Below are 115,343 nucleotides of genomic sequence, written 5' to 3' on the forward strand. Positions count from 1 at the left end.
GCTCGAAGGGATCGCCCTGCTCAAGGGTCCCGCCCACGACATTCTGATGGATCTGATGCTCCGTGATGGGCGCATGAATTATTTTGAATTCACACACTGTTTGGGCGAACTCAAAGATTCGGGCCTTGTGCAAGAAACTGGTTCAAGTCACTATCGGCTAACCGAGCGAGGAGAAAATGCCATTTTATATTTTTCGGACCGAGTTGAAGAAGAAGCTTTAAACGCTTTAAAAACGACGGCCCAAGCATTAAATACCCAAGCCCCGGCATATACCGCGGAGTGGAGTGTCTACGAGGGCGCCCAAGTACTGAAGCTCTTGCACTCCGAACGCGGTCTCTGTCTCATGCTTAGCATGGAGGACCGCAAACTTGGCGAGGCCATGGCGAAAGCCTGGTCGGAGCAGAACAAGTCCGCACTCACCGCACTTATGAACTTGCTGACAGACGCGCTTTTTTATCCGCCGGAAGCATAGCTTTGTCCCTGAGCCAGACCAAGTAAACAAACAAACCAATCAAACAAACAGAAGAAAAGGTGCCGCGAGGACGTCGGTTAGATCAAACGATGTTCCTGTGGGCACCTTTTTTATGAGTATCAATATTTGACCAACGCACTGTTGAGGAAAATGAAAATGAAGCTTAGAACGAGGATTGCGCCAAAGAGAAAAATGGAATAGGTCACCGTGCTGATGTTGAAATTCGCTCTGTAAACCGCTTTCCTGACGGTGGTCTCCCCTTCTTCTTTGATCTTGTGTCCCTTTTGTGCGCTCGACTCCGCCAGATGGCTCAGGGCTTCCCCGGAGCGATGAAGCGGCTCTGAAAGTCTGTCCGTTGAAAGCTTTCCAATAACAGCATCTCCCTTTTCAATAAGCGGTGCTGCAAACTTTCCGGAAGAAGCATTTTCGAGGGACTCAATCAAATGGGTTCCCGCGTCAGATAGCTTAGCGTTGTTTACCTCTACAAGCTGACTCGGCTTTACATTCGCAAGTTTTTGGATGGAGTCTCCCACAAAAGCGCCGAGACGGATCAGCCACTGGTCAAAGAATCTGAAGAAGATAGTCATGCCTCTAAAAATCATCCTAAAGAGTGGTATCATCAAATCCTCTTCCAGCCTGAAAAAGCTGTTGGACGGATTGACATAGACAGCATGACCATCCACTGTACGCCTCAGGTAAATCCTGATAAAAGTCGCGTAGAGCAAAAAGCCAAGCACAAAGATGATGCCTGACGCGCGCAGGGCTTCGCCGGCAAACAGATGAGGGTGAACCTCACCGCTGGCGCCCAGTATTTCAGCCGCCTGAGAAAGCGGCGCGTAAACCCAGTCCGGCTTCACACCCAAAATAACAATGGCCGCTGACAGAATTGACATAGGCAATAGGACCGGCCACTTGACCAAGTGACGGTGCTGACCGTAATACGCATCATTTTTCTCAATAAAGACCGCGACAAAGAACTTCAGCATATAAGCCACCGTCATGGCGCTTCCCAGGTAGAACAAGATGTCCAGAACGCTGAACAGCGGACCTGGAAACTCGTGGGCTGCCTCAAGGAGCGCTTCGTGAATCATGGTCTTGCTGGCATAGCCGTTAAGTCCCGGCAGTCCTGCCACAGCCAGGGCGCCAAACAGGAACAGTGCTTTCAAAAAATGCTTGACCCGGCCAAAGCCGTAAATCACGTTAATACTCAGCTCGTGGAGTGCTATATAGATGACGCCTGCGCCAATAAACAACAGGGTCTTGACGATCCCGTGATTGACTATATGGAACAATGTCCCATAAACGGCGAGGCCCCCATGGCTGCCAAGGATCTCTATCAAAGCGATCCCCACGAGAATATACCCCATTTGACTCATGCTGGAATAAGCGAGAATCCGTTTGACGTTCCTTTGGTACATGGCCAGCACGCCGCCAACTAAGATCGTCATCATACCAAGGATCAGGATTGCGTAAGACAGGATGGGTTCTCCATCCAGTAAGTAGTGAAGTGTCAGGATGATGCCAAAGACACCTGTTTTTGCAAGGACGGCTGATAGTATGATCGTTGCAGGCATAGGCGCTGCTGTATAAGCTTTAGGAAGCCACACATGCAGTGGAAACAAACTCGCCTTGATTCCAAAGCCAACCAAAATCAGGGAGCCTATTGCAATTCTGGTTACCTGAGACGCTTCCTTGAGATCCATCTCAGAGATGATCAGGGTGTCCGCGAAGTTATAAGCCAGCAGGATCCCAAGGAGTACCATAAGTCCACCGGCAATGGCCATGGCCACATAGGACACCCCTGCCCGGTGCGCGTATTCGTCCTCGTCGTGAATGACGAGGAAGTAAGAGGCTATGGACATCAGCTCGAAAAAGGTAAAGAGGTTCAGGATATTCTCCGAAAGAAACATCCCAATAGTACTGAAGTACGTCAGCATGTAAAGGGAATAGTACCTGTTTCTGTGATTGTGCCGGATCAGATACTGCGTTGAGAAGATCATAGCTAACGGCCAGATAAAAGCTGTTAACCAAAGAAAGACATATCTCAGCATGTCGAGCTTCAGCATCAGCCCCGTACCCATCAGGTTAGGCACAAAGACAATGATTTCCCCCTGACTCACAGGCTTATAGAGCCATACCACAATACCGAAAACAACGACATAAACCAGTAAATGCAGGGCATTTCTAAGTTTCTCGTGCTTGTAGCCCTGAATCGCACCTATCAGCGAAGCCAGACCGGGCAGCACGAGCATCAATACAATCCAGAAGTTGTATCCCATTTAAAACACCTCCTGGGCAATTCGGGTCACTATGTTGATGATTGGATTTGGAAAAATACCAAGCAATACGACGATTGCTGTGAGCAAAAAGATAGGCAGCAGCATGGTATCCGCCGGGTCCAGGGACTTCCCTTCCGCAATAGCGTCGAGCTCCGGTGTCTCATTTTTACTGAAGAACGCTTGCACGGCAATGGGCAGCAGATAAGCCGCCGTCAGAAAAGCACTGAGCAGGAGCGCCACAGCATAGAGAACGTTATGGGCCTTCAAAGCGCCAAGGGCCAAATACCACTTGCTGACAAAGCCATTGGTAGGCGGAATGCCAATTAATGAAATGACGGACAGCCCAAAGCAAAACATGGTTACCTTCATGCGTTTTCCTATGCCATCCAATTGATGGACATATTTAAAGCCCGTTTGATAATAAATCGCACCCGCCACAAAAAACAGTGTAATTTTGATGACGGCGTGGTTGATCAAATGCAGCAGCGCCCCAATAAAGGCGTCTTCATTCAGGAGCGCAATCCCCAGAATGATATACCCCAGCTGGCTGATCGTGGAATACGCAAGTCTCTTTTTAAGGTTATCCTGGTGCAGGGCCATCAGTGAACCCATAACTATAGTTAATACAATGATAGGCAGCAGAAACTTAGACGCCCCAAGCATAGCGACGCTGACCGGGCCAAACAGGAAGTACGTCGTTCGCATGAGGGAAAATATTCCGGACTTGACCACCGCAACGGCATGAAGCAGCGCGCTGACCGGCGTTGGCGCCACCATGGCATTAGGCAGCCAGGCGTGAAACGGCGCCAGCGCAGCCTTGACCCCAAAGCCCAAAAACAGACTGAGATAACCCGCCAGCAGCATCATGAAGTTGCTGTGATCCGTGCCGCCAATATGACTCTGCGTCACAATCCCCCCAGCCACAAAGCTGAGGTCGTTCGTCACACTGAATACCAGGAGCATCCCCAGCAGCACCAGTGTTGCGCCGGAAAACGAATAAATGATATATTTCCTGCCGCTTGACAGTGCCTCGTCGCTTCCGGCGTGGATGACCAGCGGAAAAGTCGCCAGCGTCAGGAGCTCGTAGAAAATGTAAAGCGTAAACAAGTTCCCTGAAAAAGCTATGCCGATGGTGACGCCAAGCGTAAACAGAAAGAAGACAAAGAACTGCCGGACTCTATTTTCATGCTTCATATACTCAAAGGCATAAAAGGTCGTAAAAATCCAAAGCAGCGACGCCAGCACCCCAAAGAGGATGCCCAGGCCGTCTGGTCTGAGATAAATGTCAATAAACTTGTTGACCATCAAAAGGTGCAGGCGGACCTTGGGAAACACCGACACGACTGTAAACAGGACTACAAAATTTGTAATGACAGTTGCCGCCACAAACGGCTTCATCCGCTTCTCCGTAATGATCTTGGACTGAGTCGCCAGAATAGAGGCAAGCCAAGGCAGAAAAATTGGAAGTACAATTAAATATGTCATGGACAAGCCGCCTTTACAGGGACGGAATCGCGCTAGCGATCCAATCGAGAATAGGGCCCGAACCAAAGCCTACCAAAACCATCATGACCGACAAAAGGATCAGCGGCACCAGTTCCTTGACTGGCTTCATTTTTGATTTATAAATCTTGCCTTCAAGATTTGAGTTTCCAAAATAGCCGTTGATGATAATTGGGAAATAGTAGCTGACATTGAGTAAGCTGCTGGCCAGAATGATCAGGAGCAGAAAGATCTGTCCCCGTTCTATCGCGGCAAGGGCAAGGTTCCATTTACTGACGAAGCCAGGCAGCATAGGAATGCCTACCATGGAAAGGCCACCTAAAGAAAATATGGCTAAAGTAATGGGCATCTCTCGGCCTATGCCCCGCATCTTGTCAATTTCCCTAAAACCCGTTTGCTCTATGAAAGAGCTGACAGATAGGAACAGACAAGATTTGGTAAGCCCGTGGGCCAGGATATGATAGATAGCAATGGCCATACCCATAGCATTGCCGAGACCAAAGCCAAAGAAGATGTAGCCCATCTGAGCAACGCTGGAATAAGCCACCATACGCTTCAGATCAGTTTGAACCCTGGCGAACAGGGAACCCATGATCATGCCCGTTGCGCCAAAGATCAAAATCAGATTGAGAATGACGGTATCCTTTAGAATTTCCTGTCCGTAAATCATGAACAGAACTTTGAAAAGCAGCACCACCGGCGCTTTGATCACTATGCCAGACAAGATGGCACTGGATGGACCAGGCGCGGAGGCATGGGCATCTGGAAGCCAGACATGAAGTGGAAACATGGCCGCTTTAATCCCGAGGCCTATTGTAAACATGGTGAGACTGACCAGTATGGCTTTCTCATTTCCCACGACACTAACCTGAAGAGTCTCGTGGATGGCTCGCATATTAAGATGCCCTGTCATGGAATACAGATAGGCAATCCCCATCAGAACGAGCCCAGATCCCAGACTGCTCAGGATGAGATACTTCATGGTCGCTTTGATGTTTTCCGGCTTGTCCTTAATAGCGATCAAACCGCAAGCCGCCAATGTGCTGACTTCAATGAAGACGAAGCTGTTGAAAAGGTCTGAGGTAAAGACAATGCCAAGGAGCGACGCCAGGAGCAAGTGAATCAGCGTGAAAAACAGTTTAACGCGGTTTTCCTTAATTTCTTTGTGGATCCCAAAGCTCGCGTACCACACCACCATGCTGGAAACAAAGGCAAACAAGATGCCTACCACTGCTTCAATGGGGCCAATATCAAAGGTAATCCCAAATGGCGCGTCGTAGTGGCCGATGGTCGCGGTATAGCGCTCCACATTAGCAACATCCACCGCCACCAGGATCAACATCAGTAAAACCGCGCCCATGGTCGCCAGGCTGATTCGGGTTACCAATTGCCTATTCTTCATTACAGGCATAACAAAAGCCGTGATCATCAATACCAAAATGGATAACAAACTCATCAAATGTAAGCCTTGCATCTAATCCCCCCCAGAGTCCATTACTTCAGAAAGGTCAACCGTTCCAAAGCGTTCGTAAAACTTGATGGTCAGTGCCAGCGCAAAGGCTGTCGTACTCACGGCAACGACGATTCCCGTCAGCATCAATCCCGTTGGGATAGGTGTGACGTAAGCATCAAGACCTTTAAAGCCTCCATTGATAATGGGGGCCTCACGACCTCCAGTATAACCAATTGTGATAAAGAAAAGGAAAATGCTCGTATCCATGATATTGAGCCCAATAATTTTCCGAATCAGATTATTATTGAGCAGCAGCGTCATGAAACCGACGCCAAATAGAATGACTGTACCAATTTGAAAATAGTGCGTCGTTAAGAATTGAATCACAGATGTCCCTCCTCAAACAGCGTTGCGATCAGATAAAACGCGACTGCAACCACAACGCCGACCAGAAGATTGAGCGGCAATATCAATCCGCTGCTCAATATATTTCCAGGCGTTCCAAGGGGAATTGGCAGACCATTCATATGCAGAACCCCTGAGAGGAACGATTGACCTTTTAAGATCCCATAAAGCAGCAGTGCCCCAAGGGAAAGCTTCAAGAGCCGTTCACCGGTAAATCTCGCCCCAAAGGCATTTTCACCGTTGACGTGACGATCCAGAATCAGGCATGCGCCAAGGACGCTTCCGCCAGAAAAACCCCCGCCAGGCGACAAATGTCCAAAGAGCATGATATAAAAGCTGAAAATCCAGAGGAATGGCAAAAGCCAGTCGACTATGCGCCTAATGATCGGTGTTGTCATGGCCATCCTCCTTTGCTTCAGTTTTGAGGAGCAGCATCAATACCAAGACCAAAGCGGTGAAGATAACAGAGGCTTCAATAAAGGTGTCAAAGGCCCTGTAGTCCAGGATCATACCTGCGACTGCATTGACAGCGCCTGTCTCTTCAATGGACTTTTCAAGGTAGCGAGCTGTCACTTCATTGTAGACAGCCTTGTTGGCAGTACCAAAGGGTGGAAAATCCGAAAGCCCAAGCAAAAGAAATATAATAAAAAATGCGGTTATAAGGACAGCAGCAATTTTTCTTTTCATGAAGTTTTCCTCCTGACACTTCTGATAGCCAGGACGAAAAGTACCGTTGTGATCCCTGCGCCCACTGCAGCTTCAGTGATCGCGAGGTCCGGGGCGTTCAGCTGTTCCCAAAGGACTGCCATCATCAAACTGTAAATCATAAAGACAATGACTGCGCTCATCAGATTTTTGACATAGGAGACTGCAATACTGCCTGCAATCATCAGTCCCAGAATAATCATAGAAAAGGTATTCAATGGGATTCAGCCCCCCCTTTAGTGTTTCGTCTTGCCTTAAGTATACCCCTTGCAATCGCGTGAGTCGCCGTTGGATTGGTTACCCAGACGAAGACAATGACCAGCAGCAATTTGAGTGAAGCTGTGTTTAAGCCCGAATAAATCATAAGACCCACAAGGCAAAGTGCCGCGCCCAGCGTATCGCACTTCGCGGCGCCATGCGCTCTGGTCAGGGCGTCTGGAAACCTCAAGATCCCAAGCGTACCGACAATGAAGAAGAACAGGCCCCCAAGCATAAAAAACATGACTAAAACATCACGCATGGAAATGTCCCTCCTCTTGAGCTTCATCCGCCTCTTCCGCGAATTCCCTTGATATAAATATCGATGCTACAAAGCTGATCAGCGCATAAACTAAAACGACATCAAGGAAATACGTTTCCCTGAGAATGAACGCTATGAGTGCAATGATGACAATAGTCTTTGTCCCAACGACGTTGATGCCTATGATGCGGTCGCCCCTGGTAGGACCAACGATGACGCGGACGAGACAAATCAGTGAGGTCAGAGCCAAAGCGAATGCCATAGCCAGCAAAAATTTATCCATTTAGCCGTGCCTCCACTCTGATCAGAATTTTTTCGATTGGATTGTCCGACAAAGCTTTGAAGTAGCCCTCGTTGAGCGCGTGAATGGTCAATTCGCTTTTCTCGAGCTCAACGGTCATTGTGCCAGGCGTAAGCGTGATCGCGTTGGACAAAAGAACTATCAGCCGCTCATCTGTAAGGCGCGTCGTGAACTTGTATATTTTAGGTTCAATGTGCATGGTCTTACTCAACACAATTTTTGCGACTTGAAAATTTGCCACAATGATCTCTTTTACCAAAACAGAAACAAGGTGCAGCCATGTTGGCCAGAGCTGCGGCGCATAAAGCGGCATCACAGTCTCCTTTGCAACCTTTAGATTCAGAAGTTTCATGACAAGCCAGGACAAACCGAGCCCAATCAGCACCGCCTCAAGGGTCACACGTTCTGCCAACATCAGGAAAAACAACATAAGTCCAATTAACGGCAAAAGCTTTTTCATAATCATCACCCAGTTTATTATAATATGCAAATTTTGTGCCAAAACAGGAGTCTTGCAAGTTTTAAAAAATATTATTCACAAATTAAGTTTTTTCAAGCCTTCAGTGTCGTTATTATTTCCCATGTTCATGCTGTATTTATGTATGTCAAAAGAATTGTATCATAATGAGTCACTGTGTTTCCAGACAAAAACAAAAGACGTCTCAAAACAATACACATGTATCATTTTAAGACATCTCGGTTCACAGAAATGCCATGGCTCTCCATTTTCCTGTAAAGCGTTGCCCGGCCTATCTCCAGAGCTTTTGCCGCCTGCGCTACGTTCCCCCGGCACACATTCAGGGCGCGAATAATAGCCTGTCGCTCAATTTCAGTCAGCGGCTGCACGCCTTCGTCTAAAACTGAAATTTCATGTCGGGCATCTTGACGAATGTAGTGGGGGATCAACTTTTCCTCAAGGGGCGCGCCGGCCGCAAGACTCACCATCATCTGCATCACATTCTGCAGCTCTCTGACGTTTCCTGGCCAGTCATAATTGGACATGGCTCTATAGAACCCGTCGGAAATTGGCAGTCGCTCGACTTCTTTTTTGTTAAATTGCCTGTAGAAATTGTCGATCAGCCTCGGAATGTCACTCCTGCGTTCTCTCAGCGCCGGGGTATGAATTGGCATGACGTTGAGCCTGTAATACAAATCACTTCTGAAATTTCCCTTTTCGACCTCAGTCTTCAAATCCTTATGGGTGGCTGCAATAACACGGACGTCGACTGGCAGTACGTCATAGCCGCCGACCCGGACCACCTGCCTGGTTTCCAGTACGCGCAGCAGCATAGCTTGCGTATCCAGAGGCATGTCGCCTATTTCATCCAAAAATAAGGTTCCCCCATCAGAAAGCTCGAATTTTCCCGGCTGTCCGCCTTTTCGAGCGCCAGTAAACGCGCCCTCTACGTAACCAAAGAGCTCACTGGCAACCAGGTCTCTTGGAATCGCGCCGCAGTTGATGAAGACAAAGGGCTGGTTTTTTCTTCTGCTGGCATTGTGAATCCCTTGCGCGAACATTTCTTTGCCTGTACCACTTTCTCCATACAGTAAAATATTCGCGTCCGAGTCCGCGACTCTTCTCGCCATTTCTACGGCTTGTCTGATTTCCCGGCTGTCTCCCAAAATATCATTGAAAGTATAGATCGCCGTCGCGCCAAAGATTTTGTTGACGAGACTGTGAACCCGCTTTGACTCTCTAAAGGTCAAGACAGCTTCTTTTTTCCCGCCCTGGGTTTGACTGATTGGCGTCATATTAACCAGAACAGAAACTTTTTTACCATTTTTTTTGCGCAGAAATACCTCGACCTCATCCATCTTGCCGCTGCTTTTGACCATGTTGATGTAGGACTTTAGCTTCTGCGCCTCAATCAAAGTCTCGAGCTTTTGGCCAAGGAGATCTTTTTCGCTAAAACCCAAATATTTACGGGCGAAGTGGTTGATTTCCGTGATGTCGCCCGATGAATCCACGCAGAGAATCCCTTCCCTGATGGATTCCATAATGGCGAGATAGTGTTCACTGGCCCGCTTCGCTTCAAGATGCGCCGCCTCGAGGGCCATCTCATGTTCAATGGCTTCAGCGGATGCCATGACCATGCCCAAGGTGTGTGGGTGAACCAGGTCATAATCCCCCGACATACTGAATACCGCCACAACTTCACCATTCTTGTCGTGAATGGGAGACGCGGAGGTCGTCCAGTTATGGAACGACCTGTGATAGTGTTCTGCCCCCATGACCTGAATGGAGCGGTCTTCAAGCAGCGAAATCGCGATCCCATTCGTACCTATGGCTGACTCGCTGACGTTGCACCCGCTGTGAAGTCTCAGATGCTTATTTTCCTCAAGCATGGACTGATCGCCATAGCTTCCTAAGACCCAACCCTCGCGGTCTGTAAGCCTCAGAATCATCCTCGATTCTCCGACTGCTTTGTACAATGTTTCCATAAACGGCTTCGCAATTTTCAGGACGTCGCCAAGCCGCTCCCGACGCAGCTCAAGCTCGCGTTCCTCAAGCTCTTCTTCTGCCCAGGGATCCTCCTGGAGGATTCCGGCAAATCTGCAGCGTTCCCAGGATGCAGCTATTTCAGGTCTTAGGACTTTAGTGTCAATGAAACCTGTCTCAAAGAATTTCATCCAAGCTTTTTCAAGCTTTGATCTGTTTTGAAGCAATTTTCTCGTCGACAAGGTCTCACCTCCGTATGGTCAATGCGTCGAGGAAAAAATTTGGTGCCGGCAGCTGCGAGTCTATTGTCTGTACTTTGAAAATTGCCCACGTCTGCAGCTGCCGGCTGAAAATTTTATCTATTCATTCCACAAGCGGGCTCTCAGCAATGTTCTGGCCTCGCCAATCATATACAGTGATCCAAAACAGAGGACCGCGTCATCCGGGCCAGCCTGCTCAAAAGCTCTGTTTAAAGCTTCAGGGATCGTTGGTTCAATAAGGACATTCTTTCCGAAGGTGGCCATACGCTCTGCGAGCCCTTCTGCACTCATTTTTCTCGGATTGCTTGGTTCTGTTGCTATAACCGTGTCAAGCAGCGGCATCATAACGCTGAGCATACCAGAGATGTCCTTATCACCCAAAATGCCGACTACAGCGACAATGCGCTTTCCAGGCATCAAACGCTTGACAGAGGCAGCCAATCCCGTCGCCCCATGAAAATTGTGGGCACCGTCGATCATGACAAGCGGCTGCGCAGACATGACCTCCAGGCGTCCGGGCCATCTTGCCGCCGCGAGGCCGTCTCTTATGGCATTGTCTGAGATCTCAATATCATAAGCCTCTCGCAGGGCCTCAGCGGCAGTCAAAGCTACAATTGCGTTATTGACTTGGTAATCGCCAATCAGCTTCAGGCAATAAGCATTGTCAAAGAGCTTAAAAACAGTACCCTCCAGTGTCGCGGACTGGATTTCAGCTTCCCCGCAGGGTGCTACAACCAGACGGGTTCCAAGCAACTGACAGCGGACATCTATGATTTCCATAGCTTCCGGTGCCTGTGGATGCACGACGCAAACCGAATCCGCCTTTATAATTCCGGCCTTTTCGAAAGCCACTTTTTCCAGGGTCTCGCCCAGATACTCCACATGATCGAGATCCACCGGTGTAATCACTGAAACCAAAGGCTTTTTAATGACGTTGGTGGAATCGAGGCGGCCACCCAGGCCAACCTCGAGTACCACATAATCTACTTTGCTTCTGGCATAGTATTCAAAGGCTACGGCTGTGACGACCTCAAATTCTGTCGGATGGCTGAAGCCTTCGACCAGCATCCGGTCAACGTGGGTCTTGACAAAAGAAACGATCTCTGCCAAGGACTGATCGTCAATATTGACGCCATTGATTTGAATGCGTTCGTTGAACACCTCGAGGTAGGGTGAGGTATAGAGGCCTGTCTTATAACCCTGGGCCCTCAAAATGGAATAGATCATTGTGGACGTGGAGCCTTTTCCATTGGTGCCGGCAACGTGAATATACTTCAGCCGGTCCTGGGGATTGCCCATATAGCTCAGCAGCTGTGTGATGTTGTCCAGGCCGAGCTTGCTTCCGAATTGATAGGTGCTGTGGATATAATCAATCGCTTCACGAACATTCATGCCGCTTCTCTCCTATTTAAGTTTGGATTTGACCTTGTCGAGTCTTTCCTGAGAGGTGGTCAGCATCTCTGCAAGTGTGACGCGCTTGGCGCGCTCCTCTTCAACCAGCTTTGCCGGTGCCTTGGCCACAAAGCCTTCGTTTCCAAGCTTTGAGTCAATGCGGTCAATTTCGCTTGTCAGCTTCTTCACTTCTTTTTCGAGACGCTCGGATTCTTTTTTGTAGTCGATCAGGTCGTCCATAGGCATCAACAGCTCTCCGCCTGGAACGACGACTGAAACTGCGTCTTCAATGGTTTCCCCGACTTCATAAGCGCGAACCTCGGAAGCGGAGGCAAGGCTCTCAAGATAGGTTTTTTGGTTCAGGAATACCGGCATCAGCTCCGGTGTCACCTTGACTATGAGTCTGGCTTTTCTGGAAGGCGCGACTTCCATTTCTGCCCTGGAGTTTCGGATGCTGCGAATGGCGTCCATCAAAATTTCCATGGCGCGCTCTGCCTCTGTGTCAATGTGAGCGACATTCGCTATTGGCCAAGACGCCACAATCAGATCCTCTGTCTTGGATGGCAGATGTTGCCAGATTTCTTCCGTGATAAAAGGAATGAACGGGTGGAGAAGCTTCAAGATATCTCGCAGAACCGTCAGCAGCACCTTTTGGACTGTCGCTTTCGCCTCAGCGTCTTCGCCGTAAAGGCGCTTTTTCGCGGTTTCAATATACCAGTCGCAGTATTCGTTCCAGACGAATTCGTAGATTTTGTTGGCAGCAACGCCAAGCTCGAACTTCTCGAGGTTTTCTGTGGACTCAGACGTCAGCTGGGACAATCTGGAGAGAATCCAGCGGTCCGCCAAGGTCAGGGTCTCAGAGCCGTCGAGAGCGCCCGGGTCGTTTTCAATGCCCATCAGGACAAAGCGGGAAGCATTCCAGAGCTTGTTCGCGAAGTTCCGGCTGGACTCAACGCGATCCGTCTGGAACTTAAGGTCGTTGCCAGGGCTGTTGCCCGTCGCCAGCATAAAGCGCAGCGCGTCCGCGCCATATTGGTCTATGATATCCAGCGGGTCAACGCCATTGCCCAGAGACTTGGACATTTTCTTGCCGTCCGCGGCCCTGACAAGGCCATGGATGAAGACCTTATCAAACGGAATGTCCCCCATAGCATCAAGTCCTGAGAAGACCATGCGGACAACCCAGAAAAAGATGATGTCATAGCCTGTGACAAGGACACTGGTCGGATAGAAGTAATCGAGCTCCGGCGTCTTTTCAGGCCAGCCCAGGGTTGAGAACGGCCAGAGTGCCGAACTGAACCAGGTATCGAGAACATCCTCGTCCTGTCGGAAGCTTATGCCGCCGCAGTCAGAACAAGTATCCGGCATTTCCTTTGAGACGACAACTTTGCCGCAGTGCTCACAGTAATAAGCCGGGATCCGGTGGCCCCACCAGAGCTGTCTGGAGATACACCAGTCGCGGATATTCTCAAGCCAGTGAAGGTAAATTTTCGTAAAGCGCTCAGGCACAAACTCCAGGGTCTTGTCTTTGACCACGTCAATGGCTGGCGCCGCAAGGGGTTCCATACTGACAAACCATTGGTCCGAAAGCATAGGCTCAATAACGGTATGGCAGCGATAACAGGTGCCCACGTTGTGCTGGTGCTCTTTAATTTCGATAAGGTGGCCGCTTGCCTTAAGTTTCTCAACGACAGCTTTTCTGCAGGCGAAACGGTCCATGCCAGCGAACTCGCCGGCGGCTTCGTTCATGGTACCGTCAAAGTTCATGGCTTCGACGGTCTCGAGATTATGACGCTTGCCAATTTCATAGTCGTTAGGATCGTGGGCTGGTGTGACTTTCAGCGCACCGGTGCCGACCTCCCGGTCGACGTAGGCGTCCGCGACTATCGGCAAAGCCCTCCCTACAAGAGGTAAAATGGCGGTCTTCCCAACATATTTGGAATAGCGCGGATCCTCCGGGTGCACCGCAATGCCTGTGTCACCCAGCATGGTTTCCGGACGGGTCGTGGCGATTTCAAGGTAGTCGTCCTCAGAGCCCTCAAGGTAATACTTGATATGATAGAAGGCGCCCTGCTTTTCCTCGTGCTCGACTTCAGCGTCTGACAGCGTGGTCATGCAATCCGGGCACCAGTTGATGAGACGGTTGCCGCGGTAAATCAGACCTTTTTCATACAGGCGGATAAAGACCTCGGTAACAGCGGCGTTGCAGCCCTCGTCCATAGTGAACCGCTCGCGGTCCCAGTCGCAGGAGCTGCCCAGCTTCATCATCTGATTGACGATCTGGCGGCCATAGTCTTCACGCCACGCCCAAGCCCGTTCTAAAAAGCCGTCCCGGCCAATCTCTTCTTTGCCCAGGCCTTCTTCTTTTCTGATCTTCTCAACGACCTTGACTTCTGTGGCAATACTGGCGTGATCCGTTCCAGGCAGCCAAAGCGCTTCAAAGCCCTGCATCCTTCTCCAGCGGATCAGGATGTCCTGAAGGGTCTGGTCCAGGGCATGGCCCATGTGCAGCTGCCCCGTGATGTTTGGCGGCGGCAGAACAATAGTGTATGGCTTCTTGTCCGGATTCACTTCTGCCTTGAATTGTTTCTTTTCCATCCAGCCAGCGTAAATCTTGTCCTCAAAGGCCTTCGGGTCATAGGTCTTACCCATTTCGCCCGCCGCCGGCGCCTCTTGTGTCATTTTTTTGTTTTCCATGTTTGCTTCCACAATAACTCACTCCCGACTCTGCATTTGGAAATAAAAAAAACTCCATCCCCAATCAAGGGACGAAGTTCATTCGCGTTACCACCCCAGTTCCGCTGCTCATCCGGGATACGCGTCTTAAACGACGCACTCCGGGACTCCGCGACGCGGCACCTCACATGACTTGTAACGGCGTCACCCGTCCGGCGCTTGCTTTAGTTTAAGCGTTCGCGCCGGCCGCTCCCCAGCGACCTTCAGCCTCACAATCCGCGAAGTGTCTCTCAGCCATGGACACTCTCTCTTGACGCGTGGAAAAGCCTACTCCTCTGTTTCTCAGCGTTGCTGAGCACATTATACAAGAATTAGTCGCGTTCTGTCAAGGCAGCAGCACGGCTTTGAATTGGTCTTAAGCAGAAATGGTTTCACTTCAAAAGATGCATGCAGCAGCGGCGCTCCAGATACTTGACGAGTTCTCTTGTCATGCCTCTGAAATCGTAATGAAAGATGCTCCACTCTCTCTGATAATTCACATAAACGATCCGTTTAATGCTCATGGAGGGGAGATATGGGTTTCCGTCCACGGAGGAGGAATCCTGATAGATGCAGAGGCGCGTCACGCGTCCCATGCCGCGCTTCATGGTCTCAGGATTAATTCCGGTCTCCACGGGCTCCTCATGCACAATGGCGAACCAGAGCATGCCATCAATCTCACCCTCCAAATAGCCTCTATGTCTATGATCATTAATCACCTTTATGTTGTGCTCATAAGTATCCATATGACTTCCCACCCATCTGTCCGCCATTCAGGCACACTCAATCAGCAGCTTGGGAATACCAGAATATACTACTTGTATTCCCAAATTTCAAGGGTCTACACAGGAAGTGGATTATTATGATCATTCTTAAGAAAAAATCCGGATTGAATTCAACGCCTTCAATCCGGATTTTTACATTCATTTAGAAAAAGTTGACGTCGATCTCTGCCACAGCAGATTTGATGACCAATTCAATTTGCTGCGTGGACTGGTCATACTCCTCTGAATAATAGGTGCCATCCCTCTTTTCAAAGCCATTTCTGGTAAGAGACTGTTCTCCGGCAATGCCCTTGTAATCCACGCTGACACCAACACCTTCAGGGACTTCCAGACGAATGGATGTGGCGCCGCAATTAATTTCGACTCTGGCGCGGTCCAGGAGGTCACCCATCCTGAGCTCTAATTCACCGGCACCCATATTGATAATCAGATTTTCAACAGGGAGTTTGTCCAGAATCATGTCACTTTCCATAGCACCCGCGTCAATTCTAAGATCCCATTTTACTTTTGGGTTGAGATAAAGGTCGTAATCCAGCCGCTCCGGAATCTCGTTGAACCTAAGCCCTTCTTCAGGTTTAAAGCTGTAGGTGATCTCTTCTGCGTCTCTGCGGCTGCCCACTTGATACAGCTTGCCAGGCACCACATAGGACAGCGCACTTTGGTCTGACACGCCTACTTTAAAGCGCCCTGCAGGCAGCGCAATGTCGACAGTGGCTTTCTCAACACCATTCAAATCACTGGCGTCAAAGCTTCCGCTGGTGACACCGCTCACCCAGGCGTCCGAGTTTCTGTCTCCCCGTTCGACAATGGACCAGGGCAAGGTCATGCCAAACAAGTCCAGGTCCCTGTCCTGGGTGCTGACCATACTGCCATAGAGAATGATGGCCGCAACAAACAGCACCCAAGTAATGACGCCAATGTAGGGAAAACGCCTGAAAATAATGTTGATGCCCACCACCACGAAGATTAGAGGCCATAAGTCAAAGACCGCCCTGAAGATGGCAACATTGACATAATCAAATTTTACTAAAAGCCAGACAATCCCAATGGTAATGAAGGTCAGCCCAATGCCAATGCCGTCTGCAATCTGTTTGTGCTTTCTTCTTTTGACGGCCTTATCCCGCTCTTTTATTTCTGCTTCCGTCAATACCGCGCTGTCCCTGGAGTAGGGGTTCTTCTGCGCCTGGGACTCCTGCTGCACGGGTTCCTGCAGTTTCTGCTGCTCGTCCACCATCAGTCACCTCTTCCCTTCATCACAATCAAGCCACCAATGAGGATCAGAACAACCGGCAGGATGAGTGTGAAATCAAACCAAGGCAGGATCTGCCTGAAGAATAAGAGCGCGCCGAGTCCTATGAACGCGAGACCAATAATCAGCCGAGCCCTGTCATTGTTGAATTCAGGTGACCGGTTTCCGCCTACGGAAGCCGGGTCCCCACCCTCATAGCTCTGATATTTCTGGTCTTCATGAACATATTCATAGCCCGCGTCACCCAATGGGCGCTTTGGGATGACTATGGCACAAATGATATAAGCCAGGAGCCCGGTCCCCCCAAAGATGACCATGACAGCCCATAAAATCCTGACGATCACCGGGTCGACGTTGAAGTATTCCGCGACGCCGCTGCACACGCCGGCAATAACGACATCATTGTTTGAACGGTACAATCTTTTCATTATTAAACCTCCCTGGTAACTGCGTCGCTTTGTTCTGCAGTGTTTGCTTCTTTATTTTCAGTTTGTGTTTCTTTTTTTGTTTCACTTACTGTTTCATTTTCCGTTTCACTTTTTGTCGGCATCTCTGGTTTTGCACCGGCAACCGGATCAAAGCTATCCTCTTCGCGTCTGACCGGCCCCGGACCATAATTGTTTCTCCCGTTCTGGTCTGTTCTTCCTTGTTCCATCACAGGCGCTTCAGGAATAATGAGTCCCGCGGCAATGTAAAATATGAATCCCACAAAAGTGAAGCCAATCAGCACCATGCCGAGTCGAATTATGGTTGGGTCTATGTTCGCATATTCACCAATTCCCCCACAGACACCAAACAACATTCGATCTTCCCGCGAGCGATACAATTTTCTTTCCATAGTCAAAAGCCCTCCTTTTCTTTACAGCATGATCATACCATATGCTATCTTGTTTTACAAGGTACTCAGTTAAACACTATAGATTAAAAGATGATTAAGGACTTAAGGATTTTTTAACAATGTATTTTGGTGGGGGACAGGGACATACCGCACTGTCAGGGCGGGACTGGGCCCAACCGAATTTTGGTTGGGCCCAGTCCCCAACCAACACCCCGCCCGTCCAGCGACAACACAAAAAGACAGGCAGCACTTCAACATTGAAAGTGCCCCCTGTCTTCTATCCTCAACGCCCTGTTACCAATAGTCAATCCTTCAAAAACACACTATCCGCGCTTGCTGTCCACACCAAAAATCCGCTCCGCGATCCGAATCCCAGTCGGTGTCGCAGCAAGACCGCCCATGGCTGTCTCACGCAGTGTCGGCGACATCACTTTGCCCACCCGGTACATAGCGTCCACGACTTCATCAAAAGGAATCGCCGTCTCCAGACCCGCCAGGGCCATATCCGCTGACAGGATCGCATTCGCCGTTCCCAGAGCGTTGCGCTTGGCGCAGGGACATTCGACAAGACCAGCAATAGGGTCACACACGAGGCCCAGGATATTTTTTATGGTGAAGGACGCCGCGCTCAGCGCTGCCGCCGGGCTGCCCCCCATCATTTCAACAATACCTGCCGACGCCATGGCAGACGCCGTCCCGGTCTCTGCCTGACAGCCGCCCTCTGCACCCGCTACGGTAGCATTTCTGGAAAACAGGAAGCCTACCGCCGCCGCCGTCAACAAGGCCTGCACCAGCTCTTCGTCCGTTTTGCCCTGCCTGAGACCCGTGGACACCAGCGCCCCGGGCACAATCCCGCAGGAGCCCGCCGTTGGCGACGCCACAATCCGGCCCATGGACGCGTTGACCTCCATGACCGACATGGCGTTGGTCATGGCCTGAAACATATCCCTTCCGGATAGAGGCTCGTGGGTACTGGCATACTGTGATAGCTTGTACGCCTCCCCGCCAATCAGGCCGCTGACCGACTTGACACCCTCGTGAAGCCCCGCCTGAATTGCCGTCTTCATAACCTCCAGGCTGTCCCGCATCTGACCCAAGACTTCCGCCTCAGTCCTGCGGGACATTTCCACTTCCCGGGCCAGCATCACCTGGGCAATGGTCATATTTTTCTCTCCGCATATCTCTATCAGCTCTTCACCCGTTGTAAACCTATAAGTCATACGTCACCTCATCATATTAGATAGACATCGACAATGCCAGGGAACGAGCGGATCGCCCGCACTGCGTCTTCACAGACGACATCCGAAACCTCAACCACCATGACGCCCTCGTCGTCTCGATTCTTCTTCTTGTGAAAGCTCATATATAGAATATCCAAATTGCACGCCATCAGGATGTTGGTCATGCCTGAAATAATGCCCTTGCTCGTGTTGTGCCGGATGATGATGGTTGGGTGCTCGCCGCTGATCGTGAGGTCAATCCCGTTAAGGTGCTCTATACTGATATTTCCTCCGCCGATGGACGACCCAATCAACACCACTTCCGAACCATCTGCCCGTGTGACGACAATCTTGACGGAGTTGGGGTGCATCAAATCTCCAAGATCCTTCTCTTCAAAGCTGTACGTCACACCCCGCTGTGCCGCGATTTCAAAAGCTTCCCTTAGCCGGTCGTCACTCTCCCCAAAGCCGAGGACACCCGCGAGCAGCGCCTTATCCGTTCCGTGGCCCCGGTAGGTCTTCGCGAAAGAGCCGTGCAGATAGAACGCAACGTTTTTAATGTCATCTCCCGCAAATTTGTGAGCCATTTTACCTATCCTGGCCGCGCCGGCGGTATGGGAGCTCGAAGGCCCAATCATTACCGGACCGAGAATATCAAACATACTATAATCTACCAAGCTGCCACCTCCTTTTTTAATGATAATACACAAATTTCACAAAAAAGAAAAGATGGGCGTGTGCCCATCTCAAAATTTTATAAAAAATTTACGTTTATCCAACATTATTTATATTGTATGCACAACATGCATACAACCAAACACCACTTTTATTCAATTTCAAGCTATAGTCCCGCTGCCACACGCACCATTTGTTGGTGCTTCGGATCTTTGGTTCTTGTGCTGTGCAGCTTGCTGTCCCTGAAATGCAGGCAGAAGTGCCCTGAGACGCCATTGTTCTTGACCATGTCAAAGTTATAGCCATACCCATAGCCCGCTGAGCGGTCAGAGACATATTTGCCTTCCGGTTGATTCTCAAGGCCGGCATGAGGCATGCCATTCATGGATGCAGCAATAATACGGCTATTGAAGTGAACGAGAATTGCCCTGCGGGACCAGTTGTAAGATCCGCCCCAAAGCTTCTTGATAATCTCAGCGTCTTCCTTCGTCAGTGGCTCAACGTCAGCGTGAACGCCGCCGTAAGTGACCTTCATTTTAAACAGTGTTCCCGTTTCAAAATCTTCCAAAGTCAATACCGTGGAGCCGCGCTTCAGCTGTCCCTGAATGTCATTCCAGGTGATGTATTCACCAATGCGTCGCTCGCCGACACCCCGGGAAATGACTGTTGGACCGGAAGCAGAAAGTGCCGTGCTGTCAGTTGTGGTTAGCAATATGTAACCCAGCTCAGCCATTTTTGCCAGCACCGCTTCGTCCGCAGTGCCATTGATCTCCATTTTGAATTTCTCCTGAAAGGTCTTGACGGCCTCTTCAGTCATTGCACCATAAAAGTCAGTAGGCTTATCAATGTCCAAATAACCCATTTGCATCAGTGATGCCTGGATCCAGTAGACACTTTTCGAAGTCGCGCCAAACTTGTAAACGTCCCGCTTGACCTCTGGAATTCTGTTCTGCGCCTGCAGCTGAGCCAGTGTCGCCGCGCCAGCGACGCCATCCGCGGTCAGTCCAACGCTCTGCTGAAACGCCTTTACAGCTTGCTGGGTGACCGGTCCATAATTCAGCGTGTAGACACTATCCTTATAAAAGCCCGCATCGCTAAGTGCGCGCTGCAGCCAGTAAACGTCCTTGCTTACTGTCCCTATTTTGTAGGCGGGCTGTTTGAAGTGCTCCGCCACGTCTGCAAAGCCGCCGCCAAGCGCCAATGTGCCGCCAATCAGCAGCCATGCCATTACCTTTTTGATCATAAAAAACCTCCATCGGCAAATTTATTATGTCAACTATACTATCCAATGGCAGATTAATCAAGGCTTTTGGCCTTTTTGTTACTTTTTAATCAGGCTGCGAATGACGTAGGAGGCCATGAAAAAACCGGATACCGGGGGCACAAAGGCGGTACTCCCCGGTGTAACCTTTCTGGCATTTGTTGGATTCGGATCCAATTTGAGGGGCTCCACCGGTGGCTCCGTGGAATACACCACCATGAGCTTCTTCACGCCGCGGGCCTTCAGCTCTTTGCGCATGACCTTGGCCAGCGGACAGACGGAGGTCTTAGAGATGTCCGCCATGACCAGCTTTGTGGGATCAAGCTTGTTGCCTGTGCCCATGGAACTGACCACCGGGATGCCGCGCTCCTGACAGGACACGATCAGGTGCAGTTTGGATGTGACCATGTCTATGGCGTCTATGACGAAATCAAAACCATCGGCAAAAATCCCTTCAGAAGTGTCTGCGTCATAACGCTGCCGGACTGTAACCACCTCAATGTCCGGATTGATCAGGGCGATCCGGTCCTTCATCACCTCCACCTTGTATTGGCCGATGGTCGTTTCAAGCGCATGCAGCTGCCGGTTCACATTCGTCAGGGCGATCCGGTCAAAGTCGACCAGCGTCAACCGACCCACCCCTGACCTGGCCAGGGCTTCAGCCGCATAGGAGCCCACGCCGCCTATGCCAAAGATGGCCACATGGGCATGCTTCAGAACGTCCAGCGCTTCAGGACCTATAACCATTTCCGTACGCGTCAACCGATCAAGGCTCATAATTCATACCGCCTTTTCCGCGAAGCGGCGTACCGTTTCGACTATAACTTCTACAGCCTTATCCATGGAGGCCATAGGAATGTACTCAAACCGGCCGTGATAATTATGGCCGCCGGTAAAGATGTTTGGGGTTGGGAGGCCCATGTAGGAGAGGCGCGAGCCGTCTGTCCCACCGCGGATCGCTTTGATGAGCGGTTTAACCCCAACGGCTTCCATGGCGCCCTTAACCGCTTCCACGATCTCCATAACCGGCACTATCTTTTCTTTCATGTTGAAGTAAGAATCTGTAAGGCTCAGCTCTACGGTGCCAGAACCATACCTTTGGTTCATATAGGCTGCTGCATCGGTCATCAGGGCTTTTCGCGCCTCAAACTTTGCCATATCGTGGTCCCGGATGATGTAATGGAGCTCGGTGTGCTCCACATCCCCTTTCATTTCGTTGAGGTGAAAGAAGCCCTCGTAGCCCTCGGTGTGCTCCGGCCGCTCAGCAGCCGGGAGCAAGGTGTTGAAAGCCATGGACAGGAGCAGTGAATTGACCATTTTATCTTTGGCGTTGCCCGGGTGGATATTGCGGCCATTAAATTTTACTGTCGCTGAAGCTGCATTGAAGTTTTCGTATTCCAGCTCGCCAAGCTCTCCGCCGTCTAAAGTATAGGCGAAATCCGCCGCGAATTTCTCAACGTCAAAGTGATCCGCGCCCCGTCCAACTTCCTCATCCGGTGTGAAGCCAATCTTCAGGTCGCCCCTCGGAATCTCCGGGTGGGCCATGAGATATTCGACCGCAGTGAGAATTTCCGCGATGCCTGCTTTGTCATCTGCGCCCAGAAGGGTCGTGCCGTCTGTGGTGATGAGATCCTGGCCTATATATTTCAGAAGTTCTGGAAAATCCGCCGGGGACATGACAATGCCTTGATCCGGATTCAGAAGAAGATCCCCGCCATCATAATTTTTGACGATCTGCGGGTTGACGCCTGCCGCTGTGAAGTCCGGACTGGTGTCCATATGAGCTATTAAGCCTATAACCGGCGCAGCCTTGATGTTGCCTGGAAGTTCGGCCATGAGGTACCCATTGTCATCCAAGCTCACCGAATCGAGGCCCATGGCCTTCATCTCTTCAAACAGGATCTTGGCCAGATCAAACTGCTTGCGTGTGGAGGGCGTTGTATTGGAATGTTGGTCAGAAGCCGTATCTATTTTGACGTATCTCAGAAATCTTTCATGTACAGGATTCAAGCTGCTTCACTCCCAGTCAATTTTTTCAAGTGAGGTTTTGACGATTTTGTCGTAGCCTTCCTGAAGGCTTTTTAGGAGCGGGTTGCTGGACGAGGCAATGATGACTTCGTCAATACGCGCCACAGGCAGCAGTCCAATAGAAGTTCCCGTGATAAAGCAGGCGTCATAATTCTGAAGTTCATCTGCCTTAATCTCAGCCTCTTCAAAGTCAACTTTCAGGTCTTGAATAACCAGCAACAGCTTCTGACGGGTAATTCCGAGCAGCACATGGCTGGATTTTGGCGTCAGCAGTCGGTCACCTTTAACAAAAAACACGTTGGAGCGGCTGCCCTCCGTAACGCGGCCTTCACTGTCCACCAAGAGGCCCTCGAAGATCTCCGAGGTTTCCCGCATACGGTCCACCTTGGCGCTGAGTTCAGCGTTGATGACTTTCGCATTGGGATTTTCCCTCTCAACTTGCATCAAAACCGTCTTGACGCCATTTTCGTAATAAGACTCCGGTGGGTAGAAGCTCTTCACCGGAAAGACCACATAGCTGAAAGCACCGCTTTCGAGATAGCCCGCCACGATCTTAAGGTTATTGTCTTTAATGTCGCAGTGGGCGACGACCTGCTTCATGTCTTCCGCCACGGCCGTTTCTATGCCTTCTGCCGGCATTCCCAGACTGAGGCCCGACTGCTTCAGCCGCTCCAGATGTTCTTCCATAAAGAGCGGTTTTCCCTCCATGATCCGGATCACTTCATAAATAGTCTTTCCCTGAAACGGCCATTCTTCAAGATCATACGCGTAGTAGACCTGTCCATCCGCCGCCACAAAGCTCAGATTAGCGTTTATTTCCAAAAGGCTCACCCCAAGATTCATAAGTATTTTCAAGACATAAATGTCTACAACATTTTACCATAAATCCAGGGAAAGTTAACACTTACTGACGGGATAGAATACTTGACTGCGATCTTAAGTTCCGTTGAGTTTTCTTAAATCACCACTAAACTATCCATCCTACAACACCTGAAGGTAGTCCTTAACATCTACAACTTTTCCATTCATTATGTATACCCTTGGAATTCTTTTGTCAATTCTGCAAATAATTTCATGCGTATTGGTACCAAGCCAATCCGCCATATCTTCAATCCATATTTTATTAGTTTCATCACCGCCAAATACAGTCACTGATTCACCTACCCCTACATCCAAGCCAGTTACATTAACCATACACTGATCCATGCAAATTCTTCCAACAACCGGAACCCTTTGATTACGAATCAAAACACTTGCTTTACCGCTAAGCATTCTTGAAAACCCATCCGCATAGCCAATAGGTAAAGTCGCAATCCTTTCATCCCCTCTGGTAAAATATTGATGGCCATAGCTGATTCCATAGCCCGGCGGCAAGTCTTTTATATGGGCTATTCTGGTTTTTAGCGTCATCACTTCTTTTAATCTTATAGATGAGTGCGACACTTTACCTGAAGGATATAACCCATAGAGCATAATTCCCGGCCTCACCATATCCATACAATATTCAGGAAGATCAATAATACCAGCACTGTTAGACACATGACAGATCGGAATGACGATTCCATTATTTACAAGTTTTTTAATCATATATATAAAAGATTCAATTTGCTTCATTGTAGATGTTTTGTCAAGCTCGTCAGCTACTGCGAAATGCGTAAAAATGCCTTCAATTTCCAAACCAGGCATCTCACTTATCTTAAGAATATCAGAAATAGTTTGCTCACCTGGCATCATCCCAATACGCCCCATACCTGTTTCAAGTTTCAAATGCACTTTAATACGTTTGCCTAATGCAACAGCTTTTTCATTATACTGTTTGGCCGTTTCCAAATCATACAAGGTTTGAGTTAAATTATACTTAACGAGAATATCCGCTTGATCTGATGGTGTAAAACCCAAAATCATAATATCAGTGTCCGGAAACACCTTTCTAAGCTGCATTGCCTCAGTCAATATAGCCACAGCAAGCCGATCTGCGCCATTATCAAGCAAAGTCTTCGCGACACTGACTGCACCATGACCATAAGCATCTGATTTGACAACAGCCAGTATCTTGGACTCTGGTTTAATGTGATGCCTTACCTCACGAATATTATGCGCCAGATGATCAAGATTTATTTCAGCCCATGTAGGTCTCATAATCTTATCCATTTCAACATCCTCCAAAAGAATACTGAATTTTTCTAAATCCACGTGAATTCAAGTGTGTAGATTGTCTCGTTCTGCTTGATTTAAAGAATGGACTTGTGTTTATTCAATTTTCAAGGTACAATTTTATTAAATTCAATTAACTATATTTTAATGAAGTTTAACTATGTTGTCAAATGAAATTTAACTTAATTAAATATAATTTAATTTGGAGGGTGTTTATGACCGACGTAAATATAGGCAAAAAAATTCAAGAATATAGAAAATCAAAGAATCTCAGCATCAAAGACCTGGCGACACTATCAGGTGTGACCTCCTCACTGCTGAGTCAATTGGAAAGAAATTTAGCCAATCCATCTATAAACACATTAAAAACAATCGCAAAAGTACTCGATGCGCCATTATTTAGTTTCTTCATGGACTCAGGCGAGACCAATTCATTAATAGTAAGAGCTGGCAATCGAAAAAAGCTGATTTTCCCTTCCAACGAAAATTTCACCTACGAACTGCTAACATCAGATACAAGTGGCGCTATCGAGTTCCTTTTAATGTCTCTCGCACCGCATACACAATCCTCTGAAAGCTTAATTGGACATGAAGGCGAAGAGGTTGCCTACGTCACTAAAGGGGTGGTTCGACTCTATTTGGAAAGCGAAATTGTAACATTGTTTCAAGGGGATAGTATTAGGATTCCACCGTTTAATAAACACAAATGGGAAAACGAATCCCCAGAAACCTCAGAAGTCATTTTCGCAGTTACACCACCTTCTTTCTAACCAGCTGATCCAAACAAAGCAAAAAAGAGCGGCCTCTCGGTCGCTCTTTTTGACTTTGTCCAATAATGGGTAATCCTGTTATTTATACTATTCAAATTTACTATGCTCTAAGCCGCCTTTTTAAAAAAATCATTTGAGAGGCGTCGAACTTCTGGCGACAAGATAGTCAGGGCTATCAGATTGGGAATAATCAAAAGCCCAAGCGCGCAGTCCTGAATCAACCATACTAATTTGATACTGCTGACGCTTCCTATCGCGATAGCGACAGGAAATAGAAATCTATAAATCCAGGCGGCATCTTCGTTTGCCAAGTACAACAAACTAACATGCCCAAAATACCACTGACTCATTAACGAAGTCCCAGCGAACAATATCAAACTCACGGATACAATAAAACTCATCCAGGGCGCGAATGTACCAAATGCAGTCGCAGTCAACAAAGAAGGGTTGACTACAGTATTGTGAACTCCAGTAAGAAGTATGACAAAACCAGTGATTGAACAAATTACCATAGTGTCAATAAATACATCAACTATGCCGTAAACCGCTTGCCGCGAAGGATGATCCACGGTAACCGACGCATGGATCACCGCAGCAGAACCCTCGCCGGCTTCATTGGAATACAACCCCCTGGAAACCCCATAGCGCATGGCTTCTTTCAAAGAAAATCCCGCGACACCTCCAATGCCAGCTTTAATCGAAAAGGCACCCTCAATTATCGATATAAAAACATCTGGAATTTTCGCAGCATTCATAATAATAACAATCATACCGCCAGATACGTACAATAAAGCCATAAAAGGGACAATTCTTGCAGCTACCTTAGCAAGTCGCTTTAGGCCCCCTGCTGCAATAATGCTCATAATCAATGCCAGCATAATTCCAGTCATCCACTCAGATACCCAAAATTTATCTTGCATGACATTAGCTATCGTATTGGATTGAATTAATGTGCCTCCAAGATTCTGAGCAAATAGCAGCACAGCAGCCACAACGCCTAACCAACGACAAGACAATCCTTTTTCTATGTAATACATTGGGCCGCCCATCACTCTACCAAGACTATCTTTTTTCTGATAGTGCAACCCAAGAACGATTTCACCGTATTTCGTGGCCATGCCAACTATAGCAGCGAGCCACATCCAAAATAAAGCCCCAGGACCGCCTGATAAAATTGCAGTGGATACACCAACAATATTTCCACTGCCCACTATGCTTCCAACCGATGTGCAGAGCGCCTGAAATGAGGTGATCGTCACTGAAGTCGATTTCTTTTTCTCTTTCCGCTGCAGAATAGGTTGGAGGAATACTTCGCGCACAATGAAAGGAATTTGCCTGAATTGTACAAAGCCAGTCATTACAGTATATAAACATCCAACACCTATTAATGCAGCCAACAGCCAGTCTCCCCATAAAAATTCAGCGAATTTTCCGAACAGATTCTCAATTCGTTCCATAATACACCCCAATTTCACCAAGTCAAGCTTTGAGAAGTTCAGTAATGTCTAAACTTTTAAGTTAAGTTCAACCGTTAATCCTCTGTCCAAAATCTTTTACAAAGGTTTTCACCTTGTGCAGTCGGCATAGGAATTTCCATCACAGCTGCCAAAGTCGGTGCCACATCTACCAGGTTACAACTGCCTAAATCCTTACCTTTTGGAATATCAGGGCCTATCATGCAAAATGAAGCTCTCATTTCATCGAACTCTTCACTATAGCCATGCTGAGCCTTTTGAACCAACTCGGTTGTCATGTAGTCACCACAAACATCATCCCTGATTTCGTAACCTTTCTGGGCCACAAGAACATAAGCTGCTTTCGAAAATCCTTTGCGGGTTAATCTAGCTTGATCACCCGTCAGCACTTCCAGAATTCCATTATCATGTTCTGTTCTCAACTGCTCCATTAATAGCTTAAGCTTTTCACTGGATTCAAGATCCCCTTCGTCTTTCAATCTTATTTCACATGTGCCACCAGCTCTTTGAGACCAAGCGCGCCATGAAGACACTTGATTTTGACTGTTCACACTGATGAGTCCAGCTTCTTTCAGCTTTACGTTTGGCCGTATACAGTGATGATTATCCAGACTTCCATGATCCGAAACCAGACAGATTAGCAATTCCCGATCAGATATTTCATAGGCTGTTTTTATAAGGTCTCCCACCATTTGATCGATCTGTTCTAATGCACTTAACGCTTCGGCACTATACACACCATTTACATGTGCCGTTTCATCATAAGAAGCAAAATAGGTTGTCATAAAGAAAGGCACCTCAGTTTCACGAGCTTTTATTTTGTTTCTCAGCAGCCAAACAGCAGCCTCTTTTCTTCTACAGTCTCCATCTATCGTCAAATCCAGGCCACCCGGAAATCTCCCTATCTCTTTTTCCATTTCTGAAGCAAGCCCCTGCGGCACAGAAACTGCGTCTATAAATTTGGTGTCCAGTCCTGAGCCATCCCACCAAAACTCAGGCACTATATAGTCTCCTTGAGCTCCGACAGAAGTTGGAAACGCAACACTTGCCGAACAATAACCATGTTCCTTTGCAAGTTTCCAGAGTGTTGGAACATGATCACTTACAAACCAATGCCATGCACCTTTATGACTACCATCAGGATCAAACATTATATTGTTGTAAATGCCATGGGTATCCGGATAAGTTCCAGTGATGATTGTTTGATGACAAGTGTAGGTGAAACTTGGAAATACACTCTTAACACCTTTGGAGGCATACACACCATTATTGGTAAAAAATTCAGAGATATTAGGTAAGCACACACCATATTTTTTAGGATCCGTAATAAACTCAGGCTTAAGCGCATCCACAGAGATTAGAAGTACATTCATTTTCTGACGATTCAATTGTTGCTCCCCCCGCTTCATATAAATTTGAATCTGTTTTTCTACACCGACCTATCATTGTTTTATACTTTCATCATCCTGTTTGAGTTTACAAACAACTGGAACATTAGCTGTTTCAAACATTTTAATTTGTTTATCCGTCACTGAAGAGTCTGTAATAATCATATTTATTTTCTCCAAACCACACATTTTATACAACGAATTTACCCCTAACTTTGAACTGTCCGTAATGATTATGGTTTTATCTGAAGCTTCCATCATCTTGATCTGCACAATAATTTCGTCAGGTCGCTGGTAAGTAATGCCAGACTCAACGGAAACGCCGCAGGTTGTTAGAAAAAAAGTGTTGATATTTAATTTTGAAAAAATTAACGTAGCCATATCCGTCGTCATTGAATATTCTTCTGGCCTTAACACCCCTCCGGTCAGTATGACCGTAAAGCCCTTAGCATCTGCAAGAACATTGGCAATATGAAGTGAATTTGTAACAACGGTCAATCGATTGAATTTCGTTTTAATAATTTCTGCAAGTTTCCTCGAGGTTGTACCTGAGTCCAATGCCAACGACTGTCCTTCGGTTATATATTGTGCCGCAATCTCTGCAATCTCTGCTTTTTCAGAAATCTTCTGTCGTTCTCTTTTTTGAAATTCAAGATATCCGTTTTTAGATTCGTCAAAGTCACTTTGATCGACAGCAACTGCGCCGCCATGAGTTCTTTTAAGCGAACCCACAGATTCCAAATATTCAAGGTCCCTTCGTATGGTTTCCGACGACACACCGATTTCTACCTTAAGCGATGAGGCTTTTACGGCACCTTCCTTTTCGAGGATCGAAAGTATCTGTTCATATCTTTTTTCAGGTAACCACATCATTTCAACACCCTCAATTCCATATTGTAAGTTAGAATCTCTTCCCACACATAATACCACATCGCAACAACAAAACACAACAATATGCACAAATTTATCATTGTAATTCTCGTTTGATTGAGCAAAATCTTATAATTTTAAATCATTTCACAACAAAACACATTTTTTATCACATTTTTACTTGATTTCACACAAATTCAGTAATATAATAACCTCATTCCACACAAGATCACACACGCCAATTTAAGGAGGAGTCATTTTGGAAAGTGCTATGAAGAACAAAGATTTGAACACAACGAGGAAATGGGCATCTTTAGCATCACTGATTTTTGGAGCGGGTACAATCTACAAGTTAGGATTTCTTAAGGATGCATTTTACGTGCCCATGCAACAGTTCATGAATCTGTCCCACACCCAAATCGGATTAGCAATGAGTGTCGCTGGCTTTATCTCCACTTTTGGTTTCTTGGCATCCATTTATTTATCTGATCGTTTCTCAAAGAAAATTATGATTCCAATTTCTTTAATCGGTACCGGCGCCGTTGGATTATTACTCTCGACTTTACCTTCTTTCACGTATTTTCTAATCGCTTATTGTCTACTCGCCATTTTCGCCGATATGCTATTTTGGCCAATCATGCTTAAAACGGTCCGCTTACTCGGCAACAAAAGCGAACAAGGCAGAATGTTTGGCCTCCTGGAAGCAGGTCGGGGACTGGTTGACACCGTTGTCGCCTTTGGTGCTCTCGGCATTTTCGGATATCTCGGCAGCAACGCAAATGGTTTAAAAGGCGCAATTCTCTTTTTTTCTGCAGTACCAATAATTATAGGTGTTGTTTCTTATTTCCTGTTAGATCACGATAAAGTAAGCGAAGTCAATTCCAAGGGTGAACGAGTTGGTAAGAATAAAGTCGCTTTTGAAGGCATGACAAGAGCTGTAAAAAATAAATACATATGGTTTGTCGCTTTCAATGTCTTCTTTGTATACAGTGCTTACTGTGGCATTACTTATTTCACACCATTTCTTGAGGAGATCTACGGTCTCCCTCTAGTACTTCTTGGCGCCTATGGCATCATTAAGCAATATGGTCTCAAAATGCTTGGCGGGCCTGTTGGTGGATATCTAACGGATAAAGTTCTTAAATCAGCGACAAAATTTCTCAAAATCGCTTTTCTTCTCACAGCAATTGTTATGCTGATCTATATGAATCTTCCTCACGAATCCTTGAATCTTTACTTTGGCATGTTCTTGACATTAGTCGTAGGTGCCTTTATTTTCAGCATGCGTGCAGTTTTCTTTGCACCAATGGAAGAAATCAAAGTGCCGCGTGAAATTACAGGTTCCGCTATGTCTTTAGGCTCCTTAATCGGTTACCTGCCTGGTGCTTTTCTCTATACGGTCTATGGTAATATACTCGACACTCATCCAGGTATGGCGGGTTATAAAATCATCTTTTCTATGATGACAGGTTTTGCGATTCTCGGCTTCCTTCTTTCAAGTTACCTTTTGAAGAGCATAAGAAATATGGACAGCGATCAAGCAGCTTGATTTGAAATTCGCAAAAGTCGGCAGCTTAAAAAACACCCCCCTTTTTTCTGAAGTATATACTATCATTCAAAAAAAATAAAACAGCGGGAAACAGCGAATCGAACCCTTTCATCGCTGCTTCTCGCTGTTTTTTCAATTCCTTGCGCCCTATACAAACAAAAGTGATCCCACACCTCCGAGAGCAAGCTCTCTGTCGCGCGTTGCGTAATTTACACCTCACGCTACCAGACGTGCACCTCGCTCCGCTGCGCTGCGCTTCGGTCACGGGCTGCGCCCTATATAAATTTAAGAACACTCACACCTCCGAGAGCAAGCTCTCTTCAACGTGTTGCGTAATTTACACCTCACGCTGCCAGACGTGCACCTCGCTCCGCCTCGAACCACGCTTCGCGTGATTAAAGGCTGCGCTTCGGTCACGGGCTGCGCCCTATACAAATAAAAGCAGCTCCGCACAACTGAGAGCAAGCTCTCAGCTGACGGTGCTGCTTCTATTTGTGCACGTCTGTTAGCTTTCGCGGATGTTAGCTTTCGCGGACGTTTGCCTTTGCGTCATTCATTACGTATTGCCTCTAACGCACTCAGCTTCATCGCCCTCAGCGCCGGATAAAACCCGGCCGCTATGCCCACAACCGTGGCAAAAATCAGGGCCGCCCCGCTGAGCCACAGCGGAATAAAAGAAATTCCGCCGGTGGTTTCGCCCCAGCCAATATTGAACAGGCTCACCCCTACAGAGTTCACCAGCCAGGAAATTGAGTAGCTCAACACGAGCCCTAAAAGCCCCCCAAAGAAGCCAATCATGCCCGCCTCAAACAGAAACAGCCGCTTGATCACCGGCAGCTCCGCCCCCAGCACCTTCATGACGCCAATCTCCCGGGTTCGTTCGTAAATCGACATGACCATGGTATTCGTGATTCCCAGTGCCGCGACAAACAGCGACACGGCACCTATCCCGCCCAGCACTGCCCGAATCCCGGCTGTCGTCTGCTTCATGGACTCCAGGATATCTGAAAGGCTCCAGGCCTGCAGCCCCATATCCTTGATCTGCTGCTGCACTTCCTGGATCTTGTTCAGGTCATTGACCTTCACCTTGAGCTGACCATATTTGTCCGCATTTGGGTCTGGCCTGACGCGGCCACCGCCGCCTCCGCCACCGCCATTATTCCCGGACATCCTCGCCAGTTCTTCCTTCAGCTTGGTCAGCTGCGCTATATCCATATAGACCGTCCAGTCCCGCTCGTTGTTGCTCTGAGCCAGAAGCCCAGCCGTCTGAACCTTCACGCCCCGTGGTCGCTGAGTGATATCCGCGTTATCCGGCAGCGCCAGAAGCCGCACCGTCATCAAATCTACCTGAGGCGGCCCCGTATACACCCGGGACTTCGGATCATAAAACGAATCCTTTACACCACTTCCAAAGAGCAGCTCATACTTCCCGCTTCCATCCGGCAAAGACCCCTCCGCCAACTGAAAATCGAAGAAATCCGCCTTGCTCATGTCAATACCGTTGAGATTCAGATACGTGAAATAGCGCCCGGCATTCAGCTGCATGCTCTGATACATGATGGGCATCACCGCGTCTACGCCAGGCAGCCCCTCAATGAGCGCGACCGTCTCATCATTGAGCTTCAGCGCTTCCCCGCCACCCGGACCACCCGGTCCCGGCGCCGGCATCCCCGGCTCCACATAGCCCCAGTTCGGACTGACATCAATAATATTGAGGCTCCCCATGTTCTTGAGCTGCTCCTCAAAATTCCGGTTCATTCCTATGCCCAGAGACATCATCACCACGATGGAAGCCGTACCAATGACCACCCCCAGGACCGTCAGGATTGTCCGGGTCTTGCGGCGCAGCAGGTTCTTCATGCCCATGGAAATTAAATCCGCACTATTCATCGTCCTCCACCGCCTCAAGCGCAGCCTTGCGCTTTTTCTCCGCCCTGCGCTTCCAGAGCATCACACCGCCCATCAAAGCGGTCATAGCGCCCAGCACAGCCAGAATCATCAGCTTGGAGCCTGGCCCAGGAACCGGACCGCCTTCACCCGGATAACCCTCACCTGGCACCTCTTCTCCCGGAAAACCTTCTCCCGGTATTCCCATAGGATCTCCCATGACATTGACGGAAAACGGCTTCTCAATCCGCCCGGCCTCACCGTTGGCATCCTCGTACTCGAACACCACCATGCCAGCCGCCTGGCCCTCTGCCATAGGGATCAGCGTCGTATCAAAATAGTCGCTGCGTCCAGCCTCAAAGTTGCCCACATAATAATTGGAGCCCTGGATCTGGAGCTCCCCCTCCACCTCGACCTTGACCATCATATTATACAAAGTCGACTTCCCGAGGTTGTAAAACTCAAACGAAAGCGGAATCGGATTATTCACGTAAGCTTCCCACGGAATCCCAATCTCAGACGTCTCCAGCCGCACCGGCTGAATCACCGGAATGCTCACGACCTCTTCCTCCTTGTAAGGGTTGTTCTGATCGTCATACGCATTGCCCGCGCTGTCCTCATACTCAAAGGTCACCGTCAGTCCGTACGCCTTCACCGAAGCGTCATTTTTCACCCGCATCCTGACGACCTTGGTCATAGATTCCTTACGACCCATAGCTTCAATAAAGAATGAGCTCGCCATGTCCATAGGCGAAAACACGCCCTCCTCAGGCTTCAGCGTCACCTTGATGTTGCGGATGCCTTCCACAGAGCTGGTATTGTAAAGCTCCAGCTCCAGGTCAAACTCCGAGCCTGCCAGCACCGTATCCCCGCCAAAGCCATAGTCCCGGATGATGATCTTAGGCCGGCCCGAAACGCCGTCACCGCCGCCGTCCTCTGACCCCACAACCGAAATCCCGGCGTATTCCCGGACCTGCAGCTGCTCCGCGCTTCCAACACTGCTGTACTTCACCACGGCATAAAGATCATAGAAATTCGTCGCGGCTTTCTCCCGGGCCTGGAACGTAAACGTCAGCGTCTCCGACGCCCCCGGCTCAATCACCCTGAAGGTTCTCCGCGGCGACGTCTTTGGCACGACCGCCTCACCCGGATACTCCATGGACACCTCCACCAGCTCCGCCGCGGACCGCCCCTCATTCTTCACCTCAAAGGACACCGAGAAAATCCCGCCAGCGCTCACCGCCCGCGGCCGCGCCAGGTTCAGCACCTTCATGTCCAGCGCGCTGAGCTCATCCCCCTCAATGGGCACATAAATCTTCGACGTCGTCGTATACGCCTTGCCATCCATGTCAATGTACGTCATCTCCGCCGTCAGCTCATGGGTCCCGCTCTTCGCCCCGGTCGGCGCCAGAATATTGAACGTCACCACGGATGTCCGCTTCCCGCCAATAATCCCCACGAACTTCGTCTCCATGTCCCCGTCGAGCCTCAGGTTCGACGCGTCAAAGCCCGTCAATTTGATCCGAACATCACCTGCATCAATCGTCCCCGCGTTCTCCAGCACCAGCCCAATCTGGTCCTTGACCCCCGCGGCCACTTTATCCCCCATAAACCTGTAACTTGTTATGCCGATGGTTGGCTCCACATTCGCCGCCTTCACACGCACATAGTAGACCAGGCTGTCATCCGTATGCGGCTTGTCGTCAGAATCCTTGTACTGAAGCTGGAGCTTGATGGCATAGATGCGCGTCTGCGCCGTAGGCGACACCACGACGTCAAACCGCGCCACCTCCGTATCCTCCGAGCACAGCCGGTCAATCGTATCATGGGTGACGCTCTGGTCCAGCTTAAACGGCGTGGCCCCGGGCTCCGCAAAAGTCACGATCACCTGCTTCGCGTCGTCCTCCGAAATGTTGGTCAGCGGAATTTCCAGCGTCCCCTTGGAGCCTGAAAGCATCAGCGGCGTCGACGCCCCGTCCTTCACCCGGATGACCGGCTGATACACCTGCGGCTCCGGCTCAGGCCGCTCTTCCACCACCCGGATGCCCGGCACCACAATGGTTTCCTCCACGGTGCCCTCGCTGGTTCGGATCACTATCGGCAGCGCCCCTTCACCGTTGCCCTTGTACTCAAGGTCGATCCTGTAATAGACGTAATCCTCCCGGGCTGCTTCTGCAATCCCCAGCCCAGAGAGCGTTGCTGCCGATGGTGACGTAACCCGCTTCATCCCCGCAAGGCCATCCAGCGGGCTGAAGGTACTGAGTGACGACGTGCTGAGCCCCACCCCCTCATAATCCGCGCCGGCCTTCAGGGCAAGCACCAGGGCAAAGTCCGTCCCCGTCCGGATCGAAGTCACTTTAGAGGAGAGGGACGTGTTAAAAGTTCCAACCTTCGCAATATAGGGCCCCGTCACCCCGGTCACTTCAGCCGCGGCAGCGGGAAGCGCCGCCCCCGTCACCAGCATGACCACCATCAGGCCAATGGCCAGGAGTCGGCTCAGCGCCAACGATTGATTAAGCATGGACATATTCCTTCACTTCTCCCCTCATGATTTCAATCGATTCAACGTTGCCATCCCGGATGTGGACAACCTTGTCCGCGAAGGCGGCGACCTCTGGGTCATGGGTGACAATCACCAAGGTCTGCTCATTCTGCCGGGCCATCCCCAGCATGATCTCCATCACTGACTCCGAGGTTTTCGTATCTAAATTCCCCGTAGGCTCATCCGCAAAAATGATATCCGGCGAGCCCACGAACGCCCGGGCGATTCCCACCCGTTGCTGCTGCCCGCCGCTCATCTGATTGGGCTTATGGGCAATATACTTTTCGAGTCCAACCTTCGTCAAAATGTCCATGGCCATCTCTTCCCGGTCCCCTTTGGGCACCCGGCGAAACATCAGCGGCATCATGACATTTTCCAGCGCATTCAGGGCGGCAATCAGGTTGTAGGACTGGAAGACGAAGCCCACATTCTTCTGCCTGAAACGGGCCAGCTCCGCCTCATTCATGGCGCTGATCCGGTGGCCCTCTATATCAATGGTGCCCTTGGTAGGCTTCTCAAGGCCCGCCATCATATTCAGCAGCGTCGATTTGCCGGAACCCGAGGTGCCAAGAATGCAGCACACCTCACCTTTTTCAATTTCAAGGTCAATCCGGTCCAGGGCGACGACTTTCTCGCTGCCCAGACGATATACTTTTCTGAGCCCTTTGACTTCTATTGCGGCCAATAGGATCCCCCCTTCTTATATAAAACGTCTAATAGAATATACCCACGTGAATAAGTTAACAATATTATCTTTTGTTAACAATTTAATTCAATACCTTAGTTCAATACCTTAGTTCAATACCTTAGTTCACTTTTCACCATGAGAGCTTAGACGCCTGCCGTTCATGGTTGGTTCCCTTTTATGTTAAAAAACCATCGGGGATATTTTTATTTTATTCAAGTTGATTTAGAACATTTGTTCTGTTAAACTGTAAGTGAAAAGACAATAAGAAAGGAGGGCGTCTCATGTCTGCTTCGCGCATCGTCTTTCACGTCGACGTCAACTCCGCCTATTTATCCTGGGAGGCAGCCTACAGGCTTCAGATGGGAGACACTCTGGACCTCAGGAGCATCCCGTCCGCGGTGGGCGGCGACGTCACCAAACGCCGCGGGATCATCCTCGCCAAATCAATCCCGGCCAAGGCCTACAACATACAGACCGGCGAAAGCGTGGGCGCCGCGTTGCTCAAGTGCCCAAGCCTCGTCCTCGTCCGCCCGACCTACGGGCTCTACATACGCTGCCACCGGGCCATGCTGGCACTTCTGAGGGAATACTCACCCCGGGTTCAGGTCTTCTCCATTGATGAATGCTTCCTGGAAATGACGGATGTGCGTCTGGGGGGCAGAAGTCCGGTGGAGGTGGCCCACGAAATCCGAAACAGAATTCGCACGGAGCTGGGCTTCACCGTCAACATTGGAATTTCCATCAACAAACTGCTGGCCAAGGTGGCCTCAGACTTTCGAAAGCCGGACCAGGTCCACACGCTTTACCCGGAGGAGATCGAGGAAAAAATGTGGCCGCTCCCGGTAGGGGACCTGTTCATGGTGGGCCGGGCCACCAGGGAAAAGCTCGACCGCATGGGCATCCGCACTATTGGGGAGCTGGCGCGGTTCGACCGGACCCTGCTGCGGATCCGGTTCAAAAAGCACGGCGACGTGATCTGGAGCTACGCCAACGGCATAGACAGCGCCGGCATGCTGGAATCGGAACATGACGGAGTCAAGGGGATTGGCAACTCCACCACCATTCCTTTCGACGTGGACGATCCCAAAATTGCCCGGCTCTATCTGCTGTCCCTGTCGGAAATGGTGGGCATGCGCCTCAGGGACAAGGGGCTCACCTATGGCCTCGTCTCCGTCTCGATCCGGCATTCAGACTTCGAGCATTTCTCACACCAAAAGAAACTGCTCTACCGCAGCGACTCCACGGACGACTTGTACCGGGAGGCCTGCAGCCTCTTTGACGCGCTTTGGACCGGAGTGCCTCTCCGCCACGTCGGCGTGCGGATCAGCGACCTTTCGCCCAAAACGGCACAGCAGCTGTCTTTTTTCGACCACCCAAGGGCTCTCGCCCGCAGCGCCCTGGACAAGACCATTGACGACCTGCGCCTCAAGTACGGCAACAGCGTCATCCAGCGGGGCTCCTTCCTCCACACCGGGGTTCAGCCGGTCATGGGCGGGGTTGGCGACGAGGACTATCCTATGATGCGCTCGGCGCTTTAACGCCGCTTATATCCACTTAAAAAAATGGCAAGACGGTCTGATTCCAAGCCGCCTTGCCATTTTCATGCTTTATTAAGATGCTGTTCCTTCAAACTCTATTCTTTCAAGGCCTCTTCCTTCAAAAGCTCTTCTTCGACTCTGAACTCCTTGAACAAATTCCCAAAGGCCTCGCGCATGTACTGATTCATTGTGTTTTCGTCAAAGCTGGCGCCGCCATGCACCTTACCTATACGCCTGGTTTGAGCCTTTTTTTCGCCAGCGACGACATAACCCAGAATAGTTGACTCCACCATGTCATCTACGTCATCATACTTGCCCACCTTGACCTCAATAAACTTGTCACGGCGTGTAAAGCGAATGAAGTTTTCCCGGATGGAGAACCGGACAATAGTGTCGCCTTCAGGACCTTCAAGACCCACCTCGCCATCTGAGACCGCCAAAACCTCTTCAAGGTCGGCGGCGAGGCGTTCGAAATAGTCGAGAATGAGCTGCTCCGCTTCGTCAATTTGCTGAACCCGAGTCATTTCATGACGATACTTCGAAATATCCTCTGAATAGTGCTCCTTGAGCTTCTTGGTCAATTCTTCGCGAAAGTTATAGTGAAAATGATGGATGCTCATTGGTCGGACCCCCTCCCACGGATTTGTTGTTCCTTATATACCCTGATATACCCAGAGATCCCCCATAGAAGGCATATTTTTTTCCGCGGGACTAAATTTTAAACAAAATCCACTTGCAGGCCTCAATGTCGTACTTGAGCTCGAAAACGCGCTCCACCCCTTCAATTTCACTCTGGCAGCGGTAAAGAACCATGGGATGTCCCGCCAGTTTTTCGCGCTCGACGCAGAGCACCTGCTCCACCTTCACAGTCACGCGCCGCTGATTTTCTTCCTCCATGCGAAATCTGACTGGCCGGATAGCGCCTCCAGCCTCCTCAAAATAAGCAATCATTTCGACGGGCTTCGCTACTATTTTCACAGGTATCACCTTCTTTCAAGCAGGGTCTTTATACTTACAGCATACAGAACATTTGTTCTGATGTCAAGCCCCCTGTTTTCCCTTTTAGATGCGACCTGCCTCACCGCGACTTTCCTCACCCATCCGGATCAGGTTCGACCCAAGACCCGCCGGAAGGTCATCCCGGCATGTGAAATACAGCACCTGGCGGCGTTTTGAAATGGTTTCGAGCAGCGCGTCGAAGCCCGCCCGGCGAATCCTGTCAAAATTGACCGCCACGTCATCCAAAAATAGCGGCCAGCGGCCCTCAGGATCAAGCGCATCCACCAGCCCCAGCTTTAAGGCCAGGTATACCTGCTCCTGCGTTCCGCGGCTGAGGCGCTCATCCACAGCCTTCAGGCCTTCGGGGCCCTCCACCAGATACCTGCCCGGCGCCTCCTCTCTCGCCAGCAAAGCCGTATAGCGGTTATCCGTCAACTTTTTCAGGTAAACGGAAGCCCCCTCCAGAAAACCATAGCGACGCTGGGACTTAAAGGTTTGATCTGCTGAAGTGACAATCAAGCTTTCAAGAAGCAGTTTATTCCATTCGGAGACGCATTGGGACTGACGACGCTCCAGCCCAAGGATTTCCCGTTCCAAATCTTCAATTTCCGCTTCGATCTCATGCCGCTTTGATTTTAACTCAAGGGCTAAATGTTGGTTTTCAAGAGCGGCAAGCTCAAGTCTGGCTTTCATTGCAAAGCTCTGAGCCTCCTCCAGCGGCTGATCCGGCAGCCACGCGCTAAAGCAGGCGTAATCCGCGTCCGCATTCAAACGGGCTCTAAGTACCGCTTCTTTTTCCCTGAGCTCCAGCAGCGCAAGACTCTCCTCTACAGCAAGGGGGCCCTGAAAAGGGAGTTCATCAATAAACTGGGTCTCCGCCAGCGCCATTTCATGACGCTGGCCCTCCAGCATGGCGGCCTCCTTTTTCTCCTGATATCCCTTCCAGGCCAGGAACGTCCCAATAGCTACCCCCGCAAATGCGACGGGCACAAATTCAAGAACGGCGCCCACAGCGAACGCCACCAACAGCGTCGTCACTGCCGCGAAGCTATACGTCACCGCAGACTTCTTAGCTCTGTTTTCAGGCTCTACCACTGCCTCAAGCCGCTGTCTGACGTTCTCGTAGGCTTCAAAGGCCTCACGGTCAGGTAAAATGGCGTCGTCATGCGCCTCCAGCTTTTGCACGTACCATTCCACTTCCCTAACCAGTGCGATCAGATCCGGCCGCCGCTGTATATGATCCGCGCGGCTCTGCCAAAGCAGGGCTTCAGTCTCTGCCGCCTCTAATCTGACCTTCAGCGCCGAGATCTGGTGGTCCAGGTCCGCCTCCGCTTCCAGGGCCGCAGCCGCCGTAAGCCTTTGTTCGCGTATAGTCCGGAGGGCCGACAGGATGGCCTTCAGCTCGTAGTTTCCCCTGCCATTCTCCCTATAAATCGCAGTCATTTCAGCGGAGAGCTGATCCAGCACCTCCGAAGGCAGCGCCATACCCGTCGAAGCGAGATGACCCACCAGACGGCTTTCAATGCTTTCCCAGTCCTGGCGCCTGAGCTCGGTCAGCTCATCCACCCCTATGGAAAACAGGGAGGCGAAGACCTCAGGCTCAACACCCTCAAACGCTGCCCCGTTTCCAATGTTCACGGCTTCCGACGTCGTTTCCTGGATGCGCTGGCCGTTCGCTTTCTTACCAAAAGCCCTCAGGATTCTCACCGGTCCGCTTTCCGAAGAAAACCGGGCCTCCACCCGAGCCTGCTCAGAATCCACGCGACGGTCCTGGGCCGACCTGAAGCCCACAAGCGCAATTTCCGCCGCCCGTTTCAGACTCGACTTTCCCGCTTCATTAGGCCCAACGAGCAAATTCAGTCCAGGCCTGAACGCAAACGTCCTGGCCTCGTCATAACCGCCAATGCCCTCAAGTGTCAGTTCGATCAAGTTCAAGACCGTCCACCTCCCCCATACCGCTGACCGCCCATCCAGCGAGGCCACAAGTCATGCAGCGCCGCCTGAAGCACCTGGGCGTGATCCTCATTTTCCTCATGCCCGTCCCCTTCGCCCTCATATTCAAACCCAAGGGCCCGCTGGGCGTACACAGACCAAACCGCCCCCATGAATTCAGGATTTTCCAGGCACCTGCTGAGGTGCGCCGCGAAGGTATCTCCTGTCCGCTGCAGCTCCAGCACCCGCTCGGGCACCATATCAAAGCGCAGCTCGACTTCCGCAGCTTCCACCGCATTTCCAATCCGGTCCCTCAGCGTCTCCTGATCATGCCGCAGCGCTGTCAGAATCTTGTCATTCACACCGTTGATGCTGAGCCGCAGCATCAATTGCCCTGCCCGGTTTTTAAGCACAGCCTGAAGCGCTTCATTGAGCTGCTCCAGAGACCACTCCGGCGTCACGTCCAGCGCTACTGTCCTCCACTCCAGCGGCGAAAGCGTCAGAAACGTGCTGGTCTGCCCGCCGTGTCCAAGACGGTGGAGCCAGGCCCCCCGGCTTCCCGTCTCCTTATGGCTCAGCCCCGTCAAACTGCCGGCGTAATAGGCCGGCAGATCCGCCCCGTCAATTTTATAGGGCACATGGACATGCCCGAGACAAATCAGATCATAACCCAACCGTCTCAAATCCGACTTTGAGCATGGAAAATACAGGTCTTCAGGCTTCAGACCCGGCGGCAGTCCCAAACTTTCCCCGCTTTGTCCCCCATCCGGCTGAAGCGTCCCCCCCTGTACAGAACCGTGGAGCAGGCCGATGGTCACAACCCCTTCCACCTTCACCGGATAAGTCTTCAGCCGGTTCTCCATCAATCCTTTTTCTTCATGACCGGATCCTACAATCTTGTAGGGGCTTCCATCCCGTGCCGTCAACCCAACCGTTCTGACCGGGCCGTCAAAAATATGCACGCCGTAAGCATGCAGAAGCTGGTCCAAACCCTGACTCTCCAAATAACACTTGGGATCATGGTTTCCCGTCATCCAGGCGATCTCGACACCAGCCTCCTTAAGCTCTGAAAGCGCCTGCTCCAGAAGGCTCCTGGTTTTCAGGCTGACCCGCCGTTCTCCATCCAGAACATCTCCCGCCCAGACAAAGAGATCCACCTGACGGTTAACCGCAGTTTCCACGGCAGCCCTTAGCGCCTGTTCACGGCTTTCATCCAGAAGGCGCCTGCGTTCAGGTCTGTTAAGATAATAGGCATCATCAAAATGACAATCCCCAAGGTGCAAAATTTGAACCATACGAGCCCCTCCAAAATATTTTATTTCAAAGTACACTAAAAATGCGACCTTCATAAAAACAGCTTTTCATTCACAGTGTAGCAAAATTTTTCCGTTATTGCAGCAGCCCAGTGTCCGTGATTTGAGGCAATATAGAACAAAGCCCCGAATTGTCCAAGTACGGCCTTATCAGTACAGGTTATTTGTTATATAATGTACAAAAGACCTATCTCTGAAAATTTACTTTGAGAGGTGACGTTCATGAGCGAAGCATATATGGAACAGTTTGACATAAAGGAAATTTTTGAGCAAAACTCGAGACAGCGCATTCTGATGGGAACGCCAAAGCAATCTCCCGGAGAGGCCGTCGTCATCAACCGCTTTTATAAGGACCAGACCTTTGATGACAGCCTATATTCGCTTTTAAAACGTGCCCTTAAAAACATTATACATATTGAAAGCACACAAAACGAACTTATTCTGGTAACTTCATATCCTGAGGGCGCCCCGCTCTCAAAGCTGATCGACTCTCCACGGCTTATGCCCAGCGACCGCCTCAGACTTGCAGAGCTATACCTGGATCAAGTGTCTGCCTATGAAGTCCTGCCTCCGGCAATTCAAGGACTTCTGATAGACCTCAGCCAGTTTGTCGTTCAGGATACGGGTCTTGAGCCCAAAGAACTGATTGTACTGGATCGATCTTTTGATGACGCCATGGAATCACGCGCTGTCAGCAAGAAGCTTTCGGGCGCGATAGGCCTGATCCTGAAACCAGACGAAACCGCTTACGAAGAATTTGAGTCAGACGGGATTCGCAACCTGATGGCCGGGCTTTCAGTAGGTGCTATTTCAACGCTGGCCGCAGCCAGAGGGACCTTCGCCGGACTTATGGCCTCAAGCGAGCGCATGGGCGGTACGAATAACCCACCGAGCTCCAGGGTGTCATCAACACCGGGATCAGATCCTACAACTGCCGGGGAAACTGCCGCTGCAGCAGGCATAGGCGCAGCAGCGGGTATAGGCGCAGCTGCCGGGGTTGCGGCAACAAGCGCAGCTGCAGGCAAGAATGCGACTGACGCCGGACTTGGGGCTGGCGCCGGACTTGGGGCTGACGCCGGACTTGGAACTGGCACTGGACTCAGACCTGATGCGGGGAGCAATGTAAACGGCGACACTCGAGCCATTGAACTCGATAATCTCTTCGTCACCGAAGAACCTGCAAAACGCTCGAGCCAACCCAAAAAGAAACCTGTCAAGAAAAGGCAGTTTAAATGGCTCGCCTGGATTCTGCTGATCGCAGTCGCTGCCCTTGTCCTATTTGGGCTCTTTAACATTCTGACGGGGCTATTCACAAGAAAAGCACCGGTTGCCCGCTTTGAGACTATGGAGGACAATGGCACTTACCATTTCATCAACAAAAGCACGGTTTCCGGCTCGGACAATAAGCTCACCCAGATCTCATGGCGTATCGACAAAGACGGCACTGAACTGTTGTCATCGGACGAATTTGATTTAACCGTTTCCTTCAAGAATGGCGGCAAATACAAAATCACGCTTTTAGTCAAGGACCGCTACCGCTGGAGCAATGCCTACAGCCAGGTGGTCGAGCATTCTCTTCCTGAAGGAGAAGTCCCCCTCGCGCCAGGTGAAGAGCTGGGCGTCCTCACGGGGTCAGATGATCCTTTAAGCGGCATTGAGGCCTCAAATATCAGCAGCAACATCAGCTATGACAACAAAGCTGCCCGCACCGGAACCTCCTCCCTCAAACTGGACATGACCACCTCAGACCAGGCGCAGATCACTTTGGATAACCTCGCTGTCAACCGTTCGACAGCGCTGTCTTTCTGGATGAAGTCCAGTACGACAGATCGCATTGTACTGACTGTTTTTGGCTATGATGACAACGGCCTTAAATTTACAAAAAAAATGACACTGATGCCAAAGTCCACCTCCAATTGGGAGATGGTCACACTTCAGTCCAACTACGACGACATTACATCCATGAAGCTTCAGTTCAGTTCGCCAGGGACTATTGTCTGGCTGGATAATTTTGAGCTGGCGGCTTACAAGTGATGCTCTGAGAACTATGGAGGTCTTAATATTGAATCAGACATCAATGACATTTTATATGGACAACCGCCTGAAAAGTGAATGGCTCCGCACCTTTGGAGACACGCTTGAACCCGCCAGGGTTACCGCTTCTTACGGCCGCGCCTGGCGAGTCGTCAGCGCCAAAGGAGAGATGCAGGCGGATTTGACTGGCCGGTTTCGCCATAATGCCTTAACCCCTTCTGATTTTCCAGTCACCGGAGATTATGTGGGCCTCAAATTTTCAGAGGATCAAACCCTCGCACTGATCGACGGCTTGATTGAGCGTCGCAGCGCCCTGATCCGAAAAGCTGCGGGAACCGCCTTTGTGGAACAGGTCGTCGCCGCGAATTTTGACTATGTACTAATCGCTATGCCCGTTGAAGCCAATATGAGGTTGAATACCATTGAGCGTTACTTGAGCGCTGCTTGGGACAGCGGCGGAGTTCCGGTCATTCTTCTGACCAAGCGGGATCTTTGCCCTGAATGGGAAACCGTGGTCAGTGACCTGAAAGTCCGGCTTCATGGTGTCGATATTGTGGCTATAAGCGCACTTCAGGGTGAGGGTCTTGAAGCCCTCTCTCCATGGCTTTATCCAGGCTGTACCCTTGCGCTCATTGGTGCCTCTGGTGTCGGAAAATCATCGCTCGTAAACGCGCTGACCCATCAAGCCACCATGAAGGTCAATGAGGTTCGCAGCGGAGACGGCAAGGGTCGGCATACGACAACCCACCGCGAACTCATTCAGCTTCCAGGGGGCGCTTATTTGCTCGATACGCCTGGAATGAGAGAGTTTGGCTTATGGCGTACCGAGGGCAGCGGTCTCGAGAATACTTTCGAAGAAATAGAAGTATTGGCAGAGCATTGTCGTTTCAAAGATTGCCGTCATATTGATGAACCTGGCTGCGCTGTCCTAAAAGCCATTGCCAGCCACCAGCTGGACCAAAGGGTCCTGGACCACTATTTGAAACTGCAGCGCGAAGCCAAATATATTGAAAGCAAGACGGATCCACAGGTCAGAAATGAAATAAGGAATAAATGGAAAACCATCCACAAGCAGCTGCGTCAAGACCCCTACCTGACTCGAAAAAAATAAGCATTCCCTTTTCTTTTCGTTTCAATGCTATAATTTTTACATCCAAGTCTTACCCACACAAAAAATAGCTAAAGGCACGTTCCCATGTTGCTTAACGGAGCGTGCCTTTAACTTTTCATTTCAATTTCCAAATTCATAGTTCCTTTACGATTGATTTTTACCACTCGAGTGTTGTTGCTTTTGCTCACCGACTTACCTAGTGGGTTGATGAAGCGTCAACCACTGCAAATTGCATTTACTTCGCTTAATAAATCTTTGTTGCAAAATCAAAATACCTTAACTTTTAACTGTCAACACCATTTTGTTTCAAACAATTGCTTTTTTAGACCTTATTCAATTGTTTTTGTTGCTTGTGTTGCTTTTGTTGCTTTTGTTGCTTTTGTTGCTTGTGTTGCTTGTGTTGCTCAATTTTACTTGAAGCATGCTTCCAATTTTTCCGGTATTGCCAATACAGTGACTTTACTCATAATACTGGTAGTGCCAGGAAAAACTTATTACTGATATAAATGGTAAAGCTAATTGATTAAAAACTTGTATTGATGTGTTGATGTGTTGATGTGTTGCATATTGCTGGTAGTGCTCAGTACTTCAAGTACCTTGTAGCAGATGTTGCTTTCAATGCATTTGTTGATTTGTTTCTTGTATTACTTATATTGATTGTGTTGCGGTGTTACTTTTGTTGCTTGTGTTGCTTGTACTGCTTGTGTTGCTTGTATTGCTTGTATTGCTGATTGGCGTTGACATTAATTCTGGTGTTGCCTGTAAACCTTAATTCATTGTGTTGCTCATGTTGCTTTGTGTTACTTGCGTTGCTTGTGTTGCTTGTGTTGCTTGTGTTGATGTGCACTTCGCAGAGTCACTCGTCACATCAACGTGCCGTTTAGGCTGCCGAATCGCCAACCATCATTACAGGTTGAAGCGTCGGATCGGAAAAGACGAATGGCCACTTTGAATCAAACTTGATACTTCAACATTTGTTTTTGGTGGAACCACCTCTTTCCTTTATTCGGTGAGCTTCAAAAATACGAAAAAATTAAGATGATTCAATTACACTTCTGGTGAACTTAACGCCTTTTTACGGGGTTTCAAGTACACTTGCAAGTAACTGATCTCTTAACTTTTTGTATGGCCCTATTATATCACAATATTCAGATAATTCAAGCACAGAAACTGGAATTTTTGAATATTATGTTAACTAAAATATGTCTTTTAACGCTATATGTGCTCTAATAGCAGTGTTTGAGCAGGTGACCATCGGCAAATTTTTTTGAATTTTGATCAGTAAAAAAGAAAGCCGGTGTCAGAGGCATTTCTGCCTTAATCACCAGCTTCCCATTATTCCTGCAGCTGCAGCCCAATATGTCCTGCAAACGCCTCAATCCTCGCGTCGATCCCTCGATTCCTGAGCACACTCAGCGGTTCATTGGCAATTTCAATCAGGGCAAAATACGGCGGCAGCATAAAGCCCTTGTTGAGGCAAAGACCATCAATCAGTTGCATGGCAACGCTGTCACCGCCGGAATTCGCAGAAACGACAATGCCATAAATGCGCTTTTGATCCAGCCTGACTGTTCTGTATATTCCGGACATCCGGTTGATCGTGGCCATGAGGACGGCGCTGATCGTGTCATTGTAATTTGGACACACCCATAAAATTGCGTCCGTCTCCTCAATGGACGCGAAAATTTGAGTGAACTTGTCGCCGCTGTAAAAGCAGGCTTTATTCTCGGCAAAAGACATACAAGTGTGGAAGGTGCAGCCCCGGCAATCCCGGATTGTCCCATCCTCAAGGCGAATTTCTTCGACTTTTAGCCGGTCTCCCAGATAGCCTTCAAGTCGCTGAATAACTTTGTGCGTCAGCATGAGCGTGTTAGACGTTCTGATATCACTGTTGTGAAGCACCATGAGCTTGAGTCGGCTTGGTTTATCAATTCTCGCTTGGCTCAGCCTGTACCCCAGATCTTTACAGAGCCTTTCAAGGATTTCAGGCCGTGTTCCAGCGGTATGCTTTTGCCAGGTTTTCAGGTTGATTTCCTCCGGAAGCGCTTCGACAAGGGGCTTTCCAATAAAGGCAAGGCCCAGCTGATTCAGGTTGAAGATCGCCAGCTTTGCAAAAGTCTTGCTGAAAAGCTCCGTTGAGGCATTGATCAGCAGGGCCGCATGAGCGCCCTCAAAATTTGGTTTGGATTGTGACAAGGCTTTAAGATAAGTCAGAAATTCAAAATCACTTCCAATCTCGTCCAGTTCCACTGCAAAAAGAAGCTTTCGACCTTTGTAGTCAGCCGGCCACGTTTCGCTTCCGGTAACTATTTGCGGCTCACAGTCCGCGCCGGATATGACGTCTGAAATCATCCGTCGCAGCTTTTCAGTTTTTAGTCCAGGGCTGATGACTGTAAGAATCTCCATTGATTTTCCAGCTCCTCATATGCAGCCGTAATTCGGCGGACTAATTTGGGATCCATAGATTTCCGCTCGACTTCCAGGCCATAAGGTGTCAGCCTGTTCCGGCAGCCAAAATAGACGCCGCCAATACTGACGCAGCTGTAGTGCCACTGACCTTCAATGGCATCCAGGATAGACAGCGCCCCAGACGCCAGAGCAGGCGCAATATAAGGTTTGAAACCCAATTCCCTGATCTCGAGGTTAGCTTCTACTGTCATCTTGGTCAGCTTTTCTGACAGCTTTTGGTCGTACTGTCCCCTCAGGGCATCATTCGCCACCACGAGGCCCTTGCCATGTGGCCCATACGCTCTGCCATGTTCGAAGCTGACGTCAAGGGCTCTGGCGAAATAACGGGCCCGTCCATACATGACACCAAGACCAAACCCCATGACCTGTTCCGGCCTTAATCCCTTTTGATCAAAGACGCCCTGCTCGTTTCGGTTGGAACTGTCATACGCGCGTCTCGACAGCAGATCCACCGGATCTGAAACGACCGCAAATAAACCCCTGAATTTTTTCTCTCTGGCCATACGGGCGTATTCATCCACAATTCGTGAGTTTCCCTCGTACTGGACAATTCGGACGTCCCCAGTGGTAACGGACAGCGGCGGAATGCCAGCCGTAGCTGTGAAGGCGAAGACGTCGCAGTCCATGAGTTCGTCGTGCTTCAAGCCGCGAACCTTAGGAAAGTTGTCTCCGGAGCCTCTGGCAATCTGACCGAGCTCTATGACCCAGCGCTGAATCCTCTTTTCATCGAGATCATAAAGCCCAATCTCTTCAATACTCTTTTCTCCCTGAAGCAGAAGACCTATTGCCAGGGTGCTTCCAACGTCACCCAAACCCATGATATTCACTTTAGCGGGTCTCGCAAGCGGCAGCCGGCCTATGGTTTCCCTCCAGCCAGGCGCATCTATGTTGATGAAAAAGGCTTTTAAGGATCTCAAGGCCTGAATGAGGTGCACCGGCAGATAGGCTTCAAGCTCCGAGACTATACTTCGTCCACGCTTGTGATCCACAAGGTACGCCAGATTTTCCTTGGCCTCCATGGCGTCACTGTCATCTACAAAACGGGTCAGCACCTTGGCGTGGGTGCCTGTGCGCACTGCGTAATACAGCGCGTGGATGTCGCCAAAATCGTCATCCGGTTCCGGAAATATTCTATTTTTTTCAAGATCACGGATACTTTGCTCACTTAATATCAAACAGTCCTCATAACGATACAGTCTCACCTTTTATCCACCACCAGCATTTTTTTGAGTTTTCTTAGCGTTTCAAGATCCAGATCCAGATACTCGCTGACTTTTCGGTTGACATCATAGCGGATGTCATCCCCTTTATCCGGAAATCTTGGATAAACGAAAACTTCCCCGAGCCTCGAGAAAGTCAGGAGCCGGTCATTCTCCCTCTGATATTCCTCTTCTATGGCCATAAGAATTTCTTTGCTGTTTTCAATCGCGATTTCTGACAGATAATAGATGCTGGCAATACTGGCGCCTTTTATAAAGCTTGGCGACGCATATGGCAGGATCAGGTTGACAGAAGGGATCATATTACGCTCAGGCGCGTCCGCTTTCCAGACCGCGTCTCCGCCTATAAACGGATACATCTTGCCCTCGTTGAACCAGACGCGAATTCTTGGGATAAAGTAAGCCGTCTCAACATCAATGTTTTTGGATTCCATCAGCGCTTTTCCCCGTCCTGAAAGAACGCCCACAAAGATCTTCCGGATCTTAACATTATGGCGCCGCATCACCGGCTCAATTTCCTTGATTCGGTAGCCTTTGTCCAGAATATCGTCCACCATCATTACCGGCCGGTTAAAGGACTTCAGCATATTGGTCTGATTGTCCAGATCCAAATAATAAGGATAAGCTTCAATTCTGTAAGCTTCGAGGGATGAATTAAAATATTTTTCTACGTGTATGGCCTTAGTGACCGTATTCGGCATGATCCACCGTTTCAGAATGTCACCGAACGGGACGCACATATAGTCACCCAGCTGTCTTGGGACCACAGGTGTCGTAGGGACCTGGTTCTCGTCACAGATCTTCTTGATGAGGCTTTCATAAATCATAGACCGATCAAAACTCAGAACGAGGTGTCCAGGATAGAGCGAAGCCATAGCCCGCTGCAGGCGCTTTCTGGCCTTTAAAATGGCTGCTGTGACTTTCTCAGAATTTTTGTAAGGATCTTTAATCAGGGATTTGATGTCGAGGTTCAGCGTACAAGGAGAGGACATATCGACGGAATAGACCACTTCATCAGGTTCTTCACTGTCAAGAGGCCGGAAGCCTTGAAGCTCCAGAATCTCAACCATATCGGGATCAATCTGCCCGCCGACCACATCCCTGAAGAGGGCGTGCGTATAGTCCTTGGCAAGACAAAATGCCAGCGTCTCCGTCAGGAGCATCTGCTTTGGATTCCGGTGCATCCGGTTTTCTGTAGCATAGATGCCGTCAATGACAATCAGCCGTCCCATACACTCGTCACGAATAGTGTTCATCAATCTCTCACTGCTGAACTCTGTATAAATATTCGCGGAACGGAGCCAGTGGAAACAGGAGAAGCCCACCAGCGGCACGTCGCTTTCCACGCCGCGGACGATCAGCATTCTGAAGTCTGTGAGCTTGGACGTTTCTCTGATCTGCTGAACAAAGTGCTCCGGTTCTTCACCTGCATATTCAGCCAGACAGCGCAGCAGCGCATCATCCGGCGCTGTGACAATCTCGACATTGAGGGACTTGGTCGTCATGGTCTCCTTAAACTGCGGCTCCCGTTGATAGAGCCCCTTTTCGTAAATATATCTGTGGGCGAGAGGATCCACGAGCTCAGAGACATCCCTGTTGTCATCAATATAATTCCGAATCTGGGTTGAGCTGATGAGCTCGAATTGAGGCGGCAGCGAAAGCACAATACTGTTTTCCGGAAGTCCGGTCATTCGCTCCTTCAGGATCACATCCTCACCCTCACCGCCGTCGATTCTGCGGTCGAAGACAATATGAGGAAATGTCGTAACGCCGGACTCAGCGTTACTGATCTTATAAGCCGAAGCGTTATGAATGACGTCGCTGCCCACGACAATATAGACTTCTGATGGCGCGAACAAGTTGCGGATAAATTCCAGGTCTGGTGAATACGCAATATTGATGGCGTGATCTCTCGGAAAAGTAAAAATCTCCAGTTCGTCTGCCACCGACATTTTAATGATCTCCCGGCGAATCAGATTTGGCTGCGTTCGCTTTGACCAGGAAAATTCGTCGACTGCCAAATACACATCAAAGCCCATATTGCGTATATCTCTGGAAATTTGCTTGTGACTCAGGGAAAACGGGTCAAAGGAGCCCGGGAAAAACGCCACGCGATCCTTGACCGGGATATCAATGCGCCCTTCGATGTGCTCATATTCAGAAATGAAATTGTAAATATGCTTCAGGCCTGAGGAATTGTTCAAAAAGATCAATTCTGTTGTTTCGTCCGTGTTGTGCTGAAGGTTCAGTATTTTCTTAATGGCCATTTTAAACATCAGAAGCTTATCCTCTGACAGCATCCCGCGGTCACCAAAAATGTCCTTGCCTATAACACCCATAGAGGCTTCCGTAACGCTCGGTATGAAGCTGACCAGGCCATTGAGCAGAATCCCAAGCATGGTGTAGAGCCGCTCCCTGTATATTTCGTCCGACTCCGCGTAGACCACTTTATAGAGGCCATAATTTCGTATCATGACACCTACGGTCTTGGCGATCAGCATGCCTATCTGAGCGTTCGAGCGTTTCATTTTGTCCCTGAAGTCGTCCAGGATCTCATCCAGTTCTTTGGGCTTGACGCTGAGGATAATCTTGCCCAAATATTCCGGTATATACCTGGTGAATTGATAGCTTTCCATTTCAAGGGCACGCAGAAGCTCTATGACAATGTCATTGCGCTGTTCAAACGTCAGATCGTTAATCAGCCGGATCAGCCCGACCCCGGCTGTATTGCGCACGGATTCAAAAGCGCTGACCTTCAGCAGATTGCTGAAGTGCATGGCGGTATAAAACGCCTCAGAACGTTTAATCTGTGTCGCGTAGTCCAGCAGCATGTGAATCTGGTATTTCTTGATAATGTCGTGGGTTGCTGTCTTCAGGTTGCTGAGGAAAACGTCCGAAACTTCTCCGCCGCCTTCACGGAAAATACGGTGAATGAATTCCAGGCGGTTCCCTTCTCCAATAGTCTCAAGAATCCGCACCCGCGCATACCGCTCTGCAATGTGCATTTCGTCCTCTTCCATAGCCTTCAGGCGCTCGACAAGGAAGGCTCTGTCAGGCACAAGCTCCGGTGTTTGGAACAAGTCCGACAATACGTTCATGGCGTTGATTCTCAAAATCAGGTTGTCCGATTTAAGCGCATCAGAAATAATCTCGCGCATCAGGTGCGTGCTGGTATCCTCCATGCTTTCAACCGGCAGGGCCCGGAAGGAGTTCAGCATGTATTGGCGCTTCTCCGCGTCTTTCGCGTAGTGGTCATAAACTTCAAACAGGATTCGGATGCTCGCCTGCCGCTTTTCAAGGTTCGTTTGAGCCGTAAAATAGCTGCGAAGCATGTTTTGAATACTGTAGGCAATCCAGCCCCGGTGTTTTCCAATAATCTTCTGCTCCGGCTCAAGCATCCTGTGGAGGTAACGCCTGAACATCTCTACACTTTCCTCTTCGTGGCTCTCTACAACCGCGCTGGGTGGCAGTTCCTTGCGGATAGCTTCATCCAAATTGGCAATCAGAACCCCCATCAGGAAAGCACACTGCTTGCGTACATCCTCTTCTGAAGAGGTCAGCTTGCTGTAAAGGAAGTTGACAACAATCTGCTTTTGTTTGATGGTCAGGTAGGTATTGTAGTCCTCCAGGATGTCGATATACCCTCTCAGATCGTTGGCGTTTTCAAGGCCCCTCGCGCTTTCCAGCATCCGGTTGAGCGTCGTTTCATCCCTGAGCCTGTGCATGAGCAGGATGTTGTGCTCTATGGACGTAAATTTTGCATGGGTCACCAGCGCGTCCCCTTGAATCAGCGAGTAATGGACGCGTTTGCGTTTGTAAGGTTTGCTAAAGTCATCCACTTCATCCGGATCTGTTGAAACACCGAGATGATGCATATAATCCTCAAAGTCCAAAAGTTTGTTATACACTTTTTTATAGCGATTTTCCTTCGCTTCATCCACGTTGTCCAGCTTGTCCAGAATGACCTGGAAGGAATCCTGAAGCGTGAAAAAGCTCATTTGGCCCTCATCATTCGACTTTACCCTGAAATCGCAGTAGATCAGAACCAGGGATTCCAGAGAAAGATTCTCAACCTCAAGATCCCAGGTGGAGTGGTTGATGGCAACGTTGCGGATATACGTAATGCCCCGCTCCTCAAACCATCTTCCGGTATAGTAGTAGTGGTAATAGGCGACCCGCCTGATCTCATCCCCGCGGCAGCCGTACTTGCCCACGTCGTGACCAGCGGCGGCGCCGGAAACCCGGCCCAGGTCAATAGGCACTTTGGCGTATTTCAGCTGACGGGCAATTTTAACCGCCAGGTGATGGACCCCGCAGACGTGGTCCAGCGTTGTATAGCCAGTCAACGCCTGATTCAGCTTCATCATTTCATAGACGAAATCACCTTCATAAAACTTCTTAAAACGCAGGTACTCGAACGGATCCTCAAGCTCAGAGATTTCTCTTTCCGTCAGAAACCGAATGGGATAGAGCGATTCCCAGGTCCCGTCCCTTGAGTCCTTCTGTTCTTCGGACATAATCATGAGCGCCATCAGATAAAGCCGCGCGACAGCGTTCAGCTTAGGGGTTTCAATGCGGGTTACCGTTCCCGGGAACGACAAATTAATGCTGTAGTCGTGACAATAGGCAAGCATATCCTCGATCCACTCATCCCCGGCAAGCCGCTCCAGCAGCGGTTTCATGAGATTATACACTTCCTTGGCGCCGTAAGTTTTTTGCCGGATCAAATGACTCAGACGCGCCTCAAACACAGGGGCGTTCAGCGCCTTTTCCAGGTATGTCATATCCAGGAGGGAAAGTGACTCGTCGTTTTTGGGAGCCATCATCAGCTTCATGCGCTCAAGCAAAGCTTTGACAATCATATCGACCATGGGGGGACCACCCTTTCAGCAGTGACATCTCTTTTTATCTTACCACAAACATGACCAAAAAACGCACTTCAGCAGGCTTAACTCACCTCCGGAAAGTGCGTTTTTATCTTAGACCGCGAAAAGCTTTTAAGTTTCCACAAAGAATTGATTCTCACAGCTCTTGCATGTAATTTTGAGCTTACCTTTATTTTTGGGAACGCGAAGCTTAATACCGCAGCTTGGACAGCGCTGAATTTGAAAATCCACCAGCGCCTCAATCTTTTGAGGATCCAGTCCAACGACAATATCTTCTCCAATTTTAAACGCCGGCACACCTCTGAGCCCCAGCTTCGTAAACTCGGCCTGGGCTGCCGGATCTGTGTTGACATCCTTTTCCGTGTAAGGATAGCCTTTTTGCGAAAGATACTCCTTCGCAGTTTTGCAATGAGGTCACGTTTTCGTTGTGTAAACAGTGATGTTCTTCATTATGTAAACCTCCTGATTCTTGAAATTCAATCTGAATAATATTATACCCTCGTTGACCAGAGGCAAAACGCTTAAAAAATTGGGGCCGATGGTCACCCTTTCCCAGCAACCTCCGCCCCCAACACGCTTTCCAAACATTCACCCTTACCGTCTTTCTCAAGGCCCTACAATTTAAGTTGTCGGAACACGTCACCCATGCCCAGTTTCTCAAAAGTCTCTCTGGTCGGAATCGCCTTCTCAGGATCAAATCCGCAGGCTTCATAGAACCTGTCGAGGGCGGTCTCCATATCCACAACCCGCCCCGCAGGCGGCCCCGCCTTTGCTGGCTCCTGCATAAACCGCTTAGGCAGCTTGTCATCCACGCGCCTGAAGCCTCGTTCGTAGTTCAGGGCGCGCTCCAGGGCAATAACCCTCTCGGCTTTTCTCAACAGCTCCAGCTTGTCAGTTTCAATGCCCGTGACGGCGGAATAAAGGCCCGCCATGGTCGTTGGATGCATCTCTGTATTGATGACATTGAAATCGCAAATGCCAATCAAGTTGGTAACGACAAAATATTCTTTGACGGCTTTGAGCCAGACTTTGGATTCGTTGTCATCAAAAGGGTTTTTTGGCTCGTGGATGTCGAGGTCCGGGAAGATGTAACCAAAACCGTCAATGGTGGCAGCGTAAGGCCTCATGTGGCAAGCGCCGCGCTCCGATGTTCCAAACGCAATGCTCATGGACGAGGAGCCCCTTGGATCCGTCGCGGATATTTCCATGCCCTTGACCGTCATGGCGAATTTCTCTGCTTCCTGGCCTATGCGCTTGACGGCGTGCCAGGAACCATCGGCAAACAAATCTCCGCTTATGCCTTCCCGGAGGCCCATGCGCCGGACGAGCTCCGCCATAGCCTCGCCGTTTCCGAACTTCAGCTCGAGACCGTCCGTTTCCTTCTCCCCTATGACGCCTTCCTCAAAGAGCTCCATAGCCGCCGAAACCGTTGCCCCTGCAGAAATCGTATCTATGCCATAGAGCGTCGCGTAATAATTCGCCATGGCTATGGATGGATAATCATTAACCCCGCAGCGCGGACCAAAGGCCGCAATAGTCTCGTACTCGAGCTCGCCCACCTCCACTTCGCCCATGGTCACATACTTGTGGCAGCCCAGCTGACAAGCGTAGCAAGCCCTGCGCCGGACGGTGAATTTTTCAGTGTCGTTCCAGAGGTTATGGGGCATCAGCGGATCCATGCCCTCAAACACGTTGGACTGGAAATTGCGCGTTGGCATCAGGCCGTACTCGTTGACACCGCCGAGCCATGCCGGTGTGCCGTAACCGTGGACCGGGCCCCAGGTATAGACTTCGGAGCGCAGCTCCTGAATGGCTGTCTTGTTGAATTCGAGAAACGTGTCTTTATCCGCGACTTCCACGGCGCCACTTCCACGAACCGCGATCGCTTTAAGCCGCTTGTGGCCCATGACCGCTCCAGCGCCGCCACGGCCGGCAAAGCAGTCGTCGCTGAAAATGCAGGCCAGCTTTGAAAGCAGCTCGCCCGCCTGTCCAATGCAACTGATTTTGAAGTCGGCCCCCAACGCCTCTTTGAGCTTTTCCGTGGTTTCTCTGGTGTCGAGTCCCCAGAGGTGGTCCGCCGGTCTCAGCTCAACTTTGTCGTCATCTATGAACAAGTAGACCGGGTCCTTCGCGACGTCTGTGAAGATGACGCTGTCATAGCCCGCGAATTTGAGCTCTGCCCCAAAGTGGCTGCCCATGTTCGCGGCACCTATCGTGTTGGTCAGCGGTGACATAAAAACAACTGAGGTTCTGGAAGCAGAGGGTGTTGGCGTCCCCGTCAGCGGTCCTGTATTGAAGCTTAAAATATTTTCCGAACTGAAAACTTCAGCGTCATGAAGCATTTCATCCCAAAGCAGCGCGATGCCATAGCCTTCGCCGCCCAGATACTGCTTTATGTAAGTTTGATTAAGCGGTTCTTTGTTGATCCTGCCTGTGGACAGGTCTACCCGCAGAACACAATTTTTGTAGCCTTTCACCTTCAGCACCCCCCTACCAGCTCAGCGCTTGACGCGGACAAATCGCAACGCATTCAGGAATCCCGCCGCATAAGTCGCACTTGATCGCACGAACCTGGTCTGCGACGTCAGCCATTCGGATCGCGTGGATTGGACATGCCTCAACACAGGCCCCGCAGCCTGTGCAGGTGTCAAGAATGGCGACGGCCCCGGTAAACCCGTCCTTTTGAATGGCCTCCACCGGACAGACTGCGGCACATGGCATGTCAATGCATTGCTGGCATATGGTCTGTGCAAACTTTCCGGGCGCCTTGCCCTCGGTGATTTTGACACCCGTTGCGTTTGGGTTGACGACGCCGTAGTGTTTCAGGGAGCAGACGGCCTCACAGGCCCGGCAGCCCTGACAAGCTCTGGCGTTGGTCAGTACTTTTACAACACCTGGAATCACTTGACCATGACCTCCTTTTATAGGTTGAGAGTATCATAAACTGATTTGATTGTGACGGAAGCGAATGGTACTTAGTGCTATAGGCCTTAGCCGCCAATAGGCCTTAGCCGCCACCCCCAAGTGGCAGAACCAATACCTGATCGCCATCTTTAAGAATCGTCGTCCTGTCCCTGAGCTTCCCCCCTATGCTAACCGCGACCCAGCTTTTGTTGACTGGCAGCTCGAGAAGCGCCAGCAAATCCCGAACCGTACTGGAGGGTTCGAGCTCGATAACCTTTTCCCTATAGCCAAGACTTGCGGCAATGTACCCAGAAAATTTGACTTCTACTCTTATGCCTCTCACCCCTTTCGCATACAAAAAAACAACAAAGTCCACCCACCTCAGTGCCAAAATAGCACTGAAGAGAATGGACTCCTTTGCCACAGCAGGCAGACAAATTACTTTGTCTGCCCATTGGTCTGAAGAGCCTCTGGGAAGGTCCCGCAGACTCGGAGCTTATAGGTTTGTGTTCAGTTCAATTAATACCCTCAGAATAGATTTGCTAACAAGTTTAACAAACTGCTGCGCAGGTATGCTGGTCTATTCCATTTTAATCTGATACATCAATTCATTACGCCGCAATACAGCAGGGGTAAATGGCGGATTGTATCTGGCTATGGTCAGTTCAGAAGTGATCTGCCAGCCGTGAAGCCGGATCCAGTCCTCAAGCTGTTTTTGCCGCTCTCTGAACCGCGCCTCGCTCCAACTGCCTGAAAACCTGATCACCGCAAAAGTGCCGCCAACGCGTTCCTTTATGCTGACATTAGGATCCTTGGGCACTGGCAGCGTCTCAAGCGTATACTGAGAAGGCATGACAAAGGCTGTTGCAAAATAATCCTCCCCTTGACGGTTGATGACAGGGGCGGTCATGGAAATTTTTTGTTCTCCCTGATTTTGTCCGCTGATGTAGTTGAAAATGTCCTGAAAACCCATGTTCAAATCACTGCCTCGAGGTCTTACGACCTCAGCCACAATCATGGCTTTGTACTTTCTAAGTTCCAGTGAGCCTTCTGAGAGGATCACTTCGTAGTCCGGTTTTTCAATCCATGCCATGGAAAATCACGCCTTTCCATCTTTGTGTTCCATAGGTAAGACTGCGCCGCAATGGATTTTTGCTTTAGTTCGTAGCCGTCATTTTAAGCCATGTTGACATCACTTTTGCCGCTACAGGCGCCGCGGCCCTTCCGCCGCCTTCGCCGCGATATTCGAGCAGGACCGCTACCGCGATCCTGGGCGCCTCCGCAGGTGCAAAGCCAATAAACCAGGCGTGGTCCTTACTGTCGCTTTCTGTGCTCTTTTCATTTTGGGCCGTCCCGGTTTTACCGGCAACTCGGACGCCCGAAATCTGAGCTTTGGTTCCGGTACCTTCCTCAACGACGCTGACCATCATTTCCTTCAACAGTTCTGCAGTCTCTGGCGTAACCCATTTATACAGGGATTCAGGATCTGTTTCTCTTAGAACTTCACCACCGGCATTTTCGACGGTTTTGACCAGATAAGGCTGCATGATCTCACCGCCATTTGCCACCCCCGCCGCCAGCATGGCCATTTGCAGCGGCGAAACGAGGAGCTTGCCCTGACCTATGGCCGTAGCCGCCAGCTCTGTTTTGCCCATGCCTGAATCTCCAATACGGCTGTCCGTTCTTGGGAGATCAAAATCAAAGCTTTTTGTGATCCCCGCGTCCTTTGCCTTGGCAATTAAAGCCCCCGCACCAATTTTTTGAGACAGTTCGGCAAAGTAGACATTGCTTGAGACTGTCATGGCCTGGTGCAGACCTATGTCCCCCCGCGCCTTTTGGCCGGCGTTTGAAAACGTCATACCGTCGATCACCGTGGTTCCCTGATCGTTTGTCATGTAATCACCGTTACCGGTTTCAAGGGCAGCGGCTGCCGTTACCACTTTAAAAATTGAACCGGCCGGATACAGTCCCATGGTCGCCCTTGGAAGAAGTGGACTGTTTTCGTTTTCAATGAGACTTTTCCAGTTTTCTTCGAGGCTGGAGGCATTGGGATTGAAATCCGGTGTGGAAACCATGGCTAAAATTTCACCCGTTCTGGGATCGAGGGCAACCACAGCGCCATGCCGGTCTCCCAGCTGTTCCCGAGCGACCGTTTGAAGCGTATGGCTGAGGGTCAGCCGTAAATTGTAGCCTTGGGCCACATCTTTGGAGAGCATTTTCTTAAAGACGCTCAGGAATTCCAGGTTGGATTTTCCCAGCAATTCGCTGTTGTATTTTGCCTCCAACAGGGTTTTCCCATAAATGGATGAGTGATAACCAATGATATGAGCGTAAAGCCTCTTTTGAGGGTAGTTCCTGATGTTCGAAGCTTCTGAAGCAATTGTTTCCGCCAGGATCTCGCTGCCCCGGTCTATGATGCTGCCTCTGAGAATCTCTTCCTCGGCGGCAATCATACGCTTGTTGTAAGCGTTGCCCATAATGTCGTTTTTGCCTCTGAGCTCAAACCATGTCAGCGACGTGATCAGCACGACAAACAGGATGCCCGCGAAGACCAGACTGTGAAGGATTCGGCTATTGACGGTATCCATTTTCAAGTGTCTCCGCCTCCCTTCGCAAGATCTGACCTGACAAAGCCTGCAAGAGACCAAGCGTCGCGAAGCTTGCCATCATGGAGGATCCGCCATAACTTAGGAATGGGAGTGTTATCCCCGTTAACGGGATCAGCTTGGTGACCCCGCCTATGATAATAAACGTTTGATACCCCAGGGTCATGGTCAAACCAAAGGCAACTGCCTTCATGAAACGGTCTTCTATTCTGAGAGCGAGCTTGATGCCTCTGTAAATCAGGATAAAAAACAACAGGATGACCGCGATGCCCCCAAGGATCCCCATCTCTTCACAGATCGCCGCGAAGATAAAATCTGTCCGGACTGCTGGGATGAATTTTGGGTACCCCTGACCTATCCCGCTCCCGAAAAAACCGCCAGAACCTATGGCAAAAAGAGACTGCGTGATCTGATAACCGGCACCGCCTGGATCTGCCCAGGGATTGAGCCAGGTATCCACCCTTACCTCTATGTGGCTCACGACTTTAAACGCAGCGAGCCCTAAAAGCGAGACAATCCCCAAGTTATACAGGGTGAATAGAACATCCCTTTCAAAAACATAAATATAGGTCATATAGACACCAAAAACCAGCATGGCCGTACCAAACTCACGCTGCACAGCGAATAAGCCCATCAATAAATAGACCAGGCCCATCATGACGAGTTTTGGGTCAAAGCTTCGGCCGCTCAAGCGGATTCTGAGCCTCTCAGGAGAGGTCACGCAAGCCGCCATAAAAAAAACAAAGATGATCTTCCCAAGCTCAGAGGGTTGAAAGCTATAAGTGCCCAGCTTCAACCAGTTCTTTGCACCGTTGATTTCCGTACCAAAGATTAGTGTAATCGCAAAGAGACCTACTAAAAGCGCATAGTGAAAGTAAACAGACCTGAAGCGCTCATGAAGTGCCGCGTATAGTCCATACGCGACGAGATACGTCAAGATGCCTATCAAGATCCAGTTGAACTGCTTTATCCCGTTAAAAGGCGACAGCCGGTACTGCATGGCAAGCCCCAGGCTGATCAGCATGGCCACAATAGTCCAGAGGTAAGGATCACCCAGCCGGTTGTAACGGATCACCCAACCGACAAAGTAAACCAGAAGCAGCATTGACCCACCCATAATAAGCGGTATGAAATCTATGGGGTCTCCCATTAAGGCAAGCTGTCCGAATAAGAGCATCAGGGTCAGCGCGACTAAGTGCAAAGGGCCCCAAAAATGGGTGTACAGCGAGGTTCCCGTTTTAGCCTTCATTAGTACTCACCTTCCGCCTTCAGAGAAGACGAGGTCTATTCTTCCCAAAGAGATTTTATCGCCGTCCTTCAACTCAGTTCTCTTCTCCAGCCTCTTCCCGTTCAAAAGAGTTCCATTTGCGGACTCGAGATCCTCAACAAAAAATCTGTCCCCTACCTTATCAATTCGGACATGCTCAGATGAAACATAGGGATCCGGCAGGATGATCAAGCACTTCTTTGACCTTCCAATAAGAGAAACCGGTCGCATAAGTGGATAAATCTCAGCAACAGATTGAGTCCCTCTGGTCCCCACAGGCGTCATGAGCTTTAAATGCGGCAGGAGCGCAGCTGCCGAGTCCCGGCCCATCAGCAAGCGGATATCCGTGTAAATCAACTGGACAATTTTATAGATGAAGATATAAATAATGACGACGAGCAAATACTTCGCAACAGTCGAAATCAACTCAACCATGACACCACCTCGCTTTCTGCAATTTTTTCACATATTCACAAAATCGTCACACACGCTGTGAACGCTTTCTAAGTCCTTATTATACCTTCTTATTATACCTTGATTCTGTAAAATCAGAAATGAAGAAATGACGACAGTTTTTCTTTATTGCGTAAATATCTATATGGGGATCTCGAATTTTTTTAATATTACAAAATTATTTTATTTCACAATAAATAATCCTGTTCATATATTTGAAACCGGCAAGCCTCCGGGTGGCCAATTTGCATATTTTTTATTGTTAGTGTATAATATATTTATATGTATCAAAAGGAGCGTGACAATTTATGCAATTAGAAGAAATTAGAAAGCTTCCTCAAAAGGTCGTTGAAAACCTCGATGGTGACATAGGCAATTTAAAAGTTTATTTGGTCCAGGACTATGATCTTCAATTTTTGAAGCGTATGGTCACATTTGGCCTCGGCATTTTTGGCGACCTGGGTATGGACGAGTGGGGCTTGGTGCCTCAAGTTCGACACGGCAACGTCTTTGTTCTCAAGGAAGAGGATAAGAAGCGCCTCATAGGCATAGCGATCCTGATGAGAGACTGGGAAGACACGGATATGTGCTACTTGTTTGACTACGCGATCGCTGAAGATTTCCAGGGCCAGGGCCTTGGATACCATTTCCTCATTTCCATCTGTAAGAACCTTTTCGAGCAAGGGTTTAAATCCATGAGCTTGACAGTTGACACGGAAAATGTACCCGCAATCAAGCTTTACGAAGAAAAAATGGGCTTTGAAATCGCGGAGCACCGCAAAGACGAATACGGCAAGGGCCATGACCGCTACATCATGAAGCTCGACCTGAACAAATTCAAGAAACTTTAGGTGGGGACTGGGCCGGATCAGAAATAAGCATAGGCAGAAAATGCCGACATTGCTTCCCGGCCCCACTCCTATCATGAAAAACCTCCGCGCGCGGAGGTTTTTTACATTTATTCAGTTCTTGATCCGCCAATCACAGCCTTCTCCCATCCCACTTCTTAAGGGCAACTCTGACAGACCTCGCCATTTCCTTGCTAAACGCCGCGTCAGTTTTCCTCGCGTAAAACATTTGAGCAAAATTCTCCGCGCCATAATGATTCTTTTCCACAAAACCTTTTTCCTTGTCCTCAAACATACGGTCAAGCTCTTCATTCGTGAGCTTTCTATATTTTTCCTCAAAGACAATGAATTCTCGGTCAAATCGCTTTTGCTGTACCCTGACAGCATTTTCCTCATGATACCCAAGACACAGCATGCAGACCGGAAAAACCCAGTCTTCGAGGCCCAGCAGCTCTTTATGAAATTCATAATTCTCCAGAATATCCCCAATATAGCACGAGCCCACCCCTAATGACTCTGCTGCTATCACGGCGTTTTGTGCCGCAATCAGGGCATCTTCGCAGGCCAGAAGAAGATCCGACTCCTGAGGCGCTTCAAAAGACAAGCCGGAATGCTTCGCAAACGCTTTGACCCCTTTGCTTGAAAAATAATCAAACCACTTCTGCTGATCCGCCGCAAAGATCAGAATGACAGGTGCTCTTGCAATAAACGGTTGAAAATCACAGCTCTCACTGAGGGCTTCTTTTGTCTTTGGATCCTTGATCATCAGAATGGTGTAGAGGCATTGATTTCCAGCCGTTGGCGCGGCAATGGCGGCGTCCAAAATCAGGTTCATATGCGTCTCTGAAATTGGCCGGTCAGCGTATTTTCGAAGAGATACCCTGTTGTGAATCGTTTCAAGTACGGCATTCAATGGCTACACTCCTCTCTCCCCCCGTCCCAAGGGGTGTTGACGTTTTTATTAGCGTGGCGAGAACACCCGTGACTTCAGTCATGGGATGAATCGCTCATCAACAGTTGGTTTAAAGTCATCATTAACACAATAAAAGTATTGTTTACATTTTTCATTAGGAACCAATGTTCCTACTATATACCAACAAGGGTTCTAATAGCAATACAATAAAATGCTTCACTATTTTTCTCGATTTTACTTTGAAAAAGAACATGGGAGAAACAAAGGGTTAAAGTTGCTAAAATCCATGAAAAAATCACCAATGCAAGAAAAGACAACCTGCACAAATTTTCTTACGAAATCATCAAAAATCACGATGTGATCGGAATAGAAGATTTGCAGGTTTCTAATTTGCTGAGGAATCACAAACTGGCGAAATCCATCGCTGATGCGTCCTGGTCACACTTCATAAGCATGCTTGAATACAAGGCAAAATGGTATGGCAGGCAGGTTGTCAAAGTGGGGAGGAACTTTCCTTCAAGCCAATTGTGCTCAAATTGCGGATACAAAAATAAAGACGTTAAGAATCTTGCTGTGAGAGATTGGATTTGTCCGGAGTGTGGCATATTCCACGACAGAGATCTTAACGCAAGCATAAATATCAAAAACGAAGCCCTAAGGCTTCTAACCGTTGGTGCGACGGGGCTAGCCTAATAATAAACTGTTCGATAGAATGGTGTTCTTAGGAATCTCGTGACTTCAGTCATGAGAGGTTCAAACCAAAGCCATCCAGCTGACCACACCTCAAAAATAAAAATCCCGTTTCGCACAAAGCTGCGATGCGGGATTTTTTAATTAATATTTTTCTCTTTACCCTTTTTTGAACAGGTTTCCAAAAAGCTCATCCTGAAACGTATACCAGTGCTGCACAAGATTTTCGAGCCTGTAATAGTGCACCACGTAGGCTGCCACCAGCCCACCCATTATCATTACCAGTGCCCAAACAAACCGCAGCTCAGGCATCAGCATGGCCAGACCGAAAAAGAAGAGGAAGACCACCACCGTCAACATGAGCACCAGGAGATGGATCAAGCGCTCATGTTGAAGCCATCTCAACCGCTGCAGATACGCAGCGTGTACTCTCCCGACATCAGCACCAGAAGCTAAGGCTTCCCTCAATTCAGCTTCCCATTCCCTCGCTTGTCTGATCATACACAGCTCAAACCTTTCCGGCGAACGCCCGGCACTACGTCACCAGGCACTACTTCATAATTTTAATCATCTGATTTGTGAACTCAACCGGATCCTCGATTGGAAGCCCCTCAATAAGACGTGCCTGATTGTAGAGGAGGCTGGTGTAGAGCTCAAACTTTTCGGCATCTTCCTCAAAAGCTTGTTTAAGGGTTTCGAAAACCTCGTGCTGCGTGTTGATTTCGAGAATTTTTTCCGCTTTGATGCCCTCCTGGTTCGGCATAGCACTCAGGATTTTTTCCATTTCAATGCTGAGCTCGCCGTCGCTGGCCAGACACACCGGGTGATGCTTCAGACGCTTGGAAGCGCGGACTTTGGTTACTTTGTCACCCAGCTGGGACTTCATTTTGTCGAACAGACTGGAATAGGTGTTGGTCTCGGAACCATCGGCAGACTGCTCTTCTTCTGTCTCTATACCCAAATCGCCGCCGGATACATTCCTGAATTCCTTATCGTGATAGGACATCAGCATGCGGATCGCGAATTCGTCAACGTCATCCGTAAAGTAGAGGATCTCATAGCCCTTGTCCGCGACAAGTTCCGTCTGCGGCATGCGGTCTATGCGCTCCGGCGCGTCGCCAGTGGCGTAGTAAATGTATTTCTGTGAATCCGCCATGCGGCCCACATACTCGGCGAGGGTCACCATACCGCGCTCCGTGCTTGAATAGAACAGGACCAGATCCTGGAGATCCTCCTTGTTGCGGCCAAAATCATTATAAAGGCCAAACTTGAGCTGGCGGCCAAAAGCTTTGAAGAACGTCTCATACTTCTCGCGGTCATCTTTCAGCATAGCGAGGAGCTCATTCTTAATCTTGTTCTTGATGTTCTTCGCGATCAGCTTGAGCTGACGGTCATGCTGGAGCATTTCCCTGGAGATATTGAGGGAAAGGTCCTCGGAGTCCACCATGCCTTTGACGAAGCTGAAGTGGTCCGGCAGCAGGTCGCCACACTTGTTCATGATCAGGACGCCGCTTGAGTAAAGCTCGAGGCCCTTTTCAAACTCACGGGTATAATAGTCAAACGGTATGCTTTCCGGAATGTAGAGTATAGCATTGAAGCTGACCTGTCCGGAAGCATTCATATGAACATATTTCAGCGGTTTGTCAAAGCCATAGTGCTTTTCGGAATAGAAGCTTTCGTAGTCTTCTTCCGTGAGCTCATTTTTATTTTTTCTCCAGATGGGCACCATGCTATTGACCGTTTCAAGTTCCTTGTATTCTTCATAGTCATTTTCCGTACCCTCTTTCAAGCGGCTGCGGGTCATCTCGAGCTTGATGGGGTAACGTATGAAGTCAGAGTATTTCTTGATGAGCGCACGGAGCCTGTAGGCTTCGAGGTAGTCGTCATAGTGCTCATCCTCCGTGTTTTCCTTGATGGTCAGAATAATTTCTGTACCCGTGCTGTCCTTTTGGGCAGGTTCAATCGTATAACCATCCGCACCTTTGGATTCCCATTTCCAGGCTTCGTCACTGCCATGGGCGCGGCTGATGACGACAACATCCTCCGCTACCATGAAAGCCGAATAAAAACCGACACCAAACTGTCCAATAATATCATAGCCGTCTTTCAGGTCATTTTCCTTCTTAAATGCCAGAGATCCGCTCTTGGCAATAACGCCAAGGTTTTCCTCCATCTCCTCCCTGGTCATGCCTATACCGGTATCTTTAATGGTCAGGACACGCTTTTCTTTATCCGCCAGGATCTCAATGTAATAATTCTCTTTATCAAAGCGAATGCTCTCATCTGTCAGCGCCTTATAGTACATTTTGTCAATGGCGTCACTTGAGTTGGAGATCAGCTCACGAATAAAAATCTCCCTATGGGTGTAGATGGAGTTGATCATCAGGTCTAAAAGTCGTTTGGATTCTGCTTTAAATTGCTTTTTTGCCACGTTGAACGCTCCTCGTCTTCTGATTTTGTCTCGCTTACTTACTTATATTTTATCTTATTCACATAAGAAAGCACCAAGGTGGGGCGACCTTGGCGCCGGTCATCAACCTATTCAATCTCAATTTTTTTAGAAAGCTCTGTCTTTTTGACTTTTGGAACGACAATATTTAAAACGCCGTCTTCAAGCCTTGCTTTAATATCCTCAGTGCCCGCGTCTCCAAGGTAGATTGTACGCTGCATAGAACAGACGCGGCGTTCCTGGTGGACATAATTTTTCTTTTCTTCGTCAGTTTTTTCTTCACGCTTGATGGAAATGGTCAGTCTGCCTTCATTCATGTCGAGTGAGACCTCTTCTTTCTTGATCCCAGGCAAATCTGCCTCAATCTTATAATGATCCTCAGCTTCTTCGACATCCAGTTTAAATGTGTCGCGCATCAGGCTGCGCCCAGGCATCCAGCTATCGCTAAAAAAGTCATCAAGCATGTTTGTGAAGTCATCGAAGCCACGCGGCCTGAGCGTGAGATTCGAGCGCCTTTGGTTGAAAGGAACAAGTCCTGCCATGATTAACAACTCCTTTATAGTCAAATTTGGGTGTGTGAATGGAACAGGCTTTCAAAATACTATGCGCAAAGTGCATGACGCATTATGGATTTTGAAGATTTTGTTAGCACTCTCGCCCCTCGAGTGCTAACCTCTAATTAATATATACACCTTTTCAAAAAAAATGTCAAGATTCCTGATATTATTTTTTCCTCATTTCCTCCTTCCCATTCTCCTCAAAAAACGCAAAAAAGCTGACCTGCCGCAGACGTCAAACGCTTCACCTGCGTGAGGCCAGCTCCTGTTTAAGCTATTCTTTTCGCGGTCACCAATCCCCCAAACACCCGCGCCGCTGGCGCTCAGTACCACTGGTTGAACCACGTCTTTCATTTCTCACTTATTCTGTCGCTTTTTTCTCCTGAACCAACACCGCCCGCACCGGCGACGCCTCCGCCCCTATGATCTTAAGCGGCAACGCGATCAGCTTATAATCCCCCGGTTCAATATTCTTGAGCATCAAACCCTCCAGGATCATGACCCCGGCCTCGAAAAGCACCTTGTGCGTGGGATGGCCCTCCTGACCCCTTTCGATCCCAAGGCCATCCGTCCCCACGCCTTTGACGCCGAGTTCAGCCAGGTATTTCGCCGCTTCCAGTCCAAGGTAGACAAAGCCCGGATCAAAAGCCTCCGAGAAGCTGTTGCGCGTCTTTATCAGCACAAATGCCCCCGGCTGGACCTCAAATGGCTCCAGGTCAGAACGGCTGATCTCGCCCTCCAGCTCCGTCAGCGCGATCACGCGACAAGCTGTCAGCACGGAGGTCATCGCCACCTCGTCAATGGCACTTCCCCCAGGAAGCATGTGCAGCGGCGCGTCCAGGTGCGTCCCGGTGTGCAGGTCCAGTTCCAAAGTGCTGCTTGTGACACCATCAACCGCCACCTTCTTATGAAAGGTCAGCTTGGGCCGTCGCCCCTTGTCGTTCTTGTACACCGGCATCTCCTCATGAATGGGCATGCTGATATCATAAAGCTTCATGCTTCTCCCCCCGCTTTCCTGATTAATGCCGCCGGCGTCCTCAGATACCAGCCGCGGTCAGTGTTCTTCAAAAAACATCAAGTGCTTTTGCCGATGGTCACTTTCACACCCGCCCCAGCACATCCCGCCCCGCCTCATAGCGCAGCAGCCTTTCCGGATGCGCCCTGACGTACGCCACAGCCGGGTCCACCAGTTCCCAGGCCGCTTCAATTTCACCCCAGGACGCGAACAGCGTCAAATCCCCCTTGAGCGCATCTATCAACAATTTTTCGTAAGCTTCTGGAGATTTTTCTCCAATAAGACAGCTTTGACAGTAGTCCAACTCCCTCTCGACGATCTCCGCCTCTGAACTGGGCGCCAATACATTGAACCGAATCCGCACGCCCTCCTCAGGCTGTACATTGATCTCTATTGAGTTTGGCGTTACGACGCCGTCCATTTGATCCGCCAATTTTGCGGCCTTCATCTTGATCTCAATGACCGTTTTCTTCTCGCTGAGCTTCTTGCCTGTCACCAGTTTAAACGGTACACCCTGCCAGCGAGGCGCGTCAATCTCAAGCATCAGCGACGCGAACGTCTCAGTACCCGAGTCTGGCGCTACACCCTCTTCATCCAAAAAACCATTTTCGCTTTCTGAGCCGGTATACTGGCCAAACTGACTCTCTTCCAAATTCAGCTTCATCTGACGCAGCGACTGGATTTTAGACCGTCTTACTGCCTCAGTCCCAAGATCCTCAGGCGCGTCCATGGCCACGAGGGCCGCCATCTGAAGCATGTGGCTCTGCACCATGTCCCGCAGCGCGCCCGCCTTGTCGTAATAGCCGCCGCGACCTTCAATGCCAAGAGTTTCCAAAGCATAGAGGTTGACTTCTTCAATATAATCCTTGCACCAGACCGCGTCAAAAATCGCGTTCGAAAAGCGCAGCGAAAACAAGTTGCGCAGCATGGCTTTGCCTAAATAATGGTCAATTCTAAATATGGCCGACTCGTCAAAATAACGGCTGATCCTCTCATTATACTCTACCGCGGAAGCGAGGTCGTAACCAAAGGGCTTTTCTATAAGTATCGCAGCGGTCCCCTCTTCCGCGATGTCGCTGCCGCGGATCGTCCTCGCAAGTCTCCCAAAATGCTCAGGCATGGTCGCCAAAATGAACAGGGATCTGGACGGCGCGCCGTAAATTTCCTCAAGCTCCGCCTTTATATCCGCCAGGGATTTCTCTGCAGATATTACAGCTGGATCTTCAGGCTCCTCAAGGTGGTCAAAGTCCATTTGAACATAGAAAAGTCTATCCAGAAGTCCATTCAGACTCACTTCGCAGACGGACTCGCAGGTCTTTTCCACATAGGCCCTGAAAACACTTTGCCTGACTTGTTTTCTCGATATGCCCACAATGACAAGCTCCCGCCCGTCCTGAAGCAGCTTCGCAAGGGCAGGCAGCAATTTACGGCGGCTGAGATCACCGGTTACCCCAAAAATCCAGATGTAATCCATCTTAATCCTCCTTTCGCGCCTCATGACCTCCAAACTCATACCGCATCATGCTCAGAAGCTTCGCGCCAAACCCGTCACTTTGCGTCGAATAACGCTTAAAGAGCGACAGGGCAATAGTTTCAACTGGCACTTTCAGTCTGAGTGCCTCTTCCACAGTCCACAAACCTTCTCCGCTGGAACTCACTACAGGCATTAACGCTTCAACCGCTTCTGGCGACCTGAGGGATCTGGCTGTAATGCCCATCAGAAACCCCTCTATAATTGAGCCGTGGTCATAAACCTGAGCAATTTTTTCGAGATCAAACCCATATTCAGATTTTTTCAGGATGTCAAACCCCTCAGAAATGGCTTGCATCATAGCGTACTCTATACCATTGTGGACCATTTTGACATAATGGCCAGCGCCCGCTCTTCCAAAATAGCCACAGCCGCCTTCAACTGCCAGGTCCTTGAATAAGGGTTCAAGGCTCAGATAAGCTTCCCTTGGACCGCCCACCATCAGACAGGCACCTTCAAGGGCCCCTTTCATCCCGCCGCTTGTGCCAACATCCAGATAATTGATTTCCCTCGAAGCCAAAAATGCTGCACGGCTAATAGAGTCCTCAAAATGTGAGTTCCCGCCATCAATAATTATGTCACCCTTTTTTAGATAGGGCAGCAACAGATCAACGGTATCGTCGACCGCGTCTCCAGCGGGGACCATCATCCAAAGGATCTTAGGTGTGTCCAGCTTTTCCAAAAAGGCTTTTGTTTCCATAGTGGCGTTAAGCCCCTCCTCCCTGAGTGCAGTCACTCGTGACGCCGTGCGCGTCAAAACAACCACCTCATGGCCGTGACGAATCATATTATGAGCAAGGCCCAAACCCATCTTTCCTGCGCCAATCAAACCAATTTTCAAACCGAACCCTCCTTTCTTACCTGACAGTCGCGCCAAAAGGCATCAGAGACAGCTGCGCGAATTTGAAATGCTGAAACCCAAAAGGAATGCCAATGACCGTGATACAAAACAGCGCACCTATTACCAGGTGACCAATTGCCAGCTCCCAGCCAAAAAGGACCAGCCACAGAATGTTGAGAAGAAGCCCCCCAACGCCAAAATTGCCAAGCGTCACCGTTTTCCCAAATGGCCACAGGACAAGCCCCGCAATTTTAAAGCACTGCACACCAAAGGGAATCCCTATGACGGTGATACACATGAGAAGACCTGCAATACTCCAGGCAATCGCGCCTATGATCCCGCCAAACACAAGCCATATCAAGTTACCAATAAAATTCATAATGTCTTACCTCCCAAAAGGCACAGCCCAAAGCACACCGCGCTTATGGCGTTTCAACCGACCCATCCGCATACCGGGCGAAACGCCCCTGACCCTGAGGATTTACCGGATCAGGGCGGTCCCAAGGCCAGCCCCCAAACGCGGTGGCCTGATAATCCCTCGAAGCTGCCACAATCTCTTCACGCGTGTTCATGACAAAAGGGCCATACTGAACCACAGGCTCATTAATGGGCTCCGCCTCAAGAAGAAGAAACTTGGCAGCCGTATTGCCATTTTCAATGCGAATCACTTCGCCACCTTCCAGGGCTATACCGTGATAGGACGGGAGCGCCACACCCTCCAGCATCAACCCATCGCCTTCATAAAAATAAAGCATTCTATTTAAGGAACCTGAAACTGCCGGCAGCGTCAAGACCGCGCCCGGCGCCATTTCTGCCAGCCAGATAGATACTTTGTTGCCTTCATCCGCCGCCCAGGAGTTGGGCGTTGGCTTCAGACCCACAGCGCCCTCCAGCTTACCGCTGATCAACCGCACCTTTGATTCTCTTCCTTCTGAATCCAGGAGCTTGACAATAGGAATCTTTTCCGACCATAACATCTTGTAATTCGGTTCAACAAATTTGTCCTTCGCCGGCAGGTTGAGCCAGATCTGAAACAACTCCAGTGGATTCGGTTTGTCCTGATAGACCAGCGGGAACATCTCCGCGTGCTGCATGCCGCTGCCTGCCGTCATCCACTGGACATCCCCGCCGCCATACCGGCCTGTCGCGCCACTGGAATCCGAATGGTCCACCAACCCTTCCAAAACAACCGTCACCGTTTCAAACCCCCTGTGAGGGTGCTCCGGGAAGCCGGGCACTTTGCGTCCGTGATACATGCTCCAGCCGCTTGGGTGCTGAAAATCACTGCCAAGGGCCCTATTCCCAAGGGCTTTTGCCGATGGTCCCTGTGCCCCATCCCCCACAGGATAAGCATCTTTATGATGCACACAAAACAAAAACGGATCTTGAACCGGCCAATTGAAGCCAAGCGGAAAAATATTTTTGTCATGGACTGCTTTTGTCATTTTTATCCTCCCTCGAATGCTCGGTTATTCAATCAAGAAACCCCTCATAGAGCGGGAAGCGCTCCGCCAGAGCTTCAACTTCCATACTTATAGTCTTCATAGCCTCTGGCTGATCGTGGTTTTCCGCAGCGCGCGTCATGAGCGCCGCGATCTCACGCATCTCACCAGGCCCCATGCCTTTAATGGTCATGGCCGTCACGCCAACCCTGATGCCGCTGGTCACCATAGGCTTCTCTGGATCCATTGGGATCATATTCTTGTTGACCGTGATCCCTACACTTTCAAGAATCTGTTCATAACGCTTTCCCGTCAATTTTTTCGACCTGAGGTCCAGCAGCAAAAGGTGATTGTCTGTCCCACCTGAAACGAGCCTGAAACCATTTTCCTCCAGAGCCTCACCCAAGGCAGCGGCATTGTTCAGGACATTTTCAGCATATGCTTTAAATTGATTCGTCATGGCATAGCCAAAGGTAAACGCTTTTGCCGCCATAGTATGCATGTGCATGGAGCCTTGGATCCCGGGAAATACAGCTTGATCCACCGCTTTGGCATAAGCTTCCCTGCATAGGATAAAGCCCCCTCTTGCCCCCGCCAGGGTCTTCGTTGTCGTGGAGGTCACAAAATCCGCGTAAGGCACCGGACTTGGAATGACGCCAGCAGCGATCAGGCCCGCTATATGGGCAATGTCCACAAAGAAATAGGCACTGACGGATTTCGCAATCTGTGCCAGCCTTTCGTAATCAATGCGCCTTGGATAAGCACTCGCGCCGGCCACAATCATTTTGGGCCTGTGCTGGTTCGCCAGACGCTCAACACTTTCATAGTCAATGGTTTCCGTGACAGGATCCAGTCCATAGTCGTAAAACTCATACGTCCTACCTGAGAAATTCATGGCATAGCCATGGGTCAAGTGTCCGCCCTGATCAAGCTTCATCCCCAAAATTTTGTCACCAGGCTTAAGGACAGAAAAATAAACCGCTTGATTGGCGCTGGAACCGCCAAGAGGCTGAATGTTGGCATGCTCAGCGCCAAACAATGCCTTCGCCCGTTCAATACCCAGCCGTTCCATATCATCCATGACACCGCAGCCCGCATGATACCGCTTTCCCGGATACCCCTCCGCTGTCTTGTTCGTGAGAACAGAGCCCTGCAGCTCCATGATTTCCGGCGGTACAAAGCTTTCGGAAGCGATGAGTTCAAGGCCCTTTCTCTGTCGCCTCAGTTCTCTTTCGCAAATTTCATAGAGCTGTGGATCTGAATGCTTTAAGTTTTCCAGTCTTTTTGCCAACGGTAGACACCTCCGAAGTATTTTTAAATCTCGACAAAACGCTTATAAAATGCCTGGACGACCTTGCTCAGGCCAGGGTCCAGCCTGGAAAAAATTCTGTAGCGCTCATTGTCTGTGAGCCCAAACTCCGCTTCTGCAATGGCCCCGGCCATGCATGCCAGCGTGTCACTGTCCCCGCCTATGGAGATGGCGTTTCGGATGGCATCCTCAAGGCTTGTGGACTCCAGCCAGGCCCTAATGGCTTGAGGTACAGAGCCCTGACATGAGACATCAAATCTATACCAGCTTCGAATGCTGTCTATAGGCTCGCTGAGATCATAATCAAAAGTTGTTTCAATCCAGCTTCGGACAGTTTCGCGGTCCTTGCCCTGCCGCGTCAAAAAGACCGCGCCGGCTATAGCCTTTGCACCCTTGACGCCCTCTGGGTGGTTATGGGTCACCTCAGCTGTCGCGGCGGCCATATCAAGGCTTTCCTGCAATGTATCACAAGCCCAGGCCACAGGACTTACCCGCATAGCCGCACCATTCCCGTAACTGTTGTAAGGTGTTTCAGACCCGGAAAGCGCCCAGTTCGCAAAGCCGGATCCAAAGCCCGCATGCGGATACCGGAGAAAATAGCTGCGGTACCTTTCCGAGAAGGACAGTCCTTCCAAAATAGCCTCCATTGTCGCGACAGTGAGTACCGTGTCATCTGTAAAGCGGCTGACATGCGTCCATAAGTCTACCTCTTTCGACTTGACATTATGGTGCTCAAAAAACGACCCGCATATATCGCCATAAATGGCACCAAGCATAGGATCACCTCTAAAAATAATTTTCATACTAAGAAATTAAGCAGTGTTGACTGACCAATAGCACGGCCTCTGCCTTAGACTGACTTCTTGCAATAATACCCCCCTAAGAAAAAAATACACGCCCGATCAATTTATTAGGGCGTGTATCTCTTGGAGCATCTCTTTTTAATTATAATTAACAGAATATTCGCATATTTTTAACACAAATCGTTCGTCGAGTAGTATAATATAGGTAACAGAAGCGCTACAGAGTTTTGCCACATGCTGACGAGGAGGGATCTCTTATGAGTAACCAACTTTACCGACGTGAAGCTTTTGTTGTCATCCCTGTCGCCAATGGTTATATTGTGCACAATACTGCCAAGGACTTTAAGGCGGGTCATACCCATCTGAAGTCCTTTTCTGTTGCCAGAAACCTCATTGAACTGTGCTTGAACAAAAAAATGCCAAAGACCAGAAACCACTATTTGATCGACAGCCTTGCCCGCATTACAGACTCGCCGGACTATAAACGTCAGCTGCTCGAGCTTCTGGAAACTCGCAGGCGAAAAGGGCCAAAACCCGCTTGTCACAAGCGGGCGGGGTAAGCGTTTTGTCCAAGCCACTTCTGAATTTCTGCCGCGTCTCCTTATGAGCCGTTGATTGAGGACTTTTTTTCAGGTTCAAAGTATGTTAAAATTCAGCAGGGTCTCCCCGCTTAGAACGAATCACAAAGGAGGCGCATCCTGTATGCCCCCATTATTGCTGTATTATCTGCTCCTCATCAATCTGATTGCCTGGATGCTGTGCTGGTATGACAAACGCGCCGCAATCCGCCAGAATTGGCGCGTAAGAGAACGCACCCTGCTTTTATATGCTGCAGCTGGCGGATCCGCTGGGTTATATCTTGGTATGAAAACCTTCCGACATAAGACAAAGCACCTGAAGTTTACTGTGCTTGTGCCGCTGCTATTGCTGATACAATCGGCAGGGCTGGTCTGGTTTTTTGTCATTAGGACCTCGTAATTGAGCCGCTTATTTAATCAAGCGGCTTTTTTTTAATGGGCAAATAAAAAGCTGGCACATACGCGCCAGCTTTACCTAAGTAAATTATGCTTCTCTTTTCCTGTAAGCTTTGGTAATCGAAATAACCTCGCCCCCCAGCATCAGAATCATACCGGTAAAATAGAACCAGATCATCAGCACCACCACCGCGGCTAAGGATCCATAGACTATGGAGATATTGCTGAAGTTCTGAATAAAAAACGAAAATAGAAACGAGAGTCCAATCCATCCAAAATAAGAAAAGACTGTTCCCGGCAGCGTCTCCAAAAATTTCAGCTTTAAATTTGGGAGATGCTGATACATTTGAGAAAGCACCAAAAATGGTACCGCAATGACCAAAATCCACCGAATGTACATAAATAACGTGACAAAAGCCTCCGGGATAGGGATGTAAACCCTAAGGGCATCAATAACGCGGTTGCTGAGGCTTGGCAGAATCAACATGACGACGACTGACAGCGATAAGCCAAGCGTAAATGCCAGGCTGAGGCCTATCGCCACCAAAGGGGACTTTCTGCCCCCAACTTCAAAAGCTGAGTTGAGCGCCCGCTGAAGGGCGCCGACTGCCTTCGAGGCTGACCAAAGCGCTGCCAGTATGGAGACGGACAGCACACTGCCCGAATTCGTCGCCAAGTTATTTTTGATGTACTCCTGAACAATTGATAGCGCTGCCTGTGGAATAAAATCAAGATTAGGCGAGCTCATCAGGGAATAAGCCACTTCGAGTCTCGACAGGATCGCAAACAAGAAGATCAGAAAAGGAAAAATGGACAGCACAAAGAAATAGGCCATTTGGGCACTGAACGCCGTCAAATGATGGCGGCCAACCCTTTTAAACATCTCTTTGAAAAAATAGCTGAAATAGGGCTTCATAAAAAATCCCTCCTTTCAGTAAGGTTCAACTAGGCTAAACGTGGCAACTTAGGCTTCCACCTCTAACTTGATAATATCACTGACATCCAGACGCTCGAGCCATTCGGCTACGGTTTTGTCAGCAACTGGAAGGTCTGGGTCAAGCTCCGCCAAAGGCACCAGGACAAAGCCCCGCTCATGCATCCTCGGGTGTGGCAGTGTCAATACCGGATCAGAGCTGATAAAGCCTTCATAAAGCAAAACATCCACATCTATGGTCCGAGGGCCCCAGCGAATCAGCCGCACGCGGCGTAGCGCCTGCTCCACGGACTGGCAAAGCGCCAGCAAGTCCTCCGGTGAGAGCGTCGTCTCCACCTCGACCACACCGTTTACAAAATCATCTTGATCCAAATAGCCCACCGGTGCCGTAGAATACAGCGAGGACTTAGCCACAACTCGCGTCCGGGAATCCGCGCCAATTAACCTGACAGCCTCCTGGAGGTTCTCTGCCTTATCTCCTATATTACTGCCCAGGCCAAGAAAAGCCCGAGCCATTACCTGGCCCTCCGAATCTCGACCCCAAAGAACTCAAATATGCCCCTGACTGGTGCTTCCGGTTTCTTAACGCGAACCAGCACTTCAGAAACCAAATCATACTTCGCCAGAATACGCTGGGCTATATTTTCACCGAGCGCTTCAATTAAATTATACCGGGCGGACTCCGCGAAATACTTCACGTCGTCGTAAACCTCAGCGTAGCTCACCGTCTTAGCGACATCATCCGAGCCCCCGGCCCCGGAAAGGTCCAGGGTGAGCTCCACATCAACAAAAAACTTCTGGCCTATGCTGCGCTCCTCGTCGAGGACACCATGAAAACCATAAAATCCCATATGCTGCATCAAAATCTTATCCATAAGCCTCTATCGCCCCCGAACCATGGCATCCATGACTTTTACCGCCCGCAGGTTTTCCTTGACGTCGTGAACGCGAATGATTTCCACGCCCTGTACCACGCCAAAGACGCTTGTAGCCACGGTCCCTTCCATGCGCTCCTTTGCTGGAAGGTCCAGGATCTTACCAATCATGGACTTTCTCGATGTTCCAAGAAGGAGCGGATAACCGAGGACATGCAGTTCGTGAATCCGAGGCATGAGCTCAATGTTCTGATCCGCGGTTTTCCCAAAGCCAAACCCGGGATCCAGCATGATCCACTCATCCGGAATACCCGCTTTTTTCGCTATTTCAATGGACTTCTCAAAAAATTCGATCATGCTGTCGACCATATCTGTCTCGTAATGCGTCCCATCCTGATTGTGCATGATAATCACCGGGGCACCAAACTGCGCGGCTACCCGGGCAATCTCCGGCTCGCGCTGGAGACCCCAGATGTCGTTGACGATTTCCGCCCCCGCCATCAGTGCGCAGCGCGCGGTCTCAGCCTTATAGGTATCAATGGAGATGGGCACGTCAAACTCAGGGTGGGCCACTAAAGCCTCAATGACCGGCAGCACCCTGGAAAGTTCCAGTTCCAGAGGCACCGCCGCGTGACCCGGCCGTGTGGACTCCCCGCCAATATCTATGATATCCGCGCCTTGCGCCGCCATTTCAAGTGCCTGCTCAATGGCGTACTCAATGGTGTCGAATTTTCCGCCGTCCGAAAAGGAATCCGGCGTCACGTTCAAAATACCCATCACCAGCGTCCGCTTTCCAATTTCAAGCGTGTGCTGCTTCAGTCGCCACTCAAAGGGCTCGTACTTGGGCAAATGATATAATCTGCTGTGCACTGCTTCACCCCCTGCTGCCGACGCCCATACCAATCAGCGACATCGCTTCAGCTCTGGATTTGGCATCTACCTTGAAAATTCCGCGGACCGCGGAAGTTACCGTCTTGCTGCCCGGCTTCTTAACCCCCCGCATGGTCATGCACATATGCTCTGCCTCAACCACGACAATGACGCCATACGGGTTGAGCTTTTCCATAATCGTGTCCGCTACAAGCGACGTGATCCTCTCCTGCAGCTGTGGCCGCTTGGCAATGGTTTCCACCACACGCGCCAGCTTGCTTAGCCCCGTCAGTCTGCCACCGCGTGGGATATACGCTACGTGAGCCTTCCCAAAAAAAGGCACCAGATGATGCTCACACATAGAATAGAAGGATATGTCGCGCACCAGCACCAGCTCCTCGTGCTCATCCTCCTGAAAAATCACCTCGAGATGTTTGCCCGGGTCCTCGTTCAGACCACCAAAAATCTCCTCGTACATTCTGGCGATCCTGTCCGGCGTTCCCTTAAGGCCCTCACGGTCCGGATCTTCCCCAATGGCAGCCAGCATTTCTCTGACCGCAGCTTCAATACGTTTATTATCCATGTCGTCTCTCCTATTCACAAGGTGTGCCTGCGCCAACCATCGGCAAAGGCCGTTCTATAGAGTTTCTACCCAATTCCACACAGTTCACACGTCAAATCCCGGCGCGGCCCAGTCCCGCACTGTTTGTCCCTGACAGCCGGCCTTCACTGCCGCCCGGAGGCTTTCAAAATATCTCAAAGCCGGTGCGTTTGCCAATGGTCGCGGCCACACCACTTGCTCAAGCCTGTCAACAACCTTCAACCGCATCAGACTGTTGGTAACAAATACCAATTCCGCTTCAAGAAGCCTCTCAAGGGGAAAGCGCCCCTCGGACACGCTGATGCCGGCATCTGCAGCTGCTTTCAGGACATTCTGCCGCATTACGCCCGGCAAGATCCCGCAGTCCAGCGACGGGGTGAAGAGCTTTCCGCCCGAAAACCAAAACACGTTGGCCACAGCGGTCTCCGCCACAAAATCCATTTCATTCAGAAACAAAACATCGTTAAAGCCCCTTGACATAGCCCGGTCCTTCTCAATTATATGATCCGCATAGCCCTGCCACTTCAGGCCAGCCACCACCGAGCGCGAATTTTTCGAATACGCACTGATTCCCAGTGAACAGGGCTTAGCAAGACCGCCGTCCGCCTCGTCCCGGTAGGGATTGGGCCGCAGATACAGCTGGACATCCACGTCCGCCTTTTCGACAGGGGCTCCACGGCGCATGGCGAGGACCTTGAGGGCCCCGGACGCCATTCCGGACGCCGCCTTCGCCGCTTCAAACCCAAGCCTCAGCGCCTCTTCAGACAGTGAAAAACCAAGGCCCAGCCGGGCGAAGCCCGCATTCATACGTTCCAGATGCGGCCCCGGCTGCTCCAAAGCGCCGTGATCAAATCGCATGGTTTCAAAAAGGCCATAGGCGAATTGTATCCCTTCAGAGGCACAGCGATCATCCACCGGTGTGCCATCCAGCCAATAGACAGTGTGCGCTGACATTTCGCCTGCCCCCTTCATCTTTTGTGTCGTCCAGCTCTTAGCTGCTGAGCGCCTTCATCAGAGCCCTCGCCTTATGCAGTGTTTCCTCGTATTCAGCGTACTCGTCCGAGTCCCATACAATGCCGCCACCCACCTGGAAGTAAGCTTTGCCTTCCTTCGCGACAATGGTCCGTATGACAATGTTGAGATCCGTGTCCCCATTGAAGCCAATATAGCCTATAGAGCCCGTATAGAGGTTGCGCTGGGTCGGCTCAAGCTCGTCAATGATCTCCATGGCACGAATCTTTGGTGCTCCAGTGATGGACCCACCCGGGAAGGACGCCTTCAGCAGGTCAATAGGGGTCAGTCCCGCCTTGAGGGTCGCCGTCACCGTGGAGACCAAATGATATACCGTTGGATATTCCTCAATGACAAAGAGCTCTGGCACCTTTACTGTGCCAACCTCTGCGACTTTGCCGAGGTCATTTCGTTCAAGGTCCACAATCATCAGGAGCTCTGAGCGGTCTTTTTCACTGGCCAGCAGCAGCGCGCTCTCCATGGCATCCTCTTCCGGCGTCTTGCCCCTTGGCCGGGTTCCCTTAATAGGCCGTGTCTCAATTTCTCCGTTTCGAATCTGAATGAACCGCTCCGGAGAGCTCGAAATTATGGTCGCTTCTTCAAAAGGCATATACGCCGAAAATGGCGCTGGATTAATGGTTCTGAGCTTTTTGTAGAGCATCAGTGGCTCATCCGTCATCTCTGCCGTAAACCGCTGGGTCATGTTGACCTGGTATAAGTCTCCCGACCTGATGTAGCGCTTAATTTTTCGAATGGATTCCAGATAGTCTTCTTTGTTAAAATTGGATTCAAACGTTGGCGACGTTGTCTTCCAAACCGGTTCAAGGTCAAGTCCGGATTTTTCCGCTTCACGTATTCTGGCTTCAAAAGCTTCCATCCGCGCCTCGGCTCCCGGCCTGAAGTCAAGCTCTGCAAGCCATGCCTCATTCAGCTGATGGTCGACCAGGATCGCTGTCTCATAAAGGCCCAGGATGGCATCTGGTATATTGACATCATCTTTTGCCGTCCTCGGCAGGGTCTCCACATGATGGCAGAGGTCATAGGCAAGATAACCCGCCATACCACCGCCAAAGGGCAGATCAAAGCCAGGGGTTCTCTCTGTCTGGTAAAGTTCATAACGCGACTTCAAAAAATCAAAAGCATTTCCTTTTTGCGTCGTTTTAGTGCCGTCGAGGCAGTTTTCAAGCTCAATACTGTCACCCTTGATCCGGATGCGCTCAAAAGGCGCTGCCATGATCAGAGACCAACGGCCAAGGCGTTTTGGATCCATACCGCTATCCAAAAACAAGGGGTGCGGCAGATCTGAAACAGCAAGAAACAGCCTGAAGCTGTCCAGGCTGGTCTGAAGCTTTCTCTTTATCATACGTTCACCTGCTTTCGCCATTGGTCTGCCAGCCTTAAAAAATTGGCAAGCATGTCAAGGCCGTGCTCCGTCAGTATTGCCTCTGGATGAAACTGAACCCCTTCAATCAGCTTTTCCCGGTGCCTTAGGCCCATGATCTCGCCAGCTTCAGTTTCCGCCGTGATTTCAAGGCATTCAGGCAGCGACTCCCGGTCGACAACCAGCGAGTGATACCGGGTGACGTTAATGGGATTCTTAAGGCCACTGAAGACGCCAGTGTTATTGTGTCTTATGGAATGAACTTTGCCGTGAACTGGCTCAAGCCCCTCCAGGATTTTACCCCCAAAAGCTTGTCCAATGGTCTGATGCCCAAGGCATATCCCAAGAATGGGAAATTCATCTTGCAGCGTTTCCACCACACTGAGGCAGATCCCGGCTTCCTTTGGCGTTTTGGGACCCGGAGAGAGGACGATCATGTCCGGTTTCATCTCCCGGATGTCTTCCAAGGTCAGGGCGTTATTCCGCACAACTCTGACCTCGCGGCCAAGCTGCATCAGATATTGAACGAGATTGTAGGTAAAGGAATCAAAGTTGTCAATCATGAGGATCATGGAATAGTCATGCCCCTTTGCTAAAAAGTATAAGCTGATTATACCTTCCACTTTTAGTTGAAGTCAACAAACTTCCCCACAAAGAAGACGCTGTGATATACTGAGTTAGAAAAACCTTTGTGGAGGTATGACATGTCTATGATTCTCGGCGCCACCTATGATGAAAGCGCTGTCTCACCAGAGCGGGACAGGGCCGCGTTGGAGATTCTCTCAGAAGCTGGGTTTCGGTCGTTGGAGCTGGCACTGCATGCAAGGGCTTTGGGCTCAGAGAGGGCGTGGGCACTTGAAACTGCAGGCAGAACCCTTGGGTTTTCCTTTGCCTTTCACGCGCCGGATTTCGCAGAGCCAGGGGCTTTCGATCTTAAATACGTTATGGCAGAAGGCGGCTCACTGAGGGCCTTTGGGCACTGGATTGACGAGTGCGGCGCCTTTGGAAACGGTGTGCAGCTCATCTTTCACGGAGGGGTCTTAGAGTCTGATACCCTCAGGTTTGTGGACTGGGCACTGAACAGAATTGAAAAATCAAGGGGCAATCAGATCTTGCTTCTGGAAAATACTTTTTCGCCGGAGCCTGACTGTGTGCGTTTTGGACAAAGCCATGAGGCTCTCCTAAAGGTTCTTGAAACCTTCGCCGGTTGCCGTCAGCTGGGACTTTGTCTTGATACTGCCCATTGGCTGAGGTCTCAAAACTGCGGTCAATTTCCATATTCAGGCGAAGATATTTGTGTATCTTCTCCCTGTCATGGCGAAGGGAATACCCATGCTATTAGGATTCCCAATGCGCTGCTGCCTTTTATTAACAGAATTCATCTTCATAGCGTATCCACCAAGACGGGGCGGGACCATCAGGGTATGACAGCCATGGATAAAGCGACAGAGAGTTTGCTTAGTCCCTGGCTGAAGGGTTCCGAACCATCTGCAACCCACGACCCCAAGGACTGTGTGTTTTCCATAGAAGTTTTAGCTTCTGCACTGGATGAAAAGTCCTGGATTGAAACCGTCCTGGAAAGCGGCGCATGGCTCGGAAAGACCGGTGTCCTGGCATTAAAAAACAGCCTCCGCTGATTGGAAGGCTGTGATGCAATCAAGTTGTATTGTGATTTTGTATTTATTGACCTTTTTTCTTAGCAGGTTTTTATTTTCTAAGCATGCCATAGCCACCGTAGACCGGCTTTGTTTCAGACACTGTAATAACAGCACCACTTTCTGAATGCTGAATAAATTTGACAAGCGTCTTGACGCGTTTTCTTGGAACAAACATAATAAGAATGGATCTTGGGTTATGTCTGCCTTCGCCATGCACGAGCGTCACAGCAAAGCCTTGATTACGGATCTCGTCCGCGAGCAGCATTCCAGTCTCCTCTTTGACTATGACTTGAACCTCTGAAAGACCAAGGCCAATTTTTTCTTCAAGAATTGTTCCTATATAATTGCCAAGTGAAAACCCTACTGCATAAAACACACCCTTTAGAGGATCTTCAGAAATATTCTGTATAACATTGCTGGCAATAAAAAGCCATAAGAGGACTTCCACAAATGCAAGAATTGAACCTATTGTCTTTTCGCCCTTAGTGATCAAAACAATACGTACTGTACTGATACTGACCTCAATAATTTTAGCTGCCATGATCAGAAAATAAATTAAAATTTCCACGTTTAAACCCCCAAATTTTTATAACTATTAAATCAAACTCTACCGATCATATCATAAATACTTTATCATAGAGATTAAAAGATAGAAACAATCATGTGATACAACTCTATTTCATTCTCTTTGGAGGCTACAAAAATGAATACCCCAACCATCAAAAAAATTCTGGTAAACTATAGAAAAAAACAGGACGGCTACCGTCATTTTTCTGTGCTCATTCCCATTATTGAAATTGACGACGAGCCCCATCTTCTCTATGAAGTGCGTTCTGAAGACCTAAGATCCCAGCCGGGAGAGATTTGCTTTCCAGGTGGGAAGGTCGAACTGGGCGAGCACCATGGCGAAACGGCAATCCGCGAAACCTGTGAAGAGCTGAATCTCGACCGTGAAGACATTGAAATCATAGGTCAGATCGACGATATTGTGACGCCGTTCAATATGTATATTCACGTTTATGTCGGTATTATGGATGTGGATATTGATGACATTGAGCCTAATGAAGACGAGGTCAAAGAGCTGTTCGCAGTACCTGTTTCCTATCTGTTTGACTGTGAGGTCCAAGAGTTTAAAACAGAATCCTTGCTTCAGATGCCAGCGGATTTCCCTTACGAGAAAATTGCGAGCGGACGGGAGTATAACTTCAGAGTCGGCAAATATCCGGTTCTATTCATTGACTTCGACGACAAGACCATTTGGGGGATCACAGCGCGCATTACTGCAAGCTTTATAAGAACATTAAAAGACCTATCCCAAGAATTTTAAGGATAGGTCTTTCAGCTCGATACAGCACGTTTTTTTGTATCATATTCAATTGTATTGCGGTGTGATTCGTTAATAGCCATTCCTCCTAAACGTTGTTGCTTGGTGTGAATGGTTTTTTAACCATCAAGGGCAATTGTTGCGTTTTCATTGCTTTGCCTTTATGACAAAGTAGTGAAGGTGTTTCAGTCTAAGGCATCCGTAGGATCCGTTTGCCTAAGCGGTGGTTTTTTACAAGTGGATGACTTATGCATCCCACTTTCGCTGGACGTCCTGTAAATCGAGCTTCTATATGAACCTCCCTTAAGAAAGGTAGGTTATATAGTTGTATTATAGATATACCCTCAATAAATCAAAATATGCATCATTCAAAAACTTTTTTTGTTTTCCGATAGCCAACTTTTATCCGCTCAGTTCAATACTTATAAATCCTGGTGTCCAACCTGCCAATTTGCTTTACTGAAGCCTGACTTCTTCAAAAGGATTTTCGGAATATTCAAACTCGACATCCTTAAAGGACCATTTGTGATCCTCAAGAAACAGATCTATCCTCTGAACGGCCTGTCCTTTTCTGTAAGCAAGTCTCAGTTTATTCTCAGAAAGCTTATACACTTGAAATTCGTCAACGCCATAAACTTCAGTCAACTGCACCTTAAGACTGTCTCTGAGCTGGTGGATAAAAAACAGGTCCACGTGGTCTACATCCCGCATCAGCGATGCAAGAATACCATAGATTTCATAGTTGATCATCTTGATGTCATGAGTGGCACGTATAACTTTCAGAGTCTCAATCAGGTACCCTACAATCATGGTAACAAACAGCGCAAGCAAAACATAGAACCACATATCCTCACCTGCTTTCCTACGAGTCTTGTAAGTCAATTTTCAGTATTTTGTCTTGATTCTGCTTCATTATCTGTATATCCACAAATTGATCTTTTAAGCGCAATAATCAGGCCACTTTAAAAGAAATTTCTCAGCATGGCCTTAAAGCCTTTCTCAATATTCCACAAGTCCGGTATTTGAGGTTTCGGACATTAAGAGTAGGGTATTTGTTATAACACCTTCCATCTGCAGAAACAAATTTTGAAAAGAGGTGACTTTCATGGGACCAGTTGGCGCATTTTTTGATATTGACGGTACTTTGTACCGGGATTCACTCATGGTGGAACACTTTAAAAAGCTGGTCAAATATGAGGTCGTAGACCCGGTCGTCTGGCACCGCAATGTCAAGAAAACTTATGAGGAATGGAAAAAACGACGGGCGGAATATGATGATTATCTCATTGAACTCTCACAGATTTATATCCGCTCGCTGACTGGTCTCAACAAGAGCAGTCTGGATTTTATCGCAGACCAGGTGATTAAACTCAAAGGTGAAGAGGTCTATTCCTATTCCCGTCAAAGAATCCAGTATCATTTATGGGCGGGGCACAAAATATTTTTCATCTCTGGCAGCCCTGATTTTCTCGTTGAAAAAATGGCTGAGAAATATTCTGCCACAGAATTCAGAGGCACCCATTACGACGTCAATCACAAAGGCAATTTCACAGGACACATTGACCCCATGTGGGATTCAGAAAACAAAAACAGGGCTATTATGGATTTTGTGGCGCGCCACAACATTGATCTCAGCGCAAGCTATGCCTATGGGGATACCAATGGAGACTACTCCATGTTTCAATTGGTAGGCCATCCCGTCGCCATCAATCCGACACGGGAGCTGGTACGCAATATCCAGTCTGACACAGAAATGATGGATAAGATAGATATAATCGTTGAGAGAAAAGATGTCATTTTCAGGCTGCCCTCTGCCGTGGAGATCCTATAAGGGGCTTCTAAATCAATAAAAAAAAGTCCTCCATCAGGAGGACTTTTCCACTTGAGCGATTTAGCCCAACGACTAATTGGCATTTGTGAAATCCAAAATTTTACCGCGCTTTACTTTAACGCTTTCAAGGTAGCCTGTCGTGTAGTCACCGGCGGACTCGCGGTAGTAGCCTTGATTGTAAGCAATGAGAGCGCGTTCCATGCTCCCGTAGCGTTCAAGCTTCTGACTGAGGTACTTGGTGCCATATTCAATGCTGAGCTGCGGATTGTAAAGCTGTTCTACGCTGAGTCCAAGTGCTCTGCCTGTGGAACCCATAATCTGCATCAGCCCTATGGCGCCATAATATTCACAATTCGTGTCATAGGCACTTTCCTGCCAAATGACAGCCATGATCCATGACTCGTCCATGCCATAACGGTCGCATGCGTCTTTGATCCAAGTCACATAGTTATGTGCCGTGGCGTCCGTCAAGCGGGGATTGACCTTCATCATAAAGGCTGCCATCCTCTCAAGGTACGCTTTGTCCGAAGCCTCAATCATATTCAGGAGGTCTTCTTCACTTTCAGTGCTGAGATGGAAGCCTGCAATGCGGTCATTTTTGGCATACCATCCGAGCTCTGCATTAACGTGATACGTCAGCGGCAGATAAATCATGTGGTTGTAGACGAGTAAAGGATAGCCCTGCGTGTCTAACGGGGCGCCATTAAACTGGATTGTGTCATTTGGGTCAAGAGCATAAGCCTTGACAGAAGTAGACGGATCCATAACAGCAGCCGTATCGTTGACAAACGCTTCACCAGGTGTGACCTTGGTTAAATAGCGAATGTCTCCAACGCGTGTGTACTGATATCCCATAGACTGCATGAGATTCCAGTTAAGCGGCAGGTACTGGATGTCATTGTATCTCAGGATCGGAAAAGCCAAAGACCGATTGGATACAATATTCGAGTTTATCGTTATGCTAGAATCATTTTTTTGAACATCCACAATTACCAGCCCGTTTTCTTCAGCAAACACTGAATTTGTCTGGGATACAACTGCCGCTGCAAGGATTAATACCATCAGCAGGACATGCATCCAACGGGGTTTAGTCATTAAATCACTCCTTATTCAAATTTATAGACCTCGTCAGTTTATCATAAAGCGTTGCCAAAGGCAAAGTAATCATTTGCTTTTATGCTATATTTTCCCATTTCGGGCATCAACGACCGACTCCAACAATCTGAAAAAGCAGCTTTCTTACTTTGAAAAAAATGACGAAAAAAACAGACTCAACGTCATTTTTAACCCGCCAGGCCAACCTCCAAAATCAAAAAAATTGAAAGGAGTCCATCCCATGTTTCAGCCAACTTCGACAACACCACTTAAAAAACTGCCAAAAATTGAGCTCCATTGCCATTTGGACGGCAGCGTTCGCCTTTCGACCTTAAAAGCTTTAGGCATTAGTGAAAACCTCCTGGATCCGGAAATTACGGAAGCTGAGCTTCGTGCGCTTGCAGAGGTTCCAGAGGATTGCCCTTCCCTTGTCGATTATCTAAAGCGGTTCGACCTTCCACTGAAAGTCATGCAGACCGAAGAAGCCCTCTCGAGAATAACAAGAGAGCTCGTCGAAGACGCCGCTGCGGATGGCGTACGCTATATTGAAATACGCTTCGCGCCACATCTCCACCAGGAACGGGGACTCTCCCTTGACGCCATCATTTCTGCCGTCATTGAAGGCGCGAAAGCCGGAGAACAATCCACCGGAACCAGAGCCAACATCATCCTGTGCTGTATGCGCCATCTTCCGCCTTCCAGCTCTGTAGCCCTGGTTGAAGCAGGGCGCCCTTTCCTCGGTCAAGGCGTCGTCGCTTTGGACCTTGCCGGCGATGAGCACAATTATCCGCCGGAGCACCACGCGGAAGCTTTTCAGCTTGCGAAATCCTATGGCTACCATAGAACTGTCCACGCGGGAGAAACGGGTATTGTCGACAACATCCGAAAATCTGTCAAACTTCTCCACGCGGAGCGGGTAGGCCATGGCGTCAGTCTGAATAAAGATCCGGAACTCCTTGAAGAGATCAAAGCCGCCGGCATTCCTTTAGAGATGTGCCCCACTTCGAACCTCCACACTAAAGCTGCGGACAGTTACGAGACCCATCCTCTTCATCACTATCTCATGGAGGGTGTGAACGTTACTTTGAATACAGACAATCGCACCGTCTCAGGCATTACACTCACCAAAGAAACTGAGAATATGCTGCGATCAGGTTTAAATAAAGCTCAGCTAAAAGCAATTTACATGAATGCCGCAGAAGTCATTTTTGACAGTGCTGAGGAGAAAGCACGACTGAGGGCGCTATGGCCGGCTGAACGTCTGTAAATGTTAAATACAAAACATTTTTTATGTCAAGTATGGTCTGTCTCAAGCAAATTGATTATACTGGAAATATATTTGAATTTGAAATGGAGAGTGAAGCTATGGACTGCAGATTATCTATCATGGAACGCGTGCACTGGATTGGCGTCAACGACCGCGAAACCACACTATTTGAGAACTTTTGGCCTCTTGACAGAGGTGTATGCTACAACTCTTATTTGATTACAGATGAAAAAGTCGCCATTATAGACACCGTTAAATTCAATAAGACGGAACAGTACCTCTCAAAAGTCAAAGAGGTTATTGGGGACCGAAAAGTTGACTATCTGATCGTCAACCATATGGAACCGGACCACTCCGGCTCCATGAAGGCGCTTGTTGCCGCTTACCCTGACATGCAAATCGTGGGGAACAAGAAGACCTTTGACTTTATCCGCGGTTTTTACGACATCACTGAAAACTTCCTTGAAGTGGCTGAAGGGGACGAGCTTGATTTGGGCTACCACAAGCTCAAATTCTTCCTAACCCCTATGATTCACTGGCCAGAAACCATGATGACCTATGATCAGACGGAGAAGATTCTGTTCTCCATGGACGCCTTTGGCGGTTTTGGTTCCCTGGATGGCGGTCTCTTTGATGATGAAGTCAACGTAGAGTTCTACGAAGATGAAATTCGCCGCTACTATTCCAATATTGTCGCGAAGTACAGCCCAATTGTTCAGCGGGCCCTGGGACGCCTTGGCGCACTGGATCTCAATGTGATTGCGCCTACACACGGTCCAATCTGGCGCACCAGCCCCAAGACCATTGTCGACTACTATGACAAATGGAGCCGCTATGAGGCTGAGGAAGGCGTCGTGATCGTCTATGGCACCATGTACGGCAATACGGCAAAAATGGCGGACTATGTAGCCAGGATCATCTCTGAGAATGGCGTGAAGAACGTACGTGTCTACGACGCTTCAAAGACCCATCTGTCTTATATTCTGAGCGATATCTGGCGATTCAAGGGTGTCATCCTGGGCTCCTGCGCTTATAACATGAACATTTTCCCTGCCATGGAGCTGGTTCTTTCCAAACTTGAGCACACTGGCCTGAAGAATCGTTACCTTGGCGTCTTTGGCAATAAGTCCTGGAGCGGCGGCGGCGTCAGCGCCATTGACGCTTTTGCCGAGAAAGTCAAATGGGAGAGAATTGGCAGTTCAATTGAAGCCACCTATACACCAAAGGATGAAGAATTCAAGGCGCTGGTCAAGCTGGGTAAAGAGATGGCTCAGCGCGTAAAGGACAATCCGCTTTAATGGCTGCGGAAGTTTTAAATAAAGTCTCCGTTGACGGTTTTGCAGCGTTTAGGTCCATCTCCTCGCTCCAGACCTCTCCCAATGGTCAGGCACTCTGCGCCGTCGTCCATCAGCCAGACCTTGAAAAAAACAAAAATGTCAGCGATTTATGGATCTACACCCGGGAATGCGGCTTCCGCCGTTTGACCACCTCCTGCTCAGACCGTCAGCCCCGTTGGCTCAGCGACACCGAGGTCGTCTTTATCTCTGGCCGCAGCCAAGCGGAAACGCCTGATCAAGAAACGCAAAAACGCCCTATGACTGAACTTTTCAAAATTGACATACGCGGTGGCGAGGCTCAAAGAGTCATGGAAATCCCTTTCGAGGTTTCAAGCTTTGAACCTTTGCCTGACCACCAATGGCTCGTCGAATTCACTTATCATCCGGAGTGGCATCACTTGACAGAGTCCAGTGACATCCTTGAAAAAATGGAGGAGAAAGCAGCCGTCCAGATCATAGACGAAATCCCCTTCTGGCAAAATGGCACCGGCTTTACCAATAAAACCAGAACAGCCCTTGGTATTTACAACCCGGAAAAAGAAGCCATGGAGATGCTCACTGATCAGCTCAGCAATGTTGAGGACTGGGTATATGACGCTGACCGCAGGCGTATTGTCCTGATCCAGTCCCAGTTCAAAAGTAAACAGGTCATCTTCAACAGCCTTGCGCTATGCGACTTATCTGACCGAAGTCTCAAAGATATTTCTCACAGAGATGATTTTCTGTATGAAATATGCGGAATATCACCAGAGGGCAGCATTTTGTTTTACGGTACAGATACCGCCAAATACGGCATCAATGAAAATGGCGATTTCTACAGCTTCGATCCCTCAGAAGGCACAGTTAACAGACTGACAGAGGGCTTCAATGGAAGCTTTGGAAATTCGGTGGGAACGGATATCCGTATGGGCAGCAAAGGCAATCCAAGGCCGCTGTTTCACGAAGGCCAGTGGATTTTTGTCACAACTATGGGCTCAGAAGCACCTCTGGTGGCTCTCGCCCTTGACGGCAGCCTAACGAGACTGACGCCAGAAACGTCTGCTGCGGCTTGCTATGAGTTTGCCGTTTTCGAGGATGTCCTGACAGTCGTCGCTCTGGTGGATCAGAAGCCACAGGAGCTCTATGCCTTGAAGGAGAAAGGGCCTGATGGAACACTTGAGCTGGCACCGCTGACCGAGCTGAATAAAGATGTGGCGGAAAGCCAGTACGTCTCCATGCCCGAAATCTTCATAACGACGGCTAAAGATGGTACAGAGCTGACGGGTTGGATTATGAAGCCTTACAACTTTGAGCCCCTGCGCCGCTACACCGGCATTCTCAACATACACGGCGGTCCAAAAGCCGTTTATGGCCCATTCTATTATCACGAAATGCAGTACTGGGCCTCTGAAGGCTTCGCGGTAATCTTCATGAATCCTCGAGGCAGCGACGGCCGGGGGAACGACTTCGCGGACATTAGAGGACAATATGGCAATGTAGATTACGAGGACCTCATGTGCTTTGTGGATGCTGTCGTAGAACAGCACACGTGGATTGACAACAACCGGCTGGGCGTGACTGGCGGGTCTTACGGGGGTTTCATGACCAACTGGATCATTGGGCATACTGACCGATTCAAGGCAGCAGCTTCCCAGCGCTCCATCTCCAACTGGATCTCAAAATTCGGAACCACGGATATTGGCTACTATTTTGTGAAGGATCAAATTGGAGCGGACCCATGGAGCAATTATGAAAAGTTATGGGATCAATCTCCTTTGAAGTATGCTGACAAAGCAGTCACACCAACACTGTTCATCCACTCGGACGAAGACTTCAGGTGCTGGACGGCGGAGGTGTTCCAAATGTTTACAGCGCTGAAATACCATGGCGTCCAGAGCCGCCTCTGCCTGTTCCACGGTGAGAACCATGAGCTCAGCCGCAGCGGCAAGCCAAAAAACCGTGTCCGCAGGCTAAAGGAAATTACGGATTGGATGCGGAAGTATTTGTAATTCAAGCAAAAAGGAAGATGCTGCAGTCAAAGTCGCTTGTCCCGACTTCTTGACCACTGCATCTTCCTTTTTTGTTTTGCAAAGCGCTTCGTATCTGCCAGCAGGTTGAGTTTAAAGGTGCTTACGCTTTTTTACCGTATCTTTTGAGCACTTCTACGACAAAATCATAAACGCGCTCTGTCGACGCCATATCAAGGCGCTCTTTAGGCGTATGAACATCAAACAGGTCCGCACCTATGGAAACGAAATCGATTGGCCCAAGCTTTTCTTTCAAGATGCCGCACTCAAGGCCGGCATGGATGGCAGAAACGGTCATTTCTTTTCCATAGAGCGCGCGATAAGTCTCAATCATAGTGTCTCGCATCTCTGATGCCGGCGCAAACGCCCATTCCGGATAATCTGACATCAGCCTGAGCTCCGCGCCGGTCAGGGTACAGGCTATCAACATGCGGTCGACAATCTCTGCTTTCAAAGATCTGACAGAGCTGCGGATTGCGCTGTCAATTTCAATAAAACCTTCTTCGGTCGTATTCAATACCCCTATGTTGTTCGAGCTTTCAACCAAGCCCGGAATACCCGCACACATGGATTGCACACCATTTGGGATCAAACGCAAAAGTGCCGCTGCATTTTCTGCTGTTTCCAGCGAGAAGACTTCTTGACTTGCATCCTCAGGCCTCACTTCTAAAACCTTCAAGACGAGCTTCAGTTCTGGTTCCTCAAGCTGAAATTCATTCCGCAGACGAGCTTCCCATGCCGCTATGGTCTTCTGAACCTCTTCCTGCCAAGCGGGCTTGAACACCAGATGCGCCACTGCCTTATTGGCTATGGCATTCATTTTCTCGCCGCCTTCAATCCGGCTGATTTGGACGCCCATGCCAAGAAGGTCCCGCATGACTCTTCCCATTAAAACAATGGCATTAGCCCTTCCTTTGTCAATTTCAACACCGGAGTGGCCGCCCTTGAGACCCGTGATCGTGAGGACCGCGTCCAGGCCCTCTTCGACCCGGGCTTCAACTTCAACAGGAAGATGCACACTGGCTCTTACGCCGCCTGCACAGGATGCCAGAATGACACCCTCTTCCTCCGAATCCAGGTTGATCAGCGCTTGACCCTTCAAATTCGCTGAATTGAGTCTGACCGCGCCGTCCATCCCTGTTTCTTCCGCAACGGTAATCAAAACTTCGAGGGGTGGATGCTCAAGACTCTGATCCTCCAGTATAGCTAACGCCATTGCCACAGCTATGCCATTATCAGCGCCAAGAGATGTCTCCGCAGCCATCAGAAAGTCACCTTCTACTTTGAGTGCAACAGGATCTTTGGTGAAATCATGCTGGCTGCCCTCTTCCCTGACGCAGACCATGTCCATGTGCCCTTGAAGAATGACAGCAGGCTGGTCCTCATACCCCTTGGTTCCAGACTTCTTGAGAATGACATTTCCGCAAGGTTCCTGAATGTACTCTAATCCGTTTTTCTCCCCAAACGCCATCAGCCAGTCGCTGACTTTTTTTTCATCTCCAGAACACCGGGGAATCTGATTCATAGCTTCGAACAGTTCCCATATGCGCTTGTGAGATCCTTCCCATTGATGCATCGCTTTTTCCTCCTAATGGACAGCCCTATAATTCAAACTTTGACCATGTCATGTTCAAAACAATTTTATCCCGGAGCACTTAACTTTATCAACTTACCATCTTTTCTTAGCTTCTCGTTTTCCCCTGGCTTTTCTTATCTTTCCAGCTTAGCCTCTTTGCCAAATTGCCCAAAAGCTTTGAATCCCGCGCCACAGGAGCCCGCCAGAGCCCCCAGCTGAGCTGTCATAAGCTTTGGCCGCGGCATCGATTTAAAATTGGCCTGATGGAGAAAGACATCTTCAAGGCGCGGCAGCCAATAGCTGCCCGCACCTGACAATCCTCCGCTGAATACAATCACTTCCGGGTCATAGAGCATCCTGAGATTATGAACGCCAATCGCAAGCCGCTGGATCCAGTCATGAACGACACCTTCACAAAACGGATCCCCGGACTCTGCCCCATCCATTATAATTTTTGCGTCAAAAGGCACCCTGGCATCCAGCCAGCCAGAACTGCCCTGAACTGTCAGCCGGTTGTGGGCATCCGCCACCAGTGCGGTTGCAGACGTCAAGGTTTCAAAGCAGCCGTTCCTGCCGCAGGCACAGCGATAAAGGCCCTGGTCTGAAATGGTCATATGCCCTATTTCCATAGCCAGACCATTTTGACCCTCGTACAGCTTGCCATTGACTATAACGCCGCCGCCTACACCTGTGCCCAGGGTGATCAGCACGCCCCGGTCAACCCCTCTCAGAGCCCCTGCCACATGCTCCCCATAAGCCGCTGCCGAAGCGTCGTTCATGAATAGTGCCTCTAAGCCTGTCACTTTTTTAAGGTCCCTTTTCAACGAAACCGAAGTCCACCCAAGATTGACCACCTCAGAGACTTGCCCGCTGATGGGATCTACAGGACCAGGTACGCCTAATCCCACCCCTATAATGTCTGCACGGCTTCTGGCGCGTTCAATAAGCCCGGTAAGTTTAACCAGGACAGCTTCATAGCCAAGCTCTGATTCCGTATCCACCTGCTCATGCCATAAAACTTTTTTGCTACGCCCCACGACGACCGCATCAATGGTCGTACCACCAATATCTATACCTATTGCCGCTTTCGTTGTCATTTAACGCTGCCTCCCCTTAGAGACGTTTCAGCGCCGCCTCGAGCGTTTGTCTGTGCGCTTCGTAGCCCGGTTTGCCTAACAGCGCGAACATGTTCTTCTTATAGGCTTCAACCCCCGGCTGATCAAACGGATTCACGCCCAGGAGATAGCCGCTGATGCCGCAGGCCTTCTCAAAGAAATAAAGCAGCTGCCCAAGATGGTACGCGTCCAGCTTTTCGAGCTCAATGACCAAATTGGGCGTGCCGCCAGCCACATGGGCCAGCAGAGTGCCTTCAAAAGCTTTGAAGTTAATCTCCCTCAGTGATTTGCCCGCGAGGAAGTTGAGTCCGTCCAGATCCTGTTGGTCTTCTGTCACTTTTAGGCTGCCCTCCAGATCCGTCACCAGCAGGACAGTTTCAAAAATCATTCTGCGGCCGTCCTGTATGTACTGGCCCATTGAGTGCAGATCCGTACTGAATTGAACCGAGGCCGGGAATATTCCTCTGCCGTCTTTGCCCTCGCTTTCGCCGTAAAGCTGCTTCCACCACTCAGAAATATACTGAAGGGATGGGTCATAGTTGGCAAGGATCTCCACAACCTTTCCCTGGTCCTGCAGAATGGTCCTCGCTGCCGCATATCTGAAGCACTGATTGTCACTAAGCTCTGGATTCAAGTATTCCATGTAAGCAGCTTTCGCGCCTTCCAGCAAAGCTCTGACATCTACACCTGAAATGGCAAGCGGCAGCAGTCCCACAGGTGTCAACACCGAGTAACGCCCCCCTATGTCATCCTCAATGACAAAGGTTTCATACCCCTGCTCGTCAGCCAGGGTTCGCAGGGCACCCCTTGCCTTGTCTGTCGTCGCCACAATCCGCTCCTTGGCCCCTTCTGCGCCATAACGGTTTTCCATATAGCTTTTCAGCATCCTGAAGGCAATCGCAGGCTCTGTGGTTGTCCCGGACTTGGAAATGACATTGACACAAACCTCCAGATCATCCAGCGCGCCCAGGAGGTTCTCCATATAGCGTTCCTCGAGGTGATGCCCCGCATAAAGGATCACTGGGTTTTCCCGGCTGCAAAAACGTCTGATATGCTCCATAGGATCTCTGAGCGCTTCAGACACCGCCCGCGTTCCCAAATACGATCCGCCTATGCCCACCACAACCAGGACATCACACTTTTCCCTCAGACGGCTGGCACATGCCTCAATGCGATCCATGAGCGCCATGTCAAACTGGTCAGGCAGGTGCACCCATCCAATAAAGTCATTCCCCGCCCCAGTGCCACTTTCAAGCATCTGCTGCGCCGCGCGCACCATTTCCTTCATATTGTCAAGCTGTGATTCCTGGATTCCGGAATAATTCAGATTCAATTTCAGTCCAGCCATAATGATTCCTCCCTGATTTTCCTGGTTGTCTTCGCCAAAGTTGACACAAAAGATGCCTATATTATAGATACGATTTTCTGAACCCATTTAATCAAACAATTGTCTGCTTTCTATAAGAAATGGCGATCTTTGGAGAAAAAAAAGCAAGGATGGCCGATGGTCGAAAGTCCACCACCGTCACCCTTGCTTCACTCGCCATTCATTTTTCTTCTTTTATGACGCCACGCCTCATTCAGACAGGGCCGCCTGCCATCCCCCGTCCAAAGGGTATGGACTCAAACAGCGCTTCAGGATCCCCGTCCCATAGGCCAGCAGCACCCCATAATTGGTAATAGGCGTGCCCGCTTCCTCACAGAGCCGGATTCGCGTCAGCATGGACTTCCGGTTCATCATGCAGGAACCGCAGTGGACAACCAGGTCATAGACCTCAAGGACTTCCGGGAGATCATGGCCTGCCCTGAAGTCAATCTCCACACGGCCACCCAGCTTCTTGCTCAGCATAGCCGGAATTTTGACCCGCCCAATATCTTCATGGGAGTGGTTGTGCGTGCAGCTCTCTGTTATGAGGATTCGCGCGACAGGGACATCCGTGTTTGCCTCAACATTGGATGCTTCTGTCGCTTTTTCCCGCCGGCGCCGAGCCTTCGCCTCAAGGGCTGACATGGCCTTGATTCCGGCCACAAACGCCTTCAGGTCCCCTTTGTTTCTCGCGAACACCATGGAAAAAGACGTCAGCGGCACAGCCTCCGGCACCATGGTCGAAACTGTAGCGAAAGCCTGGGAATCAGTAATGACCAAATCCACGGAATTAAGCTCTGAAAGCGCCTCCACCAGCTCAGTATCCCGCACGACATGAACCTTGATCCCGTGGTCCAGGGCATCTCGAATCACCTGAACCTGCGGTAGAATCAGCCGGCCTTTTGGCGCCTCGGAATCGATGGGTACCACCAGCACCACCGTGCCGCCGCGGGGAACGAGATCTCCCACAAGGGTTTCCTCTTCCGTTTCTCCCCTCAAAGCTTCAATAAGGCGTGCTTTAAGGTGGTGGATATCACTTGGGTTATGGGCACTGACCCAAACCGCGTCCGGCCAAACCTCTTTCCAGACTTTCATCCTTTGCTCACCGTCTTCTGCCATCATCAGCGCATCCGTTTTATTGAAAACCAGCAAGCTCGGTATGTCATATTTCTCAAATTGAGACTGAAGTGTTTTGATCTCTTGTTTAAGCTTTGTCAGATCCAGTGACGCGTGAGCGGCATCCACAATTTGAAGGGCAAAATCCGTCCGCTCTAAAATTTTTAGACTCTTCTTCACCCGGAGAGCCCCTAAAGCATTGTCATCATCATCCAGACCGGCAGTATCTATAAACACAACAGGCCCGTAGGGCAACAGCTCCATGGCCTTGCTCACAGGATCTGTCGTCGTGCCCCTGACTTCAGATACTATAGACAGGGACTGACCAAGGATCGCGTTCATCAGGGAGGATTTCCCTGCGTTGCGGTTTCCAAAGATCGCAATGTGCTTTCGGTTGGCGCTTGGCGTCTCTGACATTGAGCTTCCCTTAGCTTTCATAGCTTCCAGATCCTTTCTATCCTATAGGAACAGATCGCGCTCACCGCTTCGTATCCGCTGGAGGTTGTTCGTCAGCAGTTTGTGAATATCCTCACGCTCAATGGCGGCAAGTTCCTTTTCGATCAGCAGCTCACTGTCAGCTTTGAGCGCCTGGTCACCATAATCCAGTATGAATTCCTGAAGCGTCATCAGGGCGTTTGGCGTGCAGACATTGTGGATCTGACCGGCTTTGGCGAGCTGCATGAAGCGGTCTCCGGTACGGCCGGAGCGGTAGCAGGCGGTGCAATAGGATGGCACGAGACCATCGGCCACCAGCTCTTTGAGGACTTCCATCGGCGAGCGCTGGTCTGTGGCTTCAAACTGTTTTGTGCTGGTATCTTTTCGGTCACTTTCCTTGTAGCCGCCAACACCTGTACAAGAACCGGCGGAGATCTGGGAAACGCCGGCACGAATCATCTCACGGCGCATCTGGGCGCTTTCGCGGGTAGACATAATGATGCCTGTAAACGGCACTGCGACCCTGAGGATCGCGACAATCTTTTTGAACGTCAGGTCATCAATCTGGTTGCTGAACTGATCAAGGGTCATCCCCTCCGCCTTCTTGATCCGCGGTACGGAAATCGTGTGGAAGCCCACCCCAAATTTCTCTTCCAGGTACGCGTTGTGCATCATGAGCGCAAGAACCTCAAATTTATAATCCGCGAGGCCAAACAGGACGCCAGCGCCTACGTCGTCCAGCCCGGCCTCCATGGCACGGTCAAAGGCCGTAAGATGATAGAGGTAATTGCCTTTCACGGATTTTGGGTGCATGCGTTCATAGGTTGGCTTGTGGTAAGTCTCCTGGAAAAGGATATAGGTGCCAATGCCAGCTTTCTTTAGCTTCTTGTAATCCTCCACCGTTGTTGCGGCAATGTTGACATTGATGCGGCGAATCGTGCCGTTTTCGTTCTTGGTCGAATAGATTGCATCAATGGCATCCACCACGTAGTCGATTGGACAATTGACCGGATCCTCGCCAACTTCCAGCGCCAGGCGCTTATGACCCATCTTTTCAAGAAGCATGACCTCTTCCTGAATCTCTTCGCGGCTGAGGCGCCTTCTCGGAAAATCGTTGCTGTGCTTGTAGCCGCAGTAGACGCAGTTGTTGACGCAGTAATCGCTGACGTAAAGGGGTGCGAAGACGACAATGCGGTTGCCGTAAATGCGGTCTTTAATGGCGCCAGCAATGCGCATGAGTCGCGCCATATGCTTGTCTGACTTGATTTCCAGCAGCGTGGCAATATCCAGCTGGTCAAGTGGACTGCCGAGCTCTGCCTTAGCCAGGACGGCGTCTATGGCCGCGTCGCTTGTACCTGCGGCAAGCTTTAAAGTATTTTCAATTGCAGAATGATCAATAAACATTTTTGTTCCTCCAGTCTGGGTGATCGCCGCGGGCCATATCGACTGCGAAGCCGGCGTCTTCTATGCGTCTTTCAATGTTTCTGCGGCTTTCCGCCGCCTCTTCGCCTGTCGATAGTTTTCCGTCATACAGGTCGTATTTCTTTCGAACGTCCATTGGTGAAAGGTTTGGCATGATGACATTTGCGCCAGCCCGTATGCCAAGCTCCCTGCCTGAGGGATCGAGGCTGCCAAGGGCCGTTGTTGCCGGCAGCAGGACCTTTGGGATCAACAGCCTTATGATCGCCAGCAAGACCACCGTCTTATCCACGCAGCCTGATGTCTGGTCTGACAAAGGTGTTTCATGATGAGGTATGAAAGGACCAATGCCAATCATGTGAGGATCCAGGGTTTTTAAAAACCGAAGATCCTGCACGAGGAGTTGGTTGCTTTGACCTGGCAATCCTACCATGAAGCCGGCACCGACCTGGTAACCTATGTCTTTCAGGTCTTCCAGACATTGCTTTCTGTCAGCCAGTGTCATCCCGGGATGAAAACGCTGGTAATAATTTACTTCCGCGCTTTCGTGCCTGAGGAGGTAGCGGTCCGCGCCAGCGTCAAAGAGCGCCTGATAGCTTTCCCTGCTTCGTTCTCCAAGGGACAGGGTAATGGCGCAGTCCGGAAACCTTTCTCTGATCTCACGGATCAAGGCTGTCAGGAAGTCATCTGTATGCAAGGGATCTTCCCCCCCTTGCATGACAAAAGTCCTATAACCGAGGTCGTATCCAATTCTGCAGGATTCCAGCACCTGGTCCGCCGTCAGCCTGTAGCGGTCAGCCTTTGGATTGCCAGCCCGTATGCCGCAGTAGACACAGTTGCGCTTGCAAAAGTTTGAAACTTCAATTAGCCCCCTGAGAAACACGCGATTTCCGTAAATCTCCATTCGCTTTTGATGGGCCTTTTCGATCAAGTGAGCCCTGACCGCAGCCGCTTTGGGCTGTCCATCCAAATAGTCCAAAAGCTTAAGTAGCGCGTTGTCTTCGAGATCACTTTCAACGGCCAGTTTTTCGACGAGACCTATCATCTCTACAAGTGTTTTTGCACTTTCCTCAGACTCAAGTCCAGCCCCTGTGGATTCGCCTCTGCCTGCAGAAGACTTTTGTGGTTGACCTGTATAATCATATTTTGTTAATTCCTTGACGGGTTCCAACACTTACACTTCCTTTTTTGAGATGGATGTCTTCACGAAAACGTGTTCAATGTTGCCTAGCTTGCCCGTCAATGCGTTGATTTCATCCGGCTCGCCAATCAACGTTATGGAAATTACTGAAATCCCATGCTCATCCATAGGAATCCCCATGCGGCCCTTAATAATCCCCTTAAACGACGCCACCACCTCGTTGAAACGGTGCTGACAGAGTTCTGGATGCTCCAGGATCGCGCTGATGACCGCGACCTTTGCCATAAAAAAAACCTCCCTTCCATGACGAAAGAGAGGTTGGTTTTTGCCAGTGATGACGGCGCTTCAAAAACGCCATGCAGACAAACTCGCGGCGCGCTTAACAAGCGGCCGTACCTTCGCTCCCTTTCGGTTCAGTACTGCAACAGACTTTACCGTCAGGTGATGCCAAGCTTATGGTCACCTTGCCGGGAACACGAAGTCGAGGAAGCGTATAAGGCGCGACCTGGAACTCAATGAACGCTGACAAGATTGATTGTTAATAGATTATCAATATTGCGAGGTGCTGTCAATGGTTTTTTTCCCGAACATTACAGGCACAGCAGGCGCAGGGCTGAACCAAGGTGGTGTCAGCCCCCTCGAGCATCAGCCCTTCAGTGTTGTCCCAGATCCAAGCCCGCCAATTAGCCCTGTGCAAATTCCGCTTGAATCTCCAGTACAACGGCATCTGCCAGCTGCATGCCCTGACGGCTGAGTCGCCCCAAATTCGAAATGGTTGCCTCCACTGTGTGCCCAACGAGACCGTTGCCGGCGGGAACACGTATGCCATCCTGTGCCAGTGCTGCCGTCTCTACCGCTGTAGAGGCCGCCGTGGCCAGCTTCAGCGCGCAGCCCAGCTTTGCCCCGTCGCAGACCATCCCGCTGAGATTCGCGATCATGTTGACAACAGCGCTTTCCACGATCTCTGGATCCCGGGTTTCAAGCCAGGCGATAGCCGCTGACGCGCCGGTTGCCGCAGCAATACCGCAGCTGCAAAGGGCAGACAGGCGCCCAATCTCCGCCTTAATGTAACTGTTGAGCAGGTGACTTAAGGCTAAGGCCTTGATCTGATCTTCCCGACTGGTGCTCTTAAGTTCAAAGTAAGCTGCCAGCGGCATAATTGCTGTTATGCCATTGTTTCCGCTGCCATTTGAGCTCATAACTGGCAGATCTACGCCAGCCATACGGGCATCCGACGCGCCAGCAGTCATAGTCATGGCAAGTCTGCCCAGATCTCTGAGTCCACCATTTTCACCGTAACGCTGTTTCAGCGCATAAGCTGTGCCAAGGCCTGTCGGTGATGCCATGCCAACTTCAGCCATCTTTTTATTCATTATGATCCCATCCAAAAGAAATGCCAGAGGCTCTGGATCAAGACCGCTAACCAGCGCGACCAGTTCCTTGACGGGCATGGCATAGAATGCCTTGGTCTCTTTAGAGCCACCGCCCTCTTGGAGGCTTTCCTCAAAAGTCTCCAGGCATACGCCGTCTTTCACAACCTCCACTATACGGTCATGCCGGCCTCGAATAGTCACCTCAGCCCAGTGTGACCGGGTCTCAGACCACAGCTTTGCACGGATGAGCACCTTCTCCGACGTCTCTATCAATTCTACCTTTATCTTACCCTCTTCCAGCCTTTCCTTGGCCAGCTGGATCTCATCTTCCGTCAAATGGATCAGCACATCCAGCCCCAGCGCCGCACGGGCTCTGGCCGACCCAAGGGCAGCTGCCAAATCAAGGCCAGCTTCCATGACCCCTGGCAGCATGACCGAAAAGCCATTTTTATAAATGTTGGGACTGACCCCAATGACCAGTTCTCCCACAGAATTGCTCAGGACCTCAGAAACTTTTGCAGCCGCCAGTGCTACCGCCACGGGCTCTGTGCAGCCCGCTGCAGGCTTGACTTCCTCTCGAAGCAAGGCCGTGATTTCTTTTGCTGTCACCGCATTGGTATAACCTGTATATGATGCCTGCCTGCTGTTATTCTCAAGATTAGACATTTGCAAGTCCCCCTAATTTGTGTTCTGTTTCAGGCCAATTGGCACCAACATGCGCCTTTTCCTGTCATCCTTAGTTAATGCAAAATTCATGCCAATAAAAAAAGTCACTGTTTCCAGTGACTTGAAAGGGTTTCTGCACAATTATTCTCGTTTTGAGATTAGCATTCGAGGACAATTCTTATTTTGAGACTGCCCCCTTAAGATGGTTATAGCCCGTAGGCCTTAAACTTCCGGTAAAGTGTCGCACGGCTGATACCAAGCGCCGTGGCCATGGCGGCAATTCCGTCTTTGGTTTTTCCATAAAGAAGAATAGCCTTTTGGATTTCTTCCGCCTCCAGGTCTTCCAAAGATTTGATGCCTGTGGAAACCTCGACGCCTTGTACAGTGCCACCCGCTCCCAGCCCTTGTCTGACCCTCTTAGGCAGATCCATCACCTTTAAAGTCTCTCCGGAGGAGACGTGAACCGCATACTCAATGGCATTTTCCAGTTCTCTGACGTTGCCGGGCCAGTCGTAGCGCTTAATAGTCCAAAGGGCCTCGTTCGAAAGCTTCTCAACCTGCTTTCCGAGTCTCTGACAATGCTTTTTCAAAAAGATGGTCCCCAGACTTTCCAGATCGCTTTTTCGGGCTCTCAGCGGCGGAATATGCAGCGGAATCACATTGATTCTGTAATACAAATCCTCCCTGAACTCACCCTCCCGGACCATTTCTTCCAGAGGTTTGTTCGTGGCGGCTATCAGTCTGACATCCACTGGGATCGCGCCCCGCCCGCCCACTTTGTAGATCTGCTGATCCTGAAGTACCCGGAGCAGCTTAGCCTGTAGGTGCAGAGGCAGATCTCCAATCTCATCCAAAAAAAGTGTGCCTCGGTGGGCCTGCTCAAAACGGCCAATCCGTCCTCCGCTGACAGCGCCTGTGAAGGCACCCTCCTCATAGCCAAAGAGCTCGCTTTCGAGAAGCGCCTCCGGGATTGCGGCACAGTTGACCGGTATGAACGCTCTGTCCTTTCTGTCGCTCTCACTGTGAATAGAACGGGCAAAAAGTTCTTTTCCTGTCCCGCTTTCACCCAAAATCAAGACGGTGGACTTACTTTTTGAGACGCGTTTTGCGAGATCTATAGCTTCTTGCAGCGCCCGATCCTTCCCTAGTATGTCTTCGAAATTTGTAGGCTGCTGCTCTGAAAACATTTTATTGAATTGCCGGATCACGTCCTTTAAAGGACGAAGCTGAAGCACGTACCTGACTGTCTCAAGCCCATGGGTAACGGGATGAACCTGAATGGAATACCTGCGTTTTCCCATGGATTCAAGGGCAACACTGCCCCCTTGAATCGCCTTGAGGATACCGCTGCCCAGAATATCATCCAGAACAAGTCCGCCAAGAGGCACGTCAATCAGCCGGCGCGCTGCGTCATTTGCCCCAACAACAGCGCCGTTCGGCGTTATGGAAAGTATAGGGGTCTCTATAGCGTCTGTCAAAACTTCAAGTTCTTTATTCCTGCGATTTTCAGCGACCTTAGACGCTATAAGCTTCCCCATTTTATCAAGAAAATCCAACAGTATACCTCTTTGATTCAACAGCTTCAGCTTTTCTTCGTTGTCAAAAGCGATCAAACCAATGACACCTACCACAGCGCCTTCCACTAAAATGGGCGAACACACTTCCGCGCTCTCACGGCAGCGCGACCGATCCCCACAAGTCAGACAAGCCGCGTCCTTTCCAGGCGCTTCGATTATATAAGGCTGTCCCGTATGAACCGACTTTTCAAAGACTGACCCCACCGCGATTTTCCTGCCTACCTCATGGCCATACAGACCCGTTGCGGCGACGCGAAGGCCCTGCCGGTCGACTATAGTGACCTCGACACCAAGGACACTGTGAATCGCCTGAACGACGTCTTGAAGCATCAGCGCTATTTCTGAGATTTCAGAATGCAAGGGCTTCCCCCTCCTTACTCGCTCATCTCACTATCCAGAGCATCAAAAAAAGCTTTCATAATGCCAGCGCGCTTCAGTGCCATAGCCCTGCCCACTTCAGTGACCATACGTTCGGGAATGCGCTTCAGCTTAACTATATACTCCACATTGGGCGCATGGTTCTCGAGATTTAAAATCCGCCCATTCTCTGTCAAGTTTTCTGAGGTGTAGGTCTCGAGATCTACTTTTCTATAGAGCTGCGCGCCTTCTTGACCCGCCATCATAAAAGTTCTCGCTACGCCAACTGCCCCTATTGCGTCCAGCTTGTCCGCGTCATACAAAATTGCGGCCTCCAGGGAGGCTGGCCTTTGGCCACTGCGGTAACGGTGGGTTATAATGGCCTTTTGAATTTCTTCAATGATTTCCATTCGGATCCCCATCCGCTCCAGAATTTCTCTGGCCTTGACCGCGCCTATGACGGCGTGGTCCGTATTTCCCGTAAGATCGAGGTCTTCCTCCCTTCTGCCAATGTCATGAAGGAGGACCGCAGGAATGAGCACCTCGTAATTGACTTCCGGGTAAAAACTCGCGATTTTGAGGGCCAACTTGTAAACACGTCTCACATGGTCAATATCGTGGGCTGAGCACGACAAAGCGTCCTCCACCATCATCCATAAAAGCTCCTCATATTGAGATTCAGTTATGCTTTTTATTTCCTTAAGGGCAAGAAGGTCTGATGTTTGCTGTATAGCGGTAGGCTGATTCATTCATAAAACTCCTAATCAAAATTTGACATGACCGCTGGTGATAGATCTTCCAGGCTGACGCCACATGTCCTGTACTTCTTACGGCTGTAAATAGACCGCTTCAACGACGTCAAATATGGCTTCGCGAGCCGAATTGACGCGATCCGTCAGTTTATAGCCCTCTTCCTTCGCCGTGGCTTTAAATGCTTCAAAGCTTTCATAGAGCGGCGTCTGAGAAGGGAATTCGTGGGCATCGTAAAATCGTATCCGCGCTTCAGTCATGGTATTCGTGTCATAAGCATATACCGGTGTATTGTTGCCGCCATAAACGAGCGCATTCATAAGCATGACGAAATAGTGCTGCAGATTTTGATGAGATGATCGAAGGGCTTCTGGCAGCTGAGTGTTGTCCATTTGGCTCAAAAGAGCCTCCACAGCCGTTACTCTGCCCCACATTTCATCCAGTGATATTATCATGGCTGCGTCACTGAACGTCCTGGCTGAAAGCTCTCTCGCCATACTTTTGAGATAGCCTGCGAACCAATCTCCAAGTCCAGGCAAGTAGTTCATGTATTGGTCGTAATCAATGACCAGATAATACATGCCTTCCTGGGTTTCAACTGTAAAATAAGCTTCTCTGTAAGCTTGAATTTCATCTGACAAGGCTTGGTCACCCAAGCTGGAAGGCGTCTCAATTACCATATTAAGCGCTTCCCTGTTAAAGATTTCTCGCTCAAAGAGCTTTGCTGCCAGCGCGTCGCTGACTGCGCCATAGTTGGCATCCCTTTCAAGAGCCTTGATCTGAGCACCTTCAAATAAACTCAGCATTTGATCTGCGTATTCAGGAGACAACGTCTCAATCTGAGCCTCGACAATAGTCGCCAACGTAGCTATCCCCTCTATGCCAGGGTAATCCAAGAGATATTTTTCAAAGTCTTCAATTGTTTTTTTCTGAGCTTCCTCATTAGACGCATCTGGCACTTCTGGTTCTTCCGGCTCATCCTTTGGATCCGGAATATTCACACCTGGCTCTTCCGGCGGAACCTGACTGTCCGGTGGCGTCTCAGCATTACCACCGCATGCCGTCAATGCCAAGGAGAAAATGAAAACTGATAAAACAACGAAAATGAGTTTAGAAACTTTAAAATTATTCAAACGAAACATAACAACAACCTCCCTATGGCCTCAGTCTAACATTTTTTTATTAAGCAGGCCTTGCCATAGGATTACAATTTGACCTCAGAGGACTAACCTATGGTCAGCACTTTAGACTTGAGCCTCATCTTCATCCTCATCAAATTCAAAATCATATTGCGTCATCTCAGCCACCTTGGCTTCAATTTCCTCTTCCGTATAGCCAAGCACTGTCATTTTTCTGAGGCAAAGCGCGACGAACTCATCCAGTCCAAGTTTTTCGACAAAGCCTCTGGTTTTTTCGTATACCTTAAGTCCCAGCCATTCTTTCCATGGCATGATTTCCAGTCCAAAGGGTTCATCTGTGCCCTCTTCGATCCCAAACACATCAAATGGATAACGACCCACATATTCGCTGGTCAGTTGGGCCAAAAACATAAAAACAGGCGGATCCAATGCTTCCGGTTCCATTGTTAACAGGTTTTGATAGACCACACGCAGCTGCTCAACCACGCGATCCGGTTCCTTGAAGGTGCCGTACAGCTTCTTCTCGACTGACTTAAAATCGACAGCTTTCAGGCAGCCCAAAAAAGTTTCTGGAACACCGAAATCGGCTGCTGCCTCTCCAGAGTCAGAAGCATCTTCCTGACACTTCCCTGCGGATAGGATCCCCCGGGCTTCAGCAACGGCTTTTGCAGCCTCCAGTGCCTCCTGCGTATAGTCCTCGTATTGTATCAAGATGACTTCCCTCAGCTGCTCATCCGTCAGTTTTTCCATGCGATCCATGAAAGCATTTTGCGCCATAAAATATTGCCCTCCCCCTTAAATTGTGTCTACGTTTACATTATAAACTATTATCCCATTAAGGCCAAAGAAAAGAGGCCCAAAACCGGGCCCCTTTTGCGGGATGAAACAGTCGATTACTGTCAGAGTATTTACTGCGCTTTTCTTCTTTCCGCTCTTCTCTTTGTAATAGTCTCCCAAAGATCCGCGTTTTTAATGCCAAGCTTTTTAGGCTCAAAAGTAGGAATCTTAACGCCAGCCTTCAGCTGATCCTCGTAGTCTTTCAGGACAGCGAGGCCTGGTTTTGTGAGGAGAATGATGCCAATAATGTTGAGCCAAGCCATGACGCCAACCGCTGCGTCGCCAAGACCCCAAGCGAGGTCAGCCGTACGGACAGCGCCGAAGAATGTCATGAAGAGGAACACTATCATTGCACCATGGAATACATATTTTTTGTCAATCTTGGAGCCTCTGAAGAGATATGCTGTTGCAGACTCAGCATAGTAATAATATGCCATCAGTGTAGTGAAGACGAAGAAGAACAGTGCCAAAGCGACGAAAGCTGAACCGAAGCCTGGGATCAAAGTGTCCATAGCCATTTGCGTGTAAGCAGGGCCATACTGTACGCCTGGAATATTTTCAACAATAAAGCTGCCATCAGGACGAACCGTATTGTACATGCCTGTGATCAGAATCATGAAAGCTGTAGCGGAGCAAACGAACAGCGTGTCAACATAAACTGAGAACGCTTGGACGAGACCTTGCTCAGCCGGGTGATCAACAGCAGAAGCCGCTGCTGCCATTGGACCAGTGCCCTGACCTGCTTCGTTGGAGTAAACGCCACGCTTGACGCCCCACATGATTGCCGTACCAAGGATGGAACCAAACGCTGCGTCCATACCGAATGCGGAACGGAAGATCAAAGCAATGACGCCAGGAAGCTGACCAATGTTGACTACAATAATAATAAGTGCAATGATGATGTACGCGATCGCCATAAAAGGAACGATCAGCTCAGCGGCTTTACCAATCCGCTTGACGCCGCCAAAGATAATAAGCGCGAGCGTAACGACGAGGAGGCCGCCAGTGACAGATGGCGCAATTCCAAATGCTGTGTTCAGCGCGCTGGCAATACTGTTGGATTGTACGCCAGGAAGGAAGAGGCCGCAGGAAAGGATAACAGCGACAGCAAAAGTCATGCCATACCATTTGGCGTTGAGACCCTTCTCAAAGTAATAAGCAGGACCGCCGCGGTATTCGCCGTTGAGCTCTTCTTTCCAAACCTGAGCAAGAGCAGCTTCAATAAATGCAGAACCTGCGCCGAGGAAGGCGATTGCCCACATCCAGAAAACCGCGCCAGGACCGCCCATTGCGATTGCAGTCGCGACACCAGCGATGTTGCCTGTGCCAACGCGGCCGCCAAGCGCCATCGCGAAGCTTTGGAAGGAAGAAACGCCAGTGTCTGACGCTTCATTGCCAATAAGAAGCTTGATCATGCGTTTAAAATGTCGAACTTGAGGAAATCTCATGAGTACTGAAAAGTAGACACCTGCGCCGAGACAAAGATAAACGAGTGCATTAGACCAGATAATACCATTCGCCGCATTGACTATAGCCATTAAATCCAAATAAATTCCTCCTTCAGTTTGACAATTAGTCGTAGGTTCAGCTCATCCCGCAATTCACTAAACCTGTTATCATGGTATCAAAGCTATGAAACGCTGTCAATTGAGACGATTCATCTATCTGAAAATTCACAGCCATTTTCATCGCGTTTATTCATTTTTTTTGTATTTTTTTGAGTTTTTTTGGACATCAAAATTCAAAATCTTGTTATTAATTTATAATTTTATTTACTTTTAAATTTATGGATTGACCATTCAATTTTTTTGGTATTTGTGATGTTTTTTAGCGTTACCATTTTGTAACCCTCATTAATTTAAATATTACAATAATTGTTGTTTAATAATTGAAATATATTAAAATATCTGCGTTGCAATAGAATTAGCACCATTACAAATTTTTAATAATTTCGACAAAATTTCAATGACAGCATGGATATACCTCACTAATGCGTGCCATGTGAGCGATAAGCTCACAGTTCCCACAGCTGTGCTTCGCGGGATAAACCCGGGATCACCTTAATGGTTCCGAGGTCCTCAAGAGAAACCCACATTGAATCCAGATGCTCACTGCTCAGCTGTACCTTGGGATTTGAAGCGTCAAGGGCGCATAAAAAGATGATGCCTATTACCTGAGTATCTTTATCGCGTTTGGAGTCATACACTGTCAAAGGTTTTACAACACTTATTTTCAGACCGGTTTCCTCATAGACCTCCCTCTTGACTGCCTCTTCATAGCATTCCCCAAGGTTCATGCGCCCTCCCGGCAGTTCCCAATAGCCAGTCTCCCCTTTGCTGGGTCTGCTCCTCAACAGCAGGAGAATTTTCCCTTCTGCTAAAATAGCTGCCCTGAGAGCTATGCCAAAGCCGACCTCTTGCTGTCTCTGATCTTGAATCATAATATCCCCCTACCAAATGTTTATTTCTTATCAAATTTATATTTATACTGCCCATAACCTTCTGTCTCGAGCTGACCGAGGGGAATAAACCTCAAGGACGCTGAGTTAATGCAGTACCTTAAGCCCAGTGGCGGCGGACCGTCGTTGAACACATGGCCCAAATGAGAATCCCCATGCTTGCTCCTGACTTCAGTACGCACCATAAAATGTGAGCGGTCGGTTTTTTCCACAATATGGTCCGGTTCCAAGGGCTTCGAAAAACTTGGCCAGCCACAGCTGGACTCAAATTTATCTTCTGACGAAAAAAGAGGCTCTCCGGAGACCACATCTACATAGATGCCCGCCTCGAAAAAATCCCAAAATTCATTGGAAAAAGGCCGCTCAGTTCCATTTTTTTGCGTCACCTGAAACGCTTCTTCACTAAGGTGCCTTTTACGGGTCTCGATTTGAACTGGATCGACATCCCAACGCATTTTTTCCACGTCTTCTTCATCTCCTTTTCAAAACATAAGCAAAAAATGCTATACTGATTTTAGACTTTGCTATGGAGGGATCTTCTTGAAACCACTTGAAGCTATTGAATTCCAAACAAAAAAGCAACTTTACGACTTTATGGCCGTGCGTCTGAAAGCCTATCTGGAAGAGGCGCCGGACTGGTGTGCCGCCCTCGGGAATGCTTCAGCTTTGTTTAATGCCTTGCTGAAGGATCTCAATTGGGCCGGCTTTTATCTGATGAAGCAGGAAATGCTTGTTCTCGGTCCCTTCCAGGGCAAGCCTGCCTGCGTTCAAATAGAACTGGGCAAAGGCGTCTGCGGCACTGCGGCTCTGAAAAAAGATACCCAGCTCGTAGCTGACGTCCACGCTTTTGAAGGACACATAGCTTGTGACAGCGCCTCAAATTCTGAACTGGTTGTACCCATTCTGTACGAAAATGAGACCGTGGGGGTCATTGATCTCGACAGCCCTCTCTACGAACGGTTTGACGAGGAAGATGCCCGGGGCTTTGAACGCATTGCCCAAATATTGTCTGAAAAAATTGACTGGCAGGCTGTACTTAACCGGTAAAAGGAGGCAGATCAAATGTCAGAGCCATTAGTCAGTGTCATTCGCGGTGGCCGCGTGGAATCCATCCATAGAGGCGACTGGGTCGTTGTTGACATTCAGGGCCGCATCCTGGCCCATAAAGGCGATCCAATGAAGCGGACGTTCTGGAGATCATCGGCAAAGCCCTTCCAGGCGATCCCTACGCTGGAATCCGGCGCAGAATCGCGCTTTTCCATGTCTACCGAAGAAATCTCCCTGTTATGCGCCAGTCACAACGGAGAGGTACGCCATGTCGAAACCGCGCTGGGACTCCTCGAGAAACTGGGACTTAGCGCAGACAACCTGGACTGCGGCGCGGCTCAGCCTATGCTCCAGGAAGCCGCCTTTGAGACGATTAAGCGGGGCGAAAGCTTCAGCCCCCTCCAAAATCCGTGTTCAGGCAAGCACAGCGGCATGCTCGCCCTCTGCCTGCTAAAGGGTTGGCCGCTGGAGAATTATATTTCCAAGGATCACCCGGTCCAGCGGGAAATGCTGAAATCCATTGCCCATTCCGTCTCCATGGCGGAAGGCGACATAGGTCTTGCCATTGACGGTTGCGGCGTTCCGGTATTCGAGCTCCCCATCTACAACATGGCTCTGGCTTATGCAAGACTGAGCCAGCCTGAAGCCTTTTTCAAAGATGACGGTCTCAAGGCTGCCAGGCGCGTCGCCAGCGCCATGACCAACGCGCCTTTTTTCGTCGCGGGTACAAAGCGCCTGGACACTAACTTAATGGAGGTTACAAAAGGTAGAATTCTGGCGAAGCTCGGCGCGGAGTCCGTTTACTGTATAAGCTTGATGTCGAAGGGCATTGGCATAGCCTTGAAAATTGATGATGGCAGCTACCGCGGGATTGACCCGGTCATCATAGACCTGCTCCGGCGGATGGGTGCGCTCAGCGACGACGAGCTTGAGGCGTTGTCCCATCACCGCAGGCCTCTCCTGAAGAACCACAGAAAAGAAGTCATCGGTCACCTGGAGTGCACGGACACTTCAGACAGTTTCCAGTTTGACGCCACCTGGTCCCATGCGTCTTTGGAATGAAAATAAGGGCACACTAAACACTAAAAACTTAATCGTTTAAAAAGCACAAAGACCACACCAGGAAGCGGACGGCGAGCAAAGCGCCCAGCCGTCACCCTCCCGGTGTGGTCTTTTCAGGTTTCCATATAAAGCAGCAAGAGATCACAACCCTCACTCAGCACCAGCGCTGTCCCCCGCAGCGCTCTGACGGCGCCGCTAAGCCTTACGTAATCGCCGCGTTCCAAACGAATCACGTTCTTGACATCCTCCTCAAAAACAACGACCTCCGCCGCAGACACACTGCCTGTGACTTTTTCTGATAAAGCCTCCGGAAAAAACACCGCGAGGTGCCCCTTCGCGTCAGGTCTGCGTTCTGAAAGCCAGGCTTCAATCCACGAAGGTCCCGCAGGCGCAGCAAGCTGCTCCGCTGAAACATGGGCCATTTTCCCAAACAGCCCTTTTCGCAGCATTAAGTTAAAATCCGTTGCTTCGCCAAAGGATGTCGTTGGTGTGCCGCCATCAAAGGCATGCACCTGAAGGGGCGCCAGCTCAACTTTCAGCGTGCCATCCTGAGTTTGAGGCGCGTGCTCCAGCACGACCGGCCCGCTGAGCATAGCGATCCAGCGCTGATAATCCGGCAGGGCCGTAAAGCGAGAAGGACTCTCCTCAATAACTGCGCTGCTGACTCTGAACGCGAAATCCCGCCCGCCATAAGTTGAGCATGCCGGAAAAAGGTCAATTTGCGTCGTGGTCCCGCCTGACCATCTATTTGCCGTCATCTGCTCTTTTCTGACTATCAAGGCTTCAATCATAAACAGTCACTCCTAACGCCTCTGACTTGATCCGGTCAATTTGAGCTTGATGCCACTCAGATCCGCGCAGCTCGTATCCCCTTGAATTCGAATAGGCTGCGTCTGCTGAAGATGTAATATCCTGTACATTGCATAACTTTCCGTCACCGGATATTCCGACTTTTCCAGAACCCGCCTTAAGACATCCGTCAGCTTCACAGTCTTGTGATCTATGGCGCTTGAGATCAAATGGTCAAAATAGTCCTCCTGCGCCTCAATAATCTCGCCTTCATTCAGAAACCTGATCACACTGCTGGTTTCCACGAGACGACTCCAGTCAAGCATGAGATCCACAAGGCGCTGGTCTGTCATGGGCACTTTCTGCTCCAGAAGCAGCGTCAGCCAAAGCGGATCCAGCTGGGACAGCGCACTCGGAATGTACTTGCCCCTTCTCGCGTCCCGGGTCTCAATCGCAGAAACGTCCACTTCATAAAGCGCGACATTTTCCCTCGATAATATGGACGCCACATACCGCAGCGCGACCTGGTCGTTGACATTCATACCATGCCAGAATATAACCGTGGTGTCCTCCGGAATAAAATAAAGTTTCTCATGGAATTTCACCATTTGCTCTTCGTAATCCAACTCGTCAAAGTCTTCATAAATCCTGCCATAGTAAGCGCTCATCCACTCCCGGCGGTCCATGTAGCCTTGAATGGTATCCAGTCCCGTAATGGGACCAACTGAAAAATCCTCTGTGAGACTCAAAATTTTGTCGCATTTGCTTGGCAATAACGCCTGTCTCAAACTGGCCGCGGCGGGCTCGCTAAATGTGATATGAATTTGCATGCTCAACTGACCACCCCATTTCTGCGGCTGCGCCTACCCGCGCTTCACTTTGCTGCTGATTTTGCTGCTGCCTTCATCATACGCTGAACCGGAGCCCATGTCGAGGAGGATTTTCCGCCTGGGAATCCCCTTCATTAGCGCCCCGGCCCCGTCCTGCTTAAAACATTAGCCCTCCATATGAATCGCGACAAAATGTACTTTATTTCCCATAGCCTTCAGGTATTTTTTAAAATCCTCACTGGCCATATTCAGCGTCATAGTATTGACGTTAGGATGAAAATTCACATGGCCGCCGCCCATAACTTCCTCATCAATATAGACGATCACTTCTTTATTGGCATCATTGATCAAACCAAAGGGCGACACTGATCCCGGCTGCAGCCCAAGATACTTCTCCATGCGCTCTGGAGATGCAAAACTGAGCTTGTCCAGTCCAAAGTGCTCAGAAAACCACTTCATGTTCAGCGGTTTGTCCTGCTCCAGAACGATCAGATAATGCTTCTTCCCCTTCTGATCCCTGACAAAAAGGTTCTTCGCCTTCGTCCCCTGAATGTGGTCCCAGTGGTTTTTTGCCTCCTCAACCGTTGCCACAGGCGGATGCGTGTGCACCTCATATCCAATACCAAGCCCATCAAGCGCATCAAATACCTTCTGCGCACGTTCCTCATTTGTCATTTTTTACACCCTTTCGCTATTGATTTCACTGACCTTTAAAAGACCATTGCTTTTGCCGATGGTTCCCAGTTCCCCAAACTCTCCAATTTCACTTTCCGACTCTACTTCCCTTTTAAAAACGATCCAAGGATGCCCCTCGCCAGCTGCGTTCCAAGCTGCCGGCCAACCGAAGTCATCATGGATTTAGCCATTTTCTCAACAGCCGAATCTGAGGTCCTTCGCCGGGTCGTCGTCGACCTCGACGTTGATTTTCGCCGTTTCTCCTCAACCTCAAAGGCCCGCTCCCGTTCTTCAAACTCTTTTTCAAGCGCTTCTTTTCTGGCAGCCTCTTCTTCTTGCTGCTGAGCCCTTTTCATCAGAATCTCATAGGCGGACTCACGGTCCAGCTCATCCTCATAACGGCCGTGCAGCACGGATGTATCTACGATTCTCTGATACTTGTCCTTGTCCACAGGACCAATAGTGCTTTTAGGCGGTAAAATCCAGGCCCGTTGAACGACAGAAGGACGGCCCTTCTCATCCAGGAACGACACCAGCGCCTCCCCGACCCCAAGGTCCAGAATAGCAGTTTCTACATCCAGCTCCGGGTTGATTCTGAAGGTCTGTGCCGCCGCCTTGACGGCCTTCTGATCCCTTGGGGTATAAGCTCTCAGTGCGTGCTGCACCCTGTTCCCAAGCTGTCCCAGCACCGTGTCAGGAATGTCCACCGGATTTTGTGTTATAAAGAAGACACCTACGCCCTTTGAACGGATCAGCCGCACCACTTGCTCGATTTTATCCAGCAGGATCTTTGGTACATCCTTAAACAATAAATGGGCTTCGTCAAAGAAAAAGATCATTTTTGGCTTTTCCTGATCTCCGACCTCCGGCAGCTCCTCAAAGAGCTCGGAGAGCATCCAGAGCAGGAAGGTCGAGTAAAGCGCAGGACTCTGATAGAGCTCGTTCGCGGCCAGAATGTTGACGACGCCGCGGCCGTCCCGCTCCGTCATCATAAGGTCACGAATGTCCAGGGAAGGCTCTCCGAAAAAGTGCTCAGCATTTTGCGATTCGAGGACAATAATCCCCCTTTGAATCGCGCCTACACTGGCTTTGCTGATGTTTCCATATTGCGTTGTAAACTTTGAAGCGTTATCTCCGACATATTGGAGCATGGACCTTAAATCCTTCAGGTCCAGAAGCAGCATGCCGTTGTCGTCCGCGATTTTGAACACAATATTGAGTATAGCACTCTGGGTATCGTTGAGATCCAGAAGTCTGGCCAAAAGCAGCGGTCCCATCTCAGAAATGGTCGCGCGCACCGGGTGTCCCTGCTTCCCAAAGACATCCCAGAACCGTACCGGTGACGGTTGGAACTCAAAGCCTTCAAGACCCAAACTCTGAACGCGTTCCATGATCTTGGGCTTTGCTTCTCCGGCCTCACTCATTCCGGACAAATCCCCTTTGACGTCCGCGAGGAAAACAGGTACACCAAGCTCACTGAAAGCCTCCGCCAACACCATGAGTGTCACCGTCTTGCCTGTACCCGTTGCGCCGGCTATCAAGCCATGACGGTTGGCCATGCCGGCCCTCAGGAAAATTTCGAGATCGTTCTTGGCGATCAATAGATTATGCTGCGTCATCCATCCCTCTCCCTTTTCTATGGTAAGCGGTCAATCGCCGACCATATTTCTCCAATTCTTTTTGTTATTATAGCATACCCAAATAAGAAAACGCGATTGAAAACGTTTCTCAGTGGGTATTATAGGCATAATAATCACTGAAATGGATCTTGGCCTGCATTACAGAATTTAGCCTGAGGCAGTCATCCTTGTGGCTCAGTAGGCTTGCTCTGAATTCTCAGGGGAAATTGGCAAACACAACAGGTTTTACTGGCTTTCGTTCAGCAAATCGGAGGCTTTACCAATAGCGAATAAATGATTTTTTGAGAGGAGGCTTAAAAATGAAAGTTTCAAAATTCAAGAAAAATGTGGTACTGGGTTTGCTTCTTTTATTGAGCCTAACCCTTTTGGCCGCATGTTCACAGCCTGCTGAAAATCCTGACCCAACAGCAGAACCTGCCCCAGCAGCAGAGCTGGAATTAACGGCTGAAGAGCTTAGTGCCTTTAATGGCAAAGACGGCCAGCCTGCGTACATTGCCGTGGATGGCGTCATCTACGATGTCACAGAAGTCTCATTCTGGAAAAATGGAGATCACAACGGCTTTGAGGCGGGACAGGACCTGACTGATGAGATCAAGACAGTATCTCCTCATGGCGTCTCAAAGCTTAATGGATTGCCTGTCGTAGGCAAACTGACAGAATAAGTTTGAGCTCAAGGAGGTCGTTAAATGTATAGTCTGTTAGGCTGGTTTAACGCCATTGCTTTGGTCCTCCTGACAGCCGCATGGTGGTTTCCAAGGCTCAACCGCAGTGTACTCAAGCTGAAGCCTTCTATTGCAGGACCCGTCAGCAAAAATTTGCGGCGCTTGCACAAGCCACTGGGGCTGGCGCTTGCAGTCGCAGCGCCCATCCACGGCTATCTCGCACTGGGAAGCTTCAGGCTCCACACAGGGTCACTTCTTTATGTAAGTGTCTTGCTGACGGCCAGCGCAGGAGGGACCTTTTATAAAACCCGGAACAAGGTAATTTTTAAAATCCATAAAGCACTGGCCTTAATGACCGTGCTGATGCTTCTCCTTCATTTGTTGGCACCAGGCGCTTTGTTCTATTTGCTGAATTGAGGTCCTGACAGGCTTTGAAACACGGCTTTAATTAATCAACTCTGAGCTCTCCTTATGCTGTTCTCGGCACATGGAGAGTTTTTTTTATAAAATTTTTTTGTAAGCCCTCTAAATTTTCGGAATTTTTCGTGAATAGTGTTGACATTCGGTGCGTTTCTTGGTAATGTACATTTTATAATATCGAAATCGATGACAGAGACAAATGACGAGAGACATCAGTCACAGAGAGCCGGCGGCGCTGAAAGCCGGCACTGATCCCCGTTCAAACATCCCTCTGGAGTGAACAGCTGAAATGCAAAAAGTAGGCTGCTTCCGCTGTCCGGCGTTACAGGAAGCCTTCGTCCCATAAATTAAGGGCGCAGGCACAGAGCGGTGCGCTGCAACACGCGCATCAGCAAGGTGGTACCGCGGTTAAATCGCCCTTGCGCAGGAATGCGCGAGGGCTTTTTTATAGCCATCAGCTTAGGCTTAACGACAACAACAACCAGGATAACACAAATTGAGGAGGAAGATTTATGTATCAGGACAGCGTAAATTTTGAGGAGTATTCAGTTGCCAAGGAAACCAACACCGCCGAAACTGCTTTGACAGAAGCGCAATACCTTTATGAAATGCAGCTCACTTTAAATTTCTTTGGCGCAGGCCGCATGGATGAACTGTTTTAAGCGACTTATTTTACAAGCCACTCAGAAATAAACTTTTACATCAATTAAATTCGCGGATGCAAACATTTCAAACTACGAATCAGGGAGGTATCCGACGTGTCAGATCTTCCAGG

The 115,343-nt window shown here is 49.6% G+C and carries 106 protein-coding genes, 2 pseudogenes and 2 other annotated features (1 of these 110 only partly in view); of the genes and pseudogenes, 22 read left to right on the top strand and 86 right to left on the bottom strand.

Annotation, left to right across the window (positions count from 1 at the left end; all coding sequences use genetic code 11):
• Positions 1-472 carry the 3' portion of a DUF4364 family protein gene (locus tag BLP63_RS04015; RefSeq protein WP_092589615.1) on the top strand. It extends 47 nt beyond the left edge of the window, so 472 of the gene's 519 nt are visible here — the last part of the coding sequence; the start codon falls outside the window, past its left edge; its stop codon occupies positions 470-472.
• A 119-nt stretch (positions 473-591) separates the two neighbouring features.
• On the opposite strand, the gene BLP63_RS04020 is transcribed toward BLP63_RS04015, so the two are convergent.
• From BLP63_RS04020 to alr, 24 genes are all read right to left on the bottom strand, one after another.
• Positions 592-2,751 (bottom strand): complex I subunit 5 family protein, encoded by a 2,160-nt coding sequence (locus BLP63_RS04020; RefSeq protein WP_092589616.1) that lies wholly within the window; start codon positions 2,749-2,751, stop codon positions 592-594.
• Positions 2,752-4,236 carry a complex I subunit 5 family protein gene (locus tag BLP63_RS04025; protein ID WP_092589617.1) on the bottom strand — a complete coding sequence of 495 codons (1,485 nt, stop codon included), beginning with the start codon at positions 4,234-4,236 and terminating at the stop codon, positions 2,752-2,754. It lies immediately after the preceding gene.
• 13 nt (positions 4,237-4,249) lie between these two features.
• A complete protein-coding gene (locus tag BLP63_RS04030; protein WP_092589618.1) occupies positions 4,250-5,728 on the bottom strand; it encodes a complex I subunit 5 family protein in 1,479 nt (492 codons plus the stop codon).
• The gene (locus tag BLP63_RS04035; RefSeq protein WP_330387084.1) at positions 5,729-6,094 is read right to left on the bottom strand and encodes a sodium:proton antiporter; all 366 of its coding nucleotides are present in this window, start codon (positions 6,092-6,094) and stop codon (positions 5,729-5,731) included.
• Entirely contained in the window at positions 6,091-6,510 is a 420-nt protein-coding gene (locus tag BLP63_RS04040) for an MnhB domain-containing protein (RefSeq protein WP_170829278.1), read from the bottom strand. The genes BLP63_RS04035 and BLP63_RS04040 overlap by 4 nt, the downstream gene beginning before the upstream one ends.
• Positions 6,491-6,799 carry a hydrogen gas-evolving membrane-bound hydrogenase subunit E gene (gene mbhE / locus BLP63_RS04045; RefSeq protein ID WP_092589620.1) on the bottom strand — a complete coding sequence of 103 codons (309 nt, stop codon included), beginning with the start codon at positions 6,797-6,799 and terminating at the stop codon, positions 6,491-6,493. Before mbhE ends, BLP63_RS04040 begins: the two co-directional genes overlap by 20 nt.
• A complete protein-coding gene (locus BLP63_RS04050) occupies positions 6,796-7,035 on the bottom strand; it encodes a Na(+)/H(+) antiporter subunit B (protein WP_242870783.1) in 240 nt (79 codons plus the stop codon). Before BLP63_RS04050 ends, mbhE begins: the two co-directional genes overlap by 4 nt.
• Positions 7,032-7,337, bottom strand: coding sequence for a monovalent cation/H(+) antiporter subunit G (mnhG, locus tag BLP63_RS04055; protein ID WP_242870784.1), 306 nt, complete (start codon positions 7,335-7,337; stop codon positions 7,032-7,034). Before mnhG ends, BLP63_RS04050 begins: the two co-directional genes overlap by 4 nt.
• Positions 7,330-7,620 carry a monovalent cation/H+ antiporter complex subunit F gene (locus BLP63_RS04060; protein ID WP_092589621.1) on the bottom strand — a complete coding sequence of 97 codons (291 nt, stop codon included), beginning with the start codon at positions 7,618-7,620 and terminating at the stop codon, positions 7,330-7,332. Before BLP63_RS04060 ends, mnhG begins: the two co-directional genes overlap by 8 nt.
• Positions 7,613-8,098 carry a Na+/H+ antiporter subunit E gene (locus BLP63_RS04065; protein ID WP_170829279.1) on the bottom strand — a complete coding sequence of 162 codons (486 nt, stop codon included), beginning with the start codon at positions 8,096-8,098 and terminating at the stop codon, positions 7,613-7,615. Before BLP63_RS04065 ends, BLP63_RS04060 begins: the two co-directional genes overlap by 8 nt.
• Positions 8,099-8,319: 221 nt before the next feature.
• Positions 8,320-10,320 (bottom strand): sigma-54-dependent Fis family transcriptional regulator, encoded by a 2,001-nt coding sequence (locus BLP63_RS04070; protein ID WP_092589623.1) that lies wholly within the window; start codon positions 10,318-10,320, stop codon positions 8,320-8,322.
• 117 nt (positions 10,321-10,437) lie between these two features.
• Positions 10,438-11,730 (bottom strand): bifunctional folylpolyglutamate synthase/dihydrofolate synthase, encoded by a 1,293-nt coding sequence (locus BLP63_RS04075; RefSeq protein WP_092589624.1) that lies wholly within the window; start codon positions 11,728-11,730, stop codon positions 10,438-10,440.
• Positions 11,731-11,742: 12 nt separating this feature from the next.
• Positions 11,743-14,382, bottom strand: a complete 2,640-nt coding sequence (locus tag BLP63_RS04080; protein WP_092589830.1) for a valine--tRNA ligase — start codon at positions 14,380-14,382, stop codon at positions 11,743-11,745.
• Positions 14,383-14,491: 109 nt separating this feature from the next.
• Positions 14,492-14,759, bottom strand: a binding site (T-box leader).
• A 78-nt stretch (positions 14,760-14,837) separates the two neighbouring features.
• Complete coding sequence (locus BLP63_RS04085) at positions 14,838-15,191, bottom strand: hypothetical protein (RefSeq protein WP_092589625.1); 354 nt, start codon at positions 15,189-15,191, stop codon at positions 14,838-14,840.
• A 181-nt stretch (positions 15,192-15,372) separates the two neighbouring features.
• Positions 15,373-16,464: a LiaF transmembrane domain-containing protein gene (locus tag BLP63_RS04090; protein ID WP_092589626.1), complete on the bottom strand. Its 1,092-nt coding sequence runs from the start codon at positions 16,462-16,464 to the stop codon at positions 15,373-15,375.
• Positions 16,464-16,907, bottom strand: a complete 444-nt coding sequence (locus BLP63_RS04095; protein ID WP_092589627.1) for a PspC domain-containing protein — start codon at positions 16,905-16,907, stop codon at positions 16,464-16,466. The genes BLP63_RS04090 and BLP63_RS04095 overlap by 1 nt, the downstream gene beginning before the upstream one ends.
• 2 nt (positions 16,908-16,909) lie before the next feature.
• Positions 16,910-17,317, bottom strand: a complete 408-nt coding sequence (locus BLP63_RS17255; RefSeq protein WP_092589628.1) for a PspC domain-containing protein — start codon at positions 17,315-17,317, stop codon at positions 16,910-16,912.
• Positions 17,318-17,640: 323 nt separating this feature from the next.
• Entirely contained in the window at positions 17,641-18,537 is an 897-nt protein-coding gene (sdaAA, locus tag BLP63_RS04105) for an L-serine ammonia-lyase, iron-sulfur-dependent, subunit alpha (protein ID WP_092589629.1), read from the bottom strand.
• A gap of 11 nt (positions 18,538-18,548) precedes the next feature.
• Positions 18,549-19,214, bottom strand: a complete 666-nt coding sequence (gene sdaAB / locus BLP63_RS04110; protein ID WP_092589630.1) for an L-serine ammonia-lyase, iron-sulfur-dependent subunit beta — start codon at positions 19,212-19,214, stop codon at positions 18,549-18,551.
• 164 nt (positions 19,215-19,378) lie between these two features.
• Complete coding sequence (locus BLP63_RS04115; protein WP_092589631.1) at positions 19,379-20,455, bottom strand: peptidoglycan-binding domain-containing protein; 1,077 nt, start codon at positions 20,453-20,455, stop codon at positions 19,379-19,381.
• Between the two features lie 78 nt (positions 20,456-20,533).
• Entirely contained in the window at positions 20,534-21,250 is a 717-nt protein-coding gene (locus tag BLP63_RS04120; RefSeq protein ID WP_092589632.1) for a tRNA threonylcarbamoyladenosine dehydratase, read from the bottom strand.
• Positions 21,251-21,253: 3 nt separating this feature from the next.
• Positions 21,254-22,483, bottom strand: coding sequence for a peptidase T (pepT, locus tag BLP63_RS04125; RefSeq protein WP_092589633.1), 1,230 nt, complete (start codon positions 22,481-22,483; stop codon positions 21,254-21,256).
• A 6-nt stretch (positions 22,484-22,489) separates the two neighbouring features.
• Positions 22,490-23,323 carry an aminotransferase class IV gene (locus BLP63_RS04130; protein ID WP_170829280.1) on the bottom strand — a complete coding sequence of 278 codons (834 nt, stop codon included), beginning with the start codon at positions 23,321-23,323 and terminating at the stop codon, positions 22,490-22,492.
• A 159-nt stretch (positions 23,324-23,482) separates the two neighbouring features.
• Positions 23,483-24,652, bottom strand: coding sequence for an alanine racemase (gene alr / locus BLP63_RS04135; RefSeq protein WP_092589635.1), 1,170 nt, complete (start codon positions 24,650-24,652; stop codon positions 23,483-23,485).
• Between the two features lie 218 nt (positions 24,653-24,870).
• Between alr and BLP63_RS04140 the strand changes: the two genes are divergently transcribed.
• Positions 24,871-25,425: a cupin domain-containing protein gene (locus BLP63_RS04140; protein WP_092589636.1), complete on the top strand. Its 555-nt coding sequence runs from the start codon at positions 24,871-24,873 to the stop codon at positions 25,423-25,425.
• A 107-nt stretch (positions 25,426-25,532) separates the two neighbouring features.
• Here the strand turns inward: BLP63_RS04140 and BLP63_RS04145 are convergent, their stop codons facing one another.
• From BLP63_RS04145 to BLP63_RS04155, 3 genes are all read right to left on the bottom strand, one after another.
• Positions 25,533-26,882: an alanine/glycine:cation symporter family protein gene (locus tag BLP63_RS04145; RefSeq protein ID WP_092589637.1), complete on the bottom strand. Its 1,350-nt coding sequence runs from the start codon at positions 26,880-26,882 to the stop codon at positions 25,533-25,535.
• 74 nt (positions 26,883-26,956) lie between these two features.
• Entirely contained in the window at positions 26,957-28,288 is a 1,332-nt protein-coding gene (locus tag BLP63_RS04150; RefSeq protein WP_092589638.1) for an alkaline phosphatase family protein, read from the bottom strand.
• Positions 28,289-28,342: 54 nt separating this feature from the next.
• Positions 28,343-29,206, bottom strand: coding sequence for a DeoR/GlpR family DNA-binding transcription regulator (locus BLP63_RS04155; protein WP_242870785.1), 864 nt, complete (start codon positions 29,204-29,206; stop codon positions 28,343-28,345).
• 211 nt (positions 29,207-29,417) lie between these two features.
• Here BLP63_RS04155 and BLP63_RS04160 point away from each other — a divergent pair, with 211 nt between their 5' ends.
• On the top strand, positions 29,418-30,707 hold the full coding sequence (locus BLP63_RS04160) for an MFS transporter (RefSeq protein ID WP_242870786.1): 1,290 nt from the start codon (positions 29,418-29,420) through the stop codon (positions 30,705-30,707).
• A gap of 549 nt (positions 30,708-31,256) precedes the next feature.
• Here BLP63_RS04160 and BLP63_RS04165 read toward each other — a convergent pair.
• From BLP63_RS04165 to BLP63_RS04175, 3 genes are read right to left on the bottom strand one after another with little or no spacing between them, the layout of a single operon-like run.
• Positions 31,257-32,597, bottom strand: a complete 1,341-nt coding sequence (locus BLP63_RS04165) for an ABC transporter permease (RefSeq protein ID WP_092589639.1) — start codon at positions 32,595-32,597, stop codon at positions 31,257-31,259.
• Entirely contained in the window at positions 32,590-35,115 is a 2,526-nt protein-coding gene (locus tag BLP63_RS04170) for a COG1361 S-layer family protein (protein ID WP_139159773.1), read from the bottom strand. Before BLP63_RS04170 ends, BLP63_RS04165 begins: the two co-directional genes overlap by 8 nt.
• Positions 35,108-35,821 carry an ABC transporter ATP-binding protein gene (locus BLP63_RS04175; RefSeq protein WP_092589641.1) on the bottom strand — a complete coding sequence of 238 codons (714 nt, stop codon included), beginning with the start codon at positions 35,819-35,821 and terminating at the stop codon, positions 35,108-35,110. The genes BLP63_RS04170 and BLP63_RS04175 overlap by 8 nt, the downstream gene beginning before the upstream one ends.
• A gap of 284 nt (positions 35,822-36,105) precedes the next feature.
• On the opposite strand from BLP63_RS04175, the gene BLP63_RS04180 reads away from it, so the two are divergent.
• Entirely contained in the window at positions 36,106-37,362 is a 1,257-nt protein-coding gene (locus tag BLP63_RS04180; RefSeq protein WP_092589642.1) for a DNA polymerase Y family protein, read from the top strand.
• 95 nt (positions 37,363-37,457) lie between these two features.
• Here the strand turns inward: BLP63_RS04180 and BLP63_RS04185 are convergent, their stop codons facing one another.
• The 4 genes from BLP63_RS04185 to BLP63_RS04200 all read right to left on the bottom strand — a co-directional run bounded on the left by BLP63_RS04185 (position 37,458) and on the right by BLP63_RS04200 (position 41,588).
• Complete coding sequence (locus BLP63_RS04185) at positions 37,458-37,982, bottom strand: hypothetical protein (RefSeq protein WP_092589643.1); 525 nt, start codon at positions 37,980-37,982, stop codon at positions 37,458-37,460.
• A 91-nt stretch (positions 37,983-38,073) separates the two neighbouring features.
• Positions 38,074-38,340, bottom strand: a complete 267-nt coding sequence (locus BLP63_RS04190) for a hypothetical protein (RefSeq protein ID WP_092589644.1) — start codon at positions 38,338-38,340, stop codon at positions 38,074-38,076.
• A gap of 84 nt (positions 38,341-38,424) precedes the next feature.
• On the bottom strand, positions 38,425-40,296 hold the full coding sequence (locus BLP63_RS04195; RefSeq protein WP_170829281.1) for an ATP-binding protein: 1,872 nt from the start codon (positions 40,294-40,296) through the stop codon (positions 38,425-38,427).
• On the bottom strand, positions 40,293-41,588 hold the full coding sequence (locus tag BLP63_RS04200) for a metallophosphoesterase family protein (RefSeq protein WP_170829282.1): 1,296 nt from the start codon (positions 41,586-41,588) through the stop codon (positions 40,293-40,295). The genes BLP63_RS04195 and BLP63_RS04200 overlap by 4 nt, the downstream gene beginning before the upstream one ends.
• Before the next feature lie 240 nt (positions 41,589-41,828).
• Here BLP63_RS04200 and BLP63_RS04205 point away from each other — a divergent pair, with 240 nt between their 5' ends.
• From BLP63_RS04205 to BLP63_RS16665, 3 genes are all read left to right on the top strand, one after another.
• Entirely contained in the window at positions 41,829-43,640 is a 1,812-nt protein-coding gene (locus tag BLP63_RS04205; RefSeq protein ID WP_092589647.1) for a hypothetical protein, read from the top strand.
• Between the two features lie 28 nt (positions 43,641-43,668).
• Positions 43,669-44,751 carry a ribosome small subunit-dependent GTPase A gene (gene rsgA, locus BLP63_RS04210; protein ID WP_170829283.1) on the top strand — a complete coding sequence of 361 codons (1,083 nt, stop codon included), beginning with the start codon at positions 43,669-43,671 and terminating at the stop codon, positions 44,749-44,751.
• Positions 44,752-44,958: 207 nt separating this feature from the next.
• Positions 44,959-45,252 (top strand): hypothetical protein, encoded by a 294-nt coding sequence (locus BLP63_RS16665; protein WP_139159774.1) that lies wholly within the window; start codon positions 44,959-44,961, stop codon positions 45,250-45,252.
• An 834-nt stretch (positions 45,253-46,086) separates the two neighbouring features.
• Here the strand turns inward: BLP63_RS16665 and BLP63_RS04215 are convergent.
• The 11 genes and pseudogenes from BLP63_RS04215 to BLP63_RS04265 form a co-directional block, all read right to left on the bottom strand.
• Positions 46,087-47,157, bottom strand: a complete 1,071-nt coding sequence (locus BLP63_RS04215) for a flavodoxin family protein (protein WP_092589649.1) — start codon at positions 47,155-47,157, stop codon at positions 46,087-46,089.
• Entirely contained in the window at positions 47,124-48,422 is a 1,299-nt protein-coding gene (locus tag BLP63_RS04220) for a lactate/malate family dehydrogenase (RefSeq protein WP_092589650.1), read from the bottom strand. Before BLP63_RS04220 ends, BLP63_RS04215 begins: the two co-directional genes overlap by 34 nt.
• Positions 48,419-53,311, bottom strand: a complete 4,893-nt coding sequence (locus tag BLP63_RS04225; protein ID WP_092589651.1) for a nucleotidyl transferase family protein — start codon at positions 53,309-53,311, stop codon at positions 48,419-48,421. The genes BLP63_RS04220 and BLP63_RS04225 overlap by 4 nt, the downstream gene beginning before the upstream one ends.
• A gap of 126 nt (positions 53,312-53,437) precedes the next feature.
• A pseudogene (locus tag BLP63_RS17165) lies at positions 53,438-53,728 on the bottom strand (glutaredoxin domain-containing protein); the annotation flags it as partial.
• A gap of 212 nt (positions 53,729-53,940) precedes the next feature.
• Positions 53,941-55,803: an aldehyde ferredoxin oxidoreductase family protein gene (locus BLP63_RS04235; RefSeq protein ID WP_170829284.1), complete on the bottom strand. Its 1,863-nt coding sequence runs from the start codon at positions 55,801-55,803 to the stop codon at positions 53,941-53,943.
• A gap of 13 nt (positions 55,804-55,816) precedes the next feature.
• Positions 55,817-56,230 (bottom strand): 4Fe-4S dicluster domain-containing protein, encoded by a 414-nt coding sequence (locus tag BLP63_RS04240; protein ID WP_092589654.1) that lies wholly within the window; start codon positions 56,228-56,230, stop codon positions 55,817-55,819.
• Between the two features lie 103 nt (positions 56,231-56,333).
• Positions 56,334-56,606, bottom strand: coding sequence for a MoaD/ThiS family protein (locus tag BLP63_RS04245; protein WP_170829285.1), 273 nt, complete (start codon positions 56,604-56,606; stop codon positions 56,334-56,336).
• 204 nt (positions 56,607-56,810) lie between these two features.
• On the bottom strand, positions 56,811-57,323 hold the full coding sequence (locus BLP63_RS04250) for an SOUL family heme-binding protein (protein ID WP_092589656.1): 513 nt from the start codon (positions 57,321-57,323) through the stop codon (positions 56,811-56,813).
• 64 nt (positions 57,324-57,387) lie between these two features.
• Complete coding sequence (locus tag BLP63_RS04255) at positions 57,388-58,818, bottom strand: peptidoglycan D,D-transpeptidase FtsI family protein (RefSeq protein ID WP_242870798.1); 1,431 nt, start codon at positions 58,816-58,818, stop codon at positions 57,388-57,390.
• Entirely contained in the window at positions 58,802-60,085 is a 1,284-nt protein-coding gene (locus BLP63_RS04260; RefSeq protein ID WP_092589658.1) for an FtsW/RodA/SpoVE family cell cycle protein, read from the bottom strand. Before BLP63_RS04260 ends, BLP63_RS04255 begins: the two co-directional genes overlap by 17 nt.
• A gap of 6 nt (positions 60,086-60,091) precedes the next feature.
• Positions 60,092-60,538, bottom strand: coding sequence for an FHA domain-containing protein (locus tag BLP63_RS04265; protein WP_092589659.1), 447 nt, complete (start codon positions 60,536-60,538; stop codon positions 60,092-60,094).
• Between the two features lie 326 nt (positions 60,539-60,864).
• Here BLP63_RS04265 and BLP63_RS04270 point away from each other — a divergent pair, with 326 nt between their 5' ends.
• Positions 60,865-61,407, top strand: coding sequence for a GNAT family N-acetyltransferase (locus BLP63_RS04270; RefSeq protein WP_092589660.1), 543 nt, complete (start codon positions 60,865-60,867; stop codon positions 61,405-61,407).
• A 130-nt stretch (positions 61,408-61,537) separates the two neighbouring features.
• On the opposite strand, the gene BLP63_RS04275 is transcribed toward BLP63_RS04270, so the two are convergent.
• Positions 61,538-62,317: a nitroreductase family protein gene (locus tag BLP63_RS04275; protein WP_092589661.1), complete on the bottom strand. Its 780-nt coding sequence runs from the start codon at positions 62,315-62,317 to the stop codon at positions 61,538-61,540.
• A 258-nt stretch (positions 62,318-62,575) separates the two neighbouring features.
• Between BLP63_RS04275 and BLP63_RS17300 the strand changes: the two are divergent.
• Positions 62,576-63,010 (top strand): annotated as a pseudogene (locus BLP63_RS17300) (RNA-guided endonuclease TnpB family protein); the annotation flags it as partial.
• A 156-nt stretch (positions 63,011-63,166) separates the two neighbouring features.
• Here the strand turns inward: BLP63_RS17300 and BLP63_RS04285 are convergent.
• The 10 genes from BLP63_RS04285 to BLP63_RS04330 form a co-directional block, all read right to left on the bottom strand.
• On the bottom strand, positions 63,167-63,508 hold the full coding sequence (locus BLP63_RS04285; RefSeq protein ID WP_092589662.1) for a hypothetical protein: 342 nt from the start codon (positions 63,506-63,508) through the stop codon (positions 63,167-63,169).
• A 49-nt stretch (positions 63,509-63,557) separates the two neighbouring features.
• Complete coding sequence (gene htpG, locus BLP63_RS04290) at positions 63,558-65,438, bottom strand: molecular chaperone HtpG (RefSeq protein ID WP_092589663.1); 1,881 nt, start codon at positions 65,436-65,438, stop codon at positions 63,558-63,560.
• A 107-nt stretch (positions 65,439-65,545) separates the two neighbouring features.
• A complete protein-coding gene (locus BLP63_RS04295; RefSeq protein WP_092589664.1) occupies positions 65,546-65,998 on the bottom strand; it encodes an Hsp20/alpha crystallin family protein in 453 nt (150 codons plus the stop codon).
• 376 nt (positions 65,999-66,374) lie between these two features.
• Positions 66,375-67,010 carry a cyclase family protein gene (locus tag BLP63_RS04300; RefSeq protein WP_092589665.1) on the bottom strand — a complete coding sequence of 212 codons (636 nt, stop codon included), beginning with the start codon at positions 67,008-67,010 and terminating at the stop codon, positions 66,375-66,377.
• A 103-nt stretch (positions 67,011-67,113) separates the two neighbouring features.
• Positions 67,114-68,502, bottom strand: coding sequence for a glucose-6-phosphate dehydrogenase (zwf, locus tag BLP63_RS04305; RefSeq protein WP_170829286.1), 1,389 nt, complete (start codon positions 68,500-68,502; stop codon positions 67,114-67,116).
• 1 nt (position 68,503) lies between these two features.
• Positions 68,504-69,400 (bottom strand): phosphogluconate dehydrogenase (NAD(+)-dependent, decarboxylating), encoded by an 897-nt coding sequence (gene gnd, locus BLP63_RS04310; protein WP_092589667.1) that lies wholly within the window; start codon positions 69,398-69,400, stop codon positions 68,504-68,506.
• Positions 69,401-69,416: 16 nt separating this feature from the next.
• Positions 69,417-69,779, bottom strand: coding sequence for a YccF domain-containing protein (locus tag BLP63_RS04315; protein ID WP_092589668.1), 363 nt, complete (start codon positions 69,777-69,779; stop codon positions 69,417-69,419).
• A gap of 43 nt (positions 69,780-69,822) precedes the next feature.
• On the bottom strand, positions 69,823-70,845 hold the full coding sequence (locus BLP63_RS04320; RefSeq protein WP_092589669.1) for a pirin family protein: 1,023 nt from the start codon (positions 70,843-70,845) through the stop codon (positions 69,823-69,825).
• Between the two features lie 28 nt (positions 70,846-70,873).
• The gene (locus BLP63_RS04325; RefSeq protein ID WP_278278121.1) at positions 70,874-72,133 is read right to left on the bottom strand and encodes a serine hydroxymethyltransferase; all 1,260 of its coding nucleotides are present in this window, start codon (positions 72,131-72,133) and stop codon (positions 70,874-70,876) included.
• Positions 72,134-72,156: 23 nt separating this feature from the next.
• Positions 72,157-72,927, bottom strand: coding sequence for an ADP-ribosylglycohydrolase family protein (locus BLP63_RS04330; protein ID WP_092589670.1), 771 nt, complete (start codon positions 72,925-72,927; stop codon positions 72,157-72,159).
• 284 nt (positions 72,928-73,211) lie between these two features.
• Here BLP63_RS04330 and BLP63_RS04335 point away from each other — a divergent pair, with 284 nt between their 5' ends.
• A complete protein-coding gene (locus BLP63_RS04335; RefSeq protein ID WP_092589671.1) occupies positions 73,212-73,514 on the top strand; it encodes a hypothetical protein in 303 nt (100 codons plus the stop codon).
• Between the two features lie 142 nt (positions 73,515-73,656).
• Positions 73,657-73,932 (top strand): DUF1294 domain-containing protein, encoded by a 276-nt coding sequence (locus BLP63_RS04340; RefSeq protein ID WP_092589672.1) that lies wholly within the window; start codon positions 73,657-73,659, stop codon positions 73,930-73,932.
• Between the two features lie 84 nt (positions 73,933-74,016).
• On the opposite strand, the gene BLP63_RS04345 is transcribed toward BLP63_RS04340, so the two are convergent.
• The 8 genes from BLP63_RS04345 to BLP63_RS04380 all read right to left on the bottom strand — a co-directional run bounded on the left by BLP63_RS04345 (position 74,017) and on the right by BLP63_RS04380 (position 80,172).
• Positions 74,017-74,844 (bottom strand): YihY/virulence factor BrkB family protein, encoded by an 828-nt coding sequence (locus tag BLP63_RS04345; RefSeq protein ID WP_092589673.1) that lies wholly within the window; start codon positions 74,842-74,844, stop codon positions 74,017-74,019.
• Between the two features lie 48 nt (positions 74,845-74,892).
• Positions 74,893-75,378: a 2-amino-4-hydroxy-6-hydroxymethyldihydropteridine diphosphokinase gene (gene folK, locus BLP63_RS04350; RefSeq protein ID WP_092589674.1), complete on the bottom strand. Its 486-nt coding sequence runs from the start codon at positions 75,376-75,378 to the stop codon at positions 74,893-74,895.
• Positions 75,378-75,737, bottom strand: a complete 360-nt coding sequence (folB, locus tag BLP63_RS04355) for a dihydroneopterin aldolase (RefSeq protein ID WP_092589675.1) — start codon at positions 75,735-75,737, stop codon at positions 75,378-75,380. The genes folK and folB overlap by 1 nt, the downstream gene beginning before the upstream one ends.
• Positions 75,738-75,743: 6 nt before the next feature.
• Entirely contained in the window at positions 75,744-76,607 is an 864-nt protein-coding gene (gene folP, locus BLP63_RS04360) for a dihydropteroate synthase (protein ID WP_242870788.1), read from the bottom strand.
• A 4-nt stretch (positions 76,608-76,611) separates the two neighbouring features.
• The gene (gene folE, locus BLP63_RS04365; RefSeq protein ID WP_092589676.1) at positions 76,612-77,190 is read right to left on the bottom strand and encodes a GTP cyclohydrolase I FolE; all 579 of its coding nucleotides are present in this window, start codon (positions 77,188-77,190) and stop codon (positions 76,612-76,614) included.
• 84 nt (positions 77,191-77,274) lie between these two features.
• A complete protein-coding gene (locus tag BLP63_RS04370; RefSeq protein ID WP_170829287.1) occupies positions 77,275-78,162 on the bottom strand; it encodes an aminotransferase class IV in 888 nt (295 codons plus the stop codon).
• A gap of 37 nt (positions 78,163-78,199) precedes the next feature.
• Positions 78,200-79,582: an aminodeoxychorismate synthase component I gene (pabB, locus tag BLP63_RS04375; RefSeq protein ID WP_092589678.1), complete on the bottom strand. Its 1,383-nt coding sequence runs from the start codon at positions 79,580-79,582 to the stop codon at positions 78,200-78,202.
• Positions 79,579-80,172: an anthranilate synthase component II gene (locus tag BLP63_RS04380; RefSeq protein WP_092589679.1), complete on the bottom strand. Its 594-nt coding sequence runs from the start codon at positions 80,170-80,172 to the stop codon at positions 79,579-79,581. The genes pabB and BLP63_RS04380 overlap by 4 nt, the downstream gene beginning before the upstream one ends.
• A 132-nt stretch (positions 80,173-80,304) precedes the next feature.
• Here BLP63_RS04380 and BLP63_RS04385 point away from each other — a divergent pair, with 132 nt between their 5' ends.
• Positions 80,305-81,237, top strand: a complete 933-nt coding sequence (locus BLP63_RS04385; RefSeq protein ID WP_092589680.1) for a TIM barrel protein — start codon at positions 80,305-80,307, stop codon at positions 81,235-81,237.
• Positions 81,238-81,307: 70 nt separating this feature from the next.
• Here the strand turns inward: BLP63_RS04385 and BLP63_RS04390 are convergent, their stop codons facing one another.
• Positions 81,308-81,826 (bottom strand): DUF2179 domain-containing protein, encoded by a 519-nt coding sequence (locus BLP63_RS04390; protein ID WP_092589681.1) that lies wholly within the window; start codon positions 81,824-81,826, stop codon positions 81,308-81,310.
• A 135-nt stretch (positions 81,827-81,961) separates the two neighbouring features.
• Here BLP63_RS04390 and BLP63_RS04395 point away from each other — a divergent pair, with 135 nt between their 5' ends.
• Positions 81,962-82,585 (top strand): NUDIX hydrolase, encoded by a 624-nt coding sequence (locus tag BLP63_RS04395; protein WP_092589682.1) that lies wholly within the window; start codon positions 81,962-81,964, stop codon positions 82,583-82,585.
• 453 nt (positions 82,586-83,038) lie between these two features.
• Here the strand turns inward: BLP63_RS04395 and BLP63_RS04400 are convergent, their stop codons facing one another.
• On the bottom strand, positions 83,039-83,428 hold the full coding sequence (locus BLP63_RS04400) for a hypothetical protein (RefSeq protein ID WP_092589683.1): 390 nt from the start codon (positions 83,426-83,428) through the stop codon (positions 83,039-83,041).
• Positions 83,429-83,687: 259 nt separating this feature from the next.
• Between BLP63_RS04400 and BLP63_RS04405 the strand changes: the two genes are divergently transcribed.
• Positions 83,688-84,413: an HAD family hydrolase gene (locus BLP63_RS04405; protein WP_092589684.1), complete on the top strand. Its 726-nt coding sequence runs from the start codon at positions 83,688-83,690 to the stop codon at positions 84,411-84,413.
• A gap of 72 nt (positions 84,414-84,485) precedes the next feature.
• Here BLP63_RS04405 and BLP63_RS04410 read toward each other — a convergent pair whose 3' ends face one another.
• Positions 84,486-85,508 carry a lytic transglycosylase domain-containing protein gene (locus BLP63_RS04410; protein ID WP_092589685.1) on the bottom strand — a complete coding sequence of 341 codons (1,023 nt, stop codon included), beginning with the start codon at positions 85,506-85,508 and terminating at the stop codon, positions 84,486-84,488.
• Between the two features lie 241 nt (positions 85,509-85,749).
• Here BLP63_RS04410 and add point away from each other — a divergent pair, with 241 nt between their 5' ends.
• From add to BLP63_RS17055, 3 genes are all read left to right on the top strand, one after another.
• Entirely contained in the window at positions 85,750-86,775 is a 1,026-nt protein-coding gene (gene add / locus BLP63_RS04415) for an adenosine deaminase (RefSeq protein ID WP_092589686.1), read from the top strand.
• A gap of 98 nt (positions 86,776-86,873) precedes the next feature.
• Positions 86,874-88,073, top strand: a complete 1,200-nt coding sequence (locus tag BLP63_RS04420; protein ID WP_092589687.1) for an FprA family A-type flavoprotein — start codon at positions 86,874-86,876, stop codon at positions 88,071-88,073.
• Positions 88,073-90,100 (top strand): S9 family peptidase, encoded by a 2,028-nt coding sequence (locus BLP63_RS17055; protein WP_092589688.1) that lies wholly within the window; start codon positions 88,073-88,075, stop codon positions 90,098-90,100. Before BLP63_RS04420 ends, BLP63_RS17055 begins: the two co-directional genes overlap by 1 nt.
• Before the next feature lie 121 nt (positions 90,101-90,221).
• Here BLP63_RS17055 and BLP63_RS04430 read toward each other — a convergent pair whose 3' ends face one another.
• The 15 genes from BLP63_RS04430 to msrB form a co-directional block, all read right to left on the bottom strand.
• Positions 90,222-91,694 (bottom strand): aminoacyl-histidine dipeptidase, encoded by a 1,473-nt coding sequence (locus BLP63_RS04430; RefSeq protein ID WP_092589689.1) that lies wholly within the window; start codon positions 91,692-91,694, stop codon positions 90,222-90,224.
• A gap of 134 nt (positions 91,695-91,828) precedes the next feature.
• A complete protein-coding gene (locus BLP63_RS04435) occupies positions 91,829-92,791 on the bottom strand; it encodes an ROK family protein (protein WP_092589690.1) in 963 nt (320 codons plus the stop codon).
• Between the two features lie 16 nt (positions 92,792-92,807).
• Positions 92,808-94,157 carry a glucose-6-phosphate isomerase gene (locus BLP63_RS04440; protein WP_092589691.1) on the bottom strand — a complete coding sequence of 450 codons (1,350 nt, stop codon included), beginning with the start codon at positions 94,155-94,157 and terminating at the stop codon, positions 92,808-92,810.
• A 228-nt stretch (positions 94,158-94,385) separates the two neighbouring features.
• On the bottom strand, positions 94,386-95,729 hold the full coding sequence (gene hydF, locus BLP63_RS04445; protein WP_330387086.1) for a [FeFe] hydrogenase H-cluster maturation GTPase HydF: 1,344 nt from the start codon (positions 95,727-95,729) through the stop codon (positions 94,386-94,388).
• Positions 95,730-95,750: 21 nt separating this feature from the next.
• The gene (hydG, locus tag BLP63_RS04450; RefSeq protein WP_092589692.1) at positions 95,751-97,130 is read right to left on the bottom strand and encodes a [FeFe] hydrogenase H-cluster radical SAM maturase HydG; all 1,380 of its coding nucleotides are present in this window, start codon (positions 97,128-97,130) and stop codon (positions 95,751-95,753) included.
• A complete protein-coding gene (gene hydE / locus BLP63_RS04455; RefSeq protein WP_242870789.1) occupies positions 97,120-98,316 on the bottom strand; it encodes a [FeFe] hydrogenase H-cluster radical SAM maturase HydE in 1,197 nt (398 codons plus the stop codon). Before hydE ends, hydG begins: the two co-directional genes overlap by 11 nt.
• Positions 98,317-98,319: 3 nt before the next feature.
• Positions 98,320-98,571, bottom strand: a complete 252-nt coding sequence (locus BLP63_RS04460; protein WP_092589693.1) for a TM1266 family iron-only hydrogenase system putative regulator — start codon at positions 98,569-98,571, stop codon at positions 98,320-98,322.
• 398 nt (positions 98,572-98,969) lie between these two features.
• Positions 98,970-100,325 (bottom strand): L-cysteine desulfidase family protein, encoded by a 1,356-nt coding sequence (locus tag BLP63_RS04465; protein ID WP_092589694.1) that lies wholly within the window; start codon positions 100,323-100,325, stop codon positions 98,970-98,972.
• Positions 100,326-100,531: 206 nt separating this feature from the next.
• Positions 100,532-102,262: a sigma-54 interaction domain-containing protein gene (locus tag BLP63_RS04470; protein ID WP_092589695.1), complete on the bottom strand. Its 1,731-nt coding sequence runs from the start codon at positions 102,260-102,262 to the stop codon at positions 100,532-100,534.
• Positions 102,263-102,276: 14 nt separating this feature from the next.
• Entirely contained in the window at positions 102,277-103,008 is a 732-nt protein-coding gene (locus BLP63_RS04475; RefSeq protein WP_242870790.1) for an HD domain-containing protein, read from the bottom strand.
• A gap of 78 nt (positions 103,009-103,086) precedes the next feature.
• Positions 103,087-104,151: a hypothetical protein gene (locus tag BLP63_RS04480; RefSeq protein WP_092589696.1), complete on the bottom strand. Its 1,065-nt coding sequence runs from the start codon at positions 104,149-104,151 to the stop codon at positions 103,087-103,089.
• A gap of 102 nt (positions 104,152-104,253) precedes the next feature.
• Positions 104,254-104,925 (bottom strand): DUF6557 family protein, encoded by a 672-nt coding sequence (locus tag BLP63_RS04485; RefSeq protein ID WP_092589697.1) that lies wholly within the window; start codon positions 104,923-104,925, stop codon positions 104,254-104,256.
• Positions 104,926-105,056: 131 nt separating this feature from the next.
• Positions 105,057-106,523, bottom strand: a complete 1,467-nt coding sequence (locus BLP63_RS04490; RefSeq protein WP_092589838.1) for an alanine/glycine:cation symporter family protein — start codon at positions 106,521-106,523, stop codon at positions 105,057-105,059.
• A 476-nt stretch (positions 106,524-106,999) separates the two neighbouring features.
• Entirely contained in the window at positions 107,000-107,425 is a 426-nt protein-coding gene (locus BLP63_RS04495) for an NUDIX hydrolase (RefSeq protein WP_092589698.1), read from the bottom strand.
• A 20-nt stretch (positions 107,426-107,445) separates the two neighbouring features.
• Positions 107,446-107,898: a peptide-methionine (R)-S-oxide reductase MsrB gene (gene msrB / locus BLP63_RS04500; protein WP_092589839.1), complete on the bottom strand. Its 453-nt coding sequence runs from the start codon at positions 107,896-107,898 to the stop codon at positions 107,446-107,448.
• Between the two features lie 85 nt (positions 107,899-107,983).
• On the opposite strand from msrB, the gene BLP63_RS04505 reads away from it, so the two are divergent.
• Both BLP63_RS04505 and BLP63_RS04510 read left to right on the top strand, forming a co-directional pair.
• A complete protein-coding gene (locus tag BLP63_RS04505) occupies positions 107,984-108,490 on the top strand; it encodes a GAF domain-containing protein (RefSeq protein ID WP_242870791.1) in 507 nt (168 codons plus the stop codon).
• 15 nt (positions 108,491-108,505) lie between these two features.
• Positions 108,506-109,552, top strand: a complete 1,047-nt coding sequence (locus BLP63_RS04510; RefSeq protein WP_092589699.1) for an asparaginase — start codon at positions 108,506-108,508, stop codon at positions 109,550-109,552.
• 113 nt (positions 109,553-109,665) lie between these two features.
• Here BLP63_RS04510 and BLP63_RS04515 read toward each other — a convergent pair whose 3' ends face one another.
• The 4 genes from BLP63_RS04515 to BLP63_RS04530 form a co-directional block, all read right to left on the bottom strand.
• Entirely contained in the window at positions 109,666-110,343 is a 678-nt protein-coding gene (locus tag BLP63_RS04515) for a HutD family protein (protein ID WP_092589700.1), read from the bottom strand.
• A 12-nt stretch (positions 110,344-110,355) separates the two neighbouring features.
• Positions 110,356-111,171 carry a DUF1835 domain-containing protein gene (locus tag BLP63_RS04520; RefSeq protein WP_092589701.1) on the bottom strand — a complete coding sequence of 272 codons (816 nt, stop codon included), beginning with the start codon at positions 111,169-111,171 and terminating at the stop codon, positions 110,356-110,358.
• Positions 111,172-111,336: 165 nt separating this feature from the next.
• Positions 111,337-111,846 (bottom strand): prolyl-tRNA synthetase associated domain-containing protein, encoded by a 510-nt coding sequence (locus BLP63_RS04525; RefSeq protein ID WP_092589702.1) that lies wholly within the window; start codon positions 111,844-111,846, stop codon positions 111,337-111,339.
• Between the two features lie 101 nt (positions 111,847-111,947).
• On the bottom strand, positions 111,948-113,465 hold the full coding sequence (locus tag BLP63_RS04530) for a helicase HerA-like domain-containing protein (RefSeq protein ID WP_092589703.1): 1,518 nt from the start codon (positions 113,463-113,465) through the stop codon (positions 111,948-111,950).
• A gap of 320 nt (positions 113,466-113,785) precedes the next feature.
• Between BLP63_RS04530 and BLP63_RS04535 the strand changes: the two genes are divergently transcribed.
• The 3 genes from BLP63_RS04535 (at position 113,786) to BLP63_RS16795 (ending at position 115,230) form a co-directional block, all read left to right on the top strand.
• Positions 113,786-114,148 (top strand): cytochrome b5 domain-containing protein, encoded by a 363-nt coding sequence (locus BLP63_RS04535; protein ID WP_092589704.1) that lies wholly within the window; start codon positions 113,786-113,788, stop codon positions 114,146-114,148.
• A gap of 24 nt (positions 114,149-114,172) precedes the next feature.
• Positions 114,173-114,565: a hypothetical protein gene (locus tag BLP63_RS04540; protein WP_092589705.1), complete on the top strand. Its 393-nt coding sequence runs from the start codon at positions 114,173-114,175 to the stop codon at positions 114,563-114,565.
• A gap of 180 nt (positions 114,566-114,745) precedes the next feature.
• Positions 114,746-114,992, top strand: a binding site (T-box leader).
• 88 nt (positions 114,993-115,080) lie between these two features.
• Positions 115,081-115,230: a hypothetical protein gene (locus BLP63_RS16795; protein ID WP_170829288.1), complete on the top strand. Its 150-nt coding sequence runs from the start codon at positions 115,081-115,083 to the stop codon at positions 115,228-115,230.
• The last annotated feature ends 113 nt before the right edge of the window (positions 115,231-115,343 follow it).

Source organism: Acidaminobacter hydrogenoformans DSM 2784 (assembly GCF_900103005.1).
In the GTDB taxonomy this organism is placed as follows: Bacteria; Bacillota; Clostridia; order Peptostreptococcales; family Acidaminobacteraceae; genus Acidaminobacter; species Acidaminobacter hydrogenoformans.

Bases quoted from the DNA above. Each gene is read 5' to 3' on its own strand.
- BLP63_RS04420 (WP_092589687.1), top strand. From the start codon at position 86,874: ATGGACTGCAGATTATCTATCATGGAACGCGTGCACTGGATTGGCGTC.
- add (WP_092589686.1), top strand. From the start codon at position 85,750: ATGTTTCAGCCAACTTCGACAACACCACTTAAAAAACTGCCAAAAATT.
- BLP63_RS04075 (WP_092589624.1), bottom strand. From the start codon at position 11,730: ATGAATGTTCGTGAAGCGATTGATTATATCCACAGCACCTATCAATTC.
- BLP63_RS04475 (WP_242870790.1), bottom strand. From the start codon at position 103,008: ATGAATCAGCCTACCGCTATACAGCAAACATCAGACCTTCTTGCCCTT.
- BLP63_RS04340 (WP_092589672.1), top strand. From the start codon at position 73,657: ATGCCCCCATTATTGCTGTATTATCTGCTCCTCATCAATCTGATTGCC.
- BLP63_RS04480 (WP_092589696.1), bottom strand. From the start codon at position 104,151: ATGTTTCGTTTGAATAATTTTAAAGTTTCTAAACTCATTTTCGTTGTT.
- BLP63_RS04525 (WP_092589702.1), bottom strand. From the start codon at position 111,846: ATGACAAATGAGGAACGTGCGCAGAAGGTATTTGATGCGCTTGATGGG.
- BLP63_RS04140 (WP_092589636.1), top strand. From the start codon at position 24,871: ATGACCGACGTAAATATAGGCAAAAAAATTCAAGAATATAGAAAATCA.
- BLP63_RS04440 (WP_092589691.1), bottom strand. From the start codon at position 94,157: ATGGCTGGACTGAAATTGAATCTGAATTATTCCGGAATCCAGGAATCA.
- BLP63_RS04535 (WP_092589704.1), top strand. From the start codon at position 113,786: ATGAAAGTTTCAAAATTCAAGAAAAATGTGGTACTGGGTTTGCTTCTT.
- BLP63_RS04380 (WP_092589679.1), bottom strand. From the start codon at position 80,172: ATGATCCTCATGATTGACAACTTTGATTCCTTTACCTACAATCTCGTT.
- BLP63_RS04385 (WP_092589680.1), top strand. From the start codon at position 80,305: ATGTCTATGATTCTCGGCGCCACCTATGATGAAAGCGCTGTCTCACCA.
- BLP63_RS04165 (WP_092589639.1), bottom strand. From the start codon at position 32,597: ATGAATAGTGCGGATTTAATTTCCATGGGCATGAAGAACCTGCTGCGC.
- BLP63_RS04180 (WP_092589642.1), top strand. From the start codon at position 36,106: ATGTCTGCTTCGCGCATCGTCTTTCACGTCGACGTCAACTCCGCCTAT.
- BLP63_RS04405 (WP_092589684.1), top strand. From the start codon at position 83,688: ATGGGACCAGTTGGCGCATTTTTTGATATTGACGGTACTTTGTACCGG.
- sdaAA (WP_092589629.1), bottom strand. From the start codon at position 18,537: ATGACTTATAGGTTTACAACGGGTGAAGAGCTGATAGAGATATGCGGA.
- folE (WP_092589676.1), bottom strand. From the start codon at position 77,190: ATGGATAATAAACGTATTGAAGCTGCGGTCAGAGAAATGCTGGCTGCC.
- BLP63_RS04145 (WP_092589637.1), bottom strand. From the start codon at position 26,882: ATGGAACGAATTGAGAATCTGTTCGGAAAATTCGCTGAATTTTTATGG.
- BLP63_RS04170 (WP_139159773.1), bottom strand. From the start codon at position 35,115: ATGCTTAATCAATCGTTGGCGCTGAGCCGACTCCTGGCCATTGGCCTG.
- BLP63_RS04395 (WP_092589682.1), top strand. From the start codon at position 81,962: ATGAATACCCCAACCATCAAAAAAATTCTGGTAAACTATAGAAAAAAA.
- mnhG (WP_242870784.1), bottom strand. From the start codon at position 7,337: ATGCGTGATGTTTTAGTCATGTTTTTTATGCTTGGGGGCCTGTTCTTC.
- BLP63_RS04295 (WP_092589664.1), bottom strand. From the start codon at position 65,998: ATGGCAGGACTTGTTCCTTTCAACCAAAGGCGCTCGAATCTCACGCTC.
- BLP63_RS04095 (WP_092589627.1), bottom strand. From the start codon at position 16,907: ATGAAAAGATTGTACCGTTCAAACAATGATGTCGTTATTGCCGGCGTG.
- msrB (WP_092589839.1), bottom strand. From the start codon at position 107,898: ATGCGTTGGGATGTCGATCCAGTTCAAATCGAGACCCGTAAAAGGCAC.
- BLP63_RS04265 (WP_092589659.1), bottom strand. From the start codon at position 60,538: ATGGTTGAGTTGATTTCGACTGTTGCGAAGTATTTGCTCGTCGTCATT.
- BLP63_RS04225 (WP_092589651.1), bottom strand. From the start codon at position 53,311: ATGGTCGATATGATTGTCAAAGCTTTGCTTGAGCGCATGAAGCTGATG.
- BLP63_RS04460 (WP_092589693.1), bottom strand. From the start codon at position 98,571: ATGGCAAAGGTCGCGGTCATCAGCGCGATCCTGGAGCATCCAGAACTC.
- BLP63_RS04540 (WP_092589705.1), top strand. From the start codon at position 114,173: ATGTATAGTCTGTTAGGCTGGTTTAACGCCATTGCTTTGGTCCTCCTG.
- BLP63_RS04060 (WP_092589621.1), bottom strand. From the start codon at position 7,620: ATGGATAAATTTTTGCTGGCTATGGCATTCGCTTTGGCTCTGACCTCA.
- BLP63_RS04025 (WP_092589617.1), bottom strand. From the start codon at position 4,236: ATGACATATTTAATTGTACTTCCAATTTTTCTGCCTTGGCTTGCCTCT.
- BLP63_RS04335 (WP_092589671.1), top strand. From the start codon at position 73,212: ATGAGTAACCAACTTTACCGACGTGAAGCTTTTGTTGTCATCCCTGTC.
- BLP63_RS04435 (WP_092589690.1), bottom strand. From the start codon at position 92,791: ATGACAACGAAAGCGGCAATAGGTATAGATATTGGTGGTACGACCATT.
- zwf (WP_170829286.1), bottom strand. From the start codon at position 68,502: ATGGATTACATCTGGATTTTTGGGGTAACCGGTGATCTCAGCCGCCGT.
- BLP63_RS04490 (WP_092589838.1), bottom strand. From the start codon at position 106,523: ATGGCTATAGTCAATGCGGCGAATGGTATTATCTGGTCTAATGCACTC.
- alr (WP_092589635.1), bottom strand. From the start codon at position 24,652: ATGGATAAGATTATGAGACCTACATGGGCTGAAATAAATCTTGATCAT.
- BLP63_RS04030 (WP_092589618.1), bottom strand. From the start codon at position 5,728: ATGCAAGGCTTACATTTGATGAGTTTGTTATCCATTTTGGTATTGATG.
- BLP63_RS04300 (WP_092589665.1), bottom strand. From the start codon at position 67,010: ATGAAGCTTTATGATATCAGCATGCCCATTCATGAGGAGATGCCGGTG.
- BLP63_RS04495 (WP_092589698.1), bottom strand. From the start codon at position 107,425: ATGATTCAAGATCAGAGACAGCAAGAGGTCGGCTTTGGCATAGCTCTC.
- BLP63_RS17055 (WP_092589688.1), top strand. From the start codon at position 88,073: ATGGCTGCGGAAGTTTTAAATAAAGTCTCCGTTGACGGTTTTGCAGCG.
- BLP63_RS04530 (WP_092589703.1), bottom strand. From the start codon at position 113,465: ATGACGCAGCATAATCTATTGATCGCCAAGAACGATCTCGAAATTTTC.
- BLP63_RS04020 (WP_092589616.1), bottom strand. From the start codon at position 2,751: ATGGGATACAACTTCTGGATTGTATTGATGCTCGTGCTGCCCGGTCTG.
- BLP63_RS04320 (WP_092589669.1), bottom strand. From the start codon at position 70,845: ATGACAAAAGCAGTCCATGACAAAAATATTTTTCCGCTTGGCTTCAAT.
- BLP63_RS04510 (WP_092589699.1), top strand. From the start codon at position 108,506: ATGTCAGAGCCATTAGTCAGTGTCATTCGCGGTGGCCGCGTGGAATCC.
- BLP63_RS04285 (WP_092589662.1), bottom strand. From the start codon at position 63,508: ATGATCAGACAAGCGAGGGAATGGGAAGCTGAATTGAGGGAAGCCTTA.
- BLP63_RS04400 (WP_092589683.1), bottom strand. From the start codon at position 83,428: ATGTGGTTCTATGTTTTGCTTGCGCTGTTTGTTACCATGATTGTAGGG.
- BLP63_RS04250 (WP_092589656.1), bottom strand. From the start codon at position 57,323: ATGGCATGGATTGAAAAACCGGACTACGAAGTGATCCTCTCAGAAGGC.
- BLP63_RS04185 (WP_092589643.1), bottom strand. From the start codon at position 37,982: ATGAGCATCCATCATTTTCACTATAACTTTCGCGAAGAATTGACCAAG.
- BLP63_RS04085 (WP_092589625.1), bottom strand. From the start codon at position 15,191: ATGGATACTTATGAGCACAACATAAAGGTGATTAATGATCATAGACAT.
- BLP63_RS04485 (WP_092589697.1), bottom strand. From the start codon at position 104,925: ATGGCGCAAAATGCTTTCATGGATCGCATGGAAAAACTGACGGATGAG.
- BLP63_RS04115 (WP_092589631.1), bottom strand. From the start codon at position 20,455: ATGATCAAAAAGGTAATGGCATGGCTGCTGATTGGCGGCACATTGGCG.
- BLP63_RS04345 (WP_092589673.1), bottom strand. From the start codon at position 74,844: ATGAAGCCCTATTTCAGCTATTTTTTCAAAGAGATGTTTAAAAGGGTT.
- BLP63_RS04205 (WP_092589647.1), top strand. From the start codon at position 41,829: ATGAGCGAAGCATATATGGAACAGTTTGACATAAAGGAAATTTTTGAG.
- BLP63_RS04270 (WP_092589660.1), top strand. From the start codon at position 60,865: ATGCAATTAGAAGAAATTAGAAAGCTTCCTCAAAAGGTCGTTGAAAAC.
- BLP63_RS04430 (WP_092589689.1), bottom strand. From the start codon at position 91,694: ATGCATCAATGGGAAGGATCTCACAAGCGCATATGGGAACTGTTCGAA.
- BLP63_RS04200 (WP_170829282.1), bottom strand. From the start codon at position 41,588: ATGGTTCAAATTTTGCACCTTGGGGATTGTCATTTTGATGATGCCTAT.
- BLP63_RS04330 (WP_092589670.1), bottom strand. From the start codon at position 72,927: ATGCTTGGTGCCATTTATGGCGATATATGCGGGTCGTTTTTTGAGCAC.
- BLP63_RS04260 (WP_092589658.1), bottom strand. From the start codon at position 60,085: ATGAAGGCTAAAACGGGAACCTCGCTGTACACCCATTTTTGGGGCCCT.
- BLP63_RS04120 (WP_092589632.1), bottom strand. From the start codon at position 21,250: ATGAGCCTTGATCGGTTGACGCGTACGGAAATGGTTATAGGTCCTGAA.
- BLP63_RS04515 (WP_092589700.1), bottom strand. From the start codon at position 110,343: ATGATTGAAGCCTTGATAGTCAGAAAAGAGCAGATGACGGCAAATAGA.
- folK (WP_092589674.1), bottom strand. From the start codon at position 75,378: ATGGCTCGGGCTTTTCTTGGCCTGGGCAGTAATATAGGAGATAAGGCA.
- BLP63_RS04215 (WP_092589649.1), bottom strand. From the start codon at position 47,157: ATGGAGATTCTTACAGTCATCAGCCCTGGACTAAAAACTGAAAAGCTG.
- BLP63_RS04255 (WP_242870798.1), bottom strand. From the start codon at position 58,818: ATGGATACCGTCAATAGCCGAATCCTTCACAGTCTGGTCTTCGCGGGC.
- BLP63_RS04080 (WP_092589830.1), bottom strand. From the start codon at position 14,382: ATGGGTAAGACCTATGACCCGAAGGCCTTTGAGGACAAGATTTACGCT.
- BLP63_RS16795 (WP_170829288.1), top strand. From the start codon at position 115,081: ATGTATCAGGACAGCGTAAATTTTGAGGAGTATTCAGTTGCCAAGGAA.
- BLP63_RS17255 (WP_092589628.1), bottom strand. From the start codon at position 17,317: ATGGAAAGAAAATTGTATCGCTCGCGGGAAGATCGAATGTTGTTTGGT.
- hydF (WP_330387086.1), bottom strand. From the start codon at position 95,729: ATGAAAGCTAAGGGAAGCTCAATGTCAGAGACGCCAAGCGCCAACCGA.
- BLP63_RS04315 (WP_092589668.1), bottom strand. From the start codon at position 69,779: ATGAATTTTATTGGTAACTTGATATGGCTTGTGTTTGGCGGGATCATA.
- BLP63_RS04410 (WP_092589685.1), bottom strand. From the start codon at position 85,508: ATGACTAAACCCCGTTGGATGCATGTCCTGCTGATGGTATTAATCCTT.
- BLP63_RS04040 (WP_170829278.1), bottom strand. From the start codon at position 6,510: ATGACAACACCGATCATTAGGCGCATAGTCGACTGGCTTTTGCCATTC.
- hydG (WP_092589692.1), bottom strand. From the start codon at position 97,130: ATGTTTATTGATCATTCTGCAATTGAAAATACTTTAAAGCTTGCCGCA.
- folB (WP_092589675.1), bottom strand. From the start codon at position 75,737: ATGGATAAGATTTTGATGCAGCATATGGGATTTTATGGTTTTCATGGT.
- BLP63_RS16665 (WP_139159774.1), top strand. From the start codon at position 44,959: ATGAAGCGTCAACCACTGCAAATTGCATTTACTTCGCTTAATAAATCT.
- mbhE (WP_092589620.1), bottom strand. From the start codon at position 6,799: ATGAAAAGAAAAATTGCTGCTGTCCTTATAACCGCATTTTTTATTATA.
- BLP63_RS04065 (WP_170829279.1), bottom strand. From the start codon at position 8,098: ATGAAAAAGCTTTTGCCGTTAATTGGACTTATGTTGTTTTTCCTGATG.
- BLP63_RS04090 (WP_092589626.1), bottom strand. From the start codon at position 16,464: ATGGTGGACGAGCAGCAGAAACTGCAGGAACCCGTGCAGCAGGAGTCC.
- pabB (WP_092589678.1), bottom strand. From the start codon at position 79,582: ATGATAAAGAGAAAGCTTCAGACCAGCCTGGACAGCTTCAGGCTGTTT.
- BLP63_RS04370 (WP_170829287.1), bottom strand. From the start codon at position 78,162: ATGTCAGCGCACACTGTCTATTGGCTGGATGGCACACCGGTGGATGAT.
- BLP63_RS04520 (WP_092589701.1), bottom strand. From the start codon at position 111,171: ATGCAAATTCATATCACATTTAGCGAGCCCGCCGCGGCCAGTTTGAGA.
- BLP63_RS04465 (WP_092589694.1), bottom strand. From the start codon at position 100,325: ATGTCTAATCTTGAGAATAACAGCAGGCAGGCATCATATACAGGTTAT.